Source organism: Brevibacterium moorei, assembly GCF_024580735.1.
Lineage (GTDB): Bacteria > Actinomycetota > Actinomycetes > Actinomycetales > Brevibacteriaceae > Brevibacterium > Brevibacterium moorei.
On record NZ_JANIJX010000015.1, the window covers coordinates 1 to 102292 of the forward strand.

The window sequence follows — 102292 nt, forward strand, 5'->3', positions numbered from 1 at the left end:
CACCGGGGACGCTTCAAGTCACGTCCGGTGACTCCGAAGCCGCCCCACGTCGTGGGTATCAACCTGCCGGAGCACGAAGCAGTCAGAAACTAGCCCGAGTGACTCCACACAGCTTGACACAGAGCGGCCCTGCAGGTTTCCGTATGCGAAGACGCCGGTACCGGTTCTAACAGCCTGCGACCGCGCGCCCTTGTCCGGTTCTCAGCCCTTGGCCAGTTTGAGGGAGAACTCCACCGTCCCCGAATCCTCGACCTTGACGAACCCCAGGTTCGGAGCCGCGACGTCGAAGTCGGCCCAGGTCACGGGCACACTGCCCGTGAGGCTCAGCCCGCCGCCGTCGACACCGGCACGCGCTTTGGCGGTCAGGGGCTTCTTCTGCCCGTTGATCTCCAGCTCCCCCTGGAGTTCGAGTTCGATCGAATCGCCGGTGGCCCCCGCCAGGGCCCGGCCCAGATCGACGGGTTCGCCCAGCGTGAAGGAGGCCTGAGGATGGGCCCTCGTGTCGATCGCCCGGGAGGAGAAGTACCCGTCACGGCGCTCCGAGTCCGTTTTCACCGAAGCCAAGTCCACTGTGACCGTGCCCTTTGCGAGGGCCGGTCCGCTGTCCTCGACAGTCATTTCCCCGGTCACCTTGGAGGTCCGGCCGACGACGGTGACGTCATTGCCGTTGAGGACCTCGTCCACGCGGTAGCCGGCCTGGGAGCCTTCGGAAACCCGCCAGGCGCCGACCAGGTCGGCGGCTCCGGCCGGCGGCCCACCGGTCCCGGTTGTTCCGGACGATTCGCCCGCCTCCGCCGCAGGCTCCGCCGAATCGAAGGATTCCGGTGCCCCCGCATTCTGGCTGCGCGCGTAGATGGCCGGTAGGGCGAATGCCGCTACGGCCAGGAGAGCGACGACAACCGCCGTCACCACCCAGGGCAGGGGACGGGCGTACCAGGGTCTGCGCGATGCGGCCGGATCAGTCATGGCCGCAGCCTACGGACCGGGTCTGACCGGGACCTGCCCTGCAGCTGTGCTTGAACTGTCAATCACCAGGCTATGGACGTTCCGCCCGGGCATGGGCGGGGACGGCACAGCTCCGGCTACTGCGCCCGGTTCTTCGCCACCTCGTAGAGGGTGACGGCCGCGGCGATGCCGGCGTTGAGGGACTCGGTCGCGGCGGAGATCGGAATCGACACGATCTGATCGCAGATGTCGCCGATCAGCCGCGAGATCCCCTTGCCCTCCGAACCGACCACGATGCAGATGGGCTCCTTGGCGAAGCTCAATGAGGGAAGTTCGACGTCGCCGTCCATATCGAGGCCCAGGACGAACACGCCCTGCTTCTTCAACTCCTGCAGAGCCCTGGCCAGGTTGACCACCTGGGCCACGGGAATCCGGCTGGCCGCACCCGCCGAGGTCTTCCACGCCGCCGCCGTCATCGACGCAGCGCGGCGCTCGGGGATGATCACACCGTGCCCGCCGAAGGCCGCGGTCGAGCGCACGATCGCACCCAGGTTGCGCGGATCCGTGATCCCGTCGAGCGCCACCAACAGCGGGGTCTCGAAGCGTTCGGCCGCCAGTTCCAGCAGATCGTCCGGGTGGGCATAGGAGTACGGCGGAACCTGCAGGGCCACGCCCTGGTGGATCGCATCGTCGGTCAGCCGGTCCAGGTCCGGCTTCGTGGCCTCGAGCATGCTGATGCCCTGTTCGGCCGCCAGCGCGATGATCTCCCGGACCCGATCGTCGGATTCGATCCGGTGGGCCACATAGAGAGCGGTCGCGGGAATCCCCTGTCGCAGCGCCTCGAGCACCGAATTGCGCCCGGCCACCGTGTCGACCCCGCGTTCGCGCTTGTGCCGTCGTGCCCGGCCTGCCGCGTCCTTCTTCTGCCGATCCTGCTTGGCCTGATAGGCCTTGTGGTAGACCCGGTCCTCGGCCTTGGGCGTCGGGCCCTTACCCTCCAACGACCGTCGGCCCTTACCACCGGAGCCCTTGGTCGGACCCTTCTTCGTCTTCTTCATCGCGCCGGGGCGCCCCTGTGCGGCCATCAGTCCTGCTCCTCGTCTTTCAGCTGCCAGCGGTAGCCAGCCGGGGTGTCCTCAATGGCCACTCCGGCCTCCGCCAGCCGAGCACGGATCCCATCGGCCCGCGCATAGTCCTTTTCCGCCTTTGCGGCCAGTCTTTCCTCGGCCAGTGCTCCCACCAGCGCGTCGAGCGCAGCGTGTGCCGCGTCGTCCCCGCCGGCGCCGGTCGCCCAGTGCGGGTCGGTCGGGTTGACGCCCAGGATGTCGAGCATGAGCTCGAGCTCGCCGACGATCTGCGCCAGATCGACACGGGTCTGCGCTCCTGCGCCCGGGGCCGAGGCAATCTCCAGCGCCCTGAAGCCGGCACCCAGGTGTTCGAAGGCGACAGCGAGCGCCTGCGGGATGGCCAGATCGTCGTCCATCGCCGCGGCGAAGGCATCCGGGACCCGGGCGGCGACGCCGGCATAGCCATCCGCCGCGCTGGGCACGGCCGGGGCGGCCTCGCCGAGCAGGCCGCGGGCGCGGCTCAGCAGGTTGGCGAACCGGTCCAGGGCGGTCTGCTGGCCGGCCACCGCGGCCTCGGTGAAGTCGAGGACCGAACGGTAGTGGGCGGTGGACAGGAAATAGCGCACAGTCAGGGCCGGCAGCTTGGCGAACAGCTCGTGGGCGAAGATCGAATTGCCCAGCGACTTCGACATCTTGTCCCCGCCGACGGTCAGCAGGCCAGAGTGCATCCACAACCGGGCGAAGGGGTCGCCCGCGGCCCGCGACTGGGCCAGTTCGTTCTCGTGGTGCGGGAAGCGCAGGTCGAGACCGCCGCCGTGGATGTCGAATTCGGCACCCAGGTACTTCGTCGACATGGCCGAGCATTCGATGTGCCAACCGGGGCGGCCCCTGCCCCACGGGGTGTTCCAGGAGGCTGTCAGCGGCTCGCCCTGCTTGTGGCCCTTCCACAGGGCGAAGTCCTGCGGGCTGCGCTTGCCGTAGCGCGGCGCATCGTCGGCCGGGGACATATCCGCGGGGCGCTGGTGGGTCAGTTCCCCGTAGTCCGGCCAGGATGCGGTGTCGAAGTAGACGTCGCCGGAATCATCGGCGGCGGGATACGCATGGCCGGCATCGATCAGCCGCCCGATCAGCTCGATCATCTCCGGCACGTGGCCGGTGGCGCGGGGCTCGTAGTCAGGCGCCAGCACGCCCATCGCCTCGTAGGCGGCGGTGAAGACGCGCTCGTAATGGTACGCGTGGGCGAACCAGGTCCTGCCCTCCTCGACCGACTTGCTCAGGATCTTGTCGTCGATATCGGTGACGTTGCGGATCAGGGTGACGTCGAGGCCCCGGTAGGTCAGCCAGCGGCGCAGCTGGTCGAAGACCACGGCCGAGCGCATGTGCCCGATGTGCGGGGCACCCTGCACAGTGGCGCCACAGACGTAGATCCCGACCCGGCCCGGGGTGATGGGCCGCAGTTGTTCTACCGTGCGGGTCTGGGTGTTGTACAGCGCAATAGTCACGGACCCCAGTCTACCGGCAACGGCCGGGCGTCCGCGCCCACGGCCGAGGCCCCGCGGACGTGAGTGCGCACACTCACCTCCGCGGGGCCTCCGCTCTCGAACCGGCCGGCGCCGATCCCTCCCGTGATCTCCCGACTCAGTACTCCCGACTCAGTATTCGATGACGACGCGGCCCTCGATCTTGCCATGCCTCATCTCGTCGAGCACCTGGTTGATGTCCTCGAGGCTGCGGGTGTGGAAGGTCGGGTGGATCAGGCCGCGGGCGTAGAAGTCCAGCGCCTCCTCCAGGTCCTGCCGGGTGCCGACGATCGATCCGCGGATCGTCAGGCCCTTGAGCACGATGTCGAAGATCGGGGCGGGGAACTCGCCCGGGGGCAGCCCGTTGAAGACGATCGTGCCGCCGCGACGGGTCATGGAGATCGCCTGTCCGAAGGCCGAGGGGTGCACTGCCGTGACCAGCACACCGTGGGTGCCCCCGGTCTTCTCCTGGATCTCCGCGGCCGGATCGCCGCTCATCGCGTTGACCAGGACCTCGGCACCGTGCTTCTTGGCCAGCGCCAGCTTGTCATCGGCGACGTCGACTGCGGCCACCCGCATGCCCATCGCCACGGCGTACTGCACCGCGATATGGCCCAGCCCGCCGATGCCGGAGATCGTGACCCACTGACCGGGTCGCACCCCCGTCATCTTCAGGCCCTTGTAGACCGTGACGCCGGCGCACAGCACCGGGGCGATCTCGTTGAGGTCGGACCCCTCGGGGATGCGTGCGGCGAACTTGGTGTCGACGAGCATGTACTCGCCGAAGGACCCGTCGACGGAGTACCCGCCGTTGACCTGCTGTTCACACAGGGTCTCCCAGCCGGTCCGGCAGTACTCGCAGTCACCACAGGCCGACCACAGCCAGGCGTTGCCGACCAGATCGCCGACGGCCACGTCGGTCACGTCCTCGCCGATCGCCTCGACGCGGCCCACACCCTCGTGGCCGGGAATGAATGGCGGGGTCGGCTTGACCGGCCAGTCGCCCTCCGCGGCGTGCAGGTCGGTGTGGCAGACGCCGGACGAGATGAGCTTGACGAGTGCCTGGCCGCGGCCCGGGGTGGGGATTTCGACGTCCTTGTTGACGTCGAGGTCCTGGCCGAATTGCTTGACGACGGCCGATTTCATCGTGGTCATGATTCCTCCGTGTTCCCTTGTACCGCTGGGGCTGAAAGCCTCCGGTGCCGGGTCGCGTCTTCTTCGACGTTGGCGCCGGGCCCGATCCACTGTGAGCGGGCGGCCCCTTGTTCGTGCGGTGGCACCACCGTAGGCGGGCCCCAGTTGCATGCACGTTGCACGATGCGTTTATGCGTCCATAGACTGGACCGACCACATCTGTGGTGATGACCACACACCTGTTTTGCCGCGCAGTCGCGCCAGATCGTAATGGAGAGTGCATGCCCACCATCGTCAAGGGAATCATCGCCAGGGCCAAGGGAGAGCCGACCGAACTGACCGATATCGTCGTCCCCGACCCGGGGCCGGGCGAGGTCGTCGTCGACGTCAAGTCCTGCGGCGTGTGCCATACCGACTTCCACTACCGGCAGGGCGGGATCGGCGACAACTACCCGTATCTGCTGGGCCATGAGTCCGCCGGCGTCGTATCCGAAATCGGGCCCGGCGTGACCCACGTGGCCGTCGGCGATTTCGTCGTCCTCAACTGGCGTGCGGTGTGCGGTGAGTGCCGCGCGTGCAAGCGGGGCGAACCGCAGTACTGCTTCGCGACCTTCAACGCCACTCAGAAGATGACGCTGACCGACGGCACCGAGCTCGAGGCCGCCCTTGGCATCGGATCCTTCGCGGAGAAGACCCTGGTCGCCGCCGGACAGTGCACGAAGGTCGACGAGGCCGATCCCGCAGTCGTCGGCCTGCTCGGCTGTGGCATCATGGCCGGGATCGGTGCCGCCGTCAACACCGGCGGCGTGACCCGCGGTAAGTCGGTGGCCGTGATCGGCTGCGGCGGCGTGGGCGATGCCGCGATCGCCGGTTCCCGGCTGGCCGGGGCCAGTCCGATCATCGCGATCGACTTCGATGAGAAGAAGCTGGCCGCCGCCACCGAGCTGGGCGCCACCGACACCATCTGCTCCAAGGGCCTGAGCGAGGACGAGGTCGTCGCCGCGGTCCAGGAACTGACCGCGGGCTTCGGCGCCGATGTCGTGATCGACGCCGTGGGCCGGCCCGAAACCTGGCGGCAGGCCTTCTATGCCCGCGATCTGGCCGGCACCGTCGTGCTGGTGGGCGTGCCCACCCCCGAGATGGAACTGAGCGTGCCCCTGGCCGATGTGTTCGGCCGCGGTGGCAGCCTGAAGTCCGCCTGGTACGGCGATTGCCTGCCCGAACGCGACTTCCCCATGCTCGTCGATCTGTACAAGCAGGGCCGCCTGCCGCTGGAGAAGTTCGTCAGCGAGCGCATCTCACTCGACCAGGTCGAACAGGCCTTCGAGAAGATGGGCCGTGGCGAGGTCCTGCGCTCCGTGGTGGAGTTCTGATGGCCGCGCGGATCGAGCGCCTGCAGACAGCGGGGACGTTCTCGCTCGACGGTGGCACCTGGGAGGTGGAGAACAATGTGTGGATCGTCGGCGACGACTCCGAGGTGATCGTCATCGATCCCGCGCATTCGAGCTCCGAGGTCGCCCGGGCGGTGGGCGGGCGCCGGGTCAAGGCGATCCTGCTGACCCACGGGCACGACGATCACGTCCGTGCCGCACTTGACGCCAAGGCCGCGCTGGGCGATCCGCCGGTCCTCCTCAACCATGCGGATCTGATGCTGTGGGAAATGGTCCACCCCGGAACGGCACCGGATGGGGACATCGCGGACGGGGACGAATTCCCGGTGGCCGGAGTCACCCTGCGGGCCGTGCACACGCCGGGGCACTCCCCCGGGTCGACCTGTTTCATCCTTTCGGGGGCCGCCGAGGGGCCTGTGGTGTTCACCGGTGACACGCTGTTCAACGGTGGGCCGGGAGCCACCGGACGGTCCTATTCGAGTTTCGAGACGATCATCGAGTCGATCCGGGACCGGCTGCTCAGCCTGCCAGAAGAGACCACCGTACTCACCGGACACGGGGACTCCACCTCGATCGCGGCCGAATCCGGCCACCTGGACGAGTGGATCGCCCGCGGCCACTGAGCACGCTCCCCGAGCACACATGGTTCGCGGGGACGAGTCAGGCCCCGCGGATGATACAGCCGGACAGCACAGCGCCCGGCGGTCTGTTTCAGGCCGCCGGGCGCTGTTTGCGGGGCCGTCCGCCCTTGCCGGGGCGCGCGGCGTTCCACTTGTCTATGGTCTCGACGAGCCACCCACGGGCCCGCCCCACATAGGCGTCCGGTTCCGGCAGATTGTTCGGCAGGCTCCCCCGACTGGCCAATCCCAGGTAGTCCGCGACTTCGGCCGTGCTCAGGTAATGAGTCGCCTTCTGGCTGCGCCCGGTACTCATACTGCTCCCCCTCGTGCAGGTTCACTTTGTGCCAAGTGTGCCACAATGCGGCACCAAATGGGTGGTGATTCTTCGACGGATTCCCTGCACCGGAGCGGGCCTTGGAGGCCTCAAGTATCAGTAGAGCACTGCCGTGGCGATCGCCGTGGCCCCTTCGCCCCGGCCCATCGACCCGAGCCCGTCGCTGGTCGTGCCTGCCACCGCCACAGGTGCTCCACATGCGGTGCCGAGCGCTTCCTGTGCCTCGTCCCGGCGTCGGCCGACCTTGGGCCGATTGCACACGATCTGCACCGCCACGCTGCCGATGGTGAAACCCGCGGCGCGCACGATCCGCGCGGCCTCGGCCAGCAGGACGGTGCCGGGGGCGCCCGCGAACTCCGGGCGGTCCACCCCGAAGTGCGCGCCCAGATCGCCCAGCCCGGCCGCGGCGAACAGGGCGTCGGCACAGGCGTGGGCTGCGACATCGGCATCCGAGTGGCCGGCCAGGCCGAACCCGCCCGGCCACTCCAGACCCGCCAGCATCAGTGGCCGCTCGGGGTCCGAGGAGAAGGCATGGACGTCCACCCCGGTGCCCACTCTGGGCACGGGGCCGTTGGGCCCGGCGGTCCGCGCGTCCGGGTCCAGGGCCGCAAGGAGGCGCAGATCGCTCGGATAGGTGACCTTGAGGGCACGTTCCTCACCTGCGACCGCGGTGATTCGGTGCCCGGCAGCCTCCATCACACCCGCATCGTCCGTCGGACCGGCACCGGAAAGCGGGTCCCAGGCCGCATAGGCGGCCACCAGGAGGTCCCGGCGGAATCCCTGCGGGGTCTGCACCCGCCGCAGGGACTCGCGATCGACCCCACCCTGTAATTCATCGCCCGCGCTGGTGCGCAGCGTGTCGACCACGGGCAGAACCGGCACCACCGCAGTGGCACCCGCGGCCAGGGCGGCGGCGACCCGGCCGAAGACCTCGGGACCGGCCGCCGGGCGCGCGGCGTCGTGAACGAACACGCAGGGCGCATCGCCGCAGTACTCCAAAGCCGCGCGCACCGAGGCCCAGCGCTCCCGACCGCCGGCGATCACCGTGGTCTGCGGAACGGGGACCGTCATGGTGTGGCTTTCCACGACGGCATCGACCTGGGACCGCGCCGCGTCCAGCCAGCCGACGGGGGCTGCGACGATGACATGGGAGAACAGGCCACTGCGCAGGGCCCCTCCCACTGCGTGCGCCAGCAGGGACTGCCCGGCCGATTCGACGAAGGCCTTGGGCCGGCTCGCGCCCAAACGCGAACCAGAGCCGGCGGCGGGGATGATGAGGGCGAAGCCCATGAACCGACCTCCTGGGACGGGGCGCGGCGCACAGCGCCGGCGGGTCAGACGAATCCGCCCCGGTCACCACGTGAAACGTGGAACCGGGGCGGATCGATGTCAAACGGGCCACGGGCCCAGCGGCTCAGCCGGCGAGGACCTCGTCGAGGATCTTCTCCGCTTCGTCCTCTTCCTTCTTCTCCGCCAGGGCGAGTTCGGAGACCAGCACCTGCCGGGCCTTGGCCAGCATCCGCTTCTCACCGGTGGACAGTCCGCGGTCGTGCTCACGGCGCCACAGATCGCGGACAACTTCCGCGACCTTGATGACATCGCCGGACTGGAACTTCTCCAGGTTCGCCTTGTAGCGACGCGACCAGTTGGAGGGCTCCTCCGTGATGTCCGCACGCAATACTTCGAAGACCTGCTCCAGGCCCTCTTCGCCGACGACGTCGCGGACGCCGACCAGATCGCAGTTCTCGGCGGGGACCTCGATGGTCAGGTCGCCGTGGGACACCTCCAACTTCAAATAAAGCTTCTCTTCGCCCTTGATGACGCGCTTCTTGACTTCTTGAACGGTAGCCGCACCATGGTGCGGATACACGACGGTGTCGCCGACCTGAAAACTCATACTGGTTATGTCCCCTTTCGTACCACCAGTTTAGCATGCACAATCGTTCAGAATAAGGGCGGGGAAGGATTATGAAGGTCACCCTTCGTTCTACAAAGCGTCAAAAAGTGGGTAGAATTTCGGGAGAATATCTGTGTTGTCTCTGCAAGGAGCTTGAGAACGTGAACCGGCTTACCCGCTTCGGCATCGCCGCCGCCGCAATCGCCCTGGTCGTCCCCGCTAGCGGGTGCGCCGCCCTGATTTCACCGCAGCAGACCCACACGTACCAGTACGCCGCGGGCGACGGTGCGCAGCAGACGAAGATCGACGACGTCGCGGTCCGCAATATCCTGCTCATCGCCAATGACGATGCCCAGGCGCAGCTGGTGTATGCGGTCGTCAACGGTTCCGACAAGGACGCCCGGGTCACCCTGACCGTTGCGGGCAAGACCGTCGAGGAGTCCGTCCCCGCGGGCAAGGCCGTCTACCACAACCCGGCCAACACCCAGAACGCGCCCAGCGAGAACGGCTCGATCAACCGCAAGGCCGTCATCATCAAGAACCTCGAGGACAAGCCCGGCACCCTGACCGACGTCCAGATGACCATCAACGGGAAGTCGACCAAGGCCACCGCCCAGGTGCTCACCGGCGGTGACCTCAAGGACGGCGGCCTGTGGTACTACCAGGACCTGGTGCCGACCCAGGGCGCCACGGCCTCGGCCACGGAGGACGCGACCCCTTCGGCCACCGCAGACGCCGAGGAGACCGCGGCCGAGCACTGAGCCCGGCCCGCCGACTCACCCGGCAGGGGCCCTGTCCGATGATCGTTCATCGGACAGGGCCCCTGCCGTTTTCGCGTGCCGTTTTCGCGCCCTGCACCGACCGGGCGTGCGCCGGGCCGGTCGGTGCGGGCGCTCGCCGGACCGACCGGGCAGCCGGGGAGATCAGACGAATTTATAGCCCAGTCCGCGCACCGTCACCAGCAGGCCGGGGTCTGTCGGATCGGGCTCGACCTTGTTGCGCAGCCGCTTGATGTGGACGTCCAGGGTCTTCGTGTCCCCCACGTAGTCCTGGCCCCACACCCGGTCGATCAGCTGTCCGCGCGTCATCACCCGGCCGGCGTTGCGGACCAGGATCTCCAACAGTTCGAATTCCTTGAGCGGCAGACCCATCTCCTGTCCCCGGATGGTCACCACGTGTCGGTCGACATCGATGCGCACCCCGTTGGCCTCGAGCACCGATTCCTCGACCGGCTGGTCCGGCTCGCTGCGTCGGCGCAGCACCGCACGGATCCGGGCCAGCAGCTCCCTGGACGAATAGGGTTTGGTCACATAGTCGTCGGCGCCCAGCTCCAGGCCCACCACCTTGTCGATCTCATCGTCCTTGGCGGTGAGCATGATGATGGGGACGTTCGACTTCGCCCGCAGTGCCCGACACACCTCGGTGCCCGAGGCCCCCGGCAGCATCAGATCGAGCAGGACCAGGTCGGCGCCGGTGGCCTCGAAGCTGGCGATCGCCTCCAGACCGTCATCGGCGATCGTCACCTCATAGCCCTCCTTGCCCAACAGGAACGACAGCGGGTCGGAGAAGGATTCCTCATCTTCGACGAGCAGAATGTGTGTCACTGTGTATTCTTCCTACTTTCCTGATTCCGCCCCCGCCACGCCAGTGGGCGGGGCCTCGGGATGAACGTCTAAAACCGTGCCCGCGTGCCGCGCGCGCTGCAACTCCCGCTGCGAACCCGATGTCGACCTGTGGCCCGCCAGGGGCAACACGATCGTGAAGGTCGATCCACCGCCCAGGCGGCTCCACACCCTGACCTCGCCGGAATGGGTGGCCACGATGTGCTTGACCAGGCTCAGGCCCAGCCCGGTCCCCCCGGTATTGCGCGAGCGCGCCGGATCCACCCGGTAGAAGCGCTCGAACACCCGGTCCAGATCCGCCTCGGACAGCCCGATGCCCTGATCCGTCACGGCCACGAGGACCTGGCCGGATCTGGCCTCGTAGCCGATGCCCACCCGGGTACCACCGTTGGAGTAGTTCACCGCGTTGTCCAGCAGATTGCGCAGCGCGTTGACCAGCAGATCGAAGTCGCCCTCGACCTCGATGTCCTCGCCGGCCAGCTCGGAACCCGCCGCGACCTCGACCACGATGTCGATGTCCTTGCTGCTCGCGGCGGTCTGTGCCCGATCCACCGCGTCCGCGATGATATCGGCCACCCGGATCCGGTCCTGGCTGACTGGCCCGCTGTGGTCCTGCACGCGGGAGAGGTCGATGATCTCCTTGACCAACTGGGACAGGCGCGCGGACTCCTGCTGGATCTTGCTGCCGAAGCGCTGGACCGCGTCGGGGTCGTCGCTGTAGTCCGTCACCGCCTCCGCCAACAGACTCATCGCGCCGATCGGTGTCTTGAGCTCGTGCGAGACATTGGCGACGAAGTCCCGCCGGACCTCGTCGACCCGCCTGGCCTCCGTCAGGTCCTCGGCCAGCACCAGGACATAGGCCTCCCCCAGGGGCGCGACGCGCGCGTGCAGCAGGCGGGGACTGCCGATGCCGCCGGGCCGGCGGCTCTCGAAGTCGAGCTCCTCGATCAGGCCACGGGCGCGGACCCGGGCCACGGCCTCGAGCAGGTCCGAGTTCTCCAGGCCCCTGCCCTTGACCAGGCCCAGGGTGTAAGCGGCCGGCGATGACTTGACGACGTCGTCGCCGGCGTCGATGACGATCGCGGCCTGTGAGAGCACCGCCAGGACCTCGGCGATACCGGACGGGAGCTCGTCGTCGGAGTGCATATCGGCAGTGGACCGGGACAGTTCGGAGGCTCGGAAGGCCAGAATGCCCCCGATGCCCAGGGCCAGGCCGACGGCCCCGCAGAGAAATCCGAACAGGAGAAGATCCACCCCTTTAGAATACGTGGCGGCGGGCCCCGATCCGACCACCGCGGGGGACTCGAGTGAGACGTCATCGGGAATTCACCCCCGCGCAAGTTCTCATTCACCGCCCGGCCCGCCACACCTGCCAGGCTGAGGGCGATGTGCCCCGGACCGGGCACGAGCAGCAGGACGAGGAGGAGCCCGTACATGCGCGAAGTCTTCAATCAGGAGCTGGACACCATTGCCGATCGGCTGGTGGAGATGTCCCGCCTGGTAACCGAGCAGATCTCCCGGGCCACCCGCGCCCTGGAGACGAATGATCTGGAACTCGCCGAACAGGTGATCTCCGCCGATGCCAGGATCGACGCCGGGCAGGCCGACCTGGATCGGCTGTCCGTCCAGGTGCTGGCCCTGCAGGCCCCGGTGGCCCAGGACCTGCGCGTGGTCGTCTCGGCCCTGAAGATGAGCGTGGCGATCGAACGGATGGGCGATCTGGCCCGGCACATCGCCGCGCAGGTGCGCATCCGCTATCCGCAGTCGGCGGTGCCGGGGCCCTTCCGGGAGGTCTTCAGCAGAATGGGCGAGGCGGCTGTGCGGATCGGTACTGCCCAGGTCCAGCTGCTCGACAATCCGGGGCTGGCCGCGGTGCCCATGATCGCCACCATCGACGAACAGCTCGATGCCCTGCACCTGCAGGTATTCACGATCATCGGGGAGCTGTCCTCCGGCGACCTCACGCCCTCGCAGATCGCCGACGCCACCCTGGTCTCGCGCTACTTCGAGCGCTTCGGCGATCAGGCGGTCAATGTCTCCCACAAGGTCGAGTATCTGCTCACCGGCAGTTGGGAGCCCGACCTATCCGCCCCCTGACCAGCCCCCAACCCCGGCGGGTGGCTCCACAAATGCACATGTGGCTCGATAGAGCGTGAGTTTACGTGCCACGTATGCCAGTGTGGAGCCACCCGCCGGATATGTGGACCAGAGGTCACAAGTGACCTCGACTGTGGGTCACAGCGGCCGAGGCGCCAGGTGGGTTTTCCACACGAGGCCGGTGAGGGCTTCCCCTTCCCCGTTTCAGGCAGCAGCCTGGCGGCATGAGCACATGCAACGTCTTCACCATCGCCGAGGTAATCGCGGCCGGCATCGATCCCCGCAGTGTCCAGAATGCAGTCGGGTGTTGCATCGAGCGCCTCTCCCAGGGCGTCTACGTCCTGCGCCGCCGCTGCAGTGTCGCGCGCCACTGCAGGCTCCGTGCGTTTATCACCGAACGTGTCCTTGTCCTTCCGCCGTTGCCGGCCGGCGGACCCAGCCCCGGCCTCCCGCCTGGTGCGGCTCAGGGGCAGCCCGATCCGCTCTCCGAACTGCCCTGGTAGCAGCGTGAGAAAATGGAACACATCGGCAGGATCGCCGCGTATCCGTTTGTGGAAAATGACGTGTTGAGTCACCATTCCGCAGCGGTGGTGTGGGGGCTGCCCCTATTCCACAGCTCACTTGACCGGGTTGAGATGAGCAATCCGCGTTTCAAACGAACAGGCAAGTCCTATCGACGTCGGCAGCGGCAGGTTCCCAACTCCTTCGTCCTCGACGGAGCCGGGTTCGACAGCCGCTTCGGCCCTCGGTGGCCGGGGGCGATCACCCCCGGGGACCTCGGCATCGCGATGACGGATGTGGAACGCACCGTCCTCGACATCACGCGGGACTGCACGCTGTCCGAGGCGGCTATGGTGCTCGAGGCATACCTCAGCGGCGTACTGGCGCCGATCACGAACGATCACGGGGCACCCGAAGCCGACCGGCGGACGCCGGTCCTGGGATTGGACGGGCGAATGTCCACATTTCCCCTGTCACAGTCAGAACGGGAAGCACGCCGGGCACGGCTACTGGCTACGGCGACGGCCACGGATCTGGGGCGTAGGGTTCCGCGGCTGACGCGTCTCCTGGCGATCAGCACAGGTCTGTCCGAGTCTCCTGCTGAAGCCCTTGCGAATCTGGGATTCCATACTCTGGGGCTGGGGGTCGAACAGCAGGCCCAGATCTGCGACTCCACCGGACGGATCATCGCCGTCGCCGACTTCCTGATCCGAGGCACCCGGTGCCTATTGGAAGTCGACGGGCGAAAGAAATACATAGATGCAACCGGTGCGGCGGACATGGCTCGTTTGGAACGGGAGAAACAACGTACCGACCGAATCTATGCCGAGGGGTACCACCTGCTGCGGTGCGGTTGGCACGAGGTGACGAACCCCGATATCTTCGGCCCACTCATCTGGCGGGGACTGCGGGCTGCGCGAGGCCTGGGCCGGGCCTGATGCGGCCGTGGCCGGAGGCACAGGTCGCCAACCAGCGCACCCCATCAGCGCGGTGGCTCCACACCTGCCCGCGTGGCTCGAAAACTCACGATTTATCGAGCCACGCGTGCATGTGTGGAGCCACCGCCAGTGAGTGGGGTGGGTCAGCGGCCCTGGTTGGCCACGGCTGCGACGGCCGAGGCCGCGGCCTCGGGATCGAGGTAGGTACCACCGGCCACCAGCGGGACCAGGTTCTCGTCGAGTTCGTAGTGCAGCGGGATGCCGGTGGGGATGTTCAGCCCGGAGATGTCCTCATCGGAGATCCCGTCGAGGTGCTTGACCAGTGCGCGCAGCGAATTGCCGTGCGCGGTGACCAGCACGGTCTTGCCCAGCTGGAGGTCCGGCACGATCTGGTCGTACCAGTACGGCAGCAGGCGCACGATGACATCGGCGAGGCATTCGGTGCGTGGGACGGCCGCGCCCAGATTGGCGTAGCGGGGGTCGGCCGCCTGCGACCATTCGCTGGCGTCGTCGAGCTCCGGCGGCGGGGTGGAGAACGACCGGCGCCAGGTCATGAACTGCTCCTCGCCGTATTCGTCCCGAATCTCCTTCTTGTTCTTGCCCTGCAGGGCGCCGTAGTGGCGTTCGTTGAGGCGCCAAGAGCGCTTGACGTCGATCCAGTTGAGATCCGCGGCCTCCAGGGCCAGGTTCGCGGTGATGATGGCGCGCTTCAGCCGCGAGGTGTGGAGCACCTGCGGCACCAGACCCGCCTGGGTCAACAGTTCGCCGGCGCGGGCGGCTTCACTGCGGCCCTGCTGGGTGAGGGGGACGTCCACCCAACCGGTGAATAGGTTCTTCTGATTCCATTCGCTCTCGCCGTGGCGCAGCAGCACGAGGTTATAGGTCATGCCGTCATTCTCCCACACCCGCGCTTACCGCCTGGGAAACGTCTCAGAACGAACGTCTCAACACGAATTCCTCAGAACGTCCCGAGGAACTCGTTGTCCTCCCCGTCCAACAGGTGCGCGAAGGCCGCCAGGTTCCGGGTGGACTCGCCCCTGGCCACCCGCCATGCCCATTCGCGCTTCATCGAGGTCAGGAAGCCCAATACCAGCAGCTCGTCGAAGGACTCGTCGGCGGCGCTGAGCACCTGGCCCATGAGCGCGTCGATCCACTCCTGGCTCCAAGCGGCGGCCGGCACATGGGCGCGCAGATACACGTCGCCCAGGGAGTCGACGAAGAAGGAGCAGGCCTGCAGGCGGCCGTTGCGGTGCAGCAGCCAGCTGTGGAACTTCGCCTCGTTCTCATCCGGATGGCGGATCACGAATGCCTGGACGTCGGCGCCGCGCTCGCTCAGCTTCACCGACACGGTGGTCTTGAGTTTGTGTGTGCCCGGCAGGGTGACGGCCCAGTGATAGGGCCCGGCGGCCTCGGCCTCGACGCCCACCCCCGCAGCCCAGTCCAACAGCACTTTCTGTGCTTCCTCCAGGTTCAACACATCCCGGCTCATCGCAGGCTCCTCTCGTTTCGCGCCTCATCCGAGGCCATGGCCTCCAACCGCACCACCGGACCGACCTCCGTGACGGCCCCGGCGGTTTCCGCGGCCTCGGCCAGGGCGTCGAGCACCATGTCGACACAGCAGTTCCAATCGAACAGCCCCGCCCGGTCGGCCGCGGCCCGACCCAGCCGCGTGCGCAGCTCGGGGTCGAGCAACAGGGCCTCGAGCGCGCCCGCCCAGTCCTCCGGCTCGTGTCCGCGCACCAGCACCCCCGTGCTCCCGTCTGCAACCACCCGGGCCAGTCCACCGACCGCGGCGCCGAGCACCGGCACCGCACAGGCCGCGGCCTCGGCCGCGACGAAGCCGAAGGACTCGCTGCGACTGGGCACGATGACGACGTCCGCGGCGCGATACCACTGAGCCAGCCGCTCGGCCGGCACCGGCGGATGCAGGTACAGGTTCTGCTCCACCCCCATGGCCGCGGCCAGCTCCGCGAAGGCCTCGACCGTCGGCCCGCCGGATCCTGCGCCGACCATCGCCAGAGTCGTGCGCGCGGCCAGCTCCGGGTTCGTCTCGCGCAGCCGGCCAAGGGCGTCGATCGCCACGTCGGTGCCCTTGATGTACTGCATCCGCCCGACGTAGAGGACCACCAGGTCCGCCGCCTGCAGGCCGACCGCCCGGCGCGCGGCCGCCCGGGTTCCGGGGGTGAAGGCAGCGTGGTCGATCCCGGGTGGGGCGACGACGGTCTGGGCGGCGGGGTGCAGCAGCTGGGCGATGTCATTGGCCTCGGCCGAGGTGTTGGCCACCAACACATCGGCCCGCTCGGCGATGCGCGCCTCTGCCGTCCGCCGCGCAGCGGGCTCACCCGCGTGTCCCGAATCGCGGTCCTTCACCGCTGCGATGGTGTGGAAGGTCACGGCCAGTGGTGGCCGGGTGGTCCCGGTGGTCCCGCAGGCGGTCCGACCGGCAGCGGCGTGCCCGGCAGCACGTACACCGGTACCCGCCAGGTCAAGGGCCGCCAGCCCGGCCAGAGCCGAGATCCAATAGTGCGCCCAGACCGCCTCGGCAGCCACGAAGTCGGGGTGGGCCGCCAGCCAGCGCGCCAGTTCGGGGATGCGCCCGGCCAGGTCGTCCTTGTCGACCGCTGCGGTCTCCAGCTGGTGGATGGCCACTCCCGGGGGCATCGACACGGTGTCCGCCGGTGCCCGGCCGGCCGCGGCGGGGTCCGCGGTGAAGATGTCGACGGTGTGGCCCAGGGCCGCCAGCCGGCCCGCGGTGGCGCGCACATAGACGTTGAGACCACCGGCGTCGCCGCGTCCGGGGAGCGCGGCCGGGGATGTGTGGAGCGACAGGACAGCGATTCTCACGGTTCCCCATTCTACGGCCGACCCGGCCCGGGCGCGTAGGATTCTGAACCGTGCACCCCGATCACCGCCATCTCAAGGGCCCCCAGGGAACTGTCACCCGGGGCACGACGAACCCCAACCGACTGCGCCGGATCGACCGGTATGCCGCCTTCCTCCTGGAGTCTCCGCTGCGCCACGATTCTGACCGCTTGGTGGTGGATCTGGGCTTCGGTGCAGCCGCCACGACACCGGCGGAGATGCACGCGCGGCTCCGGCGCACCGCACCGCGTGTGCGCACCCTGGGCCTGGAGATCGAGCCGGCACGGGTCGCCGTGGCGGCGGCGCACGCCGGCGCCGGCCTCGACTTCGCACTCGGCGGTTTCGAGGTTCCCACTCCCGGCGGCGAGCGCCCCGTGCTGATCCGCGCCTACAACGTGCTGCGGCAGTATCCCGAGGCCGAGGTCCCCGGCGCCTGGGCGCTGATGGCGGCCCGGCTGGCCGCCGACGGCCTGCTCATCGAGGGCACCTGCGATGAGATCGGGCGCACGGCGGTGTTCCTGACGATTCCCGCGGCGAATGCGGCGGCTGCTGTCCGCCCCGCGACGCTGACGATCAGCGTCAAAACCGATTTCATCGACCACCCGGCCCAGGTCGCCGACCGGCTGCCCAAGGCACTGATCCACCACAACGTGCCGGGCCAGCCGGTGCACGAGTGGCTGCTGGCCCTGGACCGCGCCTGGTATACGGCGGCACCCCTGGCGACGTTCTCGCCGCGGCAGCGTTGGATCGCCATGTGCCGGGCCCTGAAACAGGCGGGGGAACCCGTGCTCCACGGCCCTGCCCGGTGGCGCCTGGGCGAGGTCACCGTGCCCTGGGAGCGCGTCGCGCCCCTGGAGCGCTGAGCCCGGGCGGCGGGCTCAGTCGTTGAAGAAGTCGATGAGGATCTCACGCACCCGCGAGCGCCCCAGCCACAGGATCGAGCCGGGCGGCAGCACCTCGAGGCGCGCGCCGAAGGCCTGCGCGTACTGCTGCGCGATCTCCACCGGATGCGAGGGGTCTTCCTCATGGGTGAGCACCAGCACCTCGCCGGGGAAACCGGCGGCGGCCTCGGGATGGTCCACCGCGATCCGGCGGGCCAGGTCGATTCCATCGCGCATATCGGTATCGAAGATCGCGTCGACCTTGGCCCTGGTCCAGGCGTGGGCCGGTTCGAGCCGCCGAACCTGTTCGGGTTCGCGTGCCAGCAGGGCCGTGGTCAGCCCCTCCCGGTCCCCCGTGTCCAGGTAGGTGCGCAACAGCTCGCTGTAGCGGGCTGTCCGGGCCGCCAGTTCCCGGGTGAAGTGGTCCCAGCTGGCAGGCAGCACGAAGGCGATCTTCTCCAGCCCGCAGGCGGCCGGGTCGCCCTCGGTCACCAGCCGTGCCAGGCCACCGGCGCTCATCGACACGCCCAGTGCCCTGGTGGCCCCGGTAGTGTGCAGCGCCGCGGACAGCTGTGCGGCGATGGTCCGGTAGGTCCAGTCCGGCCCCGGCGAGGGCCGACCGCCGTGGCCGCCCAGGTTCACCAGTGCGCGCGTTCCGGCCATGCCCAGGGAGAACGGGCGGGTATCGCGGATGGATCCGGAGAAGCCGTGGGCGAACAGGGTGACGGGATCGCCGGTGCCGAAGGTGGACGTGTAGCCGGTGTCCGGTCCGGGGAAGTTCCGATCCCGGCTCATCGACGGTTCCGGTAACGGGGGTCGACTGCGCGCAGGGCCCGGCGCACGTCGAGCATGTAGACCGCGGCGGCGACGAAGCCCAGGATCGTCAGCATGCCGAAGCCGCCGCGGCTCATCGGCGGCAGCGCCGTGAAGCCCAGGGCCAGGGCGATGCCCAGGATGATGCACCAGCCGGTCTTATTCCACTTGCCCGCGGCGCGGTAGACCTCGTCCTTGAAGCGCAGGGAGTCGATGAAGGCCACGAGTTCGATGATGAAGGCGGCCAGGGACAAAAGGACCATCACGGCCTGTTGGAAACTGGCGAAAAGGCTGAGCACGGACATGCCCCAAGCCTACCGTGCGACGGGCTCACACCGCTCAGCCCAGGCCGAAGATGCGCAGCACGGCGGTCACCGCCATCGCCACCAGCACGGCCACCAGCATGGGTGCGCGCAGCAGGGCGATTCCCACCCCCACCAGCACACCGCACAGCCGTGCGGAACCTGCGAACTCGGTCCCCTGGTAGAAGGTGTTGGCCACGGCCAGACCCAGGATGAGGACGACCACGGCACGTTCGAACCAGACGGTCACAGGACTGGGGCCGGTCATGAAATCGGCTTTGTCGGCCTGCCGCTGACCAATCCGCACACCCAGCAGGCGCACCCCGTAGGTGCCGGCGATCATGATGCCCAGGGCGATGACGAACTCCCAGGTGTTCACGGCCTCGGTCCCTTTCCACGGGACCGCCACATCGTCCAGGCGGCGACGGGGAGCAGGGCCAGCAGGGCGCTGATCGGTCCCAGCCCGGCCGGCAGGTGCGGAATCAGCAGGAAGGCCACGAGCATTCCGATGAGGCCGGCGGCCAGGGCGGGACGATCCCGCAGGGAGCCCAGGACCAGGCAGACCAGGATGACGGGGAAGGCCGCATCGAGTCCCAGGGCGTCCGCGTCGATGACGGAGCCCAGCCACTGTCCGGCCATGGAGCTGATGAGCCAGAACACCAGGTCGAGCACGCCCAGCAGCCAGAAGGCGTTCGCCCTGGCCCTGCGCCGTTCGGGCCCCGGCGGCACGTCGAGGGAGACGGCCGCGGCGAAGGCCGAGGGCTCGTCGTGTAGGAAATGGGCGCCCAGATAGGAGGCGGCGCCACGTTTGAGCGCAGGTCCGGTGGCCAGTCCGAAGGCGAGGTTGCGGGTATTGACCAGCACCGCGCCCAGGGCGCCGGCCACCGGGGACCCGCCGGAGGCGATGACCCCGGTGAACGTCAGCTCCGAGGCCCCGCCGAAGACGAGGCCGGCCATCAACAGGGTCTGCCAGGGGGCCAGTCCCGCGGTGGCTGCGAGCGCCCCATAGGACAGTCCGACGGTGCCGACGGTGATGGCGATGACGCACGCCTCACGGACCCGGGCCGGCGAGACCCCGGCGATCATGCCGCTCACTCCTCGTCGACCCGGAACGCCGGCAGTTGTTCGTTCGCGCTCTTATCGGTCATCCCCGAGGCCTGCAGCAGATCGACGACCAAGAGGCGCATGAGGATGACCAGCGTCTCGTCGTGGATGTCCACGAAGTGCTCGGCCTTCGGATCCAGGCGGGCCGCGACCTGCGAGAGATAGGCCTCGGCGCCGACCCGCGGGGTGCCGCGGCGCAGCGCTGCGCACAGCTTGTCAGCACCCGCGCCCAGATCGACCATCAGATCCCCCACTTCGGGGCGGGGGTGCTCCGGATTGGCCACGGTCACGGCCCGGCGCGCGATGATCCGCGTGGTCCGAATCGCCCGGTCGGCGTACTCGCAGGCGCGCGCCAGCCGGTTGACCTCGGCGGCGTGCCGCCTGGCGCGGGCGTTGATCCGCGTGGCCTCCTGGGAGATCCGCAGAGACGAGCGCCAGTCGTCGATCAGGCTCTGCGTGTCCCTGGCGCGGGCCAGCACCTTGCGCTCGGCGCTCTTGTCCCCGGTGCGCAGCGCGGAGCCGCAGTCGGTCAGCAGCTGGGCGATCTCCTCGAGCATGGTGGCGGCGCGATAGCGGGGGATCTTGCGCGCATCGCCGGGCACCACGAGCGCCATCAGCAGGGCCAGTCCCGCGCCGACCACGGCGTCGAGTGTGCGGTCGAAGGGGTGCGCGCCGATCTCCGGTGGCACCGTGACGACGTAGATCGACTGAATGCCCACCTGGGTGACGAAGATGCCGCCGGAGTTGATGAGCGTGCCGATCGTCAGTCCGATTGTCATGACGATGGCCAGCTGCCATACGCCCGAACCGAAGATGTTGACCATCGCCTCGCCCACCAGCACGCCGGCGGTGGCACCGCACAGATATTCCAGGGCGCGGCGGACCCTGCGGTCGGCGATCACCCCGGTCCCCACGGCGGCGCCCACCGCGGCCAGGAACGGGTAGGTGTGCCCCAGCACGTAATAGCAGAAGGCATAGGCGATGGCAGCGCCGGCGACCACCTGGGCCAGCTGCAGCCAGTTGTTGCCCAGGCGCCGGCCGCCCATCCGCGCACGGGTCTCGAAGTACTCACCGCCGCGGTGCAGCCCGTGGCCGACCCGCCGGACGATCCCTGCGGCGCCGGTGCCGCGTCCGTGTCCGTTCAGTCCGATCACCCCTTTTCAGACATCATATGCGGCGGCAATGGACACCCGGACCAGTGGCGGGTAGGTTGGCAAGGTGGCGGTGCGCCCTGCGCCGCGGCACAGGGACACGGCAAGATCGGAAAGGCGAATTCCTCAAGCGATGACGACGAATCTCACTCGTGCCGAGGCACAGGCCCGGGCAGCGCTGCTGACGGTTCACACGTACACGGTCGAGCTGGACCTGGCGAATATCAGGGACCGCAGTGCGATGACCTTCGGTTCCACCACAACTGTCACGTTCACCGCGCGCGACGCGGGCACCACCTTCATCGACTTCATCGCCGATTCCGTCGAGCGCGTGCGCATCGGCGAGACGGAACTCGATCCGGCCGAGGCCTTCGACGGGGCGCGCATCGCCTTCCCGGTGGTGCCCGGCGGCAATACGCTGATAGTCGAGGGCCGGGCCCGGTATTCGCGTTCCGGCGAGGGACTGCACAGGTTCTTCGACCCGGCAGACGGCCTGGTCTACACGTACACCCAGTTCGAACCGACGGATGCCCGTCGCGTCTTCGCGAACTTCGACCAGCCGGATCTCAAGGCCACCTTCGACTTCCGCATCAGCGCCCCAGACGATCTGGTGGCCCTGTCCAACGGTACCGTGGTGCCCGCGTCGGACGCCGGGGCCGAGGCCCCCGCCGGAGACCAGTCGGCACGGATCGTGCGCCATGTCTTCGCCACGACGAAGCGCCAGTCCAGCTACATCACCTGCGTGGCCGTGGGCGACTACGCGGCCGCCCACGACGTCTACACCCATCCGGCCACCGGTCAGCGAATCGAGCTGGGTGTCTTCGCCCGCGCCTCGCTGGCCGACCACATGGACGCAGCCGAGATCTTCGCGATCACGAAGTCCGGCCTGGACTTCTACCACGATTTCTTCGACTACCCCTACCCGTGGGGCAAGTACGATCAGATCTTCGTACCCGAGTACAACCTCGGCGCGATGGAGAATCCCGGCCTGGTGACCTTCACCGATTCCTACCTGTACCGTGACGCCGTCACCCGGACCCAGTACGAATCGCGGGCGAACACGATCCTGCACGAGATGACGCATATGTGGTTCGGCGATCTGGTCACGATGCGCTGGTGGGACGATCTGTGGCTCAAGGAGTCCTTCGCCGATTACATGGGCGGCCTGGCCCTGGCCGAGGCGACCGAGTACACCGACGGCTGGGTGTCCTTTGCGCTGCGGCGCAAGGACTGGGCGTACCGACAGGACCAGTACCCCACGACCCACCCGATCGTCGCCGACATCCCCGATGTCGAGGCCGCGAAGCTGAACTTCGACGGAATCACCTACGCCAAGGGCGCCGCGGTTCTCAAACAGCTGGTCGCCTATGTCGGCCGGGATGCCTTCCGCGCCGGGGCCAGGGCCTACTTCCGGGCCCACGAGTTCTCCAACACCACGCTCGAGGACTTCCTGACCGCGCTGCAGGCCGCGGCGCCACAGCGCGATGTGCGGGCCTGGGCCGCCGCCTGGCTGCAGACCACGGGGATGTCCGAGATGTCCCTGGACGTCCGGCTGGCCTCCGAGGTCCCCGCCTCCGCCGGGGCCGGCGCCCGGCTGGCCGGCTCCGCCCGGGCCCGCGGTTCCGCCACCGCGCCGACCATCGCACAGGCCACCGTGACCCAGCGCAACTCCGATGGGACACAGGTGGTGCGCCCGCACACGCTCCAGCTGGCCGGGTTCAACCGCAGTCGCAGGCGCCTCGAGGCCGCCGGCACCTGGCGCCTCGACATGGCCGGGGCCCAGCAGTCGGTGCCGGAACTGGCCGGTATCGCGCGGCCCGATCTGCTGCTGCTCAACCACGGAGACGACGACTTCGTCAAGGTCCGCCTGGACCAGCAGTCGACGCAGACCGCACTGGCCGCGGTCTCCGGCCTGGCGGACCCGCTGGACCGCGCACTGATCTGGTCGGCGCTGTCGAACGCCACCCGTGACGGACTGTTGCCGGCGACCGACTTCCTCGCCGCCTACGCCGCCGGGCTGGGCCGTGAACACCACGCCGGCATCTTCGCCGGGCTGCGCACCCAGGCGCTGACCGCCTTCGACAGGTGGACCCCGGCCGATGCGCAGTCCACCGCGCTCGAGGACATGCTGGGATCGGCCCTGGACGCGCTACGCCTGAGCACACAGGACTCCGATACCCAGTTGGGCCTGGCGGAACTCGTCCTGGCACTGGTCCGCCGCTCGGTGGTGACCGCGGAACCCGGTCCCGCGGTGGCGGCCGGGCGCGCCTTCGCCTCGCAGCTGCTCAGCGTCCCGGTGGGCAGCCGGATGGGCGAGGCCACCGCCGGCCTGCGGGTCGACCACCACCTGCGGTGGACCGCGCTGATCGCGCTGGTGGCCCTGGGCTGGGCCGACTACGACGACATCGACGCCGAGGAGGCCGGCGATCGGACCGGTTCCGGGGTGCTCAGCGGCATCACCGCCCGTGCCGCCAGGCCACTGCCGATCGTCAAAATGCGCGCTTTCACGCAGGCCACGAGCGACCCGACGCTGTCCAACGACGAACTGTCAGCCCTGATCCGCGGCTTCTCCGTCCCCGCGGCCCTGCCTCTGACCGAGAGTTTCGTCGAGGAGTACTTCACCCGGCTCGACACCTTCTGGGTGGGTCCTGAGCGCTCGATCGAGATCGGCAAGCGACTGCTGCTGGGGCTCTACCCCAGCTGGTCGAGCCGCCCCGCACGGGTCGTCGAGCTGACCACCGACTGGCTTGCGGACCATCCCACGGCCCCCGCCGCGCAGCGTCGGCTGGTGGTGGAACTGCTCGACGATATGCAGCGGGCCCTGAGCCTGAGCACCCAGCCGGCCCCCGGCGCCTCCCGCGGCCGACACTGAGCCGCACCGCTGGGGACGGTTCCGGGAGTAGCGCCGGGCCGGGCGGCGGATCCGGTCAGAGCAGCCGCTGCGCCAGCAGTTCGAGGGTGCGCACCCGGGCGGGGGTGCGATCGAGCGGCTCGTCCGCCCGGGAGCCCGCCACCGGATGGATCATCACCTCGTCGACCTTGAAATCCTCGGCCAACTGCCGGATCCTGGCGGCCGAGTCATCCGCGTCCCCGACGACCCAGGACTGCAGCATCGTGTCCATCACCTGCCGGTGCGCATCCGTGATCAGCCCGCGGACCTCCGTGCCCACGCTCGGCAGGGTGCGCAGCGGAGCGCCGACGCGCAGATTCGCCATCGTGTACATATAGGGTTCGGCCAGTTCGGCGGCCTCGGCCGCGGTGTCTGCGGTCACCACATTGACGGTCAGGAAGGTCCGGGGCGCGGGCGTGGGGTCCTGTCCGGCGCCGGTTGCGGTGGCGCTGAAGCCATCGCGGTAGAGTTTCAGCGCCGAGGCCGTGCCGTGTCCGGAGAAGTGGTGGGCGAACACATAGGGCAGCCCCAGAGCCGCCGCCAGCTGTGCCGAATAGCCGCTGGAGCCCAGCAGCCAGACCTGGGCGAAGGAGTCCGCGTGCGGGGTCGCGCGCAGCGGCTGGGCCCGGCCGCCGTAGAGCTCGACCTGTGCGCCGTCCGGGCCGAGCAGGGCCAGCATGTCCATGATGTGCTGGGGGAAGGCCTGCACCGGATCGACCACGTGCCCGTCGCCGTCGACCAGCTGGGCCTGGCCCAGGTGCCCGCGCATCGCCGCGGAGGTGACCGGGTCGGTGCCCGGGGCCCGGCCGAGCCCCAGATCGATGCGGTCGCCGTAGACCGCATTGAGCAGGGAGAACTGTTCGGCGATCGCCAGGGGTGCGTGATTGGGCAGCATCACTCCCCCGGAGCCCAGGCGGATCCGGTCCGTGCCCTGGCCCAGGTACATGAGCTCGACACCCGGAGTGGTCGAGGCGACCGATGGCATGTTGTGGTGTTCGGCTGTCCAATAGCGCGTATAGCCCAGGGCATCGGCCCGCAGCACCAGCTCGTGGCTGGCCGCCAGGGCCTGCCCCGTGGTCTGCTCCCCGCGCACGGGGATGAGGTCGAGGACTGAGAGTTCGAGGTTTTGCGTCATACCAGAGACAAGGAGCCCCCGCACCGGAGTATTCCCGTGCGGGGGAAGGACTGCGGTGCGGGGGCTCCCGGTGGTCCGCCGGACTCAGCGGACCGGTCGGATCACTGACCGGATCACTTACCCAGGATCTCGTCGAGGCCGGCCTCGAGCACATCGAAGGCGTCGTTGATGAGCGCATCCGAGATCGACAGCGGCGGCAGGAAGCGGATGACCGAGTGGAAGGTGCCGGTGACCAGCACCAGGACTCCGCGTTCGGCGGCGTAGGCCGCCAGCTTGTCGGCCAGTTCGGCGTTCGGCTCCATGGTGCCGGCCTTGACGAACTCGACTGCCTGCATGGCCCCACGGCCGCGCAGTTCGCCCAGTTCGGGGTGGCTCGCCTGCATCTTCTCCAGGCGCGTGACGATGAGTTCGCCGAGCTCCAGGGCGCGGTCGGCCAGGCCGTCCTGCTCATAGGATTCGATCGCGCCAAGTGCTGCGGCGCAGGCCGTCGGGTTGCCACCGTAGGTCCCGCCCAGGCCGCCGCCGGGCACGGCGTCCATGATCTCGGCGCGGCCGGTCACCGCCGACAGCGGCAGGCCGCCGGCGATGCCCTTGGCGGTGGTGATGAGGTCGGGGACGATGCCCTCCCATTCGCAGGCGAACATCTTGCCGGTGCGGGCGAAGCCGGCCTGGACCTCGTCGGCGACGAACACGATGCCGTTGGCGTGCGCGTATTCGACCAGTGCCGGCAGGAAGCCCTCGGCCGGGACGATGAAACCGCCCTCGCCCTGGATGGGCTCGATGACGATCGCCGCGACGTTCTCCCCGCCGATCTGGTTGTCGATCATCGCGATGACGCGCGCGGCGGCCTCTTCACCGGAGACCTTGGTATTGGCCGCGAAGTTGTCGCGGAAGGGGTACGACATGGGTGCGCGGTAGACCTCGCCGGCGAAGGGGCCGAAACCGGTCTTGTAGGGCTTGGCCTTGGCGGTCATCGCCATCGTCAGGTTGGTGCGTCCGTGGTAGGCGTGGTCGAAGACCACGACGGCGTCGCGCTTGGTGTAGGAGCGCGCGATCTTCACCGCGTTCTCCACCGCCTCCGCGCCCGAGTTCAGCAGCACCGAGCGCTTGTCGTGATCGCCGGGGGTCAGGCGGTTGAGCGCCTCGGCGACCTCGATGTAGCTCTCATAGGGGTTGACCATGGCGCAGGTGTGGGTGAAGGCGTCCAGCTGGTCCTTGGCTCGCTGCACAACACGGGGATTCGAATTGCCCACGGTGGTCACGGCGATGCCGGAGCCCAGATCGATGATCTGGTTGCCGTCGATGTCCTTGATGATGCCACCGCCGGCTGCGACGACGTAGGCGGGGAAGGAGGCTCCGACGCCGGCCGGCACGGCCTTGCCGCGGCGGGCCTCCAACTCCAGGGACTTGGGTCCGGGGATCGAGGTGACTACTTTACGTTCCTGGGGCAGGGCGGGGCCGCCCTTTTCGAGTGTGCTCATACTCTCAAGGATAGCCGGACCCCGTGGCCTCCGCCTCACCGGCTCCTGGCGTCGACGTCGCGGTTCAATCGCGGCGCACCTGTCCTGTTGTCCCTGCCGGGTGCCACGATCGTGGTCTGTGCCGCGGTGACGATTTCCTCGTCCCGGCCCGCCACCTGCAGGGGCGCCTCGGGCGCCAGCGTGCGCTTGACCAGGGCCAGGGCGATCGGTCCCAGCTCGTGGTGCAGCGCCACCGAGGTCACATGTCCCACCGGCCGCCTGGCACCGCGCACCTCGGCGGTCACCTCGGCTCCGGGATCGGGCAGACTGTGGCCCGATCCGTCCAAGTGCAGGAACACCAGGCGGCGCGGCACCTGTCCCAGATTGTGCACGCGCGCCACCGCCTCCTGTCCGCGGTAGCAGCCCTTGGCCAGGTGCACCGCGGTGCGCAGCGCGTCGATCTCGCCGACGAGCACCCGGTGGTCGACTTCGGCCGGCCCCGGCCGCCAGGCCTCGATGCGCAGTGCGTCCCAGGCCTCGCGGCCGGCCACTTCGAGTCCTGCGGCAGCCGGATCGAAATCGCGCAGCCCCTCGACCGGAACGAGCTGGATCCGGAAGTCGGTTTCCCACCCCGGGTGCTCGTCGGCGGTGGGACCGGCCGCATCGACCGCGGCATAGGAGGCTCCGCCTGGCAGGACGCGTGGCCACGGGTCGTTCCATTCGACTGCGGCGTCCAATCCGGCGGGGGCCGGGCCCACGGTACCGACTGCCTGATAGTCCGCGGATACATCGGTCAGTTCCACGCGCAGCATGAACTTCATGGATTCGAGCCAGGCGATCGCCCCGTCCGTGTCCATCTCGGAGAGCAGCCACAGCCGGTCCTCGGCCGCATAGACCCGCAGCCAGTGCTCGATGTGCCCGGTGGGGCTCAGGACCAGGGTCTCCGTCGACGTCCCGGGGGCCAGGTCGTCGAGCTTCTGGGAGGTGATCGAGTTCAGCCACGTCAGTCTGTCGGGTCCGGTCAGCGTCAGGATCCGGATCGCGGACAGGTCCGCGATCGCGCGTCCGGCCGCCAGCAGGCGCTGCTCGCGCAGCGGAATGCCGAAGTGGGCGACCTCGTCGGCAGCGGCTCCGATGCCGTAGACGGCCGCGGTGCGGTTGAAGCGCAGGGCGTTCATGTTCCTCCAAATGTCGGTTGGACTCAGCCGGGCAGATGCCGCAGCAGGGGCGCCAGGGTGGTCACCGCGGTGCGCGCGCCCGAGATGTCCTCGGCCGCGGACTCGAGTCCCCCGCGCATCGTATCGACGCCGTCTCGCACCGGCGGCAACAGGCCGGTCGTGTCGATCCGGCCGAGTTCGGCACGCGCCGCGTCGAATGTCTCCAGGGCGTCTGGCAGGTTCTTCAACACCCGCACCGAGGTCCCCAGCCGCTCGGGGATCTGCGCGGGGGAATCGACCCCGCGGACCCGACCGGTCGAGAAATCGATGACCTGGGCCGCCTGCGTCAGGGTGGGCCCGGCATCGTCGGCCAGGTGGGTGAGTTGATCGATCAGCGTGCCGATCGCCGTGATGTTACCGCCCAGGCCCGGAACCCACCGCGTCTGGGGGAAGGGGACCTGGTCGATGTCCGAGCGAGCCGCGGTGAGCTCCCGGTTCGCCGTGTCCAGGTGTCCCTGGGCCGCGTCCGGGTCCTCGCGCAGGGCTGTGAAATACGCGCCGGCGGCATCGCCCGCCCGCTGCAGGTCCTCGCTCAGCCGACCGATCCGCACGGCGGCCAGCGCAGTGACGGCGGCGCCGAGCAGCACCACGACGACAAGGGCCAGGCACAGCGGAAGCACCCAGTGCCTCCGCGGTACCCGGCCCCGTGTCGTGGGTCCGGTGCTCAGTCGCGCCACCTCATGCGACCCGCTTGAGGCGGGCCGATGCGTGGGAGCCCAGTTCACGACCCAGTGCCGCCATATCCCAGGCCCACAGGAGGTCGCCCTCGACCAGGCCGTACATCCGCGTCGAGGCGCGGTAGTCCTTGCTGGTCTTGGTGCGGGCGACGATATCGGTGCTCAGGTCGATGCGCGGCCCGTCGACGCGACCGGTGTAGAGCTCCACGATGCCGTGGGGTTGCACGATCGAGACCTCCAACCCGAAGTCGCCCGATTCCCGCCGCATGGATTCCACGGCTTCGGCCGTGGTGAAGGGCGAGGCGGCGGTGGGCGCGAGCAGGCCGGGGCCGGCATCGTGGTCGGCCCGCGGACGGACCAGCTGCCAGATCCCCGTCTCCAGGCTCAGGGTGTCCCCGATCTGCCCGGATTCGTCGAGCAGCCAGGACTGCGCCGTGTAGTGCAGGTAGGGCGCGCCGGCGGGGTCGACGAAGTCGATCCGCTGACCGAACTGGGTATTCGGGGCATCGCCGTAGCCGACCACGCCCACGCCCTCCCACGACCCGATGAGCCAGGACAGTGGGACGAGTTCGGGATTGAGATCCGCGTCGAGGGTGAATGCCATGGGGATTAGCGCTTGGCCTTGAACAGGCTGGTGACGACCTTGACGGCCACACCCAGGGCGCCCAGACCGGCGATGGCGACGAGTGCTTCGAAGATGATTTCCAGAGTCTGCATGGCCCTAAGTGTACGCGTCCGCACGGTCCCGCTCATCTTCGCAGGACCTAAGCCGCGGGGCTCAGATGATGCCGGGGATCCGCTCGACGATGTACACGGCGATTCCGCCCACCGCGATCGGCGTGGCGCCCAGCGCCAACTGCACGCCCCACTGCCTGGCCTTCTGGCGCTTCTGGGACTTGTGCAGGGAGCCGGCCTGATAGGGCGCCTCGGAGATCTTGCCGAGCATCCGGTCGACGACGATGACGACCAGGCCCATCAGCAGGCCCAGCAGGTTGGCCGCGCCCCAGTGCTCGATGGTGGAGCCGTCGAGCCAGTAGATGGCGTTGGCGCCCACGATTCCCAGCACCACGGCCAGGGGGCCGGCGAACTTGCCGGGCCATGGCATAGCGGTCGCGCACTGGGCCAGCATGATGGCCACCAGGCCCATGATCACGGCATTGCGCTCACCGGCCAACCTGATCGCCGCGGCCCAGCTGCAGGTCGACAGGACGATGACGACGCCGGCGACGTGCGCGGACACATTCGCCACCGCATTGTCCGCATCGATCCCGCGCGAGAGGTTCTGTACGAACGACCACAGCAGGCCCAGGGCCGCCAGGATCGGCAACCATTCGAGGTACGGCGGGTGATCGGCCAGCCAGGTGGCGGCCATTCCGGCCAGGCCGAACAGGCCGAGCATGAGCGAGGTGATGTGCGGCTGTGGGGTGTCGGTCAGCCGGGGCCAACCGAAGGCGATGAACACGACGACCAGGGCAGAGCCCATCACCACGGGCACGTATCCGAAGACGCTCGTCACGCCCAGGGTCACGGCCAGTAACAACGCGACGACGACGCGGATCCAGTTCATCACGCCTACCATTTTGGCCCATCATGGCCCACGGGCCTAACCGGACGGTGATAACCCGCCTGCCGCTGTGGGGTCGTTATACTTCTTTCAGAGGTGGCCCATCACATATGAGGAGGGAGTCGTAGTTTGCGGATTCTGCACATCATCCCGACTCAGGCGCCGGTGAGTGCCGCGGCCGGCCCGGGCAATCCCGCCGCCCTGACCTTCCTCCCCCACACCGTGTACAGGTCCAGCCTGGACGGGGGCTCGCTGCTGCGCGCGCCGCACAGCGATGTCGTCATCTTCGACGCGACCACCGATCTGAGTCGGACCGCCACCGTTGTGGATTATCTGCGCACCATGTCGATCACCGCACCCGTCATCATCGTGCTCAGCGAGGGCGGGCTGGCCGCCGCGAATCCCGCATGGGGTGCCGCTGACATCATCCTGGCCGGCGCGGGCCCCGCAGAAATCGACGCCCGCCTCAAACTGGCCGCAGGGCACGCCCAGGCACCCGCTGCACCGGAGTCCAACCAGCCCACGGTCGTGGGTTCGCTGGAGATCGACGAGGACTCGTACACCGCCACCGCCGGCGGGAAGAACCTCGACCTGACCTTCAAGGAGTTCGAACTGCTGAAGTACCTGGCCCAGCACCCGGGCCGGGCCTTCACCCGGGCCCAGCTGCTGCAGGACGTGTGGGGCTACGACTACTACGGCGGCACGCGGACCGTGGACGTGCACGTGCGCCGACTGCGCGCCAAGCTGGGACCCGAACTCGATTCGACCATCCTGACGGTGCGCAATGTGGGCTACCGTTTCAGTCCAGAACAGGCCGATGACGCGAAGGAGGACCAGGATGCGGATTGAGGAAACCGGACTGACCGAGGAGGTCGGCTCCCTGCTGAGCACCGCCGCCGCGGCCGATGGGATCGCGCCGATCTCCGACGGTCTGCTGAGTGCCGCCGCAGCATCGGAATCCGTCACACTAGGACTGCGCGACGACGCCGGAGCACTGATCGGCTGGGCCGTGGCCGCACCCCAGGGCGAGCGCGGCGCCGCCGAACTCGTCATCGCCCCCGCGGCACGCGGCGCCGGCGCCGGAACCCGACTCGTCGCCGCTTTGCTGGAGCACTTGGCGGCCGTTCCCGACGCCGTCGATTCCACCTGGTTCTGGTCCCACGGCGACCATCCGGGAGCCCGTCGGCTGGCGGCGGCCCGCGGCTACCGGCGCGAACGGGAACTGCTGCAACTGCACACCGGAGACCTGGCCGAGCTGGAGATCCCGGCCCCGCAGATTCCCACAGGTGTGGAGATCCGCACCTTCCGCCCCGGCGACGAGGCCGACTGGCGCGCGGTGAACAACCGGGCCTTCGACTGGCACCCCGAACAGGGCCGGCAGTCGGCTGAGTCCTACGCCGCACGGGTCGCCGAACCGGACTTCGATCCGGCCGATGTGTTCTTCGCCGTGGCGAGCGCCGGCGAGCGGGCAGGGCGGATCATCGGATTCCACGAGACCAAGCTGCACACCGACTCCCCGCTGGCCGAGCGCGTCGGCGAGGTCTACGTCATCGGGGTCGATCCGGACGCCGGCGCCCACGGGGTTGGCAGGGCGCTGACCCTGGCAGGGATGGCGCATCTGCGGGACCGCGGGGCCGACCTGATCGAGCTGTACGTCGAGTCCGACAACGACAGGGCGCTGCGACTCTACGAGTCCCTGGGCTTCGGCCACCGCATCGTCCACGCCAGCTACGCCCCGCCCGCTGCACCGACCGCACCGACCATGTGAGGACATGCCATGTACAACGCCCAGCAGGCCGTCACCGCCTTCAACCTGCCGGAGCCGAAGGACCGGTTCTTCGATCGGGAACTGTCCTGGCTGGCCTTCAATGAGCGGGTCCTGACCCTGGCCGCCGACGAATCGATCCCGCTGTTGGAGAGATTGAATTTCCTGGCGATCTTCGCCTCGAACCTCGACGAGTTCTTCATGGTCCGCGTCGCCGGCCTCAAGCGCCGGATCCAGACGGGACTGGCGGTGCCCACCCTGACCGGCGAGACGCCCCTGACCGTCATGGCGAAGATCAGCCGGCGGGCCAGGGAACTGATGGAGCGACAGGTCGAACTGTTCCGCGCCGATATCCGGCCCCGGCTGGCCGACGAGGGCATCCACTTCGTGACGATGGACCAGCTCGACGGGGACGAGCGGGCGATGGCCGATGATTTCTTCACCAGCCAGGTCTTCCCCGTGCTCACCCCGCTGGCGGTCGATCCCTCGCATCCCTTCCCCTATATCTCCGGGTTGTCACTGAACCTGGGGGTGCTGCTGCGCAATCCCACCACTGGGGCGGAACTGTTCGCCCGGGTCAAGGTCCCACAGACCCTGCCGCGGTTCATCAATGTCTCCGCCCACCGGGGGGTGCGCCAGGTCGGTCCCGACACCCCGGCCCGCTTCCTCAAACTCGAAGACCTCATCGCCGCGCACTTGACGCGGCTGTTCACCGGGATGGAGATCCTCAACTGCTCCGTCTTCCGCGTCACCCGCAACGAGGATCTGGAAGTCGAGGAGGACGACACCGAGAACCTGCTCAAGGCGCTGGAGAAGGAACTGCTGCGCCGCCGCTTCGGTCCCGCCGTGCGCCTGGAGGCCACCGGGGACCTGCACCCGCGGGTCCGCGAGATCCTCATCGACGAGCTCGAACTCGACGAGCGCGAGGTCTTCACGCTGGACGACCCGCTGGACATGCGGGGCCTGGGGATCGTCGTCGACATCGAACGCGACGATCTGCACTTCCCCCGGGCCGTGCCCAAGACCAACCGCGACCTGGCCCCGGTGGAGTCCTCCGACCAGGTCGATGTGTTCGAGGCGATGCGCGAACACGAGGTGCTGCTGCACCACCCGTACGATTCCTTCTCCACCTCCGTGCAGGCCTTCCTGGAACAGGCTGCCACCGACCCGCAGGTACTGGCGATCAAGCAGACGCTCTACCGGACCTCGGGCGACTCCCCCATCGTCAACGCCCTGGTCGACGCCGCGCAGGCGGGCAAGCAGGTGCTGGCGGTGGTGGAGATCAAGGCCCGGTTCGACGAGGAGGCCAATATCATCTGGGCCCGCAAGCTCGAACGCGCCGGCGTCCACGTGGTCTACGGGGTGGTGGGGCTGAAAACCCATGCGAAGCTGTCCCTGGTGGTCAGGCGGGAGGCCGACGGGCTGCGCCGTTACTGCCATGTGGGCACGGGCAACTACAATCCCAAGACCGCCCGCGGCTATGAGGACCTGGGCCTGCTGTCGACCGATCCCGTGCTGGCCGATGACCTGAGCAAGTTGTTCAACCGGCTCTCCGGCTATTCCCCGCTGGCCGATTTCTCCCGCCTGCTGGTCTCCCCACAGCGGGTTCGCGAGGGCCTGCTGGAGCTCATCGGTCAACAGACCGAACTGGCCGCAGCCGGCAGACCCGCGCGGATCAGGATCAAGGTCAACTCGATCGTCGACGAGGCCCTGGTCGATGCGCTCTACCTGGCCTCCCGCGCCGGGGTGAAGGTGCAGCTGTTCGTCCGCGGCATCTGCTCGCTGCGCCCCGGAGTGCCGGGCCTGTCGGAGAACATCGAGGTCAGGTCCGTACTGGGACGCTATCTGGAGCATTCGCGCATCTTCGTCTTCGGCTCCGGTGCGGAATCCACCGCCTACATCGGCTCGGCCGACCTCATGCACCGCAATCTGGACCGCAGGGTCGAGGCCCTGGTCCGGTTGGAGACGCCGGCCCACCGCGGGGCGGTGGAGGACCTGTTCGATCTTGCCTTCTCGAATCGCACGGCGAGCTTCCGGCTCGACGCCGACGGCGCCTGGACCCGGCACTCCCGCAGCGAATCCGGAGCGGTGCTGCGCGACTACCAGTTCACCCTGATCGAACGCGGCAGGCGGGACCATGCGAGTAGTTCGAGCGGCGCGCGGGCCCGGCACGTCACGGATTCGACCATCGGTCAACTCGCCTCGGCTCCGACGACCGCCGCGACCACGGCACAGGAGGAGGACGAACTACAGTCCCAGCCCGGCGCGCCGGTGCCCACCGCAGCGCCCGGGCGTCCGGGCCCGACCGCCCGGCCCACTCCGCTGACCATGGCACGGGGCCGCCGATGAGCCAGGCCGTGTCGAACGCAGGGGAATCCGCCGGAGTTCGTGCGGACGTCTACGCCGCCGGCGCCGTGTGCTGGCGCGAACGCGGCGGAGTGCTCGAGGTCCTGCTGGTCCACCGGCCCAAGTACAACGACTGGTCGTGGCCCAAGGGCAAGGTGGAGCCGGGCGAGACCCTGCCGGAGACCGCGGTGCGCGAGGTCGCCGAGGAAACCGGGTACCGTATCCACTTGGGCATTCCGCTGCCAGCTGCCCGGTACACGGTCGGCAAGCGGCTGGACAAGCACGTGTCCTACTGGGCCGCACAGGTGAAATCCGATGCGCCTCCCGCACCGGAGAATCCCAAGGAGATCGACGAGGCAGCCTGGTGCCCTGCGCAGACCGCCCTGAGCAGGCTCAGCGCCCACGCCGACCGGGAACAGCTGACCCGGCTGATGCAGGCCCATGCGACCGGCAGCCTGTTCACCTGGCCCTTCATCCTGGTGCGCCACGGCAAGGCGTTCCCGCGGGCCAAATGGCATGAGACCGAGTCGGTTCGCCCCCTGCTGGGTCTGGGGACCGTGCAGGCCATGGCACTGACCGGGCTGTTGAGCGCTTGGAAGATCAAACGGGTCTACTCATCACCGTGGAAACGCTGTGTGGCGACCGTCAAGCCGATCGCCGCGGCCCTCGGTAAGAACGTCAGGCTACTGGCCCCGCTGTCGGAGAAGGCGCACACCCTGGCGCCGCAGAAGACCGTCAAGACGATCGAGAAGCTATTGCTCAAGGAACAGCCGGCCGTGGTGTGCACCCACCGGCCCGTGCTGCCGAGCATCCTGCACGTCTTGGGCGAGCACGCGCCGGCCGGGGTCCGCACCGAACTGCCGCAGGAGGATCCCTACCTGCACCCCGGCGAGGTCCTCATCGCCCATGTGCGCCGGGGCCCCGTGCCGCGCATCGTCGCGCTGGAGCGGTTCCGCCCGATCGACGGCTGACTGTGCTCCCGTAGTTCTCGCGGCACGTAAGGCCACTTTTCCGCATCCTCGGACCACCATGTGCGACGCACTAGCCGAATTGACCGTCTTTGGTAGGGCATATGGATATAATGGTGCGAGATCCCCACTTTTCGGCTTCGTCCGGTATGGGTTCTGCAGTTGGTACTACTCGAACGGAGCCCCGTGTTACATCCCCGCACCGCCACGTCATCGCTCGTCCGGACGATGGTGTCGCGTATGACGCCAAGGCAGCTGCAGTTGACCGCAGGGGCCGTGTACACAGCCGGTGCACGCGAGGGCTTCGGTCGGGCCGCTGAACGGCCGGGCGCGCAGAAATCAGCCGCTACCAGTTCTTTCCACTACGATGCCCGCGCCCATGTCGAGGCCACCAGGGCCGCGGTCGCCACGGCCCTTGACGCGCTGAGCATCCAGCACGTACAGCTCCCCCAAGTCGGAGCCTTCGTTCCCATCCTGGTCATTCCCGAAAGCGCGACCTATCCCTTCGTGCGCAATATCGACGCATATTTCCCGGCGGATTCTTGGAGTATCCGTTTCCTCAACGTGCAGCGGCGGGCGTTGAGCCGCCGCGCAGCTCTGCGCCGCCCTGACCAGATCGGCTCCATCAGGTTGGCCCACCGTCAGGAAGCCGCCAACGGCCGGCAGATGACGACCAACCAAGAGATCGTGTCGATCGAGCCGTGGGCGATTCTGGACAACCGAGTGCCCCGGGTCGACGGGGAAACGCATATTCCGGGGACTCTACACAGGAAGATCAGCAGGCCGCGCACCCTGGTCGAATACATCGTCCCGGACCGGTGGAACGATACCGTTGAGAACCACAATGGTCGGATCGCCTGGGACTGCCCGCATCTGTACGAGGTCGAGGGGCCAGTCGACCTCGTCTACACCTGGGTCGACGGCGACGATCCGGGCTGGAGGGCCAAACGCGCCGCCGTCGAGGCATCGGTGGACCCCGGCTCGCTCAATGAAACGGCGACCGTGACATCCCGGTTCATCAGCCGCAATGAGCTGAAGTACTCCCTGCGATCGGTCGAGTACTACGCCAGCTGGGTCCGTACGATCTACCTGGTCACCGATGGACAGATTCCGGACTGGCTGGACACCTCGAACCCCAAAATCAAGGTGATCGACCACAAGGACATCTTCACGGATGCCGACGCCCTGCCCGTGTTCAACTCACACGCCATCGAATCGCAGCTGCACCATATACCCGGGCTGGCCGATAAGTACGTCTACATGAACGACGACATCGTCTTCATGCGCCCTACCAACCCCGAGCTCTTCTTCACCGGCAGCGGACAGTCGAAGTTCTTCCCGTCCGCGGCGCCGCTGGACATCGAACCACCCAGCTCCAGGGATCTGCCGGTGATGTCAGCGGCAAAGCGCAACCGCGACTACATCCGGACCAATTACGGCCGGATCGTGACGAACAAATTCAAGCACACCCCACATCCGCAGTTGCGCCGCGAACTGGAATGGATGGAAGAACAACACCCCGATATGTTCACGCAGGTCGAACACTCCAGGTTCCGCCATCCCGACGACCTGTCCATCACCAGTTCCCTGTACCACTACGATGCCTACGCCAGAGGCCGCGCAGTGGAGGCGAACATCCGCTACGCCTACCTGGACATCGCAGTGAAGGACCGTGACCTGCGTTTAGCCCGCCTGTCACAGCGGAAGGACTTGGATGTGTTCTGCGCCAATGACACCAATGCGGATCCCTCGGTCAATGACGCCATCACCGCCTCCCTACTCCACTTCTTCGAGACCGTCTTCCCAGTCAAGAGCAGTTTCGAGAAGTAATGCACCACGACCAGATCCGAACCAAGGAATCCGAATTGCCCATGTCTGTATCCGCTTCAGCCCGATCTCTGCCCACCTTCGCCGTGGTCTCCGCCGTCTACAACGTCGATCGTTTCCTGGGCGACTTCACCGGATCACTGGACCGGCAGACAATCGATCATGCGCGGTTGCACGTCATTATGGTTGACGATGGCTCTACGGACGATTCGGCCCAGACTCTGCGAACCTGGGCACAGCGCACCGATATCGATGTGACCGTAGTGAGCCAGACCAATGCAGGCCAGGGCCCTGCCCGTAACCACGGCTTGGAATTAGTGGGTAATGCGGATTGGGTCACTTTCATCGACCCCGACGACTTCGTCGCCGACGACTACTTCGAGCGTATTTCCGATTTCCTGATAGAGCACCCTGATGCGATTATGGCTGTCGGCCATCAGCACGATTACTATGATGACGGGCGTGAAGAACAAGTGGACAGACACCCACTGCGTTTCCGCTTCGCCGGTGGTGACCAGTTGGTCGATATCGATAGGTTTCCACGATTCATCCACATGCACGCAGCGTCTACTTTTTTCAGGGTCACAACACTCCATCGACTTAACACCCACTTCGACAAACGGATTCGCCCCATATTCGAAGATGGGCATTTCGTAGCCCATTACTTGCTTGACCAACGAGACCGCCTTGTCGGGTTCGTCGGAACCGCAATATATAATTATCGTCGTCGAGCCGATGGGACCTCATCCCTGCAGATAGCAGGAGTGGACCCACGCAAATACACTGACGTACTTGAATTCGGTTATCTTGATCTCCTAACCTCCGCGTCTAGACTATCACCCACTATTCCCCGTTGGATTCAAAACACGGTTATCTATGAATTAACTTGGGTGCTCCGTGCCGAAGAGTCAATGTTCGGGAAGACTGCAGGTCTTGATCAGACTACCTGTATAAAATTTCACCAACTCGTAAGTAAAATCCGACCATTCCTTGAAGACATAGTCGTAGAAGGTTTTGATCTAATCAAGCGCTCAGCGTCACAACGCGAAGCTCTAAGCCATGGATACGACAGTGTCACCTGGCATTGGGACAGAGTATTCGTTAGCGACTTGGATCATTCTCAAGGGTTAGTCAAGCTGACTTATCGCTTCACCGGACCACAGCCAGAAGAAGAATTCCTCGTGCGAGGTCTTACAACCCAACCACATCATTCCAAAACTCGCGATATCGTATATCTCCAAAGAACTCTGCTCCATGAACGAACCGTTTGGGTATGGAGTAACGGGGAGATCGAGGCACGCATATCAGGGAAGTCAATACCCTTAACGTTTACATGGCCCACTTCAGGATATTTAACATTACGCCGAGGAGAAATCGAGAAGTATCGAGCTAAATCAAGTCTACCCACCAGGAAAACACCCTCTCGTAAAACTTTCAAATTTTTCGATGGCGATGCAGAACGTCTTGCAAACCTCCGTATTTTCAAAAACCTGTTCTCACGCGCCTGGGTTCTCATGGACCGGGGCCCCGATGCCCACGACAACGCCGAGCACCTCTTCACTTATCTACGAAAGCACCGACGGGACATCAACGCCTGGTTCGTCGTCTCCAAGGACTCGCCAGACTACTCCCGTCTGAAAAAGGCCGGGTACAAACGGGTCATCGCCCACGGCTCACTATTGTGGAAAATACTCTGCCTCAACGCCACCCATATCGTTTCTTCACATGCCAATGGACATGTGTACAACCCATTCCCGCGCACGGGCGGATGGAAGTGGAAGTTCTTCTTCCTCCAACATGGCGTAATTAAGGATGACCTGTCCCGTTGGCTGTCTCCCAAGCCGATCGCGGGCTTTATCACCACCACACAGGCCGAATACGCTTCGGTTTGCGGCGAAGGGTCCGAGTACAAGTTCTCACCTCACGAGGTAGCGAATACCGGGCTCGCGCGATATGACCGTCTCGTCCGGATCGCCGCACGGCACAATGATCCTAAATCCATCGTAGTCATGCCCACTTGGCGACAGTTCCTAGTGGGGGACGTCGACCCGGCTACTGGTGCTCCCGGCCTGCTTGCCGATTTCGAGCAGTCGGAATATTGCCAGGCTTGGACCACAGTGGTGAATTCAACCACTCTCCAGTCGCTCGCCCGTGCTTTCGGATTATCCATCACGTTCATGCCCCACCCCAATATCACCCCGTACCTGGACCGGTTCAATATCCCCCAGGACGTTCACATGGCCTCCTATGAAACCGACGACGTCCAAGAGGTCCTTGCCAACGCGGCCCTAGTCATCACCGATTACTCCTCCATCGCCTTCGACACCGCTATGATCCGCCGACCCGTCGTCTACTATCAGTTCGATCGGGAGGTCGTATTCAGAGGAGGCCATACGACACGACCTGGTTACTTCGACTACGATCGGGATGGATTCGGCCCCGTCTGCCGGACCTTCACCGAACTCGAAGAATCCCTGCCCGCGCTGCTCGATTCCCCCGGTGAGCTCCGGCCGGAATTCGCCGAACGCGTCGAACAGGTTTTCGCACCGGCCGATGGCAAGAACTGCGAGCGCACTGTGGCCTTCATCGAATCGCTCGGTAAGAAGCTCACTAGACGTCAGGCACGCACTCCGATTCCTACCCCTCCAGCACCAAAACGCTATCCCGAGGCTGTTAATCGAACGGGCACACTCACCCCCGTACCATTGACAACGATGACGCAAGCCTCCGCAGAGGCCGCTTCCTAAACGGCCAGCGGGGCATGCGGATTCCCTGACGGCTCCATTCCTGACTCGTTCCACCGCTGTTCACTCACCGTTCACCCGCTATGGGTCTTCGGGCAAACTGCCGCTTCTACCGTGAAGGCGAAGCGGGCGTTCGGCCCGAAGAACCCTGGTGTGAAAGGTACATCATAGTGAAACTCAAGCGCGTCATCCCCGCCGCCGCCATCGTCTCGATCGGCGCTCTCACGCTGTCCGCCTGTGGCGGTTCGGCCACGGGGGAAACCGGGACCGGTTCCCAGGCGTCGGATTCCGCAAGTGTTTCCGGCACCCTGGTGGGCATCGGGTCCTCGGCGCAGAAGTCCGCTGTGCAGGCCTGGTCAACCGACTTCAAGTCGGCGAATTCGGGAGCCCAGGTGAACTACTCGCCCGATGGTTCGGGTGCCGGCGTCAAGCAGTTCCTGGCCGGCACCGCGGACTTCGCAGGTTCCGACGCCTACCTCGAGGACGATCAGGTCGAAGCCGCCAAGAAGGTCTGCGGGCCCGATGGCGCCATCGAGTTCCCCGTCTACATCTCCCCCATTTCGGTGGCCTTCAACCTCGAGGGGGTGAGCGAACTCAATATGTCCCCATCCCTCATCGCACAGATTTTCTCCGGCAAGATCACCACGTGGAACGATCCGGCGATCAAGGCGGAGAACGCCGATGCCAACCTGCCGGACTCCCCCATCACCGCCGTGCACCGCAAGGACGAATCGGGCACCACGGAGAACTTCACGGACTACCTGAACAAGACCGCCTCCAAGGACTGGCCCGATGAGGGCTCCAAGGAGTTCCCCGGCGCCTACAAGGGCGAATCCGCGCAGGGCACCGATGGCGTCGTCTCCACGGTGACGAAGACCAAGGGGGCGATCGGCTACGTCGACTCCTCCGCCGTCACCGACGATATGGGAACCGCGAAGATCAAGGTCGGCGACACCTATGTGGCCCATTCGGCCGAGGCCGCTGCCAAGGCCGTCGAGGCCTCCGATCAGGTGTCCGGCCGCGGCGAGAACGACATCGCCATCGACATCAAGCGCGATTCCACCGAGGCGGACACCTACCCGCTGGTCCTGGTGTCCTATCACATCGTCTGCTCGGCCTATGCCGACCAGGCCAAGGCCGATCTGGTCAAGTCCTGGGAGAAGTACGTGCTCAGCGATGAGGGGCAGCAGTCGGGTGCGGAGAACGCCAAATCCGCGCCGCTGTCCCCGGCCGTAGCCGAAAAGGCCGCCAAGGCAGTCGACACGATTAAGGTCAAGGGTTGAGCGACACAGTAATCGAGCGCCCGGCCGCATCACGGACACGCGCCGTGGTGCGGCCGGGCGACCGCATTTTCTCCCTCCTGTCGCTGGCGGCTGGCATCCTGATCCTGGCCATCCTGGCCGGTGTGGCGCTGTTCCTGTTGTTGCAGTCGACCGATGTCATCAGGGCCTCGGCCTCGGAGCCCGGTTCGATCTCCGGCGGGCACGGGTTCATTGCCTATGTGCTGCCGCTGATCGCGGGCACGCTCATCAGCGCGCTCATCGCGCTGCTGGTCGCCACTCCCTTCGCCCTGGGCATCGCACTGTTCACCACGCACATCGCACCACGCCGTTTCGCCTCCAGCCTGGGCTATGTCATCGACCTGCTGGCGGCCATTCCCTCGGTGGTCTACGGACTGTGGGGCCTGTCCATCTCCGGACACCTCACGGGCCTCTACGCCTGGCTGGCGACCTGGCTGGGCTGGATCCCGATCTTCGCCCCCGATGCGGGCGGCGGAGTGTCCCAGACCGGCAATACCATCCTCACCGCCTCCCTGGTGCTGTCCATCATGGTGCTGCCGATCATCACCTCCCTGTCGCGCGAGGTCTTCCTGCAGACGCCCCGGCTGCAGGAGGAGGCGGCCCTGGCCCTGGGCGCGACCCGCTGGGAGATGATCCGTATGGCCGTGCTGCCCTTCGGCACCTCGGGCATCGTCTCGGCCATCATGCTGGGACTGGGCCGGGCCCTGGGCGAGACCATGGCGGTTGCCATGGTCCTGTCCTCGGGCGGACTGACCCTGTCCCTACTGGTATCCGGCAACCAGACGATCGCCGCGGAGATCGCACAGAACTTCCCAGAGGCCTCGGGACTGCGGCTCTCGGAACTCATCTCCATCGGCCTGGTGCTCTTCGCGATCACCCTGATCGTGAACATGGCGGCCCGCTGGATCGTCACCCGCACGACCATCAAGGAGGGCTGATATGAACCGCCGCAAAGTGACCGACCGGGTCATGACGACACTCATCGTGGCCTCCTTCGTCATCGCCTGCATCCCGCTGCTGGCCCTGCTGTGGATGGCCGTCAGCCGTGGACTGCCCGTGCTGCTGGAGAACTCCACGGTGCTCACCCGGACCATGGACGGGATGAAGGGGGTATTCGACCGCGAATTCGTCGCCGGCGACGGACCCCTGATGGGCGGGTTCTACCATGCGATCGTCGGCACCGTCCTCATCACGTTGGTCGCGGCCATCATCTCGATCCCGATCGGCGTGCTCGCAGCCATCTACCTGGTCGAGTACGCGGGGAAGAACCGGCTGGGCCGGGCGATCACCTTCTTCGTCGACGTGATGACCGGCATTCCGTCGATCGTCGCCGGCCTGTTCGCCTTCGCCCTGTTCTCGACGGTCATCGGCATCGTGGCGCCCTCCCAGCTGACCAATGCCAAATCCGGGCTGGCCGCGGCCGTCGCCCTGTCCGTGCTGATGATCCCTCTGGTCGTGCGCTCGACGGAGGAGATCCTGCGCCTGGTCCCCCACGACCTGCGCGAGGCCACATACGCCCTGGGCGTGCCGAAGTGGAAGACGATCATGAAGATCGTCCTGCCCACCGCGATCAGCGGCATCCTGTCGGGGATCACGATCGCGATCTCCCGGGTGATCGGCGAAACCGCGCCCATCATGGTCACCGCCGGGTTCGCCGCCGGAATGAACTGGAACGTGTTCTCCGGCTGGATGACCACCCTGCCGACCTTCATCTACGATGCGCAGATGCGCCCCACCGCGCCCGGGTCCGACGCCATCGCCAGCTATGATCGCGCCTGGGCAGCGGCCCTGGTGCTCATCGTGCTGGTCATGGTGCTCAACCTGGCCGCCCGAATCATCGCCCACCGGCTGGCCCCCAAGGCCTCCCGCTAGGCACACGAAAGGCACAACGCATGTCCAAACAGATCGACATCGACGACTTGAACATCTTCTACGGCGATTTCCGTGCCGTCGAGGGCGTGTCGATGAGCATCCGCCCGCGCACCGTCACGGCCTTCATCGGCCCTTCGGGCTGTGGCAAGTCCACTGTGCTGCGCACGCTGAACCGGATGCACGAGGTGATCCCCGGAGCCCGAGTCGAGGGCCGCGTCAGGATGGACGGCCAGGACATCTACGCCGGCGGGGTCGACCCCGTCGACGTGCGCCGCGAGGTGGGGATGGTGTTCCAGCGCGCCAACCCCTTCCCCACCATGTCCATCAAGGAGAACGTGCTGGCCGGGGTGCGACTGAACAACTCGAAGATCAGCCGGGCCGACGCCGACGAGCTGGCCGAATCGGCCCTGCGCGGGGCGAATCTGTGGGGTGAGGTCAAGGACCGCCTCGACCTGCCGGGCTCCGGCCTGTCCGGTGGCCAGCAGCAGCGTCTGTGCATTGCCAGGGCGATCGCGGTGCGCCCCTCGGTGCTGCTGATGGACGAGCCGTGTTCGGCCCTGGACCCGATCTCCACCCTGGCGATCGAGGACCTGATCAACGAGCTCAAAGAGGACTTCACCGTCGTCATCGTCACGCACAATATGCAGCAGGCGGCGCGGGTGTCGCAGAAGACCGCGTTCTTCAACATCGCTGGCACCGGCAAGCCCGGCCACCTCATCGAGTTCAACGACACCGAGACGATCTTCTCCAACCCGGAGCGGGAGGAGACGCAGAACTACATCTCCGGCCGGTTCGGCTGAGCCCCGCTCCCGCTCTCCGCAGGACTCAGACCAGGCCGGACAGCGGCCAGGCCAGCAGGCAGCCCAGCCCGGCCGCGACCACCAGGGTCAACAGCCAGGTGCTCCCCACCTTCAGGGCCAGCTCCAGGTGGACGCGGTTGGGCCGGGCCCCGATCTGGGTGCCCAGATTGGCCCCGACCACCGACCAGGCGGTGGAGAACGGGGCCCGGAAGACGAAGGTCGACACGTAGAGCACGGCGGAGGCGACCAGCCCGGCCACCGCACCGCGCACCGGTTCCAGCGAAACCATCCGCATACTCACCGTGCGCGCCACCCGCCAGCCGCCGGTGGCGGTGCCCAGGCCCAGTGCACAGGCCACGGCCAGCAGCAGCCACAGCGGCCGCTGGGCTCCGAGCCCGGCACCGCCGGGCAGGGCGTGGACCGCGCCCCAGGCGAAGAACAGCACCGCGCCGATCTTCTGCGCATCCTGCACCCCGTGGACCAGGGACAGCAGGGCCACCCCAACGCTCGAGGCCATGCGGAACACGCGCAGCAGGGGTTTGGCCGGCCGTGCCCGGACCACCTGCAGTACCACCCGGGTGACAAGCAGGGAACACAGCCAGGCGATGACGGGCGCCAGCAGCAGGGGCAGCCCGACCGCCAGAAGGGATGCGCGGTCGGGCCCGGTGAATCCGAAGATCACGGCCGCGCCGGCCAGCCCGCCGAACAGGCAATGGGTGGAACTCACCGGCACCGCCATCAGGTACGTTGCGACGTTGATCAGCAGCGCCGCCGACAGGCCCGCCAGCATCGTCAGCAGGATCGTGCGCGGGTCCTCGCTGAAGTGCAGCAGGGCGTCGGTCACGGCATCGGCGATCCCCTGGCCCAACAGGGCGCCCACCACGGTGAAACCGGTGGCCAGGGTGACTGCGGGGCCGGGTCGCAGAGCACGGGTGGCCACGGCGTTGCCGACCACCACTCCCATATCGTGGAAACCGTTGGCGAAGGCGAAGACCAGGCCCAGAACGAGGACCCCGGTGAGAAGTTCGATCACGGGTCGGCGCCTAGGATTCGCGGATGGCGATCTCGGCGACCACCCGGGCGATCGCCTTGCAGCCGCTGGACGCCTGGATGAACGCGTTCGACAGCGACATCGCGGCCGCCAGATAGGTCAGGCCCAGGCGTGCCGCCGGCACCGCGTCTGACACCTGCTGTTGCAGGGCGATCGCACGGTTGTGCAGGCTGTTCATCCGGTCGACGTAGTCCCATTGATCGACCTTCGCACCCAGCCGCTGGGCCATCCTGATGGTCTGGTCGGCCTGTTGGGAGAGCAACGAGAGCATCTCCAGCACTCCCACGGGCAGATCGTCGAACGCCGAGGACGTCATGGCGAAACCGACCGCGTCCAGGCGGTGGTTGACGTCGCGGATCGTATCGGAGAGGGCGTAGAGTTCCCTCCGGTCCAATGGCGGCAGATAGTTCTCCCGCAGCAGGCGCAACATGGCACCGGCGGACTCATCGGCCCGGTCGCTGATCGAGTGCATCCGTTTGACCGCCTGCCGGCGTTCGGCTGCGGGGATCCCGGAGAGTTCGGCCAACACCAGGTTCGCATCGCGCAGATGTTCGGTCTGGGTGACCAGGAGGGAGAAGAACGCCGAATCGTGGGCAGAGCGACGAAGTGGCACGGTTCCTCTTTCCGTGATGATAGGGATGCCGGACTGAGAGCGCCTCTCGGCGGTAGGCCGCTCGAAGCGGCGATTTTTGGAGCCCGGGGCTTCAGCAGCCCGACATCCGCGTCCAGCGTATCAGTTCAGGCTTCCGGCCCGGTAATCCCGGGCGGCGCAGGCCAGGTCCTCGGCCAGCCGGACGAAATTGCCGAGGCCGGGATCCGGTGTATCCGCCGTCGTGCCGGGGTCCGCTGCGCGCCCGGTCGCGGCCACGGACACGAAGGCCGAGGCACGGGCCAGCGCATCGGCGAAGTCGCCCAGGAAGGCCCCGGTGAGGATTTCGTCGGCGGTCCGCGCGACCTCGGCGGGTCCCGGTGGTTCCTGCACTCCGGCGACGACCTGGGCCGCGGTCAACCGCCTGGCACCGGGGTCGGCGGTATGCCCCAGACCGTTCGTATACCACTGTGCGGCTTGTCTCCCGTGGCCCTGGATCCAGGCGCGCAGTGCGTACAGACGGAACAGCGCGCCGGGCAGGCTGACCGGCGGACACGAGGCCCACATCCGGGTGACGGTGTCCATTCCGAATTCCTCGGCCAGGGTGACGAAACGGCGGGCGGATGCGGCATTGCGCGGCAGGTCCGGGCCCGTCACCAGGAGGGATGCGAGCTCATGGGCGAGTTCCGCGCGGGCCGCGGGGTCCAGACCGGTGTCCGGCCCGTCCAAGTCGGCACGTTTGACGGGCCGGTGATAGGCCCGGCCCTGGTTCCGGTTCGGGGTTTCACTCACCCGCACATCGTACCCGGCTCCCATCATCCTTTCGGCCGGCGATGACAGGATGGGGCTCTGCACCATCCGCCGGCGAAAGGAATCTCACGTGGCGAATTCGATGAAGGCCCTCCCCCGGGCGGCGCGCCTGCCATTGGCATCGCGCATCCTGGGCAAGGCGGTATCGGTCCAGCGGCCGGTCGTCCTGGCCTATCTGCGCGCAGTCCGCAGGGCCCACCCGGATGTCGGACCGGACCGGATCGCCCGGATCGTGACAAATCATTACCTGTGGGCGACCACGGGCAGCGGTGCAGCTGTGGGTGCGGGCGCTGTGGTCCCGGGCATCGGCACTGCCGTCGGCCTGGGCCTGGCGACCGCGGAGACCGGCGCCTTCCTCGAGCTCACGGCGCTCTACGCGCAGTCCCTGGCGGAGCTCTCCGGGGTCGAGGTCGCCGACGAGCAGCGGGCCAATGCGCTGGTGCTGGGTGTGGTGTTGGGCTCCTCGGGGCAGAAGGTGATCCGGCAGTTCGCCCAGCGCGCCGCGGGCGCCAGAGGTGCGTCCAGGGCCAGGGGCGCCGGCGCTTCCGGTGCGGGTGCGCGCCCGAGCGCCGCACAGAACGCCCTGGACATGATGGAGCGCGATCAGAACGACAGCTGGATGTCGTTGGTCGCCGGAACCCTGCCGCAGACCGCGGTCAATGCACTGGCGAAGAAGCTCAAGCAGATGCTGGTGAAGAAGTACGCTGCCGGCACCGTCGGTTCGGTGCTGGGCACCGCTCTGCCCTTCGGCGTCGGCGCCCTGGTCGGCGGGTCCGTCAACCACTCGATGGCCCGCCGGGTCGCTTCGAACGCACGGATCACCTTCGGCACCTTCCCGGAGGACTTCACCCCCGGGACCGACCCGCGCAGATCATCGCAGAAGGCGGATGCGGACCTGTTGGGCGGGTTGCGCCGGGCCCTGGGCGCCGGCCGGGCCAAGCGCGGGGCCGAAGCCCCTGCTCCCGATGCGCACACCCCGGAGATCGCCGAGGTCGTCGTCGCGGACGAACCCGACGACGGCCGGCCGCGCACGCACCGGAGCCCGGGCGGCAGGCGCGGGCGCCGGCGGCCGGATATCCGGCTGTAAGCCGGTGCTGCCCGGGCGGTCTCAGGCCTGGTATGCGCTGACGTCGCCGACCAACTTGGTGTGATCGGCGGGGACGGGTTCGACGGCGGCCGCGGCGACCTCGGCGGCGAATTCCGACACGGTGTACAGACGGCCGGCCTGCTTGCGGCTGGCCTCGATCGCACCCGGATTGGACCGTTCCAGCAGGGTTGCCGTGATCGTGCCCTCGATCATGTCCCCGGAGACCACGGTGAACCCGATGCCCTTGGCGTCCAGTTCGCCGATCAGGCCACGCAGTGCCTGCTCGCCGGCGTTCTTCGACCGCGCCACCGGGGCGTAGTCGGCCATCTGCGGGGCGGTTTCGACGAAGTGGGCCTGGTGGCTGGTCACGAAGACCACGCGGGCGCCGCTGGACAGCAGCGGCAGCGCGGTGCGCAGCGCATTGACCTGGGCATCGCGGTTGAGTTTCAGGGCATAGTCCTCTGCCATCCCCGACTCCATCCCGCCCGAGGCGTTCAGGACCAGGATGTCGAGCTTGCCGAAGTGTTCGCGGATCTGCTCGAACATCGCGGTGACGGATTCCGGATCCGTCAGGTCGGCGCCGATGGTGGGCGCCTGGACCCCGTATGCCTCCTGCAGCTTGGTCGCCAGGCGCTGCGCGCGCGGGGCCTTGTTGCGGTAGTTGATGACGACATCGGCGCCGGCCGCGGCCAGGTAGCCCGCGGTGTCAGCGCCGATTCCGCGCGAGGATCCGGTCACCAGGGCGACCTTGCCGGTCAGGCTACCTGCCGGGATGGGGGTTTCAGGGGCGTTCTCTTCGCTTACAGTCTCAGACACAGCGAATCAGGCTATCAGACGGGGTGGGGCGTCGGTCAGGCGGCCTGTTGTGCCTGCCGCCCATGCTCTGACTCGCTCCCCCGGCTCACTTCGTCACGGAGCCGACTGTCAGCCATTCGACGTCGGAGCCGCAGGCCCTCATATCCGTTTGCCGGAGGAACACGGACTTCTTCGAATCCGGCGGGTAGATCCTCCACCCGGCCGCGGATTCGACCTTGCAGCGTCCGGCCAGCGGGCCGCCATCGTCGCCGATGTTGACCGCCTTGAGCGTGGCATGTGCGGAATCGCCCGGCGCCAGGGTGACCCGGCCGGGGTCCGGCGCGCCATGTGCTGCCGCCTTTCCGAGTTGTTCGCCCTTATCGCCGGCGACGGCAGAAACGCCCGGATGACCGTTGAGGTGGCAGCTCGTCTCCCCTTGGTTCTTGAAGGTGATCGTGAAGTAGCGGGAGCCAGCTGCGGCGTCCTCCGGGGTCATCGTGACGTGCAGAGCCGCCGTCGTGCAGAGCCCGTCCGTCTTCGACGGGTCCTGCCCCGGTTCGGTCCCTGCTGTGGACGCCGGGGCCTGGGCGGAGCCGTCATCGGGGGCCGTCGGCGCTGCGGGGGCACCCGGTTGTGTGACCTGCTCGGTTGGGGCGGGGGCGCCGGTCGTTTGGGATGCACCCGAGCACGCGGCAAGGGGTACCGCGATTCCGATGGCCAGGGCGAGCGCCGCGCCGGGCCGGACTATGCGATACATGGGAAGGCCTCCTGTACATCGATGTGCTTCGCGTACCCTCCACGCTACTCCGGGAAGACGATTGTGGCGGCTCGCAGAGTGCTGCGGAACACAGACATCGATTATTCGGGCATGTTCTCATCCAAGCCGTCCACCGGGCGGCTCCACCACTGGACCTCACGGGAAGGCTTGGGAACAATGATGTTTCAGGCACTACCTGCACTGCACTCCCCCGCGGTAACCCTCCTGGCCGAGGGCGATTCCGCCGCAACCGCAACCGCCGTCGGCTCCGAACCCCGGCTGTTGGCAGCGACCATCATCGGTTTCGCCGTCATCATCGCGCTCATCACCTGGCTCAAGGTCTCGCCGTTCCTGGCCCTGACCGTGGGGGCGCTGGGAGTGGGGATCGGTGCCGGCATGGCCCCGGCGGACGCTCTGACCAGTTTCACCAAGGGATTCGGCGACACCGCCGGCGGCGTGGGCGTGCTCATCGCCCTGGGTGCCATGTTCGGCAAGATGCTGGCCGACTCCGGCGGCGCCGACCGGATCGTCGATACGCTCGTCGACCGGTCCAGCCCGCGCTTCCTACCGTGGACCATGGCAGTGGTCGGCTCGGTGATCGGCCTGCCCATGTTTTTCGAGATCGGCTTGGTGCTGCTCATCCCGATCATCATCCTGGTCACCCGGCGTTCGGGCCTGCCGCTGATGAAGATCGCGATCCCGACCCTGTCCGGACTGTCCACCATGCACGGCCTGGTGCCGCCGCACCCCGGACCCCTCATCGCCATCGACGCCCTCAAGGCCAACCTGGGGTTGACCCTGGCGCTGGGCATTCTGGTGGCCATTCCGACTCTGATCATCGCCGGTCCCCTGTTCTCCGGATTCGCCGCGCGCTGGGCCCCTGTGCCCGTGCCGCCGCTGTTCGGCGTGCCGGACCAGTACCGTACGGGGCCGGGCAACGACCCGCAGGAACAGGAGCGCGTGTCACGGAAGTTCAAGCACGGGGAGCAGGCCGGTGCCCAGACACCCGCAGGCGCCACCGCCGACGAGGACGCGCCTTTCACCCCCACTCGCAGACCCCCGTTCGGCAACGCCCTGGCCTCGATCCTGTTGCCGGTCGTGCTCATGCTGCTCAAGGCGATCGTCGAGGTCTTCGCGCCCGCTAGCTCCGGCTTCCTCTGGCACCTGATCGACTTCCTCGGCACACCCGCCGTGGCCCTGCTGATCACGGTGTTCGTCAGCATCTTCACCCTGGGCCTGCCATCTGGCATGGGGCGCGCACAGGTCGCCAAGACGCTCGAGTCCTCGGTTCCGCCCATCGCTGGGATCATCCTCATCGTGGGCGCCGGCGGTGCCTTCAAGCAGATCCTGGTGGACACCGGCATCGGTACGGTCATCACGGCCGGCGTGCTGGGCACTGGCGTGTCGATCGTCCTGTTGGGCTGGCTGGTGTCGGCCCTGGTGCGTGTGGCCACCGGTTCGGCGACCGTGGCGACGGTGACCGCAGCCGGCCTCATGGCACCCGCGGCCGCAGAATTGCCCACCGCCGAGGTCTCGCTGCTGGTTTTGGCCGTGGGGGCCGGCTCCGTGTTCCTCTCGCACGTCAACGATGCGGGGTTCTGGCTGGTCAAGCAGTACCTGGGCACCAGCGTCACGCAGACCTTCAAGACCTGGACGGTGCTGGAGTCGCTCATCTCGGTGGTGGGCCTGCTGGGTGCGCTGCTCCTGGACGTCTTCATCTAGAGGGCGGCCCTCTGAATGCGACGAAGGCCCCTCACCCGGCGTTTTGCCTGGTGAGGGGCCTTGTCTGCGGTGGACCTTGCTGGGTACTTGTCAAACCCCAGAAAGCCTGTTCTGACGCTGATCAGGCGCGCTCTCAAGGGAAAGAAGCTCTCTGGTGTTCGTCCGGAGCGTCAGCCCGTCCAGGACGAGCGGGGTGAGGTGGTCGCGAAACCGCTCGTGAGTCAAACCCGTTTGAACGCCCAGAGTCGCGCGGAACTACTCGCTGCCTACTCGGAAGGTGCACCGGTGCAGGAGCTGGCGAAGCGGTTCGGGGTGCATCGAGGCACGGTGCACGCGCTGGCACGACGGGCGGGACTGCGGCCTCGAAACGGGCCTGAGCTTCCTAATTCGGTGCGTGAGGAGGCTGCTCGGCTGTATGCCAATGGTCTGACGTTGCTCGACGCGGGACGACAGCTTGGGATCAGCAACGACGCGGTACGAGCCGCTGTGGTCTCGTGCGGGGGCACGATCCGTCCGAAGGGTCGGCGTCCTCGCGTGGCATGACCTTCTTCGCAGACCTGAGCGCCCCCTGATTCCCGGAAATCAGAGGGCGCTCTCGTACCTAGCGGACCTGGTCAGTGCCGTCGCGTCGGGTGCTCTCCACGTTGACCTGGCTCCGCGGCGACGAGCATCAGGAGTCTCTGTTCGAGGCCGGACGGTCCCGGTGCGTGCTGGTCAGCAACCCGCACCGTGACCCCTGCTTCTTCGAGCTGATCGATGATGCGCATGTTCTCGCCTGGTCGGCGGCCGAGTCGTGCCAGATCAGAAACGATGACGGTGGAGATCTCTCCGTTCGCGCCGGCTTCGAGTAGCCGCTCCAACTCGTGTCCCGTGGAACCGATGTCGGTGAACGTGCATCAGACCCCCTCGTCACCCTGCACGAAAGCGACAACGCGGCGCGTGAACACATCACCGCTCACGCCCAGGAGGGTAAGGCGATCACTGTCGCTACGAACGACGAAGCCGCCGCGCTGAACGAGCGCATCCGTACTGGTCGGGTCGAGCGCGGCGAGGTCGACGACATCGTGACAGAGACCGGGAGTGACGGGCTGAGCATCGGTTCCGGTGACCTCATCCAGACGAGGAAGAACAGCAGCGACCTGGGTGTGGCAAACCGGCAGCAGTGGATCGTGCAACACGTCACTGAGGACGGCACCGTCTATGCCCGCGGGGTCGGCAGCGGCCGAAAGCACCGGCGCACGGTCGCGCTCCCGCCCGAGTATGTGGGCGAGCATGCGCACCTGTCCTATGCCGCGACCGCCTACGGCGTCCAAGGCGCGACCGTCGATGCGTCTCACACGGTGCTGTCGGAGGCGACCAGCGCGGCAGGCGTCTACGTCGGCATGACCCGAGGCCGCGAGCAGAACCAACTGCACGTCGTTGCGGAGAACCTGGCCGACGCCAGGGCCCAGTTCATCGAGGCGATGGAACGCGACCCGGCAGACCGCGGCCTCGACTACGCCACCGCCCAAGCCGTCGAAGCCGTGCGTGGACTTGCCGCGGATGGCCCTGTTCGGCTCGTCACCGACGAACTCGCACGCCTTGACGAGGAAGCCGAGCGCGCACACCGGCAGGCGCAACGGTGGGAGAAGGCCGCCGCATACCTCGACGCCCAACGCGCTGCGCACCGGGCCGAGGACGACGAAGACGCCGCGACGCTCCACCGGGTAGAGGACGAGGCCGCGCGTCTCCGTGCCGAGGTCACTGCGCCGCTGACCATGCAGGCCGAGGCGGACGGCGCGGCCTACGTCGCCGTCATCGACACTGAGGCGGCCGCGAGTGCCCGCCTCGCGACCGTGGGACCGTTCGGCAGACGCAAGGCCCGCACCGAACATCGCACCGCAACCGAACAAGTCCGGACTACCCGCGCCCAGCTCCGCGACGCCTGGGATGCCGAGCCGCCCCGCACCCTCGAAGCGCTCCCTGCCTGGATGGCCCAGGCAGCAGCGCGCCGAGCCGAGACCGACCCCCGCGTCGGCGACGCCGACCGTGCCGTCCACGCAGCACACTCCCAGCAGAAAGCAACCCAGCAGCGACACCAGCGTGAGCGCACGGCGTTGCTGGTCAGCGGGTACGGAACTGAACACACCCGCCGAGACCAGTTCGGCATGCGCACGGTCAACCCGCACCGCGACGCCGCCGACGCCCGCACACGGGCCGCCCTAATCCGCGCCGAAGCCCGTGAACTCCGCAACCTCCCGGTGAGCGATGCCGCGCGGCGCATCGAGGCCAACCGCGCTCAGCAGGAGCAGGAACAGGCGAGGCGGCGAGCGGAGCGGCGGGAACGGCAGCTCCACGACCCGTTCGAGCACGAGTCCCGTCGCCCCGGGCCGCATCGAGACGGAGCAGCACGCAGCTTGTGACGGGGCACTCACGTACTACGAGACGCAGCCTGCGTTCATTCACGAGAGAAGGGCGTGATCTTGTTCGTGTAGCAACGGCTTGATACAGCGAGGCCTATCAGATTCTCGGTACAGGTGGTGTCGTGATGGCCGGACCGGCGTTGACGGCGTAATCGTCCACCTGCACAGCCATCTCGGCCACGTTCGGCACATTCTCCAGATGGACATCGGCAGTCTTCCCCACGAGCACTTCCTGGAGTGCCTCACACTGCTGGCCACCGAGGTCGAGCCGTGCATCGACGCCTCCTCGCCAAGGAGGTCTGAGTTCACCCGCTGCCCGTGTCATCTCGTTCGGGCGGCCCTTCGCCGTGCCTCAAGCGGCAGGCGCTCCCGACACGTCGATGACCAGCTTGCCGCGCACCCGGCCTTCCTCGAGCACCTCATACGCGGCAGGCGCCTGCGCCAGGGGGAAGACGCGTTCCAGCACGACGCGCAGCGCACCGGTCTGCAACCAGCTGCCGAGCCGAGCGAGATCGCTCGAATCGACTCTCGTCAGCACGGTGCGGGCCGTGATGCGTGCGAGCGCGCTGCCCACCGCACGTCTCACGATCGGGCCGCCGGGTCCCAGGATCCTGCCTCCGCCCGCCGCCCCGATCGTGACGACGACGCCCTCCGGGGCGAGGATGCGGCGGAGGGTCGAGGCGCGCGCCGTGCAGACGGTGTCGATCACGACGTCGTAGGGCCCGCGCGGTGTCTCACCCACCGTGTAGTCGAAGACGTCGTCCGCTCCGAGACCACGGACCATGTCGATGCTGCGCGCAGAGCACACGGCATCCACCCGGGAGGCCCCCAGCAGACGGGCGATCTGCACGGCGAGGTGGCCGACGCCACCGGCGGCGCCCCACACCAGGACACGTCCGCCGGGTTCGGGGCCGCCGGCGTCCCGAAGCGCCTGCATGGCGGTGAGGCCGGCGAGTGAGCTCGCCGCCGCGGCGGAGGGATCGACGCCCGGCGGCAGAACCGCGAACCACTCGGGATCGACGTCGACGTACTCGGCGATCGAACCGGTCCGCTGCGCCGTCGCGGGGATCGTGCCGAAGACCCGCTCCCCCACTGCGACACCGGTCACACCCGCGCCGACCTCGGCGACGACACCGGCGAAGTCCTCCCCGACGCCCTGCAGCCCCTGCCGCGCCGCGCCGGGTCTGCGCAGACGCATGATCCACGGATCTCCGCGGTAGAGATGCCAGTCGACGGGGTTCACCGACGCCGTGAGCACGCGGACGAGGACCCGATCGGCACCGACCCGTGGCGTCGGCACCTCGGCGACCGCGAGCCCAGCCGCCGAGGTGTACCCGTCGTGCACGAGCGCGCGCATCGGCTCAGGCCTGCTCGGGTGCGACGCGCACGAGCATCTTGCCGGTGTTCGCACCGCGCATCATGTCGAGGAAGGCATCGACGGTGTTCTCGATGCCGTCCACGATGGTCTCGTCGTAAGAGATCCTTCCCTCCGCGAACCAGCCCGTCATCTTCTCCCGGAACTCGGGGGCCAGGTGGAGGTGGGCCGCCAGGGTGAAGCCCCGGAGCGTGAGCGCGCGGGTGATGATGTTCGCCATGTTGTCCGGCCCGGGCAGGCGCGTCGTGGTGTTGTATCCGGCGATCGCCCCGCAGAGCGCCGCGCGACCGCCGTCGTTGAAGGCATCGAGCGCTGCTTCGAGGTGGCCTCCGCCCACATTGTCGAAGAAGACGTCGATGCCGTCCGGTGCGGCCGCGGCGAGCTGGCCGCGCACGTCGCCGTCCTTGTAGTCGAACGCCGCGTCGTACCCGTACTTCTCGGTCAGCAGCGCCACCTTCTCCGGCGATCCGGCCGAGCCCACCACCCGGCCCGCGCCGAGGAGCTTCGCGATCTGCCCGACCGCGGTGCCCACCGCGCCCGCGGCACCGGAGACGAACACCGTGTCGCCCTCCTTCATGCCGGCGATCGCCGTCAGCCCGACATACGCGGTCAGACCGGTCATCCCCAGGATGTGCAACCGCAGAGACGAGGGCACGCCGGGTGTCTCGGGAACGATCTGGAACGTAGATGCGGCATCCTGCGCCGTGTCCGTCCAGCCGTGCTGGTGCAGCACCAGCGACCCCACGGGCATGTCGGCGACCGTCGAGGCCACCACCCGGCCGATCGCCCCGCCCGCGATCGTCTCCCCCAGCGCGTAGGGGGCGACGTACGAGCGCGTGTCGTTCATCCTTCCGCGCATGTACGGGTCGACGGACACGTATTCGTTCCGCACACGCACCTGGCCGGGTTCCAGCGGCCCGTACGGGACCCGCACGACCCGGAAGTCCTCCGGAGCGGGCCAGCCGATCGGGCGTGCCGCGAGCTGGATCTGAGTGCTGACGAAATCAGACATGGAACGGTTTCTTCCTTCTCGATGGGATCCTCGGTGGGATCTGTATGCGCACGCGGCCCCGACGGGGCACGCGTCAGAGTGCGAGGCCGATCGCCAGGGTGATCACGCCGAGCGCCGGGATCACACCCTGCTTGAGGGCGGCTGCGGACTTGTCCGGACTGGACAGCGCCAGCACCAGCGCGGCGGCGGACATCGAACCGGCGGCGCTGAACACCAGCGCCGCCCCGACGGCCGTGCCGCCCAGGGCGACGAAGACGATGCCGACGATCACGACGATCGCCAGGAACAGGTTGTAGAAGCCCTGGTTGAACGCCATCCCCTTCGTCGCCCTCGCCTCTGCCTCATCCGTTCCGAACGTCGCCCACGTGCGCGGGCTCGTCCACGCGACGGACTCCAGGTAGAAGATGTAGACGTGCACCAGCGCGGCGACGCCCGCGAGCACGAGACCTGCGACGATCATGATGTTGCCCCTTTCACGGACTCTCGCCCGTGTTCTGTAACGACTCTTCCAATATATACTGGAAAGAACGTTACGGAAAGAAGGCGGGCGATGTCACGCACGCAGAGCTTCGATCGGGATGCGGTCGTGCACGCCGCGCGGACGCTGTTCTGGCAATGCGGCTACGAGGACGCATCCATCCCCGCGCTCGAACACGCCACCGGACTGAGCCGATCCAGCATCTACAACACTTTCGGATCCAAGCGGGGACTCTTCGACGCGGCGGTGCAGAGCTATCTCGACGACATCGTCCGCCCGCGGCTTCGCCCGCTGCAGACCGATCCCGTCGATCGGGATGCGATCCTCGCGTACCTCACCGGGCTCCGCGACGCGTTCCGGCGAAGGGATTCGATGCCCGCCGCCAACGGCTGCCTGCTCATCAACGCGGCCGGCGCATCCATCGCCCACGACGAGCAGATCGCCCGCACCATCGCCGAGTACCGCACCGAGCTGCACACGGCGATCTCTCGCGGCATCGCCGCACACGAGCCGGAGGGCGATCCCGCGGACCGGGCGCGCCTCGTCGACGCGGTGACAGGACTGGTCGTCGCGGCGTTCGCCCTCGCGCGCATCGACCACGCACAGGCGGCGGACGGGCTCACCACGGCGATCCGGCTCGTCGAGGAGGGCATGCGGCGCTGACGGCTCGAGGATCGGCCGGAGTCCATCAGGAGACCGGACCGACGCCGACCACGAGCATCGGAACCCGCCGGGCATGTCCGCGGACGCAGGTCAGGTCGGTGCGACGTCCCCATGCTCCGAGGACTCCAGCGGTGCCTCGCCACGCAGGCGCCGGCAGCATCCACCGCCGGGTTTCACGCGGGGAACAGTCTCACCGCTGGCCGTGCTCGTGCCGCTGCGACAGCACGAGGGGGAAGGGTCATTCGAAGGCTCCTGAGAGTGAAGTGATCTGGGCGATGGCGTCTCCGGCATTAGCGGGGATGGGGAAGGCTCGACCGACAAGATCGTCGGGTAGGTCTGCGTGATCGCGGTTGATGCGGATGAGTCTGGCGTTCGGCAGGGCACGAGCGAGCTGTTCACTGGGCCAGCGGATCACGCCGGGCGTGTTGAAACCAGCACCGATTTCCACGATGGCAAGGGAGTCCCCACTCTCCCGTGTTTCGGCGAGCCAGTCGTTGAGGCGGCCGAGACCGGGCTGGAAGTGATCGTTGATGTACCAGGCTCCGGCGTACACGTTGAGGAACACCTGGCCGCCGCAGTTCGGGCAGGTCGAGATCGCCTCGGGAGCGACCTTCCCCGTCCCCGGGTCATAGGCGTCAAGGGCGGCACGGATGATGGGCTCGGATGGCCAGACTTCGCGGGTGCAGGGAGTGAGGCATTGGTACAGTCCGTAGTCGCCTTGCGGGGTGTACATACGATCGGTGTCGAACCCGTTGCGCGAGAAGAGCTGGTCGACATTCGAGGTCATCACGAAGTAGTCGCGGTCGCCAACCATGCCCCGTAGTTGCTGGTATAGCGGTGACGGTGCGGAGTTGAACCGAATGTCGCTCGTGTGCACGGCCCAGAATCCCCAGAGGTACTCGGGCGGCAGGTCGCGGCCGATCATCTCGTAGCGCGCTCGTAGCCCGGCCTGGTGGAGCACGGGGAACAGCTCCGCGAAACGCTCCTGGTCGGTGTAGTCGAACCCGGCTGCAGCGGAGAGTCCCGCGCCGGCGGTGACGAGTACCCGATCAGCGTCGGCAATCCACGAAGCGGCGTCGCGCATGTCCGTCATGTCAGTACCTCCGTGATGGCGTCGAGGTAGACGGCTTCATCTGTGGGCGTGAATGCAGAAACGAGGGGTTCGATGCGGCTCTCCGGGTGGTTGGTGAGCCAGTCGCGGATGGTGCGGATTGCGACGCCTGCCCCGGCGTCCTTCGGGTAGCCGAACACCCCGGTGGAGATGGAGCAGAACCCGACGGTACGAATGCCGCCGTTGCGCCTCCGCGGCGTCGAGGATCGAGCGATAGCAAGACGCCAATGCGGCTTCATCCGCAGCTGTGGGCCGGTGGCTCGGCACGATCGGACCGATAGTGTGGATCAGATACGAGGCCGGCAGGTGATACGCGGCGGTCAGTGTCGCGCTGCCGGTGGGTTCCGCGTGTCCCTGACGTCGCATGTGTTCGGCGCACTCTTCGCGCAACGCCGGACCGGCTGCGGCATGGATCACGTTGTCGATGCAGACATGGCCTGGAACGAAGCATCCCAGCATGCGGTCGTTCGCGGCATTCACGATCGCATCAGCTCGCAGAACGGTCAAGTCACCTCGCCACAGCCGCATCCGCTCCGCGACCGAGTCGGATGAGATTCCCTGCTCGGCCAAGGTGGGAAGCGCTTCGGCCTCTGTTGATCCTCGCCGGCGTCGGGCGGGGCATCGCGACGCTGCTGCAGGCCACGGCGATCACCGACCGGTGGGGGCCGCGCGCCTACGGGCACCTGTCCGCGGTGATGGGCGTCGCGGTGCTGCTGGCCACGGCGATCGCGCCCTGGGCGGGCACGTTCCTGGCCTGGGCGACGGGCAGCTACGCGACCGGATTCGCCGTGCTGGCAGGCCTCGCCGCAGTCGGCACCGTCCTGCTCCTGCTGAGCGCCCGCCCGCACCCTGCCAGGCAACCCGAGGCAACCCGGGCCGAGCCGGCCACGGCCTGAGACGACCCCCTCGCGACCGCGGATCATGGACGGGGCGCGGCGGCGGCATCCTACCGGCTTCCGGGGGCGAGGTGGGTGCGGAGTTCGGTGACCGCGAGTTTCGCGGTGCGTCCGGCGCCGATGAGGGTTGCCGATGCGAATCCGGTCCAGTCGCCGTATCCGAGCAGATGCAGGCCGGGATGATCGACCGAGCGGGTTCCCGCGGTGGCCGGGTGCCCGCCGGTGAGGGTGAGGCCGAGCGGGGCGAGGTGATCGAGGTGCGGGGCGAACCCGGTGCACCAGATGACCGCGTCGCACGCATACTCGCGCCCGCTACTCCACGCCACGCCCGTCGAGGTGAGCCGGTCGAACATCGGGACCGCGTGGAGGACGCCACGGTCGCGGGCCTCGCGCACCGGGGGCACCATGACGATGTCGCCGAGCCCGGCCACCCCGTCATGGCGGACCCCGGCGCGCTGGGCGGCGGCGCGGGCGGTGGCGACGTCGAAGAGCACCCGCCCGTCGACGTCGTCGGGCATGAACCGCGGCGGGCGCGCCGTGACCCAGAGGGTGTCGGCGACAGTGGAGACTTCGGCGAGGATCTGCGCGGCGGAGTTCCCTCCGCCGACGACCACGACCCGCTGCCCGGAAAACCGCTCCGGCGTCCGATAGTCAACGGTGTGCAACTGCGGGCCGGTGAACGCGTCCTGCCCCGGATAGGCGGGAACATGGGGGCTCTGCCAGGTACCGGTGGCGCTGATCACCGCCCGCGCCACCCATTCGCCCCGGTCAGTGCCCACCACGAAGGCTCCCGCATCCCAGCGGACCTGGTGGACGCGGACGGGCCGGTGAACGGGGAGCTCGTAGCGTGCTTCGTAGTCGGCGAGGTATTGGGCGACGTGTGCGGCGGTCGGGAACGTCTCCCCGGGCTGGGGTGGCATCGGCCAGCCCGGGAGCGGGCTGTACTGGGCCGGGGAGAACAGCCGCAGGGACTCCCATCCGTGCCGCCACGCCCCGCCCGGCCCGGTCTGGGCGTCGAGGATGACGAAGTCCAGGCCGGACCGCCGCAGGTAGAAGCCCGCGGCGAGCCCGGCCTGACCGCCGCCGATGACGACGACATCGATCACGCAGACGCCACCTGCTCCTCACCCAGCAGCTCGGCGACCAGGGCTCGGATGCGTGCCTTGATGTCGTCGCGGATGGGGCGGACGGCGTCGATGCCCTGGCCTGCGGGGTCGTCGAGCTTCCAGTCCTCGTAGCGCTTGCCGGGGAAGAACGGGCAGGCGTCGCCGCACCCCATGGTGATGACCACGTCGGAGGCCTGCACGGCCTCGGTCGTGAGCACCTTGGGCTGCTCCGCGGTGATGTCGATGCCGTCCTCCCGCATCGCTTCGACGGCGACGGGGTTGATCTGCTCGGCGGGCATCGACCCGGCGGATCGGACTTCGATGCGACCGGTGGCGTAGTGGCGGAGGTAGCCGGCGACCATTTGGGAGCGGCCCGCGTTGTGCACGCACACGAACAGCACGGAGGGCTTGGGATCAGTCATGGCAGGTCTCTGCTTTCAGTCGGTGAGGAGGGAGTCGATGAGGGTGCGGACGCGGGCGGCGATGTCGTCGCGGATCGCGAGCACCCCGTCCGGGGATGCCAGTGCGGGGTCGGCGACCGGCCAGTCCTCGTAGCGGACGCCGGGCACGACCGGGCAGACGTCGCCGCATCCCATCGTGATCACCACGTCGGCGGCGCGGATCGCGTCGTCGGTGAGCGGCTTCGGGAACGCTTCTTCTGCCTCGGTTCCGGTGCCGGTGATCTCGGTGATGAGGTCCCGCACGTGCGGGTGGATGCCGGCGGCCGGGGTCGACCCGGCCGAGCGGGCCACGACCCGCCCTCCCGAGAGCTGCCGGGTGAGGGCGGCGGCGAGCTGGGAGCGGCCGGCGTTCGCCACGCACACGAACAGCACCTGCGGCGGCGCGGTCGCCCGGTCTCTCGTGAGGTCGGCGAGGCGTTGCTTGGCGAACCGCTCGGTCAGCGGGACGAGGTAGCGGGTGATCTTCGCCGACCTCGCCAGCGCGGTGAAGGAGTCGCGCACGATCCCGGTCACCGTCGCCGCCGGCAGTTCCGGGGTGCGGGCGGCGAGATCCGCGGCGAGATGGGTGATGTGCGCATCCATGTCGGCGAACTCCCCGAAGTCCGCAGACGGAGTCGTCGAGGCGGGGGCGACCACTGCGGGGGCGAAGGCCTCCAGCAGCGCGGTCACCGCCCCGCGCCGATCGACGGGGATGGAGTACCAGACCCAGGTGCCGCGCCGTTCGGAATCGAGCAGCCCCACGGTCTTGAGGACCTTCAGATGGTGGGAGACGGTGGGCTGGGAGACGTCGGCGAGTTCGGCGAGATCGCACACGCAGGACTCGCCGCGCGGATCGGTCGCGATCGCCGAGAGCATCCGCAGCCGCAGCGGATCGGCGAGGGCTTTGAGCGTGCCCGCGAGAGCCTGCGCGATCTCGGCGCCGATGGCCGGTGCGGCGCTGGGCGCGCAAACCTCGTCACCGGCTGCGAGGGTGTCGGTCATGAGCGTGCCTCCACGGCGTAGGGATCGGTGTGGAACCAGCTGCGGGCGGCCCACAGGGAGACGTAGACGAGGCCGACGAGCACGGGCACCTCGATCAGCGGGCCGACGACACCGGCGAGGGCCTGCCCGCTGGTCGCACCGAAGGTGCCGATGGCGACCGCGATCGCGAGCTCGAAGTTGTTGCCCGCTGCGGTGAACGCGAGCGTGGTCGAGCGGGCGTAGTTCAGGCCGATGCCCTTGCCGAGCAGGAGTCCTGCGAACCACATGATCGCGAAGTACGCCAGCAGTGGCAGCGCGATCCGTGCGACATCCCACGGCTGCGACGTGATCGCCTCGCCCTGCAGGGCGAACAGCAGCACGATCGTGAAAAGGAGACCATAGAGCGCGAACGGGCCGATCACGGGGATGAACTTCCCCTCGTACCAGTCGCGCCCCTTCGCCTGCTCGCCGAAGTAGCGGGTGAGGAACCCCGCCAGGAGCGGGACGCCGAGGAAGACGAGCACGTTGAGCGCGATCTGCCCGACCGAGACGTCCAGTCCCTGGGTGTCGAGGCCGAGCCAGCCCGGCAGGATGGTGAGGTAGAACCAGCCGAGCAGCGAGAACGCGATCACCTGGAACACCGAGTTGATGAACACCAGCACGGCGGTCGCTTCGCGGTCGCCGCAGGCGAGGTCGTTCCAGATCACCACCATCGCGATGCAGCGGGCCAGGCCGACGATGATGAGGCCGGTGCGGTACTCGGGCAGATCCGGGAGGAAGACCCACGCGAGCGCGAACATCACGGCCGGGCCGACCAGCCAGTTCAAGATCAGGGAGGAGACGAGGAGCTTCTTATCGCCGGTGACGGCGGCGACCTTGTCGTAGCGGACCTTCGCGAGCACCGGGTACATCATGACGAGCAGGCCGAGCCCGATCGGCACCGAGATGCCGCCGACCTCCATGCGGGCGAGCATCTCGGAGAGTGCCGGGATGAAGCGGCCGAGCAGGAGGCCCGCGACCATGGCGAGGCCGATCCACACAGGCAGCCACCGGTCGAGGGTGGAGAGGCGCGCGGGCTTGACGCGAACAGTAGTTGCGGTACTCATGCGATCAGGCTCTCGATCTTGCCTGCGATGACGGGCTTCGGGTGCGCGCCGATGAGCACGTCCACGCGCTCACCATCCCGGTAGAAGCCGAGCGTCGGGATCGACGTCACCCCCGCCGCCATCACGGCATCGGGGTTCTGGTCGGCGTCGAGCTTGACGATCTTCACCCGGCCGTCGTACTCGCCGGCGAGGTCTTCCAGGATCGGGGCGATCGCCTTGCACGGCCCGCACCAGGCCGCCCAGATATCGACCACCACAGGGAGATCGGACTGGATCACCTCGGCCTCGAACGTGGCATCGGTCACGGTCATGGTCGCGCTCATGCGGACACCTCCAGAAGTTCAGAATCAAGGTCCTCGGCAGGCAGGCCGGCGAGGAAGTGCTGCGCGTCGAGGGCGGCAGCGCACCCGGTCCCCGCGGCGGTGATCGCCTGCCGGTAACGGCGGTCGACGAGATCCCCGGCGGCGAACACGCCCGGCAGGTTCGTCGCGGTCGTGGGGTGCTCGACGAGCACGTAGCCGTCGTCGTCGAGGTCGACCTGGCCGGTCAGCAGCTCCGAGCGCGGGTCGTGTCCGATCGCGACGAACACCCCGGTCACGGGCAGGACGCGCTCCTCGCCGGTGCCGGTGTCGCGCAACCGGAGGCCCTCGACGCGGGTCTCGCCAAGGATGCCCGCGACCTCGCTGTTCCAGGAGACCTCGATCTTCGGATCCGCGAGCACCCGCTCGGCCATGATCTTCGACGCCCGGAACGCCTCACGCCGGTGCACGATCGTCACCTTCGACGCGAAGCGGGTCAGGAACAAGGCTTCCTCCATCGCGGAGTCCCCGCCGCCGATGACGGCGATCTCCTGGTCGCGGAAGAAGAATCCGTCACAGGTCGCGCACCACGACAAGCCGTGCCCCGACAGCCGCTCCTCTTCGGGCAGCCCGAGCTTGCGGTAGGCGGAGCCGGTGGTGAGGATCACACTGCGCGCCTCGAAGGTCTCGCCCGCACCCGTCTCGATCCTCTTGACGGCGCCAGCCAGGTCGATGCGGGTCGCGTCATCGAGGAGGATGCGGGCGCCGAAGCGCTCGGCCTGCGCCCGCATCGACTCCATCAGATCCGGACCCTGCACCCCGTCCGTGAACCCCGGGAAGTTCTCCACCTCGGTCGTCGTCATCAGCGAACCACCCGCCGACACCGACCCCGCGATCACCACCGGCGCAAGCCCCGCCCGAGCCGCGTACACCGCGGCCGTATACCCCGCCGGACCAGACCCGACAATCACTACCTGTTGCATCGACATGCTTCTATATTCACACTCATCGAATCAGCCCGCAAGTGGGATCGTCGCCCGCCGCGAAGTGTTTGCCCGGTGTTCACCTCGCCGCACGCTCGGGCAGATGATCGATCGGGCTGGCCTCAAGAGTGCCTTGATCGGTGACGGTGTAGCGCAGGGCTCCCTCGACGCTGATGCCGAAGAGGTCGCAGATGCGTCGGATGTCGCCGCCGGTCTGCTCGACTTCGTAGAGAATCCGGTCGGTGCGCAGCGCCTGGGCGGTGACACCGGCTTTCTTCCAGGGGAAGTTCCGGCTGGGCGGCGAGAGACGGGGCGCGGTCTGGGTGGTAACGAGCAGGTAGGGGTTCTTCGTCTCAGGCCAGCGTGTAGCGCGTCGATGAAGCCGGGCCTGGCACGGGCGGGCGGGCGCACCTGCGGGTATGAGACCTCTTCCTGATGCCCCCGATCGCTCCTCCGCGGCAGTCGTGCCGGTGTCGGTGCCGCTGCTCGTACTCGACGTCCAGTCCGATGGCACGCTGACCGCGCGGCTCGATGGGCAGGAGCTGGCTCCGCCGGATGGGGTGGAGGCGTGGCGGCGGGGGATGTTCGGGCAGATCGTTGACCTGGCCACGATGGAGCGGGCGTTCCCGGTGCGGGTGACCGTCCACGAGAGCGACGGCACCAGGTTCACCGACATCCTCCCTGCCGCCCATCGCCCGGTCGTGCAGCCCGACCCGGCCCCGGAATCCGCGCGGCCGTCGCGGCGTCGGGGCCGGCCCGCAGCACTGGTTGAGGTCGACGGTGGTGACGGGTTCATCGCCGGAGAAGACGTGGCGGTCGCGCTGATCATCGCCCGCACCGACGCCACCTACGAAGGGCACGTCCGCGCGCTCCTGGATCCCAGGACCATCGCCGCTGTGAAAGCGGGCGAGGTGGTGCTGGTCGGGCGAGTCTCGGGTGCGATTGCGATCCGGGGCCTGTCGTGACCGGCCCCCAGACCCGCCCCGGGAGCGGGGCGATGGGAGACGAGCTGACCAACCTCGTCCTCATCGCCATCGGCGGAATCATCGGGGTCGCGTTCGTGCTGCGCGCCGCCGGCAGCGTGGCGGCATTCCTCACCGGCACCGACCAACCGACCGCAGGCGCGACCGGCGGCATTGCCGTGTTCTTCGATCCCGGTGATCCGGGCGGGCAGCTCGGCGCTGACGACCTGAACCCGGTCGTCTACTGGATCGTCACCACCGTCATGCTCGGCGCCCTCGCCGCGGCCGGCATCTGGGCATCGCGACTGTTCCGGAGGATGACGCGGCAGGCCGCCGCCGACCCGCACCGGCAGGCAGGCGTCGCGACCGGGCACGAGGTCGCCCAGACGGCGTCGGCGCGGGCGTTGATGCGCCGCGCCAGCACCCTCCGACCCGCGCTTGATGATCCGCGTCCGGTGGATGTCGGGTACCGGTTGGGGCAGTCGCGGCGGTGCGAGGTGTGGGCGAGCGTGGAGGACTCGATCCTGCTGATCGGCCCGCCCCGCTCCGGGAAGGGCCTGCACCTGGTGATCCCCGCGATCCTCGACGCTCCCGGCGCCGTCGTCACCACCAGCACCCGCCCGGACAACCTCACCGCCTGCCTGCGCGCGAGAAAGCGTGTCGGCCCGGTCGCGGTGTTCGACCCGCAGCACCTCGCCGAAGGCCTCCCCGCCGGGCTGCGGTGGTCACCGATCCGGGGCTGCGAGTCCCCGCAGACCGCGATGATCCGCGCCGCCGGCCTCGCCTCCGCCACCGGCCTTTCTTCAGGCGGGGTCGAGGGCGGCGACTTCTGGGAAGGCAAGACCCGGGCAGCACTCCAAGCCCTGCTGCACGCCGCCGCCCTGGATGGCCGGTCGCCGGTCGAGCTGTTCCGGTGGACGCTCGACCCCACGAGCGCGGCGGATGCGGTCGCGATCCTCACCAACCACCCGCAGGCCGCGACCGGGTGGGCGGACTCGCTCGCCTCGATGATCGACTCCGATCCGCGCACCCGAGACTCGATCTGCAAGGCGTCTCCCTCTCCCTGGCTGCCCTCGCAGACCCGCGGGTGCTCGATGCGGTCTCCCCGGCAGAGGGCGAGGAGTTCGACCCAGAAGCCTTCATCCGCGACCGCGGCACGTTGTTCCTCCTCGCGACCGGTGCCGGAGCGGGCAACAGTGCCGCGCTGGTCGCCGCGCTGGTGGAGGATCTGATCGAGACCGCCCGCCGACTCGCCGCCCGCTCCACCGGGGCCAGGCTCGACCCGCCGATGCTGCTGGCCCTGGACGAGATCGGCAACCTCGCCCCGCTGCCGTCGCTGCCGACGTTGATGGCCGAAGGCGGCGGCACCGGGATCACCACCCTCGCGGTGCTCCAGTCCCTCGCCCAAGCCCGGGACAAGTGGAACGAGCACCAGGCCGGCGCGATCTGGGATGCCTCCATCGTGAAAGTCCTCCTCGGCGGCGCCTCCAACAGTCGTGATCTCCAAGACCTGTCCACGCTGATCGGGGAACGCGACGAGCTGACCGACTCCACCACGGTCGGCGACTATGGCTCCCGCTCCAACCAGCGCTCGATCCGCCGGGTGCTGATCCTGCCCCCGGACCGGATCAGGACGCTCCCGTTCGGCACCGCCGTCACGCTGCTCCGATCCGCGCCGCCGATCATCACCGATCTGCGCGGCTGGCCCACCCGCCCCGACGGGACACAGCTCGCTGCGGATCGGGCCGAGGTCGAACAGCTCCTCCACAACGTCCACCAGAGCTGATTCCGTCGCGGAGCTCGCAGGGTCGGGTGAGTGCACCTGCCTGCTGAAGCCGCCCACGTCAGAGGTGCGCGGCCTGAGCAGACCTACGGGAGCACACGATGGACGAGCAGCAGCAGTCTCAGCAGCCGGATCCGGAACTCGGGCAAGCGTTCTACGGGTTCGTCGCCTCGACCCCGAAGCGGACGTACCACGACGGGGTGCCACGCCTGTACTTCAAGGCCGGGCAGGAGCACCACGAGTATGCCCCGGACGGGTCGCGGATCAAGCTGCCGACCACCTTCCACGACGTCGTCGCCTTCCGGGGCGCGGCCGAGGCCGGGTACGCGAAGCTCGCCAAGCAGGACTGGTTCATCGCACACGGCACCCTCAAGCCGAGCACCAACCCGAAGACCGGCGTCGAGTCGAACGAGTTCATCGCGAACCGGCTCGGACATGACGCCTCCCGCATGAACACCGAGGTCGGCACGTCGCGCCGGCTGTCGCAGATGGAGCCCCCGAAGCAGGCCGGGCCCGAACGCGCCGTCGAGTTCAGCGCCCCGGAACCCGAACAGCCCAAGACCGTGCAGCCCGCCCGGGCCCTGTGAGAAGGGGCGGACATCATGAACGACGACACCACGACACCTGCTGATCCGGTGGAGCCGGAGGACTGGGACGACCTGGACGACGCATTCGACCCGGCAGGCGCGGGCGATGACGTGCCTGGGCCGCCGCGGCCGGTGAACTGGAACCTGCTGCTCTCACACGACCTGGAGCAGGAATGGCTCGCCCTGAACCGGTGGGTCGAATGGCTCCGTCACACCTACGCCCTGCCGGCCTCGGTGATCCCGCCGCTGTGGCACCGCCACCCCGAACTGCTCTGGGAGCTGTCCGCGCTGCACCTGCACTGGCTCGCCGCCTACGACCCCGAGCAGAACGCCAGCGCCCCGATCGGCTGGCACCGCGACTTCGCTGCCGCTCGCCAGCGGCTGCGCGACTGGGTCGCCGCATCCGGCACCCGACTGGACCGCGACCGGCCCTCCCGACAGACCGCCTGGCCCGGCGAACCACCCGCCCCGACCGTCGAGGACACCCCGATCGAGGACCGTCGCGCCGACTTCGTGCAGTACGTGATCGAGCAGGTCGCCCGCAGCAAAGCCGCCGAGGACTCCTTCTTCGCCGGGATCGATTATGCGGAAGGAGACGAGCAGTGACCCGCTCCAGCACCCCGCCGCCGCGCATGAAGAACCACCGGGTGCAAGCCGAACCACGACAGAGCCCGGACCTGCACCAGCTCGCGCGGCTGTTCATCGGGATGGCCCAGGCCCGCGCCCGCGACGCCCACACCGCTCATAGCGCCCCAGACCCGGGCAGCACGGCTGCGGAGTCGCCGGGGCTCGCCGACCGGCCGTCCGGTGCCCGTGACGAGTCCGGAGCTCCGAGGTAGAATCGATGTACGTCGCCAGCGGCGGACCGGGTACCGGATCGCCGTGGTACGACCTTCTTGCTGAGCCCTTCGGGGCACTACCTATCACCACCCGCAAGGGTGGTTTCCGGGTCTTGTTGTTTCCTTACTGTCGCACCGCACGAGCAGGTTTCTCCAGCTCGTGTTGGCCCCACCTGTGGGGAAGGAAACACGACCCGTGTCCACTGCGAATACGTTCTCCGGCACGCCCGGAGACACTGACTGCCTGGCCCCGGCGGGGCCGCCATCGTTCGACCTGAGCCAGATCGGCGAGACCACCACGCTCGCCGTGTCCTACCTGCGCGTGTCCACCAAGGAGCAGGCCTCCAAGGGCGGACGGGACGAGGGCTTCTCGATCCCCGCGCAGCGCGAGGCGAACCTCCGCAAGGCCCAAGACCTCGGCGCGGTCGTGATCGAGGAGTTCGTCGATGCGGGCGAGTCCGCCCGCAAGGCCGATCGCCCCGCGCTGATGGAGATGATCGAGTACGTCAAGACCCACCCGGTCGCGTACTGCATCGTCCACAAGGTCGACCGCCTCGCCCGCAACCGTGCCGATGATGTCGCGATCCACCTCGCGCTCAAAGAGGCCGGGGTGCTGCTGGTGTCCGCGACGGAGAACATCGATGAGACCCCGTCGGGGATGCTGCTGCACGGCATCATGTCCACGATCGCGGAGTTCTACTCCCGCAACCTCGCCAACGAGGTCTCCAAGGGCATGACCCAGAAGGCCATCACCGGCGGCACCAACGGCAAGGCCCCGATCGGCTACCTCAACGCCACCCACCGCGACGAACTGGGCCGGGAGGTGCGCAGCATCGAAGTCGACCCGAAGCGCGGCCCGCTCATCAAGTGGGCGTTCGAGGCGTACGCGACGGGGAACTACTCGACCATCACCCTCCGCGAAGAACTCATCGACCGCGGCCTGACGACCGTGCCGACGCCGAAGCGACCCGAGAAGGCGCCCGGGCTGTCCACGATCCAGCAGCTGCTCGCCAGCCCGTACTACAAGGGCAACGTGCTGTTCAAAGGCGCGATGTACGACGGCCTGCACGAACCCCTCGTCGCTCCCGAGGTCTGGTACCGGGTGCAGACCGTGCTCGCCTCGCACCGCATCTCCGGGGAGAAGACCCAGGCCCACGACCACTACCTCAAGGGCAGCATCTTCTGCGGTACGTGCGGGTCGCGGCTGATCCTCACCAACGCCAAGAGCGGCCGTGGGGTGATCTACCCGTACTTCATCTGCTCCGGCCGGCACAAGAAGCGCACCGCCTGCGACCGTAAGGCCATGTACGTGCCCGACGTCGAAGCCGCCGTCGAAGACTACTACCGCAGCGTGCAGATCCCCGCCCACGTCATCGAGCCGCTGCGCAAGCTCATCCACGCCGAGTTCGACCGGCTCTACGCCACCGCGAAGAGCGAGCGCAAGAGCCAGATCGCCGAACGCGACCGGCTGCATGACGAGCGCCACAAGCTCCTGCAAGCCCACTACGCCGGAGCCGTGCCCATCGACCTGCTCAAGTCGGAGCAGGACCGCATCGCCCGACAGATCGGGTTCCTCGACGCCCGCATCGAAGCCAGCTCCGTCGAGTACGAACAGGCCCGCGCCCACCTGGACGACTGCCTTGCCCTGGCAGGCAACGCGCACAAGATCTACATGAGCGTGGACGACTCCCTGCGTCGCATCGCGAACCAGGCGTTCTTCGAACGCCTGCTCGTCACAAACGACGGCATCGACGGCCAGGCAGGGGAGCCGTTCCACATCCTGTTCGACCCCGGAGTACAGCAAACTGCCGCCTCCCCAGACGGGGAGACGGCAGTCCACGCAGGTCAAACCGGAAATGTCGGCGGTTTGAACAACCAACTTCTGGTGGGCCCCGAGGGGATCGAACCCTCGACCCGCGGATTAAAAGTCCGCTGCTCTACCAACTGAGCTAGAGGCCCGTGCGTGGGAGATCATGCGACCGCCACACACCCGAACATCCTAACGCCTGTCGGTGGGTTTGGAAAAATCCGCACGCCTCACTTCGCCTCGCCCCAGGCCCTGGCGTAGAAGTCGCCGGACCTGGCATCCAGGAGTTCCTTGTACTTGTTCTCATCCAACGCCTGCGCGGACTCTGCCGGGATTTCCGGCGCGAAGGCCGAAACGCCCAGGCCCGCCCGGGAACCGGTGGCCGGCACTCCGACGGCGTCCATGATCGTGGGCAGCCAGTTGAGCTGGTCCACGCCTGCGCGCGGGGTGCCCAACGGTGTTTTACCGTTCTTCGTCCCCGGCACCCAGATGCGATTGAACACGGTGCGGTCGTCACGGCCGTCGAGTTCCTCGTGGTAGGCGTTCCACCCGGCCATGTGCTTGAGGTGGTCGCCCATTACGACGACGGTCGTATCGTCGAGGTACCCCTTGTCCTTCATGTGGTCGAGGAAGCCCGCGACGGTGGCCATAGAGCAGGAGAACACGGAGGCCAGCTGATCCTGGGTGTCGACCTTGCAGGAGTCGTAGACGTGCACGGGTTCGTGCGTGTCCAGCGTCAGCATCGACAGGTTGAACGGCTTGCCGGTCTTCTGCGACTTCTTGTGCAGCTGGTCGACCTCGTCCTTCGCGTGCTCCATCAGCCGCTTATCGCTCAGGCCCCAGTCGCTGCGGATGTCCTTGGAGGCCTCGCCGGCGGCCCGCCAGGTCTTGAGGTCCTTGATGGTGTCGTAACCGTGGGTGCGCAGGAACGTTCCCTTGGCCGCGAAGTCCGCGTTCGCCCCGCCTATGAAGGTGTTCGTGTACCCGTTGTCGGCCAGCACATCGCCCAGGCAGGTCTGCCCTGACATGAAGCTGTCCAGTTCCGTTCCCAGCTCGTTCATGATCTTGTCGCCGGTCGCAGCGCTCTTGCCGCGCAGGGGGATGCCGCACTGGCTGGAGACGATTCCGGCCATGGTCCAGCCCCCGCCGTGGTACTGCTGCAGGCCGTCGATCCCGGCCCAGCCCTGCGTGGCCTCCTTGGCAGGTGCCAGCATGTCCTTCTCGAACACGCTGTCATCGCCCAGCGTCGCCTCCCCAGACTCCAGGTAGATCAACACCAGGTTCTTCTTGCCCCCGGCGACCTTCTTCGCAGCGGCCCTGTCAACCGTGGGCTGCGCATAATAGGGCCCCAGGTCCAGGTTCGAGCGCACCGCACGGATGTAGTCCGGCATGCTCACAGCCGAGGAGAACGTCGCCGTGCCGGTCACGGCGATGGCCGTGACGAGCGCGATCGGCACCACTGCACCGAAGCGCCGCAGTCCCCTCCCGGTGGGGCTCTGCACGGCCGCGATCCGGCGGACGCCCGTGGCCTTGGACGTGCGGCCCGCACGCTTGCGGCCGGGGCGGCGCAGCAGATAGACGATGACGGCCAGCAGTACCGTGGCGACCAGCGGTACGACGCCGATCCACCAGACGGCCTGGATAGCCAGGTCGCCGCCCCCGCCGTCACGGCGGACGCCGGTGATGTTCGTCAGCATCTGGTCGACGGTGATATCGCCCCAGACCTGGCGGATGTTCCATCCGGCGGCCAACAGCGTCAGGCCCACCCAGACCAGCAGCCAACCACCGATCCGCGCGCTCCAGCGGCCCGCCACACGCAGGGCTCGCAGGGTGCGCGGCCATTTCCTCGACTCGGTACTCGACTCGTCCGACTCCTGGGACACAGGGCCTCCGTCTTCCTCGTTCATTGCCCGGTTCCTCACCGGGTAGGTCGCCTCTTCGGCATCCGGACTCACCAGGATACCGGCAAGGCACCTGGTCGTGGTAGTGTGGGTCCCCTCTGCCCCGGCTCCTGGCCCATCATTCGCCCTGTCTCTTCCCAGCCCGGTTCCACCGATGCTTGTTAGGCTGACCACATGAGTATCTTGGCGTGGATCATCGTGGGGCTGGTGGCCGGTGCCATCGCCCGTTTCCTGCTGCCGGGGGACCACGGCGGTGGTTTCTTCAGCAACCTGTTGTTGGGCGTCGTCGGTGCGATCGTCGGCGGCTTCATCGGCCGTGCCCTGGGCTTCAACCCCAACCTGGCGTTCTTCTCCTGGAGCACCTGGCTGTTCGCCGTGGGAGGTTCGCTTGTGGTGCTGGTCCTCGCCGGCCTGGTCCGAGGCCGCCGGTGAGACCGCCGAAGACCCGCGGAGTAGGATCGCACACATGAAAGCAGCTGAAGAAGTGAACACCGCAGCCGTCGTCGCCGCGGGCCTGGTGGGCGGCTATCTGACCGCCCGCGAAACCCTTATCCGCCCCCTCGGCGGAGTCGTCCTGGCCGCCGCCGGCGCCTACGCCGGCCGCAGCTGGCTGAAGAAGACCAACCCGGCCACCACCTCGGCGCTGGCCGCGACGTACCTGCTGGGCTTCGGCCTGTCACATCCGCTTGCCAAGAAGCTCGGCGCCTGGCCCGCCGTGGGCGTCGTCACCGCTGTGGCCGCGGGTGCCGCATGGGCACTGTCGGATCGCAAGTGAGTTAGACACCGGAACCACACACGAGGGCGGCTTCCATATCGACGTGCGTGGTGTCCTTGGCCAGGAGCAGGGCGATCACCGTGAGCACCGCACCGACCAGCATGTACAGGCCGACGGTGAAGATCGAACCGCCGTTCGAGTGCTGCCACAGCGCGACCATGGCGAACGGGGCGGGACCCGCGCCGATGACCGAGGACATGTTGTACGAGATCGCCGAACCCGTGTACCGGACGTTCGCGGGGAACAGCTCAGGCAGATAGGCCGCCATCGGCCCGAAGGTCAGGCCCATCAGGGTGAAGCCGATGATCAGACCGGCCAACACCCCTGCGGTGCCGGCGGTGAACAGGGGCTGCAGGCACAGGCCGTAGACCCCGATCAGCACGGTGACGATGCTCAGCATCTTGCGCCGGCCCATTTTCTCCGCCAGCGGTCCGGAGACCACGGTGAAGACGCCGAAGAAGATCACGCCGATGATGAGGTAGACCAGGAATTCGTTCTTGGTGTAGCCCAGGCCGGGCACGAAGGTCGCCGGATCGAAGGCCTTGCCGGCCTTGGCCGCAGCGGCAGCCGCCTTATCGGTGGTGTCGGGCGAGGTGCCGTAGGTCAGGGTGAAGGCGGTCATGAAGTAGAACAGCACATAGGTCGCCAACATGATGAAGGTGCCCAGGACCATCTGCCACCAGCTGGTCCTGAAGACCGTGGCGATGGGGGCCTTGGCGATCTGCTGCTTCTGTTCCACCAGCTGGAAGGCCGGGGTCTCCATCAGGGACATGCGGACCCACAGGCCCACGGCCACCAGGATGGCCGACAGCAGGAACGGGATGCGCCAGCCCCAGTTCAGGAAGGCCTCGGGCGAGATCCCGTAGCTGATTCCCACGAACAACAGGTTTGCGATGATGAAGCCCACCGGGGCGCCCAGCTGGGGGAACGTGCCCCAGATGGCCCGTTTGCCCTGCGGAGCGTTCTCGGTCGCCAGCAGTGCCGCGCCGGACCACTCACCGCCCAGGCCCACACCCTGGCAGAAACGCAGCAGCACCAGGAACAGCGGGGCCAGGATCATCCATCCGGGGGTCTCCGCCGTGGGCAGCAGACCGATCAGGAAGGTGCCGATGCCCATGATGAGCAGCGAGGCGATCAGGGTCTTCTTACGGCCGATCCGGTCGCCGAAGTGGCCGAAGAGGACCGAGCCGATCGGGCGCGCGACGAAGGCGACGCCGAACACGGCGAAGGAGCTCAGCAGCTGCGTCGTCGAGGTCTGGTGCGGGAAGAACAGAGCGGGGAAGACCAGCGAGGATGCGGTCGCGTACGAGTAGAAGTCGAAGAACTCGATCGTCGTACCGATCATCGACGCCGTCAGGACTTTGCCGCGGGTGTTCGTCTTGCGGGCCAGTGCGATGTTGTCGACCGCCTGACCGCCATGAGCCGCGCCTGCCGCGGCATTACTGGTGTGGGTGGACATGATCCCTTGATTCTTGATTCCGAATGGTGAAACGGCGAACGGCCGGGCCATGGGTGAGCCTGAGTGTTCTTTGCGCGATTGCTGTGGCACTCGCGCAAAGAAGACAGTACGCCCGAGGACAAGGGAAAATCTCACGAAATCTCATTTAATGAGATCCATGTGACTCACTATACGAAACTGAAAAGCACACCCCAGTACCGTTATGCGGGTCGCCTCCCAGCCACTAGGCTTACACCCCGTGCCCGCTCTCCCACTGCTTCCCACTGGCCGCCATTCACTGCCCGTCCCCGTGTCCTATGCCTGTTTGGCCATCGGTGCCTTCGGACTGGGCCTGACGGAATTCGCCACCATGGGGCTGATGCCCCAGTTCGCCGCGGACCTGGGAGTGAGCATCACCGAGGCCGGCCATGCGGTCTCCGCCTACGCCCTGGGCGTGGTGGTGGGCGCACCCCTCATCACCGCCCTGACCTCCCGTGTCCCGCGCAAGCCGCTGCTGCTGGCCATGGTGTGCCTGTTCATCCTGGGCAACCTGCTGGTGGCGACCAGCCCCAGTATGTCGATGCTGCTCATCGCCCGCGTCGTCTCCGGGCTGCCCCACGGCGTCTACCTGGGAGTCGCCGGAATCGTCGCAGCCCGCCTAACCCGCCCTGAGCGCTCGGGGACGGCCGTGGCGCGGGTGATGCTGGGCATGACGATCGCGAACATCGTCGGCGTACCGGCGGCCACCGTGCTGGGCGCCCAGCTGGGCTGGCGCACCTCCTATTTCGTCTTCGCAGCCGTCGGAGTGGTCAACTTCCTGGCGGTGGCCCTGTTCGTGCCCGCCGTCGGAGCCACGGGGACGAACACTGCCACGGGGGACCCCGCCCCGGCCCAGCGGCCCTCGACCCGGGCCGAGCTGCGCACCCTGGCCCGCCCACAGGTGGTGCTGACCCTGCTGGCCGGCTCCCTGGGGTTCGGCGGCATGTTCGCCGTCTACACCTATATCGCGCCGACGGTGACCGATCTGGCCGGTGCCGCGGACTCCGTGGTCCCCTGGGTGCTGGTGGCCTATGGAGTCGGGATGACCCTGGGCTCGCTGATCGCAGGCCCGCTGATCGACAAGTCGATCGAACGCGCCGTCATCATCGGAGTGGCGGGCCTGGGCATCGTCCTGGCCGCCTTCGGCACCCTGGCCCACCTGTTCCCGGCGATCGTGGTGTGCATGGTGCTCCTGGGCATCGGCGGTTCCATCTTCACCACGGGCCTGCAGGTGCGCCTGATGCGCGAAACCCACGACGCCCCCAGCATGTCCGCCGCGATGAATCAATCGGCGTTCAATCTGGCCAATGCCCTGGGCGCGTTCCTCGGCGGGGTCGTGATCGACGCGGGACTGGGCTACCGGGCGCCGGCCTTCACCGGGGTCGGGCTGACCGCAATCGGCTTCTGCTTCATCCTGGCCGCCGTGATCGGCTACCGGCGCCGACGGACCCGGGCCCGCGACGTAGTGCCCGTGTGAGCGCTCACCTTAACGCAAGGACAGCTTTGCGATTTCATCCCAGCCGATCTTAAAACATCGCAGGTCAGGGGTGTCGTGGCCTGGATAACCGGCGTCACGACGTTGCGCAGAACACGGTCGGGCCAGCCGCCGAGCCGGGACGGCCCATCGTGCGTACGGTAGTTCCAGCGGCAGGCGGAAACCGCTGAACCCGACCGGCCTGCCAATCGACACACTGCGGATTATTGGGAGACACCGTGAGAATCGCGCTTTTCGCTACGTGCATCGTCGATGCGATGTACCCGGAGGTGGCACGCGCGACCGTCAGCATTCTGGAACGACTGGGGCATGAGGTCATCTTCCCCGCCGGCCAGGCCTGCTGCGGTCAGATGCACATCAACTCCGGCAAGTTCAAGCAGGCCTACCCGGTCGTGGAGAACCACGTGCGGGCATTCGAGGCCGAATCCTGGGACTATGCCGTGGCCCCCAGTGGTTCCTGCGTGGCCTCACTGGGCCACCAGCACCCCATGATCGCCGAATACAACAACGACGACGAGCTGTCCAAGCGCGCCACCGACATCGCCGGGCGCACCATGGAACTGGCGCAGTTCCTCACCGATGTCGAGGGCATCACCGATGCCGCCGAACAGTTGGGCTCGTACTTCCCGTACAAGATCGCCTACCACCCCTCCTGCCACGGGATGCGGCTGCTGCGCCTGGGCGACCGGCAGCAGCGCCTCTTGGAGACCGTCGAGGGCGCCACAGTGGTCAAGGCCGATAACTGGGATTCCTGCTGCGGCTTCGGCGGCACCTTCTCCGTGAAGAACCCGCAGGTGTCCTCGGCGATGCTCTCGGACAAGGTCGACGCGATCATCGGAACCGGCGCACAGGTGTGCTCCGGCGGCGACGCCAGCTGCCTCATGCACATCGGCGGCGGCCTCTCGCGCACCTCGGAACTGCTGCCGGCCCAGGGCAGCGTGCCCGCCACGGTCCACCTGGCCCGGATCCTGGCCTCGACCAAGGAGAACCCGCTGGTCCTCGACGAAGAGCTCGTGAGCGGAGGTGCCCTGCGATGACCGCCGTCAACATCGGAACCCCCATGGTCCTCGGCAAGGACGGCGTGACCCTGCGGCCGGTCGCCGGCCAGGGCTTCCTGAAGGAGGGCGCGCCCTTCCCGCAGGTCGCCGAACACGAACTGAGCAATGTCCAGCTGCGCACCAACCTGACGAAGGCCACCACCACGATCCGCGGCAAGCGGGCACTGCGCGTGGCCGAACGCCCCGACTGGGAGGACCTGCGCGACAACGGCTCGGGCGTGAAGTCCTATGTGATGGACCGGCTGCCCGAACTGCTGACCCAGTTCGAAGCCGCCTTCACCGCCCGCGGCGGCCACGTCCACTGGGCGCGCAACGCAGACGAGGCCAACAGGATCGTCGAGGACCTGGTCAAGCAGAACGCACCCGTGCTGGACAACGGCCGGCGCGAGGTCATCAAGGTCAAGTCGATGGCCACCCAGGAGATCGGCCTGAACGAATACCTCGAGCCCCACGGCATCGACGCCTTCGAAACCGACCTGGCCGAACTCATCGTCCAGCTGGGCCACGACCGCCCCAGCCACATCCTGGTGCCGGCCATCCACCGCAACCGCGACGAGATCCGCGAGATCTTCCTGCGCGAGATGGACGATGCCGACCCGAACCTGTCGAACAATCCGCAGGATCTGGCCGAGGCCAGCCGCAAGCACCTGCGCAAGAAGTTCATGTCCACCAAGGTCGCGATCTCCGGCGCCAACTTCGGCATCGCCGAAACCGGCACCCTGGGCGTGGTCGAGTCCGAGGGCAACGGCCGGATGTGTGTGACCCTGCCGGAGACCCTCATCACCGTCATGGGCATCGAGAAGCTGCTGCCGAAGTTCGAGGACCTCGGCACCTTCATGCAGCTGCTGCCGCGTTCGTCCACCGGCGAGCGGATGAACCCGTACACCTCCTACTGGACGGGCGTGAGCGAGGGCGACGGTCCGCAGAACGTGCACATCGTGCTGCTGGACAACGGGCGGACCAGGGCGCTGGCAGATGAGCACGGCCGCCAGGCCCTGCACTGCATCCGCTGCTCTGCCTGCATGAACGTCTGCCCCGTCTACGAGCGCACCGGCGGGCACGCCTACGGCTCTGTCTACCCCGGCCCGATCGGTGCGATCCTGACCCCGCTGCTGACCGGTGTGGACGAGAGCGAGAACGGCAGCCTGCCGTACGCCTCGAGCCTGTGCGGCTCCTGCTACGACGCCTGCCCCGTGAAGATCAACATCCCGGAGATGCTGGTGCGCCTGCGCGCCGAGGACGTGGAGAACAAGGAGCGCAAGGCAGAGCAGAAGGCCGGTGTGCTGGGCAAGCTGCCGCACAGCCAGCTGGACGCGGCACTGACCGCGGCCTCCTGGATGATGTCGGACGGCAAGCGCATGGCCGCGGTCGAGAAGGGCCTGCCGCTGGCGAAGCTGATGGTCTCCCCCGAGGGCCTGAAGAAGGCCCCAGGCGTGGCGGGCAAGTGGACGAAGACTCGCACGGTCCCCCAGCCGCCCAAGGAATCGTTCCGGACGTGGTGGGCCAGGGAACGCGGGAATTCCGCCCGTGGGAACGGAGATGCGAAATGACCTCGAATCCGCTCAAGAGGATGCTGGGCACCAAACCGGCCGCCGACCCGGAAACGGAACCGCAGCCGTCCTTCCCCGACGCCCGCTCCGAAGTCCTGGCCAGGATCTCCGCGGCCCTGGGCCGCGAGGGCACCGTGGGCGAGCAGGGCTTCGTACCGGCCGATCACGAACCGCCGGAGATCCCGGCGCACCAGTCCGTGACCGGCGAGCTGGACCGCGAGGGTCTGGTCGCGCTGCTGACCGACCGGCTGGTCGACTACGACGCCGGTGTCACCCGCGTGTCCGAGGCCGAGGTCCCGGCGACCGTGGCGCGCCTGCTCGGGGATGCCAAGCGGATCGTGGTGCCCGATGATCTGGACGACGCCCTGCTGTCCGAGGTCACCGCCGAGGTGCGCCAGGATTCCGGTTCGGATCCCACGCCCAAGGAGGAGCTGAACACGGTGATCGACGCAGTGGTCACCGGTTCCCAGGTGGCGATCGCCGACACCGGCACGATCTGCCTGTCCGGCCCCGGCTGCGGGCGCCGCGCGATCACCCTGGTGCCCGATCACCACATCTGCCTGGTGTTCGTCTCCGACATCGTGCAGCTGGTGCCCGAGGCCGTGGGGATCCTCATCGAACGCGAGCTCGCCACCTGGCCCCAGACCTGGGTGTCGGGGCCGTCGGCCACCGTGGACATCGAACTGGAGCGGGTGGCCGGCGTGCACGGCCCCCGCACCCTGGACGTGGTCCTGGTCGACGACTGACCCGCCCGCAGATCCCGTCTGTGGCCCCGCTGCAATGCAGCGGGGCCACAGGCCTTTTCGATACCTGTTACGTGCGTTACACGTTCTTCTCATATTGTCGGTATAGTTCCTTCCACCCCCGGTTACGTGACCGGAGACACCCAGGAGGAACATACCCGTGAAAGCACTCCCCATCGCGGCGGCACTGGCCGCCGTCGTCCTGACCCTGTCCGCCTGCGGCGGTTCGGCCTCGGAGAAGGATTCCCAGTCGGCCGACGGCTTCACCCCGATCAACGAGGGCAAGCTGACCAACTGCACCCACCTGTCCTACCAGCCCTTCGAGTACGAGAAGGGTGGGGAGATCGTCGGCTTCGATGTCGACATCGTCGCCAAGGTCGCCGAGAAGTTGGGCCTGGAGCAGGAGGTCGTCGACACCCCCTTCGAGACCATCACGACCGGTGCGGCCTTCAACCAGAAGACCTGCGATATCTCGGCGGCCGGCACCACGGTCACCGATGAGCGCAAGGGCAAGGTCGACTTCTCCGATTCCTACTTCGACGCGAACCAGGCGGTCCTCGTCAAGGACAAGAAGCCGGCGGCGGAAGCCGACCTCAAGGGCATGAAGATCGCGGTCCAGCAGGGCACGACCGGTGAGATGTACGCCAATGAGAACTTCAAGGACTCGACCAACACCACCTACGAGGATCTGCCCCTGTCCCTGGAGGCCCTGAAGAACGGCCAGGTCGACGCCGTGGTCAACGACAACGGCGTGCTCTACGACTACGCCAAACAGAACTCGGGCTTCAACGTCGCCTTCGACATCGCCACCGGCGAACACTACGGAATCGCCGTGAAGAAGGGCGATGCCGAACTGCTCAAGACCACGAACGAGGTCCTGGCCGAACTGAAGTCCGACGGCACCTACAACGAGATCTACAAGAAGTGGTTCGGCGTGGACGCGCCCACCGCCGCGGCCTCGGCTGCCGCGACCGATAAGTGACACCCATGAAGAGACGTCAGAAACAACGACTCTCACGCGGGATCCAGTACGCGATCCTGATCGTCATCGTCATCGTCCTGGCCTTCGCGGCCGACTGGCGGACCCTGCTGGAGACCTTCGCCGACCCCAAGGTGGCCGCCGGGATGTTCCCGCAGGTCATCACGGTCGCGTTGAAGAACACGGTGATCTTCACCCTGCTGGGCTTCGTCGTGGGTCTGGCGGCGGCCATCGTCCTGGCGCTCATGCGGCTGTCCTCGGTGGCCGTCTACCGGGGGATCTCGTTCGCCTATATCGAGTTCTTCCGCGGCCTGCCGGCCCTGGTCGTCTTCCTGGCCATGGGGTTCGGCCTGCCGGCGGCCTTCCCGGATGCGCAGATCCCGCGGCTCGTGTCGATCACGATCGCCCTGGGGCTGGTGTCCTCGGCCTATATGGCGGAGACGATCCGTGCCGGCATCCAGGCGGTCCCGCGCGGACAGATCGAGGCCGCCAGGTCCCTGGGCATGTCCCACACCAGGACCACCATCACGATCGTGCTGCCGCAGGCCTTCCGGATCATCCTGCCGCCGCTGACCAACGAGCTGATCCTGCTGACCAAGGACTCGTCCCTGGCCTACATCCTGGGCGCGTCCGTGACGGAACGCGAACTGGCCATGCTGGCCCGCTCCGAAATCGTGTCATCGGCGAGTCTGACGCCGTTCCTGGTGATCGCCGTGTGCTATCTGATCATCACCCTGCCGCTGTCATATCTTTCGCGCAGGCTCGAACGCAAGTACGGATCCGCGGGAATGGGGGCATGAGATGAGCACGTCAGAGGAAACACCGATCGTCTCGATCACGAACCTGGGCAAATCCTTCGGAGACAACGAGGTGCTGCGCGATATCAACCTGGAGATCACCAGGGGCGAGGTCGTGTGCGTCATCGGCCCCTCCGGTTCGGGTAAGTCGACGATGCTGCGCTGCATCAACCTACTGGAGACGCCCAGCCACGGCTCCATCGTGGTCGACGGAATGGACATAACGGATCCGGACCTCGACATCGACGCCGCACGGCGGCGCATCGGCATGGTCTTCCAGGGCTTCAACCTGTTCTCGCACTTAAGCGTGCGGGAGAACCTCACCGTGGCCCAGCGCAAGGTCCTCAAGCGCACAGCGGAACAGGCTGACGCGGAGGCCCAGAAGCAGATCGCCCTGGTCGGGCTGACCGACAAGCTCGACGCCAAACCGGAACAGCTCTCCGGCGGACAGCAGCAGCGCGTGGCCATCGCCAGGTCCCTGGCGATGAACCCCAGCCTGATGCTGTTCGACGAGCCCACCTCGGCCCTGGATCCGGAGACCGTGGGCGATGTGCTGGGCGTGATGCGCGATCTGGCCGATGAGGGGATGACGATGATCGTGGTGACCCACGAGATCGAATTCGCCCGCGAGGTCGCCGACCGGGTCGTCTTCATGGACGGCGGCGTGGTGGTCGAGGCCGGGCCGCCCTCGGCGGTGATCGGCGATCCGCAGCACGAGCGCACCAGGAGCTTCCTGTCCCGCGTCCTGCACCCCACGGAGCCCCGGTCCTGACCGGCCCGCTGAGCGGGTCCTGAAACCCGGGGGCGCACCTCGGCCCATGTAAAACCTGTGTGAACGAATGCCCGGAAGGCTCGCCTTCCGGGCATTCGTGTTCTAGGCATCACAGTGCCGCATGTAACATGTCCCTGTTCCCCTTCGTGAGCCCGGCCACCGCCGCGGCCACGGCCTCGGCCCCGTTCGCGGGCCCAGGAATAGCGACTAAGGAGACCCTTGAGCGACTCAACCGCGCCCGGAATGCGCGAAAAGGTGGAGACCACCCACCACGTCGATGAACAGACCGCCAAGAAGGCCGCGATCGCGGCCCTGGTGGGCACCGCCATGGAGTGGTACGACTTCTTCCTGTTCACCACCGCCAGCGCACTGATCTTCAATGTGCTCTACTTCGATTCCTCCGACCCCTTCCTGGCCACCATGGCGTCCTTCGCCACCATGGCCGTTGGCTTCGTGGCCCGCCCGATCGGCGGCCTGATCTTCGGCCACCTGGGCGATAAGATCGGCCGCAAGACCGTCCTGATGATCACCGTGGTGGGCATCGGCACCGCCACCGGCCTGATCGGCCTGCTGCCTGACCGCCACGCGATCGGCATGGCCGCCCCGGTCCTGCTCATCATCCTGCGCGTCTTCCAGGGCCTGGCCGTGGGCGGCGAATGGGGCGGCGCTGTGACGGCCGCGGTGGAATCCGCGCCGGCGCACAAGCGCGCCTGGTATGCCGCCTTCCCCCAGATCGGCTCGCCCATCGGCACCATCTTGTCCTCCGGTTTCTTCTTCCTGGTCGGCATCATCATCACCAATGACGAGCACTTCAACATGTGGGGCTGGCGCATCCCGTTCCTGCTGGCCATCCCACTGCTGCTGGTCTCCGTCTACATCCGAAAGCACCTGGAGGAAACCCCGGTGTTCCAGGAGCTGGAAGAGGAATCGGCCAAGGAATCGGCCCCTATCATCCAGGTCTTCAAGCACTCGCCCCTGCAGGTGCTCATCGGCTTCGGCGCCAATCTGACCGGCGGTGCCGGCTTCTTCCTGGTCACCACCTTCGTCGTGTCATACGGCACCCAGCAGTTGGGCATGAACAAGAACCTGCTGCTGGCTGCCACCCTGGTGGGCGCGGCCCTGGAGATCCTGGTGCTGGTCTACGGCGGCAAGCTCGGCCAGAAGTACGGCCCTGCCCGCGTGTCCGTGATCGGCGGGGTGCTGACCATCCTGTGCGCCTTCCCCGTCTTCCTCATGGTCGATACCACCAATCCGGTGCTGGTGATCCTGGGCGTGGCCTTCGGCGTCGCCTGCCTGTCGGTGCCCTACGCCGCCAACGGCGCCCTGATGACCGCTCTGTTCCCGCCGGCCCACCGCCTGTCCGGGGTCGCGATCGCCGCCAACCTGGGCTCCATCGTCTCCGGCTTCACGCCGATGATCGCCACCGCGCTACTCCATGCATCGGGTGAGGCCTGGTGGCCCGCGCCCATCATGCTCATCGTCTTCGGTGCGATCACCCTGATCTGCTCGGCGTTGGCGCCGAAGTTCAGTGTCAAAGTGGAAGGATACAAATACTGATGAAACTCGATCTGCTCATCACCGGGGCCCGCGTCCAGACCATGGACCCGGCCCGGCCCACTGCACACACCATCGGCGTATGGGGCGGGCGGATCATCGGCTTGGACGAGGACGTGGCCGGCTTGCCGGCCGCCCGCACGCTGGACTTGGGCGGGGCGACCGTGCTGCCCGGCTTCAACGACGTCCACTGCCACACCACCTGGTTCGGTCTGACGCTCGACAGTGTCGACGTGGAGAACCTGCCCGGAGGCATGGACGAGCTGTACTCCAAGCTCGAGGCCGAGGCGCGCCGCCTGCCCGCGGGCGAATGGATCAACGCCACCGGCTTCGCCCAGCAGGATTACGCCGACCAGTACCCGGACTTGGAGATCCTGGACCGGATCTGCGGCGACCACCCGCTGTTCCTGCGCAAGGTCTCCGGGCACGCCGCAATCGCCAACACCCTGGCGATGGACAAGGCCGGGATGCTCGCGCCAGGGTTCACCGACCCCGAGGGCGGCCTGGTGGTCCGCGATTCCTCCGGCCGGCCCACCGGACTTGTCGAGGAGACCGCCCAGAACCTCGTCCAGGACCTGATCCGGCCCTATTCGCAGGCCCAGATCGAGAAGGTCCTGGGCCTGGCCACCGCGGAATACGCCCGCGAGGGCATCACCAGCTTCGGCGAGGCGGGGATCTGCGGCGGCTGGATCGGCCACTCCCCCGTCGAGGTCAGCGCCTATATGCGGGCACGGACCTCGGGTGCGCTCAAGGCCCGCGCCCAGCTGCTGCCCGCCATCCAGACCCTGCACCCGATCACGGCGAACTCCGCCGATGATTTCGGCACGGGACTGGATCTGGGCATGGTCACCGGCTTCGGCGACGACTACCTGTCGATCGGCCCGACCAAGATGTTCATGGACGGGGCCCTGTCCGGCGAGACCGCGGCGATGAGCGAGAACTACGCCGGCCGCGACACCAAGGGCTATCTGCAGGACGAGTTCGAGGTGCTGCGCGCCCAGGCACTGGCCGCCTACCGGTCCGGCTGGTCGCTGGCGATCCATGCGATCGGCGACCTGGCGGTCAAGGGCGCAGTGGACATCATCGCCGAGGCCGTGGACACCTACGGTGCACCCGGCCACGGCGGTGCCGCCGCCGGCGGCCGGGCCTCGGCACTCAACGCCCACCCCGTGCCCAACCGGATCGAACACGCCGCCATCGTGCCCGATGCGCTGCTGCCGCGGATCAAGGAGTACGGCATCGCGGTGACCCCGCAGTCGGCCTTCGCCGACAACATCGGCGACTCTATGAACACGGTGCTGGGAGGCGCGGACCATCCGCGCACCGCCCAGCTGTACCGCGCCAAGGCCTTCTTCGACGCCGGCATCCTGCTGCCCGGTTCCTCCGACCGGCCGTGTGCCAACGGCAATGTGCTGCGCGGCATCCAGGCCTTCGTGGACCGCGCCACCCGCTCCGGCGCGGTGATGGGATCCGCAGCGGAGAAGCTGAGCCCACTGCAGGCCGTCCAGGCCTACACGACGATCGCAGCACAGGCCTCGGGCCAGGGCCACCTCAAGGGCACCCTGACACCGGGCAAGTTGGCGGACTTCGTCGTGCTGGGCGCCGATCCGCTGACCGTCGATCCCACGACGATCGCCGCCACGGAAGTGCTGGCGACCTTCGTGGGCGGTGTGGAGACCCACACGACGCTCTGATCGAGCGCAATCGAGAACACCACAGAACCGCTGATCCGCCCCGGCTCCGGCCGGGGCGGATCGCGTGGACAATCGGAAAGTTGGAGGAAGCAGAAGTCATGAGCACAGGATTCGACGTCGTCGAGAAGTCGATCGGCCAGCTGCTGGAGGCGCTCGCAGCGGGCCGGGTCACAAGCGTCGACCTGGTGTGCGCCTATCTCAACCGCATCGGGTACTACGACCGCACAGGACTGTGTCTCAAGGCCGTCCCCGTCCTCAACCCCGAGTGCCTGGAGGAGGCGCGCGCCTCCGATGCCCGGCGGGCCGCCGGCACCGTGGGACCGCTCGAGGGCGTTCCGTTCACCGTCAAGGACAGCTACAAGGTCGCCGGCCTCACCGTGGCCTCGGGGTCGCCCGCGCTGGCCGACCTGGTGGCCGGACAGGACGCCCGCGCGGTCGAACTGCTGCGTGCCGCAGGCGCCGTGCTCATCGGCAAGACGAATATGCCGCCGATGGCCGCCGGCGGTGTGCAGCCGGGGCTCTACGATTACGCGCGCAGCCCGTACAACCCCGATTATCTGACCGCGGCCTACGGCTCGGGCTCGTCCAACGGCTCCGGCACGAGCACCGCGGCGAGCTTCGCCGCCTTCGGCATGGCAGAGGAGACGGTCTCCTCGGGCCGCTCGCCGGCCTCGAACAACGCGCTCGTGGCCTACACTCCCTCGCGCGGGGTGTTGTCCATTCGCGGCAATTGGCCCCTGCGCCCCACCTGCGATGTCGTCGTCCCGCACACCCGTGGGGTGGACGACCTGCTGCGGCTGCTCGAGGTGTTGGCGGTGGACGACCCGCAGACCACCGGCGACTTCTGGCGCCAGCAGAGCGCCGTCGAACTCCCCGCACCGGCGACCGTGCTGCCGGCCCCGCGCGAACGGGTTCGGCCCGCACGCTTGGACGGCCTGCGCATCGGTGTGCCGAAGATGTACATCGGCGAGGACCCCACCGCGGAAGTGCCACCGGTCATCAACCCCGCGGTGCGCGCCCTGTGGGACCGCGCAGCTGCCGATCTGCGAGGGCTCGGCGCCACCGTCGTGGCAGTCGACTTCCCCGTTGTTTCGAACTATGAGGAGGACCGGCCGAGCGCCAGGGGCATGGCCGAGCGCGGCCTGGTGCCCCCGGACTGGCGTGCAATCGAAACCGGTACCGTGGCCGCGATGGCCTTCGATCAGTTCCTGGCCGTCAATGGCGACCCGGCCCTGACCAGCTGGGCCGATGTGGACGGCGATGACGTGTTCCCCGCCCAGGACCCACTCATACCCGTGTGGATCACAATGGCCCGCGGCGGCTACGATTTCCAGCGCCTAGCCGAACTCGTCAAAGCAGGACTCCCGGAATCCTATGACGAGGTGCCGCAGCTGGCGGAGGTCCTCCGCGGACTCGAAGCCGTGCGCCGGGTCGATCTGGAGGACTGGATGGACGGGCTCGCCCTGGACGCCATCGCATTCCCCGCCGCCGGGGACGTGGGCCGCGACGATCTGTTCACCCGGCCGGAGAGCCACGCCGATGCATCGCGCAATGGCGTCGTGTACTCCAATGGCAACCGCGTGTTCAGGCACCTGGGCATCCCCACGGTGTCAGTGCCGATGGGCCTCATCGCCGACACCTCGATGCCGGTCAATGTGACCTTTGCCGGGCCCGCCTACACAGACGATGCCCTCTTGGACTTAGCCCATGCTTTCGAGACCGCAACCCACCGGCGTGTGCCGGCCTTCCTCACGCCCAGTCTGCCCGGCAATGTGATCGCGGCGGCCGAAACAGCACCGGGCACGACCGGACCGGAACCGGCGGGCGCACCGGACTTCGCGGTGTCGATCGACTCCGATGAGCGCTCCTGGCTCATCACTGTGACTGTGGCCGGGGCCCCTGCTGCCGGGACCGCGCAGGTGTGGGCCGACGGGCACATCCTGCGCCCGGTGGCCGGCTCGCCGGGCACCTTCAGCGGTCGGATCTCCCTGACGCGCAGGCGCGTGCATCCGGAGCTCCTCGTGGTCGTGCGGGCCGGCCATGCTGCTGCGGCATTCGAAACGGTCCCGCTGCCCACACGCTGACGCCCGACACAGCCGAGGCCCCGGCCCGGTTCCGCACATACGGATCCGGGCCGGGGCCTCGGCTGTCCAGAGCCTGCGGAGCAGCGGGCTCGGAATCGGCTCAGACGGAGTAGTCCGCCTGGGTCAGGACCTCTTCGATGACGTCCAGGCCGGCGTTGAGCTCCTCCTCCGTGACGTTCAGCGGCGGAACCACGTGGATCCGGTTGAAGTTGTTGAATGGTAGGACGCCCGCGGCCTTGATCTTGGCCAGGATGTCCGCGACTTCCGGCGAGCCGCCGCCGTAGGGTGCCAGCGGTTCGCGCGATTCCTGGTCCTTGACCAGCTCGATCGCCCAGAACATGCCGGTGCCACGGACCTCGCCCACGTGCTTGGCGTTCGCGGCGATCTTCTCCAGGCGCGGGCCCACGATCTCCTCGCCCAGTCTGGCCGCATTGTCCACCATGCCCTCGTCGGCCATCGCGTTGATGGTCGCCACGGCGGCGGCGCAGGCCAGCGGGTGGCCCGAGTAGGTCAGGCCGCCGGGGTATGAGCGCTGGCCGAAGTGGGAGTAGATCGCATCGTTCATCACGACTCCGCCCAGGGGCACGTAACCGGAGTTCACGCCCTTGGCGAAGGTGATGACGTCGGGCACGATGCCAAAGCGTTCGAAGGCGAACCAGCTGCCGGCGCGGCCGAACCCGGCCATCACCTCGTCGGCGATGTAGACGATGCCGTACTTCGTGGCCAGTTCGCGCACGCCCTGCATGTACTCGTCACTGGGGATCATGATGCCGGCGGTGCCGGGAATCGACTCCAGGATGATGGCGGCGATGGTCTCCGGGCCCTCCAGCTGGATGGTCCGTTCCAGATGGTGCAGGGCCCGGCGGGTCTCCTGTTCCTCGGTCTGCGCATCGAATTCGGAGCGGTAGAGGAATGGGCCGAAGAAGTGCACAACGCCCGAGTCGGCGGTGTCGCTGGGGATCCGGCGGGGGTCGCCGGTGACGTTGACGGCCAGGTCGGTCCCACCGTGGTAGCTGTGGTAGCGCGAGAGCACCTTGCGCCGGCCGGTGAACTGGCGGGCCATCCGGATCGCGTGCTCATTGGCGTCCGCGCCGGCATTGGTGAAGAACACGTGGTCGAGCCCGGCGGGGGTGCGTTCGGTGATGAGCCGGGCGGCCTCGGAGCGGGCGGCATTGGCGTGGGCCGGGTTGATGGTGCACAACAGGTCCGCCTGGTCCTTGATCGCCTGGACGACTGCCGGGTGCTGGTGGCCGATGTTCGTGTTGACCAGCTGACTGGTGAAGTCCAGGTAGCGCTTGCCGTCGCCGTCGAAGACATAGGAGCCCTGTGCGCGGGAGACGACCATGGGGGTGATCTGCTGCTGGGCCGACCATGAGTGGAACACATGTGCACGGTCCAGCTCATAGGCGCGCTGGGATTCTGCGACGATGGCTGCGGTTTCCTCCGGAGACAGTTCCGGGGCGTTGGCGGGCATAGCGGTCACACTATCTTTTTCCTTCTGGTGGAAAGGGCGGGGTTTGCGACGCGGCTCACAGAACCACCGTCGAGGACATCGTAGATCACAGCGCCGGGCAGCGTGAAGCCCTGTCCGCATCCTGTCCGTGTGCACCCGCTAGGCTGGCCGGTATGCCCCTGTACAGCCTGGCCGAACCCGTTGCAGCCGAACTGGAGATCAAGCGCTCCCGCTTCTTGACCGTGGTCGCGCCGGTGGCCGACGAGCCCGCCGCCAGGGCCGTCGTCGCAGCGGCGCGCGCGGACCATCCGAAGGCGCGCCACCACTGCTCGGCCTTCGTCCTGGGCCCCGCACCGCAGGTGCGCCGGTCCAGCGACGACGGGGAGCCCTCAGGTACTGCCGGCATCCCGATGCTCGATGTGTTGGTGGGCCGTGAACTGACCGATGTGGTCGCCGTTGTCACCCGCTACTTCGGTGGGACCCTGTTGGGCGCAGGCGGTCTGGTCCGCGCCTACGGCGGGGCGGTCTCGGCCGCACTCGAGGACGCGGTGATCACCACCAGGGACCTGCTGGTCCCGCTGACCGTCACCGTCCCCTACGCCCTGGCCGAGCTGCTGCGCGCCCGCATCGGGCAGGCCGGCTGGCGGGTGCTCGACCAGCGGTTCGCCGCCGAGGTGACCCTGACCTTCGCCGTACCGCGGGATGCGGTCCCCGACGCCAGGGCCGCGGTGGCCGATTTGTCGGCCGGGCGCATCGAGCCCGTGGAGGGCCGGGCCGATTGGCTCTGAACCGATCGCGCGCAGACCCACACAAGCCGGCTCCACTCCCCTAGACTGGGGAACATGAACGCAGCCGACAACGCCGCAGATCCCCTCGAATCACCGTCCCTCGAACCGCTGCGCACGGCGCTCGAGTCGTCCGGTGCACTGAGCAATGTGCACGCAGCGGATGGAATCGTGTTCGGCCTGGCCGATCTAGCCGCCGTCGACGCACAGCTGATCGTCAATGTGGACCCGGAATTGGAAGAGCGCACCGCAGCGCAAATCGACTCCGCGGTGCTCATCGGACACATCAAGGGGCTGTTGGCCCAGACCCCGGAGGATTGGCAGGCCATCGTCGAGGCCACGATCGACGAACTGATCGAAGCCGAGGAATTCGAAGAGGAATCCGCGCAGGACGAGGACCTGATGGCGGCCCTGCGCGACGATATGGAGCTGACCAGCGTGGCGGTGCTCCACGAGGCGGTGCTGCTCGAGTTCGCCGCGGAGGAAACCCTCCCGGATCATTGGGTGCGGGTGCAGCTGGACGAGGACCTCGACGTCTTCGCGGCGATGCTCGATGAGAAGGACGAGGACGAAGACGACACCCTGGTCTTCGACTCACTCGACGACCTACTGGCCCATCTGGAGGGCGAGGAGCCCTGAGCTCGAGCGAGGCTGTGCCAGGCCCTAGTCGAGCGTGGCGATCTTCGCGCAGGTCGCGTTGGTGATCTCCAGGAAGGCCGTCGGGGTCAGTTCGATGTCCAGGCCGCGCCGGCCCCCGGACACGAAGATCGTCTCATGGTCCTTGATCGTGTGGTCGGCCACCACCAGCAGCTGCTTGCGTTGGCCCAGCGGGCTGACCCCACCCGCCACATAGCCGGTGGTCCTTTCGGCCTCGGCCAGACCCGCCAGTTCTGCGCGCTTGCCGCCGGCCGCCTGGGCCAGGGCCTTGAGGTCGAGCTGACCCGACACCGGCACGATCGCGTTGACCAGTGCGCCGTCGACGGAGATGACCAGCGTTTTGAACACGCGATCGGCGGACACGCCCAGCGCATGAGCGGCTTCCGGCCCGTACTGGCGCACATTCGGATCGTGCTCGAACTCATGCACCTCATAGGCCATTCCCGAGGCATTGAGAATGCGCAGAGCGGGTGTGGCTCCCCCGCGGGATCGTGTTGCAGTCACTGGCTACCTCCGCTTCGGGCTCGGATTACTCGGCCGCCTCGGCGATCCGGTTTTCGGCCCGAATGTAGAATCACTCGTTTCCTAGCTGCTTGAAACTCTAAGCGACGTGGCGGACACGGACAAAATCGCGTCATTCGGTGTATTAGCCCCAACCCAGCTCGTGCAGGCGGTCTTCGTCGACACCGAAGTGATGGGCGATCTCGTGGACGATGGTAATGAAGATTTCATCGGCCAGTTCTCCCTCGTCGGCACACATCGCGACCAGGTTGTTCTTGAACAGGCTGATGGTGTCCGGCGGCATGAACCCGTAATCGCCCGTCCGCTCCGTGAGGGCGATGCCGTCATAAAGGCCCAGCAGCTCGGGGTCCTCGGGCGGAGCATCGTCGGCGACGAACAGGGCGACATTGTCCATATGCGCTGCGACCTCCGCCGGCAGGCGATCCATGGCGTGGGCCACCAGGTCGTCGAAGAGCTCATCGGAGACGGCGTCAAGATCCATCCGATCAGTCTACGGGCGGCACTCACCTGATGCCTGAAACACCCCTACACGAGTGGTGACAGAGCTCACCCCCGATCGATTTTGCATTAGCGGTTCGTTTCGGGATAAGCTTACGGAGGTTCAAGCGAACAGGGCGTAAATGCCTGGTTAGCTCGAACAGGAGAAATCCGGGCCCCCATCGTCTAGCGGCCTAGGACACCGCCCTTTCACGGCGGCGACACGGGTTCAAATCCCGTTGGGGGTACGACTGGAACGGAAGTTCCAGACAATAGAATAATGGCCCTGTGGCGCAGTTGGTTAGCGCGCCGCCCTGTCACGGCGGAGGTCGAGGGTTCAAGTCCCTTCAGGGTCGCGAAGACGTGGTTCTTCTTCAGAAGAGCTCGTTTTCACGAGAAAATTGAATATGGCTCTGTAGCTCAGTTGGTAGAGCGTTCGACTGAAAATCGAAAGGTCACCGGATCGACGCCGGTCGGAGCCACTGCTTCTTCGAAGCAATCGCCCCTTGTGGGCACAAGTGAATAATGGCCCTGTGGCGCAGTTGGTTAGCGCGCCGCCCTGTCACGGCGGAGGTCGAGGGTTCAAGTCCCTTCAGGGTCGCCATTTCACGATGGGCCCGGTTCTTCGGAACCGGGCCCATTTTCATTTCCGCCTCCTGCACCACAGGTTTCTCCTACTTCACTGCGGGCCAGCCGTTCGGCTTGCATCCGTGCAGCCCCTTGGTCTGCTGCATCATCAACGGCGCGGTCCGGCCCTTGCCTCCGCAATAGGCATGGCCATGTCCCAGGGCGTGGCCGACCTCGTGATTGACCAGATACTGCCGGTACTGGGTCAAGGAGCCGAACCCCTTTGCGGCTCCAACCCACCGGCGCGCGTTGAAGATGACATTGCGGCCGTTGCGACACGACAGCTTGCCCACCGTATTCAATGGCAGGCACATCCGGTCGGTGGTGTCGGGACTGGCGATATTGACCACGACATCGGCTGTTGCCGCCTTGGGCACCAGGGCGAAGCGCACTCCGTCCAGCTGCTGCCAGCTCCGCTTATCGCGCAGGGTGGCCATGATGAAGCCGGTGGCCTCGGCCCCGTCGATCGGCAGATTCGACTCCACGCGGACGGCCACATCGACCCGGCGACCCTTCCCCCTGGCCTTGGAGCCCTTGTGCACCGCCTGCCATTTGCCGCTGCCGTGGGCCGGGATCTTCGGCGCGGCAACGGGCGTCGGGGCCGCGGCGGTGGGCGTGGCCGGCGCGGACGATGCCCGAGTCGATGCAGCCGTGGACTCCCCCGCCCCCGTTCGCCCGGAACCGGGCTCACCGGAACCCGCGCAGCCGGTCAGCACTGCCAGGACCAGCACGGCCACCGCCGCGGCGCCCCTTCTCATTCCCCGCACTGTGCTCAGAACCTCGAAGAACTGCCGGAACCGGAGAAACCGCCGCCAGAGGAGCCGTAGCCGGTTGACGAACCCGATGAGGACGACGAGCTCTGCTGCGCGCGCTGATAGTTGTGCTGACCGTTGACGTAGCCGATCATGAAGGCAGTGGGGGTGGAGAAGTATGGACGGTCGTAATAGCCGGTGATCGACCGCGAGGCCCCATTTGCCCGACTCTGCTCCTTGTCGATCGCCTTCGAGATGTAGCGGCCGGCCCCTCCCGCATATGCGGTGCCCCGCGCCTGTAGTTCCTGGGTCTGTGCGCTCAAGCGCTTCCGCAGATCCGCGATCCGGTCTAGGCACTGCACGATGTTCTCGCCGCCCCCTTCTATTCCGGAGCGTCTGATGTCCTCGAGTTCGGCCTCGCCGGCGGCTCCGAAGCGTTTGAACTCCTCCGCCCGCTGCACGCCGACGCGGTTGGCCAACCGCGGATCGGCGAAACCGCGCAGGGCCCGGCCCGTCTCGTTGATCTCCTCAGTCCAGATCTGTTCCCAGCTGGAGTCGCGGTTGTAGAGCACGATGGCGTTCTGGAGCATATGTGTGGCATCCACGATGGTGTCGACGTTTCCGGCGAAATCCTTCAGCCGCGAGGTCATCCGGCCGTTGACGGGACTGATCACGGGCCAGGCGAAGGCGTTGAGTGCCGTGCGCTGGCTCAGGCTGTCATCGTAGATGCGCAGAACCTCCCCGGCGGTGGCGCGGATCTTCTCCCCCAGGCCGACGTCGGGGATCTCCTGCGCGGCGGTGACCCGGTCGTTGACCCCGACCGTGGTGGAGTCGAACTTCCCGGCCGCCATCACGAAGCCCTTGCGCAACAGCAGCGCGCCCGCACCGTTGAGGGCGAAGGCGACGACGAAGATACCCGGGATGATGAGGGCCAACAGTGGCGTCTTATACCAGGGCCGGGCCATCAAGTCCGCTGCCGCCCTGGTGACCTGCACGGCTCCCTCGGTCCAGTCCATCCGCTTGAAGGCATCCGATCCGGCCTGCTGAATCTTCTTCTCCCGATCGTGCCCGTCGCCCGACTCCACCCGAACGTCCTCGCCGAAGTAGGTCCCGACCTGGCCGGAGCCGGTCACCTCATTGCTCTCCACCGAAACGGTGAGGATGAAGGTGCCATCCGCCCACTTCCTCCCATCCGGTGACAGCAGATTCATATCGGGATTGGAGCGGGCCCACTTCAGGGTCTCCTCGTTGAGCTTGTCCGCATAATCCCCCGTGCGGAACCAGACGACCACACGAACCGGCCGGTGGAATCGCAGCTTCCCGACCTCTTCCTTGAGCAGAGTGGGATCCGCTGCATCAGCCTGTTCGACCACCTCGACTGAACTGGGCGCTGCCGTCGGCCTGGCCATCACCGCCCACCCGATGCCCAGCGCGACGAAGACCACTGCGAGCGCAAAGGAGGCCCACGCAGACAACCTCGCCCGACGGGCGAAGGGCGCATCCGTAGTCGATTCGGGTGAGGCCTGCGAGTTCGAAGCGGAAGCGGTCATGGCCCCAGCCTACTTGGCCGTTCCCCTTATGTGCGCGAGGCCACCGTGGATACCCGGGGGCCGCGCCAAGCCCATGGGTTGTTCAGGCCTTGTAATAGCACAGTTGAGTAGTGGTCGCCAGCAGGCTGCCGTCGGCTCCCCAGATCTGCGCGCGCTGATCGGCCAGGCCGGAGAAGAATTGGGTGGCCCGCACCGTGCACAGCAGATACTCCCCCTGCTCTGCCAGCACGTCCGGGCCCGCATGGAAGTAACTGGTCAGGGTGACGGTGCCGGCGGGGACCGCGCGGCCCAGACGGTTGAAGATCCGGGGTCCGAAGATATCGCAGGCCGAGGCCAGGGCCGGATAGTCCCAGCCCCGTGGACGGGCGTGGCGCACCCAGACGGTGGTGGTCGAATCGGGCGAGGCCTCGGCGCCGTCGACGGGGAACGCTCCCGTTACGAAGCGCATCTCGTAGTTGTCCAGCCAGGCGAGGCCGCGCACGGGCTTCGCCACGGGGACCTCCGCGGGCGCCGGTGCCACCGGTCCGGTTACCTCCAAGTCCGTCCAGCCACCCCGTTCGACAGCGGTCAGAGCGGAGCCGGTGAGCACGGTGGACCCGTTCTGTTCGACCGTGCACGTCCAGTGCTGGTTCGAGTTGTTCGTGCGCACGGGCGTCCGATGCAGCTCGTAGGAGCCATCGGCGACGGGCGCCGCGTAGTTCAGGGTCAGCGCGACCGGTCTGCCGTGGACCCGCTGATCACGTTCGATGGCCGCGACGACGGTGGCCGCGGTCGCTCCGCCATAGGGTCCGACCATGTTCGCAAACGCTGGATCAGTGGCTGCCCGTACAGTATCGACATCGACGTCCGACGTCCCGATGACCCGGTCAAGGGGGTGCGCATCCGCACGAGCATCATTCATGTCCTCAGCTTAACGAACGATCCACATATATCCCCGTTCGCAGTTTCAATAGTTTCGGTTTTTCCGATTCGAAGCGGATTCAGGCGTTCCAGCACTCGACCGGGTACACACTGGCCCTACACCAGCACTACTCGCAGTCTCCACCGTCCTGGCAGGAGCGGCACCACCTCCGAGAGGCCACCATGGACATCGCACTCGTCGACACCCACCATTCGTATATCCGCGCAGCCGTCGTTGCCGCCGCCGGCGAGCTCCCGCAGCTGACCTTCATCGGTGGCTTCCCCACCGTGGCCGAACTCCTGGCCGGTTCCCCGTGCCCTGGCATCGTGGTCCTCGGTTTGAATGTCAACGACGAAATCCTGCCGCAGGACAATGTGAGCAGACTGCGGCGGGCCGGCGCAGTGGTCATCGCACTGATCGGCGATGAGGATCCCTACCGGCGGCGTGCGCTTCGCGATTGCGATCTGATCGGGGTGGTGAGCAAGGCCGAACCCGTGACCGCACTGACCCTTGCCCTGCAGAGGGCGGCCTCGACCGACGGCCGCGAAGACGCACGTGCCCCGCGTCCGCCGGCTCCGGACGAGCGCTGGCCCCGGGCGGGGCTGTCCCCCAGGGAGACCGAGGTCCTCGCCCACTACGCGCTGGGACACACCGCAGCCTGGATCGCCCATACGCTGAGTATCTCCGAGGGGACGGTCTCCGACCATGTCAAACACATTCGGAGAAAATACCGCGAGGCCGGGCGGCCGGCACACGACAAGGTGGCCCTCTACCAGCGCGCAGTCCAGGACGGTGTGCTGCCCTGCCCAGCACAATCCCCGGAACTGGGGAGATGACGAAGGGAACAGAATCCGGAATAATCGGTTAGGTTCGGATATTTCGAACTTCCTAACAGCAACGCATAACCAGGACGCACCATGACAGAGCCATCTACTCACAAAGACCTGGCACGCGAGTTGCGAGAACTGCGGCTGAGTAAGGGCAATCCCCGGCTCGATGACATCGCGCAGGCCACCGGGCTGTCCCGTACCGTCCTGTCCGACACCTTCAACGGCAAGGGCAGTGTCTCCGACAACACCCTCTACCGTCTGGTCGAGTACTTCAACGCCGATTACGATGACCTGCGGCGCAAACGCGATAGCACGGGTACCGAAGTCCCGCCGGAGTCCCGGGCCCGGCCGACCCCGCCGGCCGGGCCCGTGCACTCGGCCGGGCCGGTACCCGCAGCCGCGCACCCGGCCCCCACCAAGTGGTACCGCCGTCCCCTGACCGCGGGTCCGGCGCTCCTCGCATTGATCCTCACCATAGTCCTGTCCGTCGGGGGTTCGGTCCTGGGCAGCCGCCTGGTCTCCGCGCCGAGCCCCGGGACGAATCTGTTCGCTCCGACGGACCCACTGTTGGAACGCGCCAATGGGGCCGACCCCATGGCCACCAGGTGCAAGGACGACAAGATCATCGCCCTGTCGGAGAAGCGGCGCGGCGAGGATTTTCTGATCGAAATGCTCTACTCGAATCAGTGCATGGCCATGTGGGGCCGGGTCACCCGTTACGACGGCAAGTCGGGTGGGAACTTCGTCGAGATGACGATCTACCCGCAGGGGGATCCCACAAGCGACCGCGCCCAGACCAGGCGCTTCGACAACGCCCAGAGCGTCTACACCCCGATGATCGTCGAACCGGAGATCGACCGGACGGTCTGTGGTGTCGCCACGGTGGGGATTGCGGGGAAGAAGGTGGAACTCGGGCCCCCTGTATGCGCCTGAACCCCTACTCACCCCATCCACCCCGACCACTTTCAGGCCCAAGGACCTCCGCGATGACACAGCAACGACCTTCGACCCCGGATACCCCAGAGGCGAGCAGAGACGACCGAGCCTCGCTGGCCTACGACCTGCGCGTGCTGCGGATGAGGGGCGGCGACCCCGTACTCGCGAAGATCGCGACCAAGGTCGAGCTGTCGAACGCCACGCTCTCCGCTGCGTTCAATGGCAGTTCCCTGCCTTCGGAGAAGACGCTCTACCGACTTGCCCGGTACTTCGAGGTGAGTCCACAACCACTGTTGCGCAAACGCGCCCGAATCCTGGCCGCAGAGGGACGGACCCGGCAGACGGATGCCGACGTTGTCCAGCCGGGTATCGACCCGGCCACTGCTCCGCCGGCCCAGCCGACCGGTCCGGCACCGGCCCAGCACACCGGCGACGGTGCGCAGGGCAACGGGTTGCCGAAGACACCGCCGGAACCGGCAGAGCCCGAACCACACGGGCGCAGACCGCGGTCGAGGCTCCTGTTCGGCACCGCGATCGCCGCCGGGCTGGTCACCGCGGCCACGATCGGCGGAATCACCGCCATGACACTGAGCCCCGGGACTGCCCAGGATTCGGACGAGCACTCGGAGGCCGTCGGCCTCACCCGGCACATCGACCCCAAGGATGGCGCCGATCCGAGCATGACCACGTGCAGTGGCGATGCCGTGGTCGTGAAGAGGCAGTCCGCGTATGAGGAACAGGTCGAGGTGAAGCTCGTGCACTCGGCCGCCTGCCACGCCTACTGGGGCACCGTGGAACGGTTCGATCAGATCGGGATGAAAACGGGCCAGCGGGTGATCATGCGCATCTTCCCCGGAGCGAACTCCACCGATGCCCGTGCGCTCGAACGGAAGGTGGAGAACAGGCGGAAGGTGACCTCCCCCATGTTGGTGATGACCGGCACCGAACAGCAGGTGTGCGGTCTGGGCAGCGTCACCGTCGACGGCGAGCTCCGCCCGGCCGGCAGTATCCTCTGCGTACCGGCGGCGCAGTGAACGGTTCGGACCGCTGGTCCCGACCGACCGAATAGAATCATCATGTGATCCCCGACTCAACGACGCGGCACGCGGGCCTCTCAGCCACCGTTACCGCAGCCCTCATCCTCATCCTGATCTGCGGGTTAACCGGTTGCGTGTTCCTGCCCTTCGGCGGCGGAGGATCCGGTGACTCGGCGGACGAGCAGGCGGGAACCTCGGCGCAGGAGGAGACCGCCCCGCCGCCCGAGCCGATCCCCACTGCCATCGTGCTCGACGCCTCGGGCTCGATGAAGGCCGACGACGCGCCGGGGGTGCGCTTCACCGGCGCGCAGCGTGCCGTGACCAAACTGATCGACTCCCTGTCACCGGAACAACAGGCGGCAGTGCTGGCCTACGGCACCGGCACCGACAGTTCCTTCGCGCAGAAGACAGCCGGCTGCAGGGACGTCAAGACCCTGGCGAAATTCGGCCGGGTGGACAAGGGCAGGGTCAAACGCGCCATCACCGACCTGAAACCGGCCGGCTACACCCCGATCGCCTACTCGCTCAAACAGGCCGCGGCACAGCTGCCGGGCAGCGGACCCAGACAGATCGTGCTGCTGACCGACGGAGTGGACACCTGCTCCGACGACGCCGAGGGCCTCGACCCCTGCCGGGTCGCCCAGGAGCTGGGCGCCGACGGAGACCTGCACATTCATGCGGTGGGCTTCCGGGCCGATGGACCGACGAGCAAGCAGCTGACCTGCCTGGCCGATGAGACCGGTGGGAGCAGCCAGAATGCGCTCAATGGCCCACAGCTGAGCGCGCGCATGGCCGCCGCGCTGAATCGTCCGCTGGCCGACACCAGGCTCTCGCCCGCCGGCTACCACGGATTGACACCGGGGATGACCGCACAGGCAGCCACAGCCGCAGGGCTGGAAGGCGATATCCCCGCCACCGGCCATGCCGAACTGGCCTACCACGGGGCCACAGTCGTGTTCGAGGACGGAAAACTGCGCGAGATCACCACGTCGACCGCCCGCACCATCGACGGCCTCGCCCCCGGAGACGATATCTCGCAGGCGGAGTCAACGTATAAGAACCCGCACCTGCCCACCCAGGTGGTCGACGGGACCGCGCGCTACACCGCCGATGCCATCACCGGGACCGGCTACCGCATCGCCTTCACCGGTGCCGATGCGCACACTCCGGGCGCCAATCCGAGCGGCAAGATCACCTCGATCACCCTGTGCGATTGCGCCACGAACGACTCCTACTCCGTCGCCCCGCCGCCCCTGCGGATGTTCCCCGGATGCGAACACCTCACGGGCGATACCTGCCGCACCGTCGATGCGGTCCAGGTCAGGCACCCGGAGAAGGGTCCGCTGACACTGACGATGATGATGGTCTACAACCAGTCCTCGAAGAAGTACGGGGATACCGCGGCCACGGGCTTCCTATGGGTGGTCGATGCCGATGGCAAGGTCACCGATCCGATGGGCAGTCCCGCGGCGTCCGTCGCCGACTGTGACCCGCACGCCAAGGGCGGTTGCGGGGAGGCAGTGGGACCGGCCTTCCGCTGGGATGCGGCCGAGGTCGACGAGCACCGCGATTCGTTCAAGTTCTTCACCCCCGAAACCGACCGCGACGGCACCGTGTTCTTCCGCGCACCGGGCGTGAAGAACCCCATCATGTGGAAACCCAGCAGGTACGGGACCACCTACGAGCTGGACGTTCCCGACATCGCAGATTTCCAATTCGACCGGGACACCCTGGAACTGGGCGATGTGGACCAGAGCGGACACTACGTGCTGAACGCGACCGCGAATGGCACGACCCGCGCATACCATTACGACGGCCATGGGTACGTAACCGAATAGCCGGGCGACCCTCGACTATGGTCTGTGCAGACCTGTGACCTGGGGTTTTGAAGATTCTGAAAACTTTGGAAAACCAGTATGCCCCGGCGGGCGGAAACCCGGTCGGCGCATCCGTGGGGTGGAATACGATCACGGGGTGATCCCTCACTTCAAACCCCTGCGTGCGGGCCTCAGCGCCGTCATCGCCGCAGCGCTGGCCTTCGTCCTGCTGGGCCTGACCGGCTGTTCCCTCCTCCCCTTCCCACCCGGCGGCCAGACCTCCGATGGGGCCGCTGACCAGGCCGGGGGAACCGGCGAGGGCCGGCCCGTGCAGGATAAGATCCAGCCGGTCCCCACCGCGATCGTGCTCGACGCATCCGGCTCGATGAAAGCCGAGGACGCACCCGGCCAGCGCTTCGCCGCAGCCAAGCGCGCCGTGCACGGACTGATCGAGAAGATCCCCGAGGGCCAGAGCACCGCATTGCTGACCTACGGGACGGGGACCTCGAACGCGGATTCCGCACAGGCCAAGGGCTGCAAGGACGTCACGACGCTGTTGAAGGCCAAGGCGATCGACAAGAGGGCCTTCGATGCGAAGGTCGATGGGATCAAGCCCTCGGGCTACACTCCCATCGCCCTGGCACTGCAGACCGCGGCGAAGGAGCTGCCCGATTCCGGCGAGCGCTCCATCGTGCTGCTGTCCGATGGCATCGACACCTGCGCCGATCAGGGCGAGAGACTCAACCCGTGCACCGTGGCCAAGGACCTGGGCGCCGACGGCGGCCTGCACATCCACACCGTGGGGTTCCGGGTGGACGGACGGACCAGCAGGCAGCTGTCGTGTCTGTCCGAGGCGACGCAGGGCACCAGCTGGGACGCTGTCAACGACGCCCAGTTGACGACCCGGCTGGCGGCCACCCTGAACCCGGGGCTGACGTCCAAACAGCTCACCCCCGATGGATATGGTGGACTACGCCCGGGCATGAGCGCCGACCAGGCGAAGCAGGCCGCGGACTTCGACGAGGACGTTGCCGGCTCCGGCAGGGTGGAGATCGTCTGGCGTGACTGCACCCTGGTCTTCGTGGACGGGAAGCTCAGCGAGATCATCACCGATAAGGCCACTACCCTTGACGGGGTGAAGGTCGGCGACGACATCTCGGCTGCGGAGAAACTCTACAAGGATCCCGATCTGCCCACCCCCGTGGCCGATGGTGCAGCAACCTACGCTGCGGATCCGATCAACGGCCTGGGCTACCGCATGTACTTCGACGGGGCGGATTCCCACCAGGCGGGTCAGAAGCCCAGCGGCACGATCACCAAGATCGTGCTGTGCCTGTGCGGGACCACCGACTCCTACTCCGTGGCTCCCCCACCGGTGAGCATCTTCCCCGGCTGCACGATCGCGGACAAATGCCGGGTCACCGATGCGATCCAGGTGCAGCATCCGTCCAAGGGCGCATTGACGCTGGCGATGGTGGCTCGGTCCAACACGGGTCCGGCCGGCGAGCCATATGGTTCCTACGGTGCCATCTATGTCGTCGACTCCGCGGGCAAGGTGATGACTACGGAGGGGAAGGTCGCCGGTGTCGACCCTGGCGACACCGGTTCGGCGATGGAAAGCTTCTCACCCCTGGACGAGGTCGCCGAGGACTTCCGCTTCATGCGCCCCGCAACGGATAGATCCGGCTGGATCTTCGGAAAGTCTCTGCACTTGGACGGCACTCAGGCTCTGTCGCTGAAGATGGAGAAGAACGGCTACTTCACCAGGACGGACAGCACCGTCATCGACTGGGACCAGATCCAGTTCGAGGGAGAAGCCGACATGGACTGGAACGGAATCGATTCGCGTGGCTACTACCGCATCAAGGTCGTGGCAAAGGAAGAGAATCCACAGACCTATATCTGGCACAGGAAGGGAGATGGATATGTCCTCGAGAACTGAGCCCCACCCTTTGTGTCGTGCGACGCGGGCATTCCGCCTGCCCAGCATCCTCCTCGCCCCGGCACTGGCTCTGGGCGGATGCGGTGCATTCGCCTCGACCGGTAGTGCCGACGACGCGACCTCGCCCATCAGCTCTGTCGCCGGTCCCGCCGGGGTCGAGGCCACAGCCGGGCAGGCGCGGCCCGTCGACCCGCCGGCGGCCTCGGCGATCGAGGGGTGCACGGAGGACAGCTGTGAGCTCGCCGATGCGGTGGAATACCAGCACGAGTCCAAGGGCCTCTTGACCGTGGTCCTCTACGTCGACGGGCGCGAGAGCGTGGACCCCTCCGAGAAGTGCCGGATCGCGGTCCTGGCCGATGACCAGACCGTGCAGATCGTGCCGATCCTGTGGGGCAACACCTTCGACCTGACCGGCGCGGAACTCGCCAATGCCTTCCACTTCCTGTCCCCCGCCGCCGACGCCACGAAACGGCTGTTCATCAAATCCCCCGTGCTCGACGGAGGCACCGCCGACGGTCTGATCCCCATGGCGAACGGTTACTTCCAGCCCCTGGACATCTCCGAGTTGCCCGAGGCCGACGATTTGGACGAGGACTCCGACGTGCGGTGGGGACCCTTGGACGATCGGGGCTATTACACGCTGAAGGTGAACTCGCAGACCGCACGCTGGAATGGTAAGGCGTATGTCCTCGAATAACGACGACACCGGCACTGCGGGAGAGCCGGGGGCCGGGTCCGGGCTGCCACAGTGGTCGCTGCCCCAGTCCGAGTCCGAACACTATGAGGTTCCGGACCACCCCCATGCCGCCGCGCCGACTTCCGGCTCTCCCCAGCGGCCCTTCCAACCGACCGGCATGGGAACTCCGACCGGCGTCCCTACGGCGACCACCGTGCCGGCAACGTCCGCGGTGCCCGCCGACCCCGCACCACGCAAACGCCGCAGGCTGCTCCTCGTCTCCGCGCTCGCCGGGGTGGTGGTGCTTCTTCTGGCCGCGACGGGCATCGGCTATCTGTCGGGCCGGGGCTCGCACGTCACCGCCGCGCCCGAGGCCTCCGGGCAGCCCGGTGCCGACGCGAGCGCGCAGGGTTCGACCGACAACTCAGGGCAGGACGCGTCACGCGCCGCCGACGGTGGTCCGGCCGCAGCCTACCCCGGCGGCGCGCCCGCCAAGCGGCATGCGGCGGGCCGGGCCGGGGCCTCGCGCCCGGGAACGTATGCGATGAGCCTGCCGGACAACGGCGCGATCGAACAGTGCAGCAATCTGCAGTGCACGATCGTGGACGCCGTGCGATTCAACCACCCTGTCCTGGGCGCGGTGGAGCTGATCCTCTACCTCCATGATGAGGACGACAACTCGGCGAAGGTCGCGGTCCTCAAGGAGGACGGGGAGTACCTGAGCACGGTGCAGAATCTGGACCTGGATGCGCGTGGCCTGTCGTACTCGGCGGGGAAGGACAAACTGCACTTCCTGCGCATTCCCGTCGACTCGACCGGCATGGTGTTCCTGGTGGTCCCGGGCGAGACCGGGCGGGCCCGAGCCCTGCTGCCCGCGGATTCCCAGACCTCGCCCATGCAGATGTACGACTTCTCCGAAACGGTGGCGCAGTGCCAGGGGCTCTGTTGCAAAGATTGGCGGCAGTCAGAGGTAGGCTGTCGCTCTGCGCCGATCAGGCGGCTGCTGCGAAATGGTGGTTGAGCATGCCCATGGCCTCCGTCAGCGCCGAGGGCCCAATGCCAAAA

At 67.4% G+C, this 102292-nt stretch carries 96 protein-coding genes, 5 tRNA genes and 2 pseudogenes; 53 read left to right on the forward strand and 50 right to left on the reverse strand.

From position 1 onward, the window contains the following. Positions 1 to 201 precede the first annotated feature (201 nt). From NQ034_RS10485 to adhP, 4 genes are all read right to left on the reverse strand, one after another. On the reverse strand, positions 202 to 966 hold the full coding sequence (locus NQ034_RS10485; protein ID WP_257048759.1) for a YceI family protein: 765 nt from the start codon (positions 964 to 966) through the stop codon (positions 202 to 204). A gap of 116 nt (positions 967 to 1082) precedes the next feature. Continuing rightward, positions 1083 to 2030 (reverse strand): 23S rRNA (guanosine(2251)-2'-O)-methyltransferase RlmB, encoded by a 948-nt coding sequence (rlmB, locus tag NQ034_RS10490; RefSeq protein WP_257048760.1) that lies wholly within the window; start codon positions 2028 to 2030, stop codon positions 1083 to 1085. Next, entirely contained in the window at positions 2030 to 3514 is a 1485-nt protein-coding gene (cysS, locus tag NQ034_RS10495; protein WP_257048761.1) for a cysteine--tRNA ligase, read from the reverse strand. The genes rlmB and cysS overlap by 1 nt, the downstream gene beginning before the upstream one ends. Before the next feature lie 150 nt (positions 3515 to 3664). After that, positions 3665 to 4687 (reverse strand): alcohol dehydrogenase AdhP, encoded by a 1023-nt coding sequence (gene adhP, locus NQ034_RS10500; RefSeq protein ID WP_257048763.1) that lies wholly within the window; start codon positions 4685 to 4687, stop codon positions 3665 to 3667. Positions 4688 to 4947: 260 nt separating this feature from the next. Here adhP and NQ034_RS10505 point away from each other — a divergent pair, with 260 nt between their 5' ends. Beyond that, positions 4948 to 6039 (forward strand): S-(hydroxymethyl)mycothiol dehydrogenase, encoded by a 1092-nt coding sequence (locus NQ034_RS10505; RefSeq protein ID WP_257048764.1) that lies wholly within the window; start codon positions 4948 to 4950, stop codon positions 6037 to 6039. Beyond that, positions 6039 to 6680, forward strand: a complete 642-nt coding sequence (locus tag NQ034_RS10510) for an MBL fold metallo-hydrolase (RefSeq protein ID WP_257048765.1) — start codon at positions 6039 to 6041, stop codon at positions 6678 to 6680. The genes NQ034_RS10505 and NQ034_RS10510 overlap by 1 nt, the downstream gene beginning before the upstream one ends. A gap of 88 nt (positions 6681 to 6768) precedes the next feature. On the opposite strand, the gene NQ034_RS10515 is transcribed toward NQ034_RS10510, so the two are convergent. The 3 genes from NQ034_RS10515 to NQ034_RS10525 all read right to left on the reverse strand — a co-directional run bounded on the left by NQ034_RS10515 (position 6769) and on the right by NQ034_RS10525 (position 8908). Next, entirely contained in the window at positions 6769 to 6990 is a 222-nt protein-coding gene (locus NQ034_RS10515) for an XRE family transcriptional regulator (protein WP_257048766.1), read from the reverse strand. A 117-nt stretch (positions 6991 to 7107) separates the two neighbouring features. After that, positions 7108 to 8301, reverse strand: coding sequence for a 2-C-methyl-D-erythritol 4-phosphate cytidylyltransferase (gene ispD / locus NQ034_RS10520; RefSeq protein ID WP_257048767.1), 1194 nt, complete (start codon positions 8299 to 8301; stop codon positions 7108 to 7110). Between the two features lie 124 nt (positions 8302 to 8425). Then, complete coding sequence (locus NQ034_RS10525) at positions 8426 to 8908, reverse strand: CarD family transcriptional regulator (RefSeq protein ID WP_257048768.1); 483 nt, start codon at positions 8906 to 8908, stop codon at positions 8426 to 8428. A 161-nt stretch (positions 8909 to 9069) separates the two neighbouring features. Between NQ034_RS10525 and NQ034_RS10530 the strand changes: the two genes are divergently transcribed. Further along, the gene (locus tag NQ034_RS10530) at positions 9070 to 9669 is read left to right on the forward strand and encodes a hypothetical protein (protein WP_257048769.1); all 600 of its coding nucleotides are present in this window, start codon (positions 9070 to 9072) and stop codon (positions 9667 to 9669) included. 162 nt (positions 9670 to 9831) lie between these two features. On the opposite strand, the gene NQ034_RS10535 is transcribed toward NQ034_RS10530, so the two are convergent. Together NQ034_RS10535 and NQ034_RS10540 are read right to left on the reverse strand one after the other, a co-directional pair. Beyond that, complete coding sequence (locus NQ034_RS10535; protein ID WP_257048770.1) at positions 9832 to 10512, reverse strand: response regulator; 681 nt, start codon at positions 10510 to 10512, stop codon at positions 9832 to 9834. 12 nt (positions 10513 to 10524) lie between these two features. Beyond that, positions 10525 to 11784: a sensor histidine kinase gene (locus NQ034_RS10540; RefSeq protein WP_257048771.1), complete on the reverse strand. Its 1260-nt coding sequence runs from the start codon at positions 11782 to 11784 to the stop codon at positions 10525 to 10527. Between the two features lie 180 nt (positions 11785 to 11964). Between NQ034_RS10540 and phoU the strand changes: the two genes are divergently transcribed. Both phoU and NQ034_RS10550 read left to right on the forward strand, forming a co-directional pair. Next, entirely contained in the window at positions 11965 to 12627 is a 663-nt protein-coding gene (gene phoU / locus NQ034_RS10545) for a phosphate signaling complex protein PhoU (RefSeq protein WP_257048773.1), read from the forward strand. 566 nt (positions 12628 to 13193) lie between these two features. Next, positions 13194 to 14066 (forward strand): putative endonuclease domain-containing protein, encoded by an 873-nt coding sequence (locus NQ034_RS10550; protein WP_257048774.1) that lies wholly within the window; start codon positions 13194 to 13196, stop codon positions 14064 to 14066. Between the two features lie 143 nt (positions 14067 to 14209). Here NQ034_RS10550 and NQ034_RS10555 read toward each other — a convergent pair whose 3' ends face one another. From NQ034_RS10555 to NQ034_RS10565, 3 genes are all read right to left on the reverse strand, one after another. Beyond that, positions 14210 to 14953 (reverse strand): phosphoglyceromutase, encoded by a 744-nt coding sequence (locus NQ034_RS10555; RefSeq protein WP_257048775.1) that lies wholly within the window; start codon positions 14951 to 14953, stop codon positions 14210 to 14212. Between the two features lie 71 nt (positions 14954 to 15024). Continuing rightward, positions 15025 to 15555 (reverse strand): YbjN domain-containing protein, encoded by a 531-nt coding sequence (locus NQ034_RS10560; RefSeq protein WP_257048776.1) that lies wholly within the window; start codon positions 15553 to 15555, stop codon positions 15025 to 15027. After that, positions 15552 to 16910 (reverse strand): glycosyltransferase, encoded by a 1359-nt coding sequence (locus tag NQ034_RS10565; protein WP_257048778.1) that lies wholly within the window; start codon positions 16908 to 16910, stop codon positions 15552 to 15554. The genes NQ034_RS10560 and NQ034_RS10565 overlap by 4 nt, the downstream gene beginning before the upstream one ends. A 50-nt stretch (positions 16911 to 16960) precedes the next feature. On the opposite strand from NQ034_RS10565, the gene NQ034_RS10570 reads away from it, so the two are divergent. Continuing rightward, positions 16961 to 17791, forward strand: coding sequence for a class I SAM-dependent methyltransferase (locus NQ034_RS10570; protein WP_257048781.1), 831 nt, complete (start codon positions 16961 to 16963; stop codon positions 17789 to 17791). Positions 17792 to 17806: 15 nt separating this feature from the next. Here the strand turns inward: NQ034_RS10570 and NQ034_RS10575 are convergent, their stop codons facing one another. Genes NQ034_RS10575 through NQ034_RS10595 form a run of 5 tightly spaced genes read right to left on the reverse strand, consistent with a single transcriptional unit; the run spans position 17807 to position 21182 of the window. Then, positions 17807 to 18604 carry an alpha/beta fold hydrolase gene (locus NQ034_RS10575; protein ID WP_257048783.1) on the reverse strand — a complete coding sequence of 266 codons (798 nt, stop codon included), beginning with the start codon at positions 18602 to 18604 and terminating at the stop codon, positions 17807 to 17809. Then, a complete protein-coding gene (locus tag NQ034_RS10580) occupies positions 18601 to 18927 on the reverse strand; it encodes a DUF2516 family protein (RefSeq protein ID WP_257048784.1) in 327 nt (108 codons plus the stop codon). The genes NQ034_RS10575 and NQ034_RS10580 overlap by 4 nt, the downstream gene beginning before the upstream one ends. A gap of 34 nt (positions 18928 to 18961) precedes the next feature. After that, entirely contained in the window at positions 18962 to 19303 is a 342-nt protein-coding gene (locus NQ034_RS10585; RefSeq protein ID WP_257048785.1) for an AzlD domain-containing protein, read from the reverse strand. Continuing rightward, positions 19300 to 20010, reverse strand: a complete 711-nt coding sequence (locus NQ034_RS10590; protein WP_257048786.1) for an AzlC family ABC transporter permease — start codon at positions 20008 to 20010, stop codon at positions 19300 to 19302. The genes NQ034_RS10585 and NQ034_RS10590 overlap by 4 nt, the downstream gene beginning before the upstream one ends. Positions 20011 to 20015: 5 nt before the next feature. Continuing rightward, complete coding sequence (locus NQ034_RS10595; RefSeq protein WP_257048788.1) at positions 20016 to 21182, reverse strand: FUSC family protein; 1167 nt, start codon at positions 21180 to 21182, stop codon at positions 20016 to 20018. Between the two features lie 130 nt (positions 21183 to 21312). On the opposite strand from NQ034_RS10595, the gene pepN reads away from it, so the two are divergent. Next, a complete protein-coding gene (pepN, locus tag NQ034_RS10600; protein ID WP_257048789.1) occupies positions 21313 to 24051 on the forward strand; it encodes an aminopeptidase N in 2739 nt (912 codons plus the stop codon). A 55-nt stretch (positions 24052 to 24106) separates the two neighbouring features. Here pepN and NQ034_RS10605 read toward each other — a convergent pair whose 3' ends face one another. The 6 genes from NQ034_RS10605 to NQ034_RS10630 form a co-directional block, all read right to left on the reverse strand. Further along, positions 24107 to 25204, reverse strand: a complete 1098-nt coding sequence (locus tag NQ034_RS10605) for an LLM class flavin-dependent oxidoreductase (protein WP_257048790.1) — start codon at positions 25202 to 25204, stop codon at positions 24107 to 24109. A gap of 113 nt (positions 25205 to 25317) precedes the next feature. Beyond that, positions 25318 to 26685: a 4-aminobutyrate--2-oxoglutarate transaminase gene (gabT, locus tag NQ034_RS10610; RefSeq protein ID WP_257048792.1), complete on the reverse strand. Its 1368-nt coding sequence runs from the start codon at positions 26683 to 26685 to the stop codon at positions 25318 to 25320. A 35-nt stretch (positions 26686 to 26720) separates the two neighbouring features. Next, positions 26721 to 27842 carry a CAF17-like 4Fe-4S cluster assembly/insertion protein YgfZ gene (gene ygfZ / locus NQ034_RS10615; protein WP_257048794.1) on the reverse strand — a complete coding sequence of 374 codons (1122 nt, stop codon included), beginning with the start codon at positions 27840 to 27842 and terminating at the stop codon, positions 26721 to 26723. Between the two features lie 23 nt (positions 27843 to 27865). Beyond that, positions 27866 to 28501 (reverse strand): hypothetical protein, encoded by a 636-nt coding sequence (locus tag NQ034_RS10620; RefSeq protein WP_257048796.1) that lies wholly within the window; start codon positions 28499 to 28501, stop codon positions 27866 to 27868. Between the two features lie 58 nt (positions 28502 to 28559). Further along, entirely contained in the window at positions 28560 to 29162 is a 603-nt protein-coding gene (locus NQ034_RS10625) for a heme-binding beta-barrel domain-containing protein (RefSeq protein ID WP_257048797.1), read from the reverse strand. Between the two features lie 174 nt (positions 29163 to 29336). Continuing rightward, positions 29337 to 30125, reverse strand: coding sequence for an ammonia permease (locus NQ034_RS10630; RefSeq protein ID WP_257048878.1), 789 nt, complete (start codon positions 30123 to 30125; stop codon positions 29337 to 29339). 126 nt (positions 30126 to 30251) lie between these two features. Here NQ034_RS10630 and NQ034_RS10635 point away from each other — a divergent pair, with 126 nt between their 5' ends. From NQ034_RS10635 to pstB, 10 genes are all read left to right on the forward strand, one after another. Continuing rightward, positions 30252 to 30971 carry a winged helix-turn-helix transcriptional regulator gene (locus NQ034_RS10635; RefSeq protein ID WP_257048798.1) on the forward strand — a complete coding sequence of 240 codons (720 nt, stop codon included), beginning with the start codon at positions 30252 to 30254 and terminating at the stop codon, positions 30969 to 30971. Continuing rightward, on the forward strand, positions 30961 to 31890 hold the full coding sequence (gene mshD / locus NQ034_RS10640; protein WP_257048800.1) for a mycothiol synthase: 930 nt from the start codon (positions 30961 to 30963) through the stop codon (positions 31888 to 31890). The genes NQ034_RS10635 and mshD overlap by 11 nt, the downstream gene beginning before the upstream one ends. Before the next feature lie 9 nt (positions 31891 to 31899). Further along, complete coding sequence (locus tag NQ034_RS10645) at positions 31900 to 34236, forward strand: RNA degradosome polyphosphate kinase (protein ID WP_257048802.1); 2337 nt, start codon at positions 31900 to 31902, stop codon at positions 34234 to 34236. Further along, positions 34233 to 35204: an NUDIX hydrolase gene (locus NQ034_RS10650; RefSeq protein ID WP_257048803.1), complete on the forward strand. Its 972-nt coding sequence runs from the start codon at positions 34233 to 34235 to the stop codon at positions 35202 to 35204. The genes NQ034_RS10645 and NQ034_RS10650 overlap by 4 nt, the downstream gene beginning before the upstream one ends. A 237-nt stretch (positions 35205 to 35441) precedes the next feature. After that, complete coding sequence (locus tag NQ034_RS10655) at positions 35442 to 37031, forward strand: stealth family protein (RefSeq protein WP_257048804.1); 1590 nt, start codon at positions 35442 to 35444, stop codon at positions 37029 to 37031. Then, positions 37031 to 39775, forward strand: coding sequence for a bifunctional glycosyltransferase/CDP-glycerol:glycerophosphate glycerophosphotransferase (locus NQ034_RS10660; RefSeq protein WP_257048805.1), 2745 nt, complete (start codon positions 37031 to 37033; stop codon positions 39773 to 39775). The genes NQ034_RS10655 and NQ034_RS10660 overlap by 1 nt, the downstream gene beginning before the upstream one ends. Positions 39776 to 39942: 167 nt before the next feature. Further along, a complete protein-coding gene (pstS, locus tag NQ034_RS10665) occupies positions 39943 to 41055 on the forward strand; it encodes a phosphate ABC transporter substrate-binding protein PstS (protein WP_257048807.1) in 1113 nt (370 codons plus the stop codon). 11 nt (positions 41056 to 41066) lie between these two features. After that, positions 41067 to 42011 (forward strand): phosphate ABC transporter permease subunit PstC, encoded by a 945-nt coding sequence (pstC, locus tag NQ034_RS10670; protein WP_257048879.1) that lies wholly within the window; start codon positions 41067 to 41069, stop codon positions 42009 to 42011. A 1-nt stretch (position 42012) separates the two neighbouring features. Continuing rightward, positions 42013 to 42945 carry a phosphate ABC transporter permease PstA gene (pstA, locus tag NQ034_RS10675; protein ID WP_257048808.1) on the forward strand — a complete coding sequence of 311 codons (933 nt, stop codon included), beginning with the start codon at positions 42013 to 42015 and terminating at the stop codon, positions 42943 to 42945. A 20-nt stretch (positions 42946 to 42965) separates the two neighbouring features. Continuing rightward, positions 42966 to 43745 carry a phosphate ABC transporter ATP-binding protein PstB gene (gene pstB / locus NQ034_RS10680; protein ID WP_257048809.1) on the forward strand — a complete coding sequence of 260 codons (780 nt, stop codon included), beginning with the start codon at positions 42966 to 42968 and terminating at the stop codon, positions 43743 to 43745. Between the two features lie 25 nt (positions 43746 to 43770). Here pstB and NQ034_RS10685 read toward each other — a convergent pair whose 3' ends face one another. The 3 genes from NQ034_RS10685 to NQ034_RS10695 all read right to left on the reverse strand — a co-directional run bounded on the left by NQ034_RS10685 (position 43771) and on the right by NQ034_RS10695 (position 46177). Next, positions 43771 to 44778 carry an inorganic phosphate transporter gene (locus tag NQ034_RS10685; RefSeq protein WP_257048810.1) on the reverse strand — a complete coding sequence of 336 codons (1008 nt, stop codon included), beginning with the start codon at positions 44776 to 44778 and terminating at the stop codon, positions 43771 to 43773. Between the two features lie 10 nt (positions 44779 to 44788). Beyond that, a complete protein-coding gene (locus tag NQ034_RS10690; protein ID WP_257048811.1) occupies positions 44789 to 45409 on the reverse strand; it encodes a DUF47 domain-containing protein in 621 nt (206 codons plus the stop codon). 120 nt (positions 45410 to 45529) lie between these two features. Then, positions 45530 to 46177 carry a hypothetical protein gene (locus NQ034_RS10695; RefSeq protein WP_257048812.1) on the reverse strand — a complete coding sequence of 216 codons (648 nt, stop codon included), beginning with the start codon at positions 46175 to 46177 and terminating at the stop codon, positions 45530 to 45532. Positions 46178 to 46265: 88 nt separating this feature from the next. On the opposite strand from NQ034_RS10695, the gene NQ034_RS10700 reads away from it, so the two are divergent. Then, complete coding sequence (locus NQ034_RS10700; protein WP_257048813.1) at positions 46266 to 47282, forward strand: hypothetical protein; 1017 nt, start codon at positions 46266 to 46268, stop codon at positions 47280 to 47282. Between the two features lie 21 nt (positions 47283 to 47303). On the opposite strand, the gene NQ034_RS10705 is transcribed toward NQ034_RS10700, so the two are convergent. Next, on the reverse strand, positions 47304 to 48098 hold the full coding sequence (locus tag NQ034_RS10705) for an SDR family oxidoreductase (protein ID WP_257048814.1): 795 nt from the start codon (positions 48096 to 48098) through the stop codon (positions 47304 to 47306). Between the two features lie 85 nt (positions 48099 to 48183). Continuing rightward, positions 48184 to 48834 carry a DUF4232 domain-containing protein gene (locus NQ034_RS10710; RefSeq protein ID WP_257048816.1) on the reverse strand — a complete coding sequence of 217 codons (651 nt, stop codon included), beginning with the start codon at positions 48832 to 48834 and terminating at the stop codon, positions 48184 to 48186. 180 nt (positions 48835 to 49014) lie between these two features. Here NQ034_RS10710 and NQ034_RS10715 point away from each other — a divergent pair, with 180 nt between their 5' ends. Further along, positions 49015 to 50556: a GntP family permease gene (locus NQ034_RS10715; RefSeq protein ID WP_373456781.1), complete on the forward strand. Its 1542-nt coding sequence runs from the start codon at positions 49015 to 49017 to the stop codon at positions 50554 to 50556. A gap of 216 nt (positions 50557 to 50772) precedes the next feature. After that, complete coding sequence (locus NQ034_RS16445) at positions 50773 to 51099, forward strand: helix-turn-helix domain-containing protein (protein ID WP_373567203.1); 327 nt, start codon at positions 50773 to 50775, stop codon at positions 51097 to 51099. Between the two features lie 71 nt (positions 51100 to 51170). Here the strand turns inward: NQ034_RS16445 and NQ034_RS16450 are convergent, their stop codons facing one another. Continuing rightward, complete coding sequence (locus NQ034_RS16450; protein ID WP_373456772.1) at positions 51171 to 51416, reverse strand: recombinase family protein; 246 nt, start codon at positions 51414 to 51416, stop codon at positions 51171 to 51173. 3 nt (positions 51417 to 51419) lie between these two features. Here NQ034_RS16450 and NQ034_RS10725 point away from each other — a divergent pair, with 3 nt between their 5' ends. Next, positions 51420 to 52958: a hypothetical protein gene (locus tag NQ034_RS10725; RefSeq protein WP_257048819.1), complete on the forward strand. Its 1539-nt coding sequence runs from the start codon at positions 51420 to 51422 to the stop codon at positions 52956 to 52958. A gap of 97 nt (positions 52959 to 53055) precedes the next feature. Here the strand turns inward: NQ034_RS10725 and NQ034_RS10730 are convergent, their stop codons facing one another. The 4 genes from NQ034_RS10730 to NQ034_RS10745 form a co-directional block, all read right to left on the reverse strand. Next, positions 53056 to 53181 carry a hypothetical protein gene (locus tag NQ034_RS10730; protein ID WP_257048820.1) on the reverse strand — a complete coding sequence of 42 codons (126 nt, stop codon included), beginning with the start codon at positions 53179 to 53181 and terminating at the stop codon, positions 53056 to 53058. Between the two features lie 129 nt (positions 53182 to 53310). Beyond that, positions 53311 to 54303 carry an NAD(P)-dependent alcohol dehydrogenase gene (locus tag NQ034_RS10735; RefSeq protein ID WP_257048821.1) on the reverse strand — a complete coding sequence of 331 codons (993 nt, stop codon included), beginning with the start codon at positions 54301 to 54303 and terminating at the stop codon, positions 53311 to 53313. A 16-nt stretch (positions 54304 to 54319) separates the two neighbouring features. Further along, positions 54320 to 55345 carry an NADP-dependent oxidoreductase gene (locus NQ034_RS10740; protein WP_257048823.1) on the reverse strand — a complete coding sequence of 342 codons (1026 nt, stop codon included), beginning with the start codon at positions 55343 to 55345 and terminating at the stop codon, positions 54320 to 54322. 73 nt (positions 55346 to 55418) lie between these two features. Continuing rightward, on the reverse strand, positions 55419 to 55805 hold the full coding sequence (locus NQ034_RS10745; RefSeq protein ID WP_257048824.1) for a DUF1304 domain-containing protein: 387 nt from the start codon (positions 55803 to 55805) through the stop codon (positions 55419 to 55421). A 90-nt stretch (positions 55806 to 55895) separates the two neighbouring features. Here NQ034_RS10745 and NQ034_RS10750 point away from each other — a divergent pair, with 90 nt between their 5' ends. Then, positions 55896 to 56486 (forward strand): TetR/AcrR family transcriptional regulator, encoded by a 591-nt coding sequence (locus NQ034_RS10750; protein WP_257048825.1) that lies wholly within the window; start codon positions 55896 to 55898, stop codon positions 56484 to 56486. Between the two features lie 238 nt (positions 56487 to 56724). Here NQ034_RS10750 and NQ034_RS10755 read toward each other — a convergent pair whose 3' ends face one another. Both NQ034_RS10755 and NQ034_RS16455 read right to left on the reverse strand, forming a co-directional pair. Further along, positions 56725 to 57579, reverse strand: coding sequence for an SIR2 family NAD-dependent protein deacylase (locus tag NQ034_RS10755; protein WP_257048826.1), 855 nt, complete (start codon positions 57577 to 57579; stop codon positions 56725 to 56727). A 36-nt stretch (positions 57580 to 57615) separates the two neighbouring features. Next, complete coding sequence (locus NQ034_RS16455) at positions 57616 to 58125, reverse strand: macro domain-containing protein (protein WP_373567204.1); 510 nt, start codon at positions 58123 to 58125, stop codon at positions 57616 to 57618. 20 nt (positions 58126 to 58145) lie between these two features. On the opposite strand from NQ034_RS16455, the gene NQ034_RS10765 reads away from it, so the two are divergent. Next, complete coding sequence (locus NQ034_RS10765) at positions 58146 to 58493, forward strand: MFS transporter (protein ID WP_257048828.1); 348 nt, start codon at positions 58146 to 58148, stop codon at positions 58491 to 58493. A 50-nt stretch (positions 58494 to 58543) separates the two neighbouring features. On the opposite strand, the gene NQ034_RS10770 is transcribed toward NQ034_RS10765, so the two are convergent. The 6 genes from NQ034_RS10770 to trxB are packed head-to-tail and all read right to left on the reverse strand — an operon-like array spanning position 58544 to position 63414. Beyond that, positions 58544 to 59599 (reverse strand): ArsO family NAD(P)H-dependent flavin-containing monooxygenase, encoded by a 1056-nt coding sequence (locus NQ034_RS10770; protein WP_257048829.1) that lies wholly within the window; start codon positions 59597 to 59599, stop codon positions 58544 to 58546. Then, positions 59596 to 60021, reverse strand: a complete 426-nt coding sequence (locus NQ034_RS10775; protein ID WP_257048830.1) for an arsenate reductase ArsC — start codon at positions 60019 to 60021, stop codon at positions 59596 to 59598. The genes NQ034_RS10770 and NQ034_RS10775 overlap by 4 nt, the downstream gene beginning before the upstream one ends. A 15-nt stretch (positions 60022 to 60036) precedes the next feature. Further along, the gene (locus tag NQ034_RS10780; RefSeq protein WP_257048831.1) at positions 60037 to 61041 is read right to left on the reverse strand and encodes a metalloregulator ArsR/SmtB family transcription factor; all 1005 of its coding nucleotides are present in this window, start codon (positions 61039 to 61041) and stop codon (positions 60037 to 60039) included. Then, complete coding sequence (gene arsB, locus NQ034_RS10785; protein ID WP_257048832.1) at positions 61038 to 62126, reverse strand: ACR3 family arsenite efflux transporter; 1089 nt, start codon at positions 62124 to 62126, stop codon at positions 61038 to 61040. Before arsB ends, NQ034_RS10780 begins: the two co-directional genes overlap by 4 nt. Next, a complete protein-coding gene (gene trxA, locus NQ034_RS10790) occupies positions 62123 to 62449 on the reverse strand; it encodes a thioredoxin (RefSeq protein WP_257048833.1) in 327 nt (108 codons plus the stop codon). The genes arsB and trxA overlap by 4 nt, the downstream gene beginning before the upstream one ends. Further along, positions 62446 to 63414, reverse strand: a complete 969-nt coding sequence (gene trxB / locus NQ034_RS10795) for a thioredoxin-disulfide reductase (RefSeq protein ID WP_257048835.1) — start codon at positions 63412 to 63414, stop codon at positions 62446 to 62448. Before trxB ends, trxA begins: the two co-directional genes overlap by 4 nt. Positions 63415 to 63827: 413 nt before the next feature. On the opposite strand from trxB, the gene NQ034_RS10800 reads away from it, so the two are divergent. From NQ034_RS10800 to NQ034_RS16460, 5 genes and pseudogenes are all read left to right on the forward strand, one after another. Further along, positions 63828 to 64373: a hypothetical protein gene (locus NQ034_RS10800; RefSeq protein ID WP_257048836.1), complete on the forward strand. Its 546-nt coding sequence runs from the start codon at positions 63828 to 63830 to the stop codon at positions 64371 to 64373. Positions 64374 to 64405: 32 nt separating this feature from the next. Beyond that, positions 64406 to 66156, forward strand: a pseudogene (locus NQ034_RS10805) (type IV secretory system conjugative DNA transfer family protein). A 98-nt stretch (positions 66157 to 66254) separates the two neighbouring features. After that, positions 66255 to 66740 (forward strand): single-stranded DNA-binding protein, encoded by a 486-nt coding sequence (locus NQ034_RS10810; protein WP_257048838.1) that lies wholly within the window; start codon positions 66255 to 66257, stop codon positions 66738 to 66740. A 15-nt stretch (positions 66741 to 66755) separates the two neighbouring features. Continuing rightward, positions 66756 to 67346 carry a hypothetical protein gene (locus tag NQ034_RS10815; RefSeq protein WP_257048840.1) on the forward strand — a complete coding sequence of 197 codons (591 nt, stop codon included), beginning with the start codon at positions 66756 to 66758 and terminating at the stop codon, positions 67344 to 67346. Positions 67347 to 67901: 555 nt separating this feature from the next. Further along, positions 67902 to 68867, forward strand: a pseudogene (locus NQ034_RS16460) (recombinase family protein); the annotation flags it as partial. Between the two features lie 595 nt (positions 68868 to 69462). On the opposite strand, the gene NQ034_RS10825 reads toward NQ034_RS16460, so the two are convergent. Further along, a tRNA-Lys gene (locus NQ034_RS10825) sits at positions 69463 to 69538 on the reverse strand. A 78-nt stretch (positions 69539 to 69616) separates the two neighbouring features. Further along, positions 69617 to 71293, reverse strand: coding sequence for a sulfatase-like hydrolase/transferase (locus NQ034_RS10830; RefSeq protein WP_257048843.1), 1677 nt, complete (start codon positions 71291 to 71293; stop codon positions 69617 to 69619). Between the two features lie 168 nt (positions 71294 to 71461). On the opposite strand from NQ034_RS10830, the gene NQ034_RS10835 reads away from it, so the two are divergent. Continuing rightward, a complete protein-coding gene (locus NQ034_RS10835; protein ID WP_257048844.1) occupies positions 71462 to 71719 on the forward strand; it encodes a GlsB/YeaQ/YmgE family stress response membrane protein in 258 nt (85 codons plus the stop codon). A 34-nt stretch (positions 71720 to 71753) separates the two neighbouring features. Then, positions 71754 to 72062 (forward strand): hypothetical protein, encoded by a 309-nt coding sequence (locus NQ034_RS10840; protein WP_257048846.1) that lies wholly within the window; start codon positions 71754 to 71756, stop codon positions 72060 to 72062. Between the two features lies 1 nt (position 72063). Here NQ034_RS10840 and NQ034_RS10845 read toward each other — a convergent pair whose 3' ends face one another. Continuing rightward, positions 72064 to 73521: an MFS transporter gene (locus NQ034_RS10845; RefSeq protein ID WP_257048848.1), complete on the reverse strand. Its 1458-nt coding sequence runs from the start codon at positions 73519 to 73521 to the stop codon at positions 72064 to 72066. 238 nt (positions 73522 to 73759) lie between these two features. Here NQ034_RS10845 and NQ034_RS10850 point away from each other — a divergent pair, with 238 nt between their 5' ends. The 10 genes from NQ034_RS10850 to NQ034_RS10895 all read left to right on the forward strand — a co-directional run bounded on the left by NQ034_RS10850 (position 73760) and on the right by NQ034_RS10895 (position 86265). Then, positions 73760 to 75016, forward strand: a complete 1257-nt coding sequence (locus tag NQ034_RS10850) for an MFS transporter (RefSeq protein WP_257048850.1) — start codon at positions 73760 to 73762, stop codon at positions 75014 to 75016. A gap of 236 nt (positions 75017 to 75252) precedes the next feature. Continuing rightward, positions 75253 to 76071 carry a (Fe-S)-binding protein gene (locus NQ034_RS10855; RefSeq protein ID WP_257048851.1) on the forward strand — a complete coding sequence of 273 codons (819 nt, stop codon included), beginning with the start codon at positions 75253 to 75255 and terminating at the stop codon, positions 76069 to 76071. Continuing rightward, positions 76068 to 77642 carry a lactate utilization protein B gene (locus NQ034_RS10860; protein WP_257048852.1) on the forward strand — a complete coding sequence of 525 codons (1575 nt, stop codon included), beginning with the start codon at positions 76068 to 76070 and terminating at the stop codon, positions 77640 to 77642. The genes NQ034_RS10855 and NQ034_RS10860 overlap by 4 nt, the downstream gene beginning before the upstream one ends. Continuing rightward, entirely contained in the window at positions 77639 to 78388 is a 750-nt protein-coding gene (locus tag NQ034_RS10865) for a LutC/YkgG family protein (protein ID WP_257048853.1), read from the forward strand. Before NQ034_RS10860 ends, NQ034_RS10865 begins: the two co-directional genes overlap by 4 nt. A gap of 157 nt (positions 78389 to 78545) precedes the next feature. Further along, entirely contained in the window at positions 78546 to 79367 is an 822-nt protein-coding gene (locus NQ034_RS10870) for a basic amino acid ABC transporter substrate-binding protein (protein WP_257048854.1), read from the forward strand. 5 nt (positions 79368 to 79372) lie between these two features. Further along, positions 79373 to 80164 (forward strand): amino acid ABC transporter permease, encoded by a 792-nt coding sequence (locus NQ034_RS10875; RefSeq protein WP_257048855.1) that lies wholly within the window; start codon positions 79373 to 79375, stop codon positions 80162 to 80164. 1 nt (position 80165) lies between these two features. Continuing rightward, positions 80166 to 80933, forward strand: coding sequence for an amino acid ABC transporter ATP-binding protein (locus tag NQ034_RS10880; protein WP_306427695.1), 768 nt, complete (start codon positions 80166 to 80168; stop codon positions 80931 to 80933). Between the two features lie 219 nt (positions 80934 to 81152). Next, positions 81153 to 82490 carry an MFS transporter gene (locus tag NQ034_RS10885; RefSeq protein WP_257048857.1) on the forward strand — a complete coding sequence of 446 codons (1338 nt, stop codon included), beginning with the start codon at positions 81153 to 81155 and terminating at the stop codon, positions 82488 to 82490. Next, positions 82490 to 84181, forward strand: a complete 1692-nt coding sequence (locus NQ034_RS10890; protein ID WP_257048859.1) for an amidohydrolase — start codon at positions 82490 to 82492, stop codon at positions 84179 to 84181. The genes NQ034_RS10885 and NQ034_RS10890 overlap by 1 nt, the downstream gene beginning before the upstream one ends. A gap of 98 nt (positions 84182 to 84279) precedes the next feature. Next, positions 84280 to 86265, forward strand: coding sequence for an amidase (locus NQ034_RS10895; protein ID WP_257048861.1), 1986 nt, complete (start codon positions 84280 to 84282; stop codon positions 86263 to 86265). A 100-nt stretch (positions 86266 to 86365) separates the two neighbouring features. Here the strand turns inward: NQ034_RS10895 and NQ034_RS10900 are convergent, their stop codons facing one another. Beyond that, complete coding sequence (locus NQ034_RS10900) at positions 86366 to 87739, reverse strand: aspartate aminotransferase family protein (RefSeq protein WP_257048881.1); 1374 nt, start codon at positions 87737 to 87739, stop codon at positions 86366 to 86368. A 152-nt stretch (positions 87740 to 87891) separates the two neighbouring features. Here NQ034_RS10900 and NQ034_RS10905 point away from each other — a divergent pair, with 152 nt between their 5' ends. Beyond that, positions 87892 to 88506, forward strand: coding sequence for a YigZ family protein (locus NQ034_RS10905; RefSeq protein ID WP_257048863.1), 615 nt, complete (start codon positions 87892 to 87894; stop codon positions 88504 to 88506). Between the two features lie 54 nt (positions 88507 to 88560). Further along, entirely contained in the window at positions 88561 to 89142 is a 582-nt protein-coding gene (locus NQ034_RS10910) for a hypothetical protein (protein WP_257048864.1), read from the forward strand. Between the two features lie 24 nt (positions 89143 to 89166). On the opposite strand, the gene ybaK is transcribed toward NQ034_RS10910, so the two are convergent. Together ybaK and NQ034_RS10920 are read right to left on the reverse strand one after the other, a co-directional pair. Next, complete coding sequence (ybaK, locus tag NQ034_RS10915; RefSeq protein WP_257048865.1) at positions 89167 to 89664, reverse strand: Cys-tRNA(Pro) deacylase; 498 nt, start codon at positions 89662 to 89664, stop codon at positions 89167 to 89169. 142 nt (positions 89665 to 89806) lie between these two features. Further along, on the reverse strand, positions 89807 to 90163 hold the full coding sequence (locus NQ034_RS10920; protein WP_257048867.1) for a metallopeptidase family protein: 357 nt from the start codon (positions 90161 to 90163) through the stop codon (positions 89807 to 89809). Between the two features lie 171 nt (positions 90164 to 90334). On the opposite strand from NQ034_RS10920, the gene NQ034_RS10925 reads away from it, so the two are divergent. From NQ034_RS10925 to NQ034_RS10940, 4 genes are all read left to right on the forward strand, one after another. After that, positions 90335 to 90407, forward strand: a tRNA-Glu gene (locus tag NQ034_RS10925). Between the two features lie 34 nt (positions 90408 to 90441). Next, positions 90442 to 90515: transfer RNA gene (locus tag NQ034_RS10930), tRNA-Asp, on the forward strand. Positions 90516 to 90568: 53 nt separating this feature from the next. Beyond that, a tRNA-Phe gene (locus NQ034_RS10935) sits at positions 90569 to 90641 on the forward strand. Positions 90642 to 90686: 45 nt separating this feature from the next. Continuing rightward, positions 90687 to 90763 (forward strand) — tRNA-Asp (locus tag NQ034_RS10940). Positions 90764 to 90833: 70 nt separating this feature from the next. On the opposite strand, the gene NQ034_RS10945 is transcribed toward NQ034_RS10940, so the two are convergent. From NQ034_RS10945 to NQ034_RS10955, 3 genes are all read right to left on the reverse strand, one after another. Further along, a complete protein-coding gene (locus NQ034_RS10945) occupies positions 90834 to 91544 on the reverse strand; it encodes a DUF3152 domain-containing protein (RefSeq protein ID WP_257048868.1) in 711 nt (236 codons plus the stop codon). Between the two features lie 14 nt (positions 91545 to 91558). Further along, positions 91559 to 93088, reverse strand: coding sequence for a DUF5129 domain-containing protein (locus NQ034_RS10950; protein WP_257048869.1), 1530 nt, complete (start codon positions 93086 to 93088; stop codon positions 91559 to 91561). Positions 93089 to 93170: 82 nt separating this feature from the next. Then, positions 93171 to 93989: an acyl-CoA thioesterase gene (locus NQ034_RS10955; RefSeq protein WP_257048870.1), complete on the reverse strand. Its 819-nt coding sequence runs from the start codon at positions 93987 to 93989 to the stop codon at positions 93171 to 93173. 182 nt (positions 93990 to 94171) lie between these two features. Here NQ034_RS10955 and NQ034_RS10960 point away from each other — a divergent pair, with 182 nt between their 5' ends. From NQ034_RS10960 to NQ034_RS10990, 7 genes are all read left to right on the forward strand, one after another. After that, positions 94172 to 94825: a helix-turn-helix transcriptional regulator gene (locus tag NQ034_RS10960; protein ID WP_257048871.1), complete on the forward strand. Its 654-nt coding sequence runs from the start codon at positions 94172 to 94174 to the stop codon at positions 94823 to 94825. 81 nt (positions 94826 to 94906) lie between these two features. After that, the gene (locus tag NQ034_RS10965) at positions 94907 to 95752 is read left to right on the forward strand and encodes a DUF2690 domain-containing protein (RefSeq protein WP_257048872.1); all 846 of its coding nucleotides are present in this window, start codon (positions 94907 to 94909) and stop codon (positions 95750 to 95752) included. A 53-nt stretch (positions 95753 to 95805) separates the two neighbouring features. Next, a complete protein-coding gene (locus NQ034_RS10970; protein WP_257048873.1) occupies positions 95806 to 96789 on the forward strand; it encodes a helix-turn-helix domain-containing protein in 984 nt (327 codons plus the stop codon). 44 nt (positions 96790 to 96833) lie between these two features. Continuing rightward, positions 96834 to 98630, forward strand: coding sequence for a vWA domain-containing protein (locus tag NQ034_RS10975; RefSeq protein WP_257048874.1), 1797 nt, complete (start codon positions 96834 to 96836; stop codon positions 98628 to 98630). A gap of 136 nt (positions 98631 to 98766) precedes the next feature. Further along, positions 98767 to 100551 carry a vWA domain-containing protein gene (locus NQ034_RS10980; protein ID WP_257048875.1) on the forward strand — a complete coding sequence of 595 codons (1785 nt, stop codon included), beginning with the start codon at positions 98767 to 98769 and terminating at the stop codon, positions 100549 to 100551. Then, the gene (locus NQ034_RS10985; protein WP_257048876.1) at positions 100535 to 101248 is read left to right on the forward strand and encodes a hypothetical protein; all 714 of its coding nucleotides are present in this window, start codon (positions 100535 to 100537) and stop codon (positions 101246 to 101248) included. The genes NQ034_RS10980 and NQ034_RS10985 overlap by 17 nt, the downstream gene beginning before the upstream one ends. Continuing rightward, complete coding sequence (locus tag NQ034_RS10990; RefSeq protein ID WP_257048877.1) at positions 101235 to 102248, forward strand: hypothetical protein; 1014 nt, start codon at positions 101235 to 101237, stop codon at positions 102246 to 102248. The genes NQ034_RS10985 and NQ034_RS10990 overlap by 14 nt, the downstream gene beginning before the upstream one ends. Positions 102249 to 102292 lie beyond the last annotated feature (44 nt).

Coding starts and splice junctions, on each gene's coding strand:
- trxB (WP_257048835.1), bottom strand. CDS start 63,414: ATGTCGATGCAACAGGTAGTGATTGTCGGGTCTGGTCCGGCGGGGTAT.
- NQ034_RS10985 (WP_257048876.1), top strand. CDS start 100,535: ATGTCCTCGAGAACTGAGCCCCACCCTTTGTGTCGTGCGACGCGGGCA.
- NQ034_RS10950 (WP_257048869.1), bottom strand. CDS start 93,088: ATGACCGCTTCCGCTTCGAACTCGCAGGCCTCACCCGAATCGACTACG.
- NQ034_RS10745 (WP_257048824.1), bottom strand. CDS start 55,805: ATGATCGTCGCAGGTCTCGTGCTCGCGGGCGTCGCCGCGCTGGTGCAC.
- NQ034_RS10970 (WP_257048873.1), top strand. CDS start 95,806: ATGACACAGCAACGACCTTCGACCCCGGATACCCCAGAGGCGAGCAGA.
- NQ034_RS10580 (WP_257048784.1), bottom strand. CDS start 18,927: ATGTCCGTGCTCAGCCTTTTCGCCAGTTTCCAACAGGCCGTGATGGTC.
- NQ034_RS10750 (WP_257048825.1), top strand. CDS start 55,896: ATGTCACGCACGCAGAGCTTCGATCGGGATGCGGTCGTGCACGCCGCG.
- NQ034_RS10945 (WP_257048868.1), bottom strand. CDS start 91,544: ATGAGAAGGGGCGCCGCGGCGGTGGCCGTGCTGGTCCTGGCAGTGCTG.
- NQ034_RS10860 (WP_257048852.1), top strand. CDS start 76,068: ATGACCGCCGTCAACATCGGAACCCCCATGGTCCTCGGCAAGGACGGC.
- NQ034_RS10990 (WP_257048877.1), top strand. CDS start 101,235: ATGTCCTCGAATAACGACGACACCGGCACTGCGGGAGAGCCGGGGGCC.
- NQ034_RS10575 (WP_257048783.1), bottom strand. CDS start 18,604: ATGAGCCGGGATCGGAACTTCCCCGGACCGGACACCGGCTACACGTCC.
- phoU (WP_257048773.1), top strand. CDS start 11,965: ATGCGCGAAGTCTTCAATCAGGAGCTGGACACCATTGCCGATCGGCTG.
- adhP (WP_257048763.1), bottom strand. CDS start 4,687: ATGACCACGATGAAATCGGCCGTCGTCAAGCAATTCGGCCAGGACCTC.
- NQ034_RS10645 (WP_257048802.1), top strand. CDS start 31,900: ATGTACAACGCCCAGCAGGCCGTCACCGCCTTCAACCTGCCGGAGCCG.
- NQ034_RS10840 (WP_257048846.1), top strand. CDS start 71,754: ATGAAAGCAGCTGAAGAAGTGAACACCGCAGCCGTCGTCGCCGCGGGC.
- NQ034_RS10715 (WP_373456781.1), top strand. CDS start 49,015: ATGTTTCAGGCACTACCTGCACTGCACTCCCCCGCGGTAACCCTCCTG.
- NQ034_RS10845 (WP_257048848.1), bottom strand. CDS start 73,521: ATGTCCACCCACACCAGTAATGCCGCGGCAGGCGCGGCTCATGGCGGT.
- mshD (WP_257048800.1), top strand. CDS start 30,961: ATGCGGATTGAGGAAACCGGACTGACCGAGGAGGTCGGCTCCCTGCTG.
- pstA (WP_257048808.1), top strand. CDS start 42,013: ATGAACCGCCGCAAAGTGACCGACCGGGTCATGACGACACTCATCGTG.
- NQ034_RS10830 (WP_257048843.1), bottom strand. CDS start 71,293: ATGAACGAGGAAGACGGAGGCCCTGTGTCCCAGGAGTCGGACGAGTCG.
- NQ034_RS10525 (WP_257048768.1), bottom strand. CDS start 8,908: ATGAGTTTTCAGGTCGGCGACACCGTCGTGTATCCGCACCATGGTGCG.
- NQ034_RS10965 (WP_257048872.1), top strand. CDS start 94,907: ATGACAGAGCCATCTACTCACAAAGACCTGGCACGCGAGTTGCGAGAA.
- arsB (WP_257048832.1), bottom strand. CDS start 62,126: ATGAGTACCGCAACTACTGTTCGCGTCAAGCCCGCGCGCCTCTCCACC.
- ygfZ (WP_257048794.1), bottom strand. CDS start 27,842: ATGAACGCCCTGCGCTTCAACCGCACCGCGGCCGTCTACGGCATCGGA.
- NQ034_RS10910 (WP_257048864.1), top strand. CDS start 88,561: ATGAACGCAGCCGACAACGCCGCAGATCCCCTCGAATCACCGTCCCTC.
- NQ034_RS10900 (WP_257048881.1), bottom strand. CDS start 87,739: ATGCCCGCCAACGCCCCGGAACTGTCTCCGGAGGAAACCGCAGCCATC.
- NQ034_RS10800 (WP_257048836.1), top strand. CDS start 63,828: ATGAGACCTCTTCCTGATGCCCCCGATCGCTCCTCCGCGGCAGTCGTG.
- NQ034_RS10555 (WP_257048775.1), bottom strand. CDS start 14,953: ATGACCTATAACCTCGTGCTGCTGCGCCACGGCGAGAGCGAATGGAAT.
- ispD (WP_257048767.1), bottom strand. CDS start 8,301: ATGGGCTTCGCCCTCATCATCCCCGCCGCCGGCTCTGGTTCGCGTTTG.
- NQ034_RS10485 (WP_257048759.1), bottom strand. CDS start 966: ATGACTGATCCGGCCGCATCGCGCAGACCCTGGTACGCCCGTCCCCTG.
- NQ034_RS10775 (WP_257048830.1), bottom strand. CDS start 60,021: ATGACTGATCCCAAGCCCTCCGTGCTGTTCGTGTGCGTGCACAACGCG.
- NQ034_RS16455 (WP_373567204.1), bottom strand. CDS start 58,125: ATGCGGCTGTGGCGAGGTGACTTGACCGTTCTGCGAGCTGATGCGATC.
- NQ034_RS10895 (WP_257048861.1), top strand. CDS start 84,280: ATGAGCACAGGATTCGACGTCGTCGAGAAGTCGATCGGCCAGCTGCTG.
- NQ034_RS10890 (WP_257048859.1), top strand. CDS start 82,490: ATGAAACTCGATCTGCTCATCACCGGGGCCCGCGTCCAGACCATGGAC.
- NQ034_RS10560 (WP_257048776.1), bottom strand. CDS start 15,555: ATGAGCCGGGATGTGTTGAACCTGGAGGAAGCACAGAAAGTGCTGTTG.
- NQ034_RS10875 (WP_257048855.1), top strand. CDS start 79,373: ATGAAGAGACGTCAGAAACAACGACTCTCACGCGGGATCCAGTACGCG.
- NQ034_RS10920 (WP_257048867.1), bottom strand. CDS start 90,163: ATGGATCTTGACGCCGTCTCCGATGAGCTCTTCGACGACCTGGTGGCC.
- NQ034_RS10880 (WP_306427695.1), top strand. CDS start 80,166: ATGAGCACGTCAGAGGAAACACCGATCGTCTCGATCACGAACCTGGGC.
- NQ034_RS10505 (WP_257048764.1), top strand. CDS start 4,948: ATGCCCACCATCGTCAAGGGAATCATCGCCAGGGCCAAGGGAGAGCCG.
- NQ034_RS10630 (WP_257048878.1), bottom strand. CDS start 30,125: ATGAACTGGATCCGCGTCGTCGTCGCGTTGTTACTGGCCGTGACCCTG.
- NQ034_RS10765 (WP_257048828.1), top strand. CDS start 58,146: ATGAGATTCCCTGCTCGGCCAAGGTGGGAAGCGCTTCGGCCTCTGTTG.
- NQ034_RS10835 (WP_257048844.1), top strand. CDS start 71,462: ATGAGTATCTTGGCGTGGATCATCGTGGGGCTGGTGGCCGGTGCCATC.
- NQ034_RS10905 (WP_257048863.1), top strand. CDS start 87,892: ATGCCCCTGTACAGCCTGGCCGAACCCGTTGCAGCCGAACTGGAGATC.
- NQ034_RS10510 (WP_257048765.1), top strand. CDS start 6,039: ATGGCCGCGCGGATCGAGCGCCTGCAGACAGCGGGGACGTTCTCGCTC.
- NQ034_RS10865 (WP_257048853.1), top strand. CDS start 77,639: ATGACCTCGAATCCGCTCAAGAGGATGCTGGGCACCAAACCGGCCGCC.
- NQ034_RS10780 (WP_257048831.1), bottom strand. CDS start 61,041: ATGACCGACACCCTCGCAGCCGGTGACGAGGTTTGCGCGCCCAGCGCC.
- pepN (WP_257048789.1), top strand. CDS start 21,313: ATGACGACGAATCTCACTCGTGCCGAGGCACAGGCCCGGGCAGCGCTG.
- NQ034_RS10625 (WP_257048797.1), bottom strand. CDS start 29,162: ATGGCATTCACCCTCGACGCGGATCTCAATCCCGAACTCGTCCCACTG.
- NQ034_RS10660 (WP_257048805.1), top strand. CDS start 37,031: ATGCACCACGACCAGATCCGAACCAAGGAATCCGAATTGCCCATGTCT.
- NQ034_RS10515 (WP_257048766.1), bottom strand. CDS start 6,990: ATGAGTACCGGGCGCAGCCAGAAGGCGACTCATTACCTGAGCACGGCC.
- NQ034_RS10590 (WP_257048786.1), bottom strand. CDS start 20,010: ATGATCGCCGGGGTCTCGCCGGCCCGGGTCCGTGAGGCGTGCGTCATC.
- trxA (WP_257048833.1), bottom strand. CDS start 62,449: ATGAGCGCGACCATGACCGTGACCGATGCCACGTTCGAGGCCGAGGTG.
- NQ034_RS10740 (WP_257048823.1), bottom strand. CDS start 55,345: ATGTCTGATTTCGTCAGCACTCAGATCCAGCTCGCGGCACGCCCGATC.
- NQ034_RS10755 (WP_257048826.1), bottom strand. CDS start 57,579: ATGACGGACATGCGCGACGCCGCTTCGTGGATTGCCGACGCTGATCGG.
- pstB (WP_257048809.1), top strand. CDS start 42,966: ATGTCCAAACAGATCGACATCGACGACTTGAACATCTTCTACGGCGAT.
- NQ034_RS10960 (WP_257048871.1), top strand. CDS start 94,172: ATGGACATCGCACTCGTCGACACCCACCATTCGTATATCCGCGCAGCC.
- NQ034_RS10710 (WP_257048816.1), bottom strand. CDS start 48,834: ATGTATCGCATAGTCCGGCCCGGCGCGGCGCTCGCCCTGGCCATCGGA.
- NQ034_RS10650 (WP_257048803.1), top strand. CDS start 34,233: ATGAGCCAGGCCGTGTCGAACGCAGGGGAATCCGCCGGAGTTCGTGCG.
- gabT (WP_257048792.1), bottom strand. CDS start 26,685: ATGAGCACACTCGAAAAGGGCGGCCCCGCCCTGCCCCAGGAACGTAAA.
- rlmB (WP_257048760.1), bottom strand. CDS start 2,030: ATGGCCGCACAGGGGCGCCCCGGCGCGATGAAGAAGACGAAGAAGGGT.
- NQ034_RS10605 (WP_257048790.1), bottom strand. CDS start 25,204: ATGACGCAAAACCTCGAACTCTCAGTCCTCGACCTCATCCCCGTGCGC.
- NQ034_RS10655 (WP_257048804.1), top strand. CDS start 35,442: ATGACGCCAAGGCAGCTGCAGTTGACCGCAGGGGCCGTGTACACAGCC.
- NQ034_RS10815 (WP_257048840.1), top strand. CDS start 66,756: ATGAACGACGACACCACGACACCTGCTGATCCGGTGGAGCCGGAGGAC.
- NQ034_RS10810 (WP_257048838.1), top strand. CDS start 66,255: ATGGACGAGCAGCAGCAGTCTCAGCAGCCGGATCCGGAACTCGGGCAA.
- NQ034_RS10955 (WP_257048870.1), bottom strand. CDS start 93,989: ATGAATGATGCTCGTGCGGATGCGCACCCCCTTGACCGGGTCATCGGG.